Annotated in this window: 101 protein-coding genes (2 of these 101 only partly in view); 46 read left to right on the top strand and 55 right to left on the bottom strand. The window is 54.3% G+C overall.

Annotation, left to right across the window (positions count from 1 at the left end; translation table 11 throughout):
• Nucleotides 1–2,298: the 5' portion of a SusC/RagA family TonB-linked outer membrane protein gene (locus B051_RS0105280; protein ID WP_026236202.1), read on the bottom strand. The gene continues 831 nt to the left of window position 1, outside the view; only the first 2,298 of its 3,129 coding nucleotides appear in the window; it begins with the start codon at nt 2,296–2,298; its stop codon lies beyond the left edge, outside the window.
• Nucleotides 2,299–3,224: 926 nt separating this feature from the next.
• Between B051_RS0105280 and B051_RS0105270 the strand changes: the two genes are divergently transcribed.
• From B051_RS0105270 to B051_RS0105260, 3 genes are read left to right on the top strand one after another with little or no spacing between them, the layout of a single operon-like run.
• Entirely contained in the window at nt 3,225–6,389 is a 3,165-nt protein-coding gene (locus tag B051_RS0105270; protein ID WP_018477138.1) for a SusC/RagA family TonB-linked outer membrane protein, read from the top strand.
• Nucleotides 6,390–6,408: 19 nt separating this feature from the next.
• Nucleotides 6,409–7,908, top strand: a complete 1,500-nt coding sequence (locus tag B051_RS0105265) for a SusD/RagB family nutrient-binding outer membrane lipoprotein (protein WP_018477137.1) — start codon at nt 6,409–6,411, stop codon at nt 7,906–7,908.
• Nucleotides 7,909–7,936: 28 nt separating this feature from the next.
• Nucleotides 7,937–8,536, top strand: coding sequence for a hypothetical protein (locus B051_RS0105260; RefSeq protein ID WP_018477136.1), 600 nt, complete (start codon nt 7,937–7,939; stop codon nt 8,534–8,536).
• A gap of 78 nt (nt 8,537–8,614) precedes the next feature.
• Here the strand turns inward: B051_RS0105260 and prfB are convergent.
• The 28 genes from prfB to lon form a co-directional block, all read right to left on the bottom strand.
• Nucleotides 8,615–9,692 (bottom strand): peptide chain release factor 2 gene (gene prfB / locus B051_RS0105255; protein WP_157578509.1). Its coding sequence is split into 2 segments (ribosomal slippage): nt 8,615–9,631 and nt 9,633–9,692, totalling 1,077 coding nucleotides; the frame shifts between segments, so codons are not numbered across the junction.
• 89 nt (nt 9,693–9,781) lie between these two features.
• On the bottom strand, nt 9,782–10,855 hold the full coding sequence (locus B051_RS0105250) for a branched-chain amino acid aminotransferase (protein ID WP_018477134.1): 1,074 nt from the start codon (nt 10,853–10,855) through the stop codon (nt 9,782–9,784).
• 28 nt (nt 10,856–10,883) lie between these two features.
• A complete protein-coding gene (locus tag B051_RS0105245; RefSeq protein WP_018477133.1) occupies nt 10,884–11,435 on the bottom strand; it encodes a cob(I)yrinic acid a,c-diamide adenosyltransferase in 552 nt (183 codons plus the stop codon).
• A gap of 3 nt (nt 11,436–11,438) precedes the next feature.
• Nucleotides 11,439–12,161 (bottom strand): ABC transporter ATP-binding protein, encoded by a 723-nt coding sequence (locus tag B051_RS0105240; RefSeq protein ID WP_018477132.1) that lies wholly within the window; start codon nt 12,159–12,161, stop codon nt 11,439–11,441.
• A gap of 11 nt (nt 12,162–12,172) precedes the next feature.
• Nucleotides 12,173–15,217 carry a tetratricopeptide repeat protein gene (locus B051_RS0105235; protein WP_018477131.1) on the bottom strand — a complete coding sequence of 1,015 codons (3,045 nt, stop codon included), beginning with the start codon at nt 15,215–15,217 and terminating at the stop codon, nt 12,173–12,175.
• A 14-nt stretch (nt 15,218–15,231) separates the two neighbouring features.
• On the bottom strand, nt 15,232–15,471 hold the full coding sequence (gatC, locus tag B051_RS0105230) for an Asp-tRNA(Asn)/Glu-tRNA(Gln) amidotransferase subunit GatC (protein ID WP_245539584.1): 240 nt from the start codon (nt 15,469–15,471) through the stop codon (nt 15,232–15,234).
• Nucleotides 15,392–16,267, bottom strand: a complete 876-nt coding sequence (locus B051_RS20915; RefSeq protein ID WP_245539583.1) for a lysophospholipid acyltransferase family protein — start codon at nt 16,265–16,267, stop codon at nt 15,392–15,394. The genes gatC and B051_RS20915 overlap by 80 nt, the downstream gene beginning before the upstream one ends.
• Before the next feature lie 86 nt (nt 16,268–16,353).
• Nucleotides 16,354–16,908, bottom strand: coding sequence for an NUDIX domain-containing protein (locus B051_RS0105220; RefSeq protein WP_018477128.1), 555 nt, complete (start codon nt 16,906–16,908; stop codon nt 16,354–16,356).
• A gap of 93 nt (nt 16,909–17,001) precedes the next feature.
• Complete coding sequence (locus tag B051_RS0105215; RefSeq protein WP_018477127.1) at nt 17,002–17,709, bottom strand: 2'-5' RNA ligase family protein; 708 nt, start codon at nt 17,707–17,709, stop codon at nt 17,002–17,004.
• Nucleotides 17,710–17,740: 31 nt separating this feature from the next.
• Nucleotides 17,741–18,481, bottom strand: a complete 741-nt coding sequence (locus B051_RS0105210) for a TraB/GumN family protein (protein WP_018477126.1) — start codon at nt 18,479–18,481, stop codon at nt 17,741–17,743.
• Nucleotides 18,474–18,950 carry a hypothetical protein gene (locus B051_RS0105205; protein ID WP_018477125.1) on the bottom strand — a complete coding sequence of 159 codons (477 nt, stop codon included), beginning with the start codon at nt 18,948–18,950 and terminating at the stop codon, nt 18,474–18,476. Before B051_RS0105205 ends, B051_RS0105210 begins: the two co-directional genes overlap by 8 nt.
• Entirely contained in the window at nt 18,950–19,324 is a 375-nt protein-coding gene (locus tag B051_RS0105200; protein ID WP_018477124.1) for a hypothetical protein, read from the bottom strand. Before B051_RS0105200 ends, B051_RS0105205 begins: the two co-directional genes overlap by 1 nt.
• A 54-nt stretch (nt 19,325–19,378) precedes the next feature.
• A complete protein-coding gene (locus B051_RS0105195; protein WP_018477123.1) occupies nt 19,379–19,894 on the bottom strand; it encodes a hypothetical protein in 516 nt (171 codons plus the stop codon).
• A gap of 137 nt (nt 19,895–20,031) precedes the next feature.
• Nucleotides 20,032–20,565 carry a hypothetical protein gene (locus B051_RS0105190; RefSeq protein WP_018477122.1) on the bottom strand — a complete coding sequence of 178 codons (534 nt, stop codon included), beginning with the start codon at nt 20,563–20,565 and terminating at the stop codon, nt 20,032–20,034.
• A gap of 104 nt (nt 20,566–20,669) precedes the next feature.
• Nucleotides 20,670–21,365, bottom strand: a complete 696-nt coding sequence (locus B051_RS0105185) for a 3'-5' exonuclease (protein WP_018477121.1) — start codon at nt 21,363–21,365, stop codon at nt 20,670–20,672.
• The gene (locus B051_RS0105180) at nt 21,365–23,302 is read right to left on the bottom strand and encodes a DUF294 nucleotidyltransferase-like domain-containing protein (protein WP_018477120.1); all 1,938 of its coding nucleotides are present in this window, start codon (nt 23,300–23,302) and stop codon (nt 21,365–21,367) included. The genes B051_RS0105185 and B051_RS0105180 overlap by 1 nt, the downstream gene beginning before the upstream one ends.
• A 960-nt stretch (nt 23,303–24,262) precedes the next feature.
• Nucleotides 24,263–26,161: an acetate--CoA ligase gene (gene acs / locus B051_RS0105175; protein WP_018477119.1), complete on the bottom strand. Its 1,899-nt coding sequence runs from the start codon at nt 26,159–26,161 to the stop codon at nt 24,263–24,265.
• A gap of 35 nt (nt 26,162–26,196) precedes the next feature.
• Nucleotides 26,197–28,122, bottom strand: coding sequence for a propionyl-CoA synthetase (locus tag B051_RS0105170; protein WP_018477118.1), 1,926 nt, complete (start codon nt 28,120–28,122; stop codon nt 26,197–26,199).
• A gap of 24 nt (nt 28,123–28,146) precedes the next feature.
• On the bottom strand, nt 28,147–28,527 hold the full coding sequence (locus B051_RS0105165) for a response regulator transcription factor (RefSeq protein ID WP_018477117.1): 381 nt from the start codon (nt 28,525–28,527) through the stop codon (nt 28,147–28,149).
• 4 nt (nt 28,528–28,531) lie between these two features.
• A complete protein-coding gene (locus B051_RS0105160) occupies nt 28,532–31,264 on the bottom strand; it encodes an ATP-binding protein (protein ID WP_018477116.1) in 2,733 nt (910 codons plus the stop codon).
• Nucleotides 31,265–31,267: 3 nt separating this feature from the next.
• Nucleotides 31,268–31,480, bottom strand: coding sequence for a hypothetical protein (locus B051_RS0105155; RefSeq protein ID WP_018477115.1), 213 nt, complete (start codon nt 31,478–31,480; stop codon nt 31,268–31,270).
• Between the two features lie 108 nt (nt 31,481–31,588).
• Nucleotides 31,589–33,280: a sodium:solute symporter family protein gene (locus B051_RS0105150; protein ID WP_018477114.1), complete on the bottom strand. Its 1,692-nt coding sequence runs from the start codon at nt 33,278–33,280 to the stop codon at nt 31,589–31,591.
• Between the two features lie 27 nt (nt 33,281–33,307).
• The gene (locus B051_RS0105145; RefSeq protein ID WP_018477113.1) at nt 33,308–33,571 is read right to left on the bottom strand and encodes a DUF4212 domain-containing protein; all 264 of its coding nucleotides are present in this window, start codon (nt 33,569–33,571) and stop codon (nt 33,308–33,310) included.
• A gap of 30 nt (nt 33,572–33,601) precedes the next feature.
• The gene (locus B051_RS0105140) at nt 33,602–34,942 is read right to left on the bottom strand and encodes a hypothetical protein (protein WP_018477112.1); all 1,341 of its coding nucleotides are present in this window, start codon (nt 34,940–34,942) and stop codon (nt 33,602–33,604) included.
• A 121-nt stretch (nt 34,943–35,063) separates the two neighbouring features.
• Entirely contained in the window at nt 35,064–35,483 is a 420-nt protein-coding gene (locus B051_RS0105135; protein ID WP_026236198.1) for an IS1/IS1595 family N-terminal zinc-binding domain-containing protein, read from the bottom strand.
• A 213-nt stretch (nt 35,484–35,696) separates the two neighbouring features.
• Entirely contained in the window at nt 35,697–36,425 is a 729-nt protein-coding gene (locus B051_RS0105130; protein WP_018477110.1) for an SDR family NAD(P)-dependent oxidoreductase, read from the bottom strand.
• Between the two features lie 263 nt (nt 36,426–36,688).
• Nucleotides 36,689–38,083: an ATP-dependent protease ATPase subunit HslU gene (hslU, locus tag B051_RS0105125; protein WP_018477109.1), complete on the bottom strand. Its 1,395-nt coding sequence runs from the start codon at nt 38,081–38,083 to the stop codon at nt 36,689–36,691.
• Nucleotides 38,084–38,285: 202 nt separating this feature from the next.
• The gene (lon, locus tag B051_RS0105120) at nt 38,286–40,781 is read right to left on the bottom strand and encodes an endopeptidase La (RefSeq protein WP_033316730.1); all 2,496 of its coding nucleotides are present in this window, start codon (nt 40,779–40,781) and stop codon (nt 38,286–38,288) included.
• A 229-nt stretch (nt 40,782–41,010) separates the two neighbouring features.
• Between lon and B051_RS0105115 the strand changes: the two genes are divergently transcribed.
• Entirely contained in the window at nt 41,011–43,002 is a 1,992-nt protein-coding gene (locus tag B051_RS0105115; RefSeq protein WP_018477107.1) for an OmpA family protein, read from the top strand.
• 156 nt (nt 43,003–43,158) lie between these two features.
• On the opposite strand, the gene B051_RS0105110 is transcribed toward B051_RS0105115, so the two are convergent.
• The 5 genes from B051_RS0105110 to B051_RS0105090 form a co-directional block, all read right to left on the bottom strand.
• Nucleotides 43,159–43,653 (bottom strand): DUF6702 family protein, encoded by a 495-nt coding sequence (locus tag B051_RS0105110; RefSeq protein WP_018477106.1) that lies wholly within the window; start codon nt 43,651–43,653, stop codon nt 43,159–43,161.
• Nucleotides 43,654–43,655: 2 nt separating this feature from the next.
• Entirely contained in the window at nt 43,656–44,888 is a 1,233-nt protein-coding gene (locus tag B051_RS0105105; protein ID WP_018477105.1) for a LysM peptidoglycan-binding domain-containing protein, read from the bottom strand.
• Nucleotides 44,889–44,902: 14 nt separating this feature from the next.
• On the bottom strand, nt 44,903–46,216 hold the full coding sequence (gene rseP / locus B051_RS0105100) for an RIP metalloprotease RseP (RefSeq protein WP_018477104.1): 1,314 nt from the start codon (nt 46,214–46,216) through the stop codon (nt 44,903–44,905).
• 68 nt (nt 46,217–46,284) lie between these two features.
• A complete protein-coding gene (locus B051_RS0105095; RefSeq protein WP_018477103.1) occupies nt 46,285–47,436 on the bottom strand; it encodes a 1-deoxy-D-xylulose-5-phosphate reductoisomerase in 1,152 nt (383 codons plus the stop codon).
• Nucleotides 47,437–47,509: 73 nt separating this feature from the next.
• Nucleotides 47,510–49,021, bottom strand: a complete 1,512-nt coding sequence (locus B051_RS0105090; RefSeq protein ID WP_018477102.1) for a GH3 auxin-responsive promoter family protein — start codon at nt 49,019–49,021, stop codon at nt 47,510–47,512.
• Nucleotides 49,022–49,186: 165 nt separating this feature from the next.
• On the opposite strand from B051_RS0105090, the gene B051_RS0105085 reads away from it, so the two are divergent.
• Nucleotides 49,187–49,621 (top strand): OsmC family peroxiredoxin, encoded by a 435-nt coding sequence (locus B051_RS0105085; RefSeq protein ID WP_018477101.1) that lies wholly within the window; start codon nt 49,187–49,189, stop codon nt 49,619–49,621.
• A 60-nt stretch (nt 49,622–49,681) separates the two neighbouring features.
• Nucleotides 49,682–50,185, top strand: a complete 504-nt coding sequence (locus B051_RS0105080) for a YdbT family protein (protein ID WP_018477100.1) — start codon at nt 49,682–49,684, stop codon at nt 50,183–50,185.
• A 78-nt stretch (nt 50,186–50,263) separates the two neighbouring features.
• On the opposite strand, the gene dnaA is transcribed toward B051_RS0105080, so the two are convergent.
• From dnaA to B051_RS0105065, 3 genes are all read right to left on the bottom strand, one after another.
• A complete protein-coding gene (gene dnaA / locus B051_RS0105075) occupies nt 50,264–51,688 on the bottom strand; it encodes a chromosomal replication initiator protein DnaA (protein WP_018477099.1) in 1,425 nt (474 codons plus the stop codon).
• Between the two features lie 106 nt (nt 51,689–51,794).
• Nucleotides 51,795–52,730, bottom strand: a complete 936-nt coding sequence (locus B051_RS0105070; protein ID WP_018477098.1) for a bifunctional metallophosphatase/5'-nucleotidase — start codon at nt 52,728–52,730, stop codon at nt 51,795–51,797.
• Between the two features lie 17 nt (nt 52,731–52,747).
• Entirely contained in the window at nt 52,748–53,503 is a 756-nt protein-coding gene (locus B051_RS0105065) for a 5'-nucleotidase C-terminal domain-containing protein (RefSeq protein WP_157578507.1), read from the bottom strand.
• Nucleotides 53,504–53,664: 161 nt separating this feature from the next.
• On the opposite strand from B051_RS0105065, the gene B051_RS0105060 reads away from it, so the two are divergent.
• A complete protein-coding gene (locus B051_RS0105060) occupies nt 53,665–55,071 on the top strand; it encodes a T9SS type A sorting domain-containing protein (RefSeq protein ID WP_018477096.1) in 1,407 nt (468 codons plus the stop codon).
• A 67-nt stretch (nt 55,072–55,138) separates the two neighbouring features.
• Here B051_RS0105060 and B051_RS0105055 read toward each other — a convergent pair whose 3' ends face one another.
• Complete coding sequence (locus B051_RS0105055; RefSeq protein ID WP_018477095.1) at nt 55,139–56,476, bottom strand: amidohydrolase; 1,338 nt, start codon at nt 56,474–56,476, stop codon at nt 55,139–55,141.
• Between the two features lie 217 nt (nt 56,477–56,693).
• On the opposite strand from B051_RS0105055, the gene B051_RS0105050 reads away from it, so the two are divergent.
• From B051_RS0105050 to scpA, 3 genes are all read left to right on the top strand, one after another.
• On the top strand, nt 56,694–58,532 hold the full coding sequence (locus tag B051_RS0105050) for a methylmalonyl-CoA mutase family protein (RefSeq protein WP_018477094.1): 1,839 nt from the start codon (nt 56,694–56,696) through the stop codon (nt 58,530–58,532).
• The gene (locus B051_RS0105045; RefSeq protein ID WP_245539582.1) at nt 58,507–58,992 is read left to right on the top strand and encodes a YybH family protein; all 486 of its coding nucleotides are present in this window, start codon (nt 58,507–58,509) and stop codon (nt 58,990–58,992) included. The genes B051_RS0105050 and B051_RS0105045 overlap by 26 nt, the downstream gene beginning before the upstream one ends.
• An 87-nt stretch (nt 58,993–59,079) precedes the next feature.
• Nucleotides 59,080–61,224, top strand: coding sequence for a methylmalonyl-CoA mutase (scpA, locus tag B051_RS0105040; RefSeq protein WP_018477092.1), 2,145 nt, complete (start codon nt 59,080–59,082; stop codon nt 61,222–61,224).
• 222 nt (nt 61,225–61,446) lie between these two features.
• Here the strand turns inward: scpA and B051_RS0105035 are convergent, their stop codons facing one another.
• A complete protein-coding gene (locus B051_RS0105035) occupies nt 61,447–61,989 on the bottom strand; it encodes an REP-associated tyrosine transposase (protein WP_018477091.1) in 543 nt (180 codons plus the stop codon).
• A gap of 203 nt (nt 61,990–62,192) precedes the next feature.
• Between B051_RS0105035 and B051_RS0105030 the strand changes: the two genes are divergently transcribed.
• The 6 genes from B051_RS0105030 to meaB all read left to right on the top strand — a co-directional run bounded on the left by B051_RS0105030 (nt 62,193) and on the right by meaB (nt 68,328).
• The gene (locus tag B051_RS0105030; protein WP_018477090.1) at nt 62,193–62,591 is read left to right on the top strand and encodes a hypothetical protein; all 399 of its coding nucleotides are present in this window, start codon (nt 62,193–62,195) and stop codon (nt 62,589–62,591) included.
• Nucleotides 62,592–62,787: 196 nt separating this feature from the next.
• Nucleotides 62,788–63,255 (top strand): hypothetical protein, encoded by a 468-nt coding sequence (locus tag B051_RS0105025; protein ID WP_157578503.1) that lies wholly within the window; start codon nt 62,788–62,790, stop codon nt 63,253–63,255.
• Nucleotides 63,256–63,360: 105 nt separating this feature from the next.
• Nucleotides 63,361–63,618: a hypothetical protein gene (locus B051_RS0105020; protein WP_018477088.1), complete on the top strand. Its 258-nt coding sequence runs from the start codon at nt 63,361–63,363 to the stop codon at nt 63,616–63,618.
• A 251-nt stretch (nt 63,619–63,869) separates the two neighbouring features.
• Nucleotides 63,870–65,501, top strand: a complete 1,632-nt coding sequence (gene treF, locus B051_RS0105015) for an alpha,alpha-trehalase TreF (protein WP_211214317.1) — start codon at nt 63,870–63,872, stop codon at nt 65,499–65,501.
• A 544-nt stretch (nt 65,502–66,045) separates the two neighbouring features.
• Nucleotides 66,046–67,197: a WD40 repeat domain-containing protein gene (locus tag B051_RS0105010; protein ID WP_018477086.1), complete on the top strand. Its 1,152-nt coding sequence runs from the start codon at nt 66,046–66,048 to the stop codon at nt 67,195–67,197.
• 150 nt (nt 67,198–67,347) lie between these two features.
• A complete protein-coding gene (gene meaB, locus B051_RS0105005) occupies nt 67,348–68,328 on the top strand; it encodes a methylmalonyl Co-A mutase-associated GTPase MeaB (RefSeq protein ID WP_018477085.1) in 981 nt (326 codons plus the stop codon).
• Between the two features lie 85 nt (nt 68,329–68,413).
• Here meaB and folB read toward each other — a convergent pair whose 3' ends face one another.
• From folB to B051_RS0104990, 3 genes are read right to left on the bottom strand one after another with little or no spacing between them, the layout of a single operon-like run.
• Nucleotides 68,414–68,770, bottom strand: a complete 357-nt coding sequence (gene folB, locus B051_RS0105000; RefSeq protein WP_018477084.1) for a dihydroneopterin aldolase — start codon at nt 68,768–68,770, stop codon at nt 68,414–68,416.
• Nucleotides 68,771–68,779: 9 nt separating this feature from the next.
• Entirely contained in the window at nt 68,780–69,760 is a 981-nt protein-coding gene (locus tag B051_RS0104995) for a DivIVA domain-containing protein (RefSeq protein ID WP_018477083.1), read from the bottom strand.
• Between the two features lie 4 nt (nt 69,761–69,764).
• Nucleotides 69,765–70,688, bottom strand: a complete 924-nt coding sequence (locus B051_RS0104990) for a WD40 repeat domain-containing protein (RefSeq protein ID WP_018477082.1) — start codon at nt 70,686–70,688, stop codon at nt 69,765–69,767.
• A gap of 83 nt (nt 70,689–70,771) precedes the next feature.
• Here B051_RS0104990 and B051_RS0104985 point away from each other — a divergent pair, with 83 nt between their 5' ends.
• The gene (locus tag B051_RS0104985) at nt 70,772–71,410 is read left to right on the top strand and encodes a 4'-phosphopantetheinyl transferase family protein (protein WP_018477081.1); all 639 of its coding nucleotides are present in this window, start codon (nt 70,772–70,774) and stop codon (nt 71,408–71,410) included.
• Nucleotides 71,411–71,440: 30 nt separating this feature from the next.
• Nucleotides 71,441–72,031, top strand: coding sequence for a thioredoxin family protein (locus tag B051_RS0104980; protein ID WP_018477080.1), 591 nt, complete (start codon nt 71,441–71,443; stop codon nt 72,029–72,031).
• Between the two features lie 68 nt (nt 72,032–72,099).
• Here B051_RS0104980 and B051_RS0104975 read toward each other — a convergent pair whose 3' ends face one another.
• The 4 genes from B051_RS0104975 to B051_RS0104960 form a co-directional block, all read right to left on the bottom strand.
• The gene (locus B051_RS0104975; RefSeq protein WP_018477079.1) at nt 72,100–72,948 is read right to left on the bottom strand and encodes a transglutaminase-like domain-containing protein; all 849 of its coding nucleotides are present in this window, start codon (nt 72,946–72,948) and stop codon (nt 72,100–72,102) included.
• 96 nt (nt 72,949–73,044) lie between these two features.
• Nucleotides 73,045–74,673 (bottom strand): acyl-CoA carboxylase subunit beta, encoded by a 1,629-nt coding sequence (locus B051_RS0104970; RefSeq protein WP_018477078.1) that lies wholly within the window; start codon nt 74,671–74,673, stop codon nt 73,045–73,047.
• An 88-nt stretch (nt 74,674–74,761) separates the two neighbouring features.
• Complete coding sequence (locus B051_RS0104965; protein ID WP_018477077.1) at nt 74,762–75,817, bottom strand: MlaD family protein; 1,056 nt, start codon at nt 75,815–75,817, stop codon at nt 74,762–74,764.
• A gap of 21 nt (nt 75,818–75,838) precedes the next feature.
• Nucleotides 75,839–76,621, bottom strand: a complete 783-nt coding sequence (locus B051_RS0104960; protein WP_018477076.1) for an N-acetylmuramoyl-L-alanine amidase family protein — start codon at nt 76,619–76,621, stop codon at nt 75,839–75,841.
• An 85-nt stretch (nt 76,622–76,706) separates the two neighbouring features.
• Here B051_RS0104960 and B051_RS0104955 point away from each other — a divergent pair, with 85 nt between their 5' ends.
• From B051_RS0104955 to B051_RS0104915, 9 genes are all read left to right on the top strand, one after another.
• A complete protein-coding gene (locus B051_RS0104955; protein WP_018477075.1) occupies nt 76,707–79,406 on the top strand; it encodes a putative LPS assembly protein LptD in 2,700 nt (899 codons plus the stop codon).
• An 83-nt stretch (nt 79,407–79,489) separates the two neighbouring features.
• Nucleotides 79,490–80,308, top strand: a complete 819-nt coding sequence (gene panB, locus B051_RS0104950; protein WP_018477074.1) for a 3-methyl-2-oxobutanoate hydroxymethyltransferase — start codon at nt 79,490–79,492, stop codon at nt 80,306–80,308.
• Nucleotides 80,309–80,442: 134 nt separating this feature from the next.
• Nucleotides 80,443–81,126, top strand: a complete 684-nt coding sequence (locus tag B051_RS0104945; RefSeq protein ID WP_033316648.1) for an RluA family pseudouridine synthase — start codon at nt 80,443–80,445, stop codon at nt 81,124–81,126.
• A gap of 163 nt (nt 81,127–81,289) precedes the next feature.
• Nucleotides 81,290–82,051 (top strand): acyl-CoA desaturase, encoded by a 762-nt coding sequence (locus B051_RS0104940; RefSeq protein ID WP_018477072.1) that lies wholly within the window; start codon nt 81,290–81,292, stop codon nt 82,049–82,051.
• A gap of 222 nt (nt 82,052–82,273) precedes the next feature.
• Nucleotides 82,274–82,819, top strand: coding sequence for a 30S ribosomal protein S16 (locus tag B051_RS0104935; protein ID WP_018477071.1), 546 nt, complete (start codon nt 82,274–82,276; stop codon nt 82,817–82,819).
• A gap of 12 nt (nt 82,820–82,831) precedes the next feature.
• Entirely contained in the window at nt 82,832–83,395 is a 564-nt protein-coding gene (gene rimM / locus B051_RS0104930) for a ribosome maturation factor RimM (protein ID WP_018477070.1), read from the top strand.
• 17 nt (nt 83,396–83,412) lie between these two features.
• Nucleotides 83,413–84,090 (top strand): tRNA (guanosine(37)-N1)-methyltransferase TrmD, encoded by a 678-nt coding sequence (gene trmD, locus B051_RS0104925; RefSeq protein WP_018477069.1) that lies wholly within the window; start codon nt 83,413–83,415, stop codon nt 84,088–84,090.
• Between the two features lie 164 nt (nt 84,091–84,254).
• Nucleotides 84,255–84,608 carry a 50S ribosomal protein L19 gene (gene rplS, locus B051_RS0104920; protein WP_026236196.1) on the top strand — a complete coding sequence of 118 codons (354 nt, stop codon included), beginning with the start codon at nt 84,255–84,257 and terminating at the stop codon, nt 84,606–84,608.
• A gap of 108 nt (nt 84,609–84,716) precedes the next feature.
• Nucleotides 84,717–85,346 (top strand): inorganic diphosphatase, encoded by a 630-nt coding sequence (locus tag B051_RS0104915; protein WP_018477067.1) that lies wholly within the window; start codon nt 84,717–84,719, stop codon nt 85,344–85,346.
• 598 nt (nt 85,347–85,944) lie between these two features.
• Here B051_RS0104915 and B051_RS0104905 read toward each other — a convergent pair.
• Nucleotides 85,945–86,649 carry a DNA repair ATPase gene (locus tag B051_RS0104905; protein ID WP_245539581.1) on the bottom strand — a complete coding sequence of 235 codons (705 nt, stop codon included), beginning with the start codon at nt 86,647–86,649 and terminating at the stop codon, nt 85,945–85,947.
• 215 nt (nt 86,650–86,864) lie between these two features.
• On the opposite strand from B051_RS0104905, the gene B051_RS0104900 reads away from it, so the two are divergent.
• The 3 genes from B051_RS0104900 (at nt 86,865) to B051_RS0104890 (ending at nt 88,977) form a co-directional block, all read left to right on the top strand.
• The gene (locus B051_RS0104900; RefSeq protein WP_018477064.1) at nt 86,865–87,272 is read left to right on the top strand and encodes a 6-pyruvoyl trahydropterin synthase family protein; all 408 of its coding nucleotides are present in this window, start codon (nt 86,865–86,867) and stop codon (nt 87,270–87,272) included.
• A complete protein-coding gene (gene folE / locus B051_RS0104895; RefSeq protein ID WP_245539580.1) occupies nt 87,235–87,930 on the top strand; it encodes a GTP cyclohydrolase I FolE in 696 nt (231 codons plus the stop codon). Before B051_RS0104900 ends, folE begins: the two co-directional genes overlap by 38 nt.
• Before the next feature lie 126 nt (nt 87,931–88,056).
• A complete protein-coding gene (locus tag B051_RS0104890; protein WP_018477062.1) occupies nt 88,057–88,977 on the top strand; it encodes a TIGR01777 family oxidoreductase in 921 nt (306 codons plus the stop codon).
• A 117-nt stretch (nt 88,978–89,094) separates the two neighbouring features.
• Here B051_RS0104890 and B051_RS0104885 read toward each other — a convergent pair whose 3' ends face one another.
• Entirely contained in the window at nt 89,095–91,437 is a 2,343-nt protein-coding gene (locus B051_RS0104885; protein WP_018477061.1) for a penicillin-binding protein 1A, read from the bottom strand.
• A gap of 188 nt (nt 91,438–91,625) precedes the next feature.
• Here B051_RS0104885 and B051_RS0104880 point away from each other — a divergent pair, with 188 nt between their 5' ends.
• From B051_RS0104880 to B051_RS0104860, 5 genes are all read left to right on the top strand, one after another.
• Nucleotides 91,626–92,129 carry a hypothetical protein gene (locus B051_RS0104880; protein WP_051080641.1) on the top strand — a complete coding sequence of 168 codons (504 nt, stop codon included), beginning with the start codon at nt 91,626–91,628 and terminating at the stop codon, nt 92,127–92,129.
• A 120-nt stretch (nt 92,130–92,249) separates the two neighbouring features.
• Nucleotides 92,250–92,702, top strand: a complete 453-nt coding sequence (locus tag B051_RS0104875) for a YciI family protein (RefSeq protein ID WP_018477059.1) — start codon at nt 92,250–92,252, stop codon at nt 92,700–92,702.
• A gap of 50 nt (nt 92,703–92,752) precedes the next feature.
• A complete protein-coding gene (locus B051_RS0104870; RefSeq protein WP_018477058.1) occupies nt 92,753–93,568 on the top strand; it encodes a hypothetical protein in 816 nt (271 codons plus the stop codon).
• 32 nt (nt 93,569–93,600) lie between these two features.
• On the top strand, nt 93,601–94,470 hold the full coding sequence (locus B051_RS0104865) for a UbiA family prenyltransferase (RefSeq protein WP_018477057.1): 870 nt from the start codon (nt 93,601–93,603) through the stop codon (nt 94,468–94,470).
• A 76-nt stretch (nt 94,471–94,546) separates the two neighbouring features.
• The gene (locus B051_RS0104860) at nt 94,547–95,020 is read left to right on the top strand and encodes a hypothetical protein (protein ID WP_018477056.1); all 474 of its coding nucleotides are present in this window, start codon (nt 94,547–94,549) and stop codon (nt 95,018–95,020) included.
• 184 nt (nt 95,021–95,204) lie between these two features.
• Here the strand turns inward: B051_RS0104860 and rho are convergent, their stop codons facing one another.
• Nucleotides 95,205–97,085, bottom strand: coding sequence for a transcription termination factor Rho (rho, locus tag B051_RS0104855; RefSeq protein ID WP_018477055.1), 1,881 nt, complete (start codon nt 97,083–97,085; stop codon nt 95,205–95,207).
• Nucleotides 97,086–97,367: 282 nt separating this feature from the next.
• On the opposite strand from rho, the gene serS reads away from it, so the two are divergent.
• Nucleotides 97,368–98,642, top strand: a complete 1,275-nt coding sequence (gene serS, locus B051_RS0104850) for a serine--tRNA ligase (protein WP_018477054.1) — start codon at nt 97,368–97,370, stop codon at nt 98,640–98,642.
• A gap of 106 nt (nt 98,643–98,748) precedes the next feature.
• On the opposite strand, the gene B051_RS0104845 is transcribed toward serS, so the two are convergent.
• The gene (locus B051_RS0104845; RefSeq protein WP_018477053.1) at nt 98,749–99,159 is read right to left on the bottom strand and encodes a hypothetical protein; all 411 of its coding nucleotides are present in this window, start codon (nt 99,157–99,159) and stop codon (nt 98,749–98,751) included.
• Between the two features lie 218 nt (nt 99,160–99,377).
• Between B051_RS0104845 and B051_RS0104840 the strand changes: the two genes are divergently transcribed.
• Nucleotides 99,378–100,325: a TraB/GumN family protein gene (locus tag B051_RS0104840; protein WP_018477052.1), complete on the top strand. Its 948-nt coding sequence runs from the start codon at nt 99,378–99,380 to the stop codon at nt 100,323–100,325.
• A gap of 113 nt (nt 100,326–100,438) precedes the next feature.
• On the opposite strand, the gene B051_RS0104835 is transcribed toward B051_RS0104840, so the two are convergent.
• The gene (locus B051_RS0104835) at nt 100,439–101,431 is read right to left on the bottom strand and encodes a glycosyltransferase family 9 protein (RefSeq protein WP_018477051.1); all 993 of its coding nucleotides are present in this window, start codon (nt 101,429–101,431) and stop codon (nt 100,439–100,441) included.
• A gap of 3 nt (nt 101,432–101,434) precedes the next feature.
• Nucleotides 101,435–103,138: a DNA polymerase/3'-5' exonuclease PolX gene (gene polX, locus B051_RS0104830; protein ID WP_018477050.1), complete on the bottom strand. Its 1,704-nt coding sequence runs from the start codon at nt 103,136–103,138 to the stop codon at nt 101,435–101,437.
• Nucleotides 103,139–103,296: 158 nt separating this feature from the next.
• Between polX and B051_RS0104825 the strand changes: the two genes are divergently transcribed.
• The 6 genes from B051_RS0104825 (at nt 103,297) to B051_RS0104800 (ending at nt 107,483) form a co-directional block, all read left to right on the top strand.
• The gene (locus B051_RS0104825; protein ID WP_018477049.1) at nt 103,297–103,695 is read left to right on the top strand and encodes a hypothetical protein; all 399 of its coding nucleotides are present in this window, start codon (nt 103,297–103,299) and stop codon (nt 103,693–103,695) included.
• Nucleotides 103,696–103,705: 10 nt separating this feature from the next.
• Nucleotides 103,706–103,906, top strand: coding sequence for a hypothetical protein (locus B051_RS0104820; RefSeq protein ID WP_018477048.1), 201 nt, complete (start codon nt 103,706–103,708; stop codon nt 103,904–103,906).
• A gap of 33 nt (nt 103,907–103,939) precedes the next feature.
• A complete protein-coding gene (locus B051_RS0104815) occupies nt 103,940–104,344 on the top strand; it encodes an EVE domain-containing protein (protein WP_018477047.1) in 405 nt (134 codons plus the stop codon).
• Between the two features lie 105 nt (nt 104,345–104,449).
• Nucleotides 104,450–105,928 (top strand): hypothetical protein, encoded by a 1,479-nt coding sequence (locus tag B051_RS0104810; protein ID WP_026236191.1) that lies wholly within the window; start codon nt 104,450–104,452, stop codon nt 105,926–105,928.
• A 73-nt stretch (nt 105,929–106,001) separates the two neighbouring features.
• On the top strand, nt 106,002–106,550 hold the full coding sequence (gene pyrR / locus B051_RS0104805) for a bifunctional pyr operon transcriptional regulator/uracil phosphoribosyltransferase PyrR (protein WP_018477045.1): 549 nt from the start codon (nt 106,002–106,004) through the stop codon (nt 106,548–106,550).
• A 9-nt stretch (nt 106,551–106,559) separates the two neighbouring features.
• Nucleotides 106,560–107,483 (top strand): aspartate carbamoyltransferase catalytic subunit, encoded by a 924-nt coding sequence (locus B051_RS0104800; RefSeq protein ID WP_018477044.1) that lies wholly within the window; start codon nt 106,560–106,562, stop codon nt 107,481–107,483.
• A 583-nt stretch (nt 107,484–108,066) separates the two neighbouring features.
• Here B051_RS0104800 and B051_RS20910 read toward each other — a convergent pair.
• The 3 genes from B051_RS20910 to B051_RS0104785 form a co-directional block, all read right to left on the bottom strand.
• Nucleotides 108,067–109,524 (bottom strand): OmpA family protein, encoded by a 1,458-nt coding sequence (locus B051_RS20910; RefSeq protein ID WP_018477043.1) that lies wholly within the window; start codon nt 109,522–109,524, stop codon nt 108,067–108,069.
• A 406-nt stretch (nt 109,525–109,930) separates the two neighbouring features.
• Entirely contained in the window at nt 109,931–111,223 is a 1,293-nt protein-coding gene (locus tag B051_RS0104790; RefSeq protein WP_018477042.1) for an aminopeptidase P N-terminal domain-containing protein, read from the bottom strand.
• Between the two features lie 186 nt (nt 111,224–111,409).
• Nucleotides 111,410–112,408 carry a glycosyltransferase family 9 protein gene (locus B051_RS0104785; RefSeq protein WP_018477041.1) on the bottom strand — a complete coding sequence of 333 codons (999 nt, stop codon included), beginning with the start codon at nt 112,406–112,408 and terminating at the stop codon, nt 111,410–111,412.
• Between the two features lie 241 nt (nt 112,409–112,649).
• Between B051_RS0104785 and B051_RS0104780 the strand changes: the two genes are divergently transcribed.
• The 3 genes from B051_RS0104780 to B051_RS0104770 all read left to right on the top strand — a co-directional run.
• A complete protein-coding gene (locus B051_RS0104780) occupies nt 112,650–113,402 on the top strand; it encodes a hypothetical protein (protein ID WP_018477040.1) in 753 nt (250 codons plus the stop codon).
• 74 nt (nt 113,403–113,476) lie between these two features.
• A complete protein-coding gene (locus tag B051_RS0104775) occupies nt 113,477–114,709 on the top strand; it encodes a M16 family metallopeptidase (RefSeq protein WP_026236190.1) in 1,233 nt (410 codons plus the stop codon).
• 72 nt (nt 114,710–114,781) lie between these two features.
• On the top strand, nt 114,782–115,343 hold the 5' portion of the coding sequence (locus B051_RS0104770; RefSeq protein WP_018477038.1) for an O-methyltransferase. The gene runs 83 nt beyond the window's last position; only the first 562 of its 645 coding nucleotides appear in the window; the start codon lies at nt 114,782–114,784; the stop codon falls past the right edge of the window.

The following is a 115,343-nucleotide window of genomic DNA, read 5'->3' as shown; positions in this document are numbered from 1 at the left end:
GTTCCAGCTGAAGTTAGACTTGTCGATTACAGTTCCAGAGATACCGAATTCAAGACCATCGTTCGTGATACGGCCGATGTTTCTGTTGATGGAGTTGTTAGGAACACCCAAGGAAGGAGGTGTTGGGGCACCAAGTACCACGTCCACGTTATCTTTCATCCAGTAAGCCAGTTCCAGGTTCAGACGGCCGTCAAACAGGCCAAGGTCTACACCGAAGTCAGTGATTTTCTGTGATTCCCAACGCAGGTCAGGGTTACCCGTGTTGCCAAAAGCGATACCGTTCATGGAACCGTACTGGGCAGAGCTGAAAGAACCCAGGTATGGATAGTTACCACCTGTGATACCGATGTTACCAACCTCAGCCCAGCTACCACGAAGTCTCAGGTCAGAGATGAAGCTAAGTGCGCTAGAGTTCTTGAAGAATTCTTCTTCTGATACTCTCCAAGCAGCAGATACACCAGGGAAGTAGCCCCAACGGTTGTCTGGAGAAAGCTTAGAAAGACCGTCAGCACGCATAGAAGCACCAATGTAGTACTTGCCAGCGTAGTTGTAGTTGAAACGACCCAGGTAAGAAGCAAGACCATTTTCACCGATACCACCGAAGGCAAACTGATTAGCAAACGTACCGCTCACCAGGTTCTCGTTGAAGAAACGGTCGGAAAGGCCAGTGCCTTGCGCCTGGAAGAAGCTGCTTCTGTATTTGTTGTATTCCTGTACCGCAGTCACGTCGAAGTTGTGTACTTCATTCAGTGTCTTGTTGTAAGACAGGATGTTCTGCCAGTTCCAGGCTTTGATTGGAGAGTAAGCCTGAGATACTACACCGTTAGAGCCCTGACCATCGCCATGGCGTGGGTCATTGAACAGGAAGTCGTCAACCATTGTCAAGTCAGCACCCAGAATGGTCTTGAAACGCAGGTTATCCACCAGTTTGAAATCCAGGAACACGTTACCCAGACCACGGTAAGTAGTAGCCTTACGAATGTTGTTGTCCAGCACGAAGCGGATGTTCGGGATACCGTTGGCAATTGTAGCAGTGTTTGGTCCACGGCCAAGAGCTCTTGGGTTCACCAGGTCAATATTGTAACCAGTTGGGTGATTTGCGTCGAAAACTGGTACGTTAGGGTGCATACGAATAACACCGAAGATGTTACCAGACAGGTTATTAGAGCCTGCAAGCGGACCTTGGTTGATTTGGTTAGTCAAACCAGCCTGAAGACCGAAATCCAGGAACTTGGTAACTTTAGTAGTCATGTTGGTACGTACAGAGTAACGCTCCAAGCTGTTGGCACGGCCTATACCTTCCTGATTGGTGTAACCCAAAGAAACGTAGTAAGTGCTTCTGTCAGTACCGCCGCTGGCAGAGAAGGAATGGCTCTGCTGGAAAGCAGTGCGGAACACTTCTTTGTTCCAGTCGGTATCAGCAGTACCTATTGCGGCAGGAGAAGTCTGGTTGATGTTTTTGTACTTCTCGTTTGTGATGTCAACGAACTGCTGCGCGTTCAGCAGGTCATGCAGTTCGATGGCTTTGGCAGTACCAGCCCATCCGTCATAAGCGAATTTAGCTTGGCCAGCCTTACCACGCTTGGTAGTGATGAGGATAACACCGTTAGAGGCACGTGAACCGTAAACGGCCGTAGCAGCACCATCCTTCAGGATTTCGAATGACTCGATATCGTTCGGGTTGATGTCAGCCAGTGCGTTAGAAGGTGTGAAACCACCCTGGTCACCAGAAGTTGCAGGAACGCCATCGATTACGATAAGTGGCTGCGTGCTGGAAGAGATGGAGTTTACACCACGGATGTTGATTTTTGGAGGCGCACCCAGAATACCGGAAGGCTGTGTAATCTGAACACCAGATGCACGGCCGGCCAGCTGCTGGTCAAAAGAAGGAGTAGCCAGGTTGGCAATCGCATCACCTTTTACGGAAGCGATAGAGCTGGTCACGTCTTTTTTCTGCTGTGTACCGTAACCAACCACCACAACCTCATCCAGTTGTCTCTGGTCGATTTCCAGCGTCACGTTGATGGCGTTGGAAGTACCGATTGGACGCTCAATGGTTTTGTAACCCAGGAAGCGGAACACCAGCGTGTTGCCATCTGCAGGCACATTGATAGAGTACGTACCGTCCGCACCGGTCGCTGTACCCGCGCTAGTTCCTTTTACAAGCACAGCAACACCAGGCAGGCCTTGGCCCGTCGACTGGTCCGTTACGGTACCCGTAACCGTCCTGCTCTGTGCCATGGCCTGTTGGAACAGGACAAACACCAGAGCAAAACTCAATAGTAGTAGTTTTTTCATTGGTCTGTTAATTAAGGTGAAAAATGAATTATAGATTAGAGTAGTAATGCAAGTCAAAAAAGGCGCAACTCGGAGCTGTAGCCTGTGGCATAACACAGGACTCTCCATGATTGGGTCTTTCAAAGGAATTTTTGTTCAGGCGAAAGTGCCTGGCAGACATACGCTGCAAACAACAGCAGACATGAGCAAAATGGCTAGTAAACTTTATAACATAAGCTGTATTTTATTGATTAGAAGCTGTCTGTACTCCATATTTAGGCATAATAAAGAACTAAAGCAAATCTTTGCATTTTTTCGCAACAAAACCAGAATGGCCCTTTGCGAGCTGTAAACTAAGAATATTTTTCTGATATACATAAAATCTATATATAAAATTTTCTTAACCCCCTGCTTTCGAAGCGGTTTGCCTGCTAAGTAAAGGCATTAAGTCGCATTTACTTCCGCACACAAGCTATATAGGATATAGCTCGGCTCCCACCCTAGCTGCGGGCGCGAACATACCGCAGCCACCACTAACACTCTATGTTACAACATCTAATATACACCCTGTGCTCTACGCTCCAGCCATGCACTCCGCACCTATACCGCAGAAGGGCCATACCGTTACTTCCCAATTCCATGCTTGGTTTTATAACTAATCTTATATAACACCCTTCCCTACATCACACAATATTTTAGTTAAAATGCTATAAACCAAAGGCTATTTTCATTCTGCCCCGTATAATTATTAAAAACATTACTTGAATTATTATATTAAACTATTTTTTTATTTGTATATATAGTGTTTAAACTTTCATTTTATTACAACACTAGCTCGACCCCGCTCTAAAAACTTACATTCTACTACCTCTCTGAAAGCACCATACTTGGGCGCTTTGTGCTGTTGATTCTTGTGTATACTTTGATTGTTAAGATTTATTGGCAAAATGAAAAAACTACTACTAGTGAGTTTTATTCTGGTGTTCGCCCTGCTGCAGCAAGGTATGGCCCAGACTAGAACGGTTACGGGTACCGTAACAGACCAGGAAACAGGGCAGGGACTGCCCGGAGTAGCCGTACTGGTGCAGGGAACAAGCGTGGGCACCACTACCGGTGCCAGCGGCGAGTATTCCATCAACGTACCGGAAGGCTCCAACACACTTACTTTTCGCTTTATAGGCTACACCACCGTTAACCGCCCCATCGGCAACGAGTCTACCATCAACGTGACCTTGGGTGTGGATACAAAGCAGCTGCAGGAAGTAGTGGTGACGGCCGTAGGTATAGAGCGGACTGAACGGTCGCTGGGGTATGCCGTGCAGAACGTGGAGGGCGACCAACTCGCCCAAAGGTCTGAGCCCAACGTAGTCAATGCCTTGCAGGGCAAAGTGGCTGGCGTTGAAATTATCTCCTCCAGCGGTTTGCCAGGGGCAGGCACGCAGGTGTTTATCCGGGGCATAAACTCCGCGACAGGCAATAACCAGCCACTCTTCGTGGTGGACGGCATACCGATAGATAACTCCACCAACTTCACCTCCACCCCTACCGTGGGTGGTGCGGCCTATTCCAATCGTGGCCTGGACATCAACCCCAACGACATTGAGTCTATGACGGTGCTGAAAGGACCGGCCGCCGCTGCGCTTTACGGCTCGCGGGCCGCGAACGGAGCCATCATCATCACCACCAAGAAAGGTATGGCCGGAGACGCCAACAAAAAGTTTGAAGTGACGGTCACCTCCTCTTTCAACCTCCAGGAGGTATACGGCCTGCCAGAGTACCAGAACGAGTACGGACAAGGCTCCAACTTCAGGTATAGCCCGAACGTGACAGACAGTTGGGGCCCCAGGTTCGGAACGCCAGGCGTAGAGACAGTGCCTAACGTGGCCGGAAACCCGCTGCAGACGCTGCCCTACCAGGCGGTCCCTGATAACGTGGAGGATTTCTTTGATACTGGCCGAATCTTCGACAATGGTTTGCAGTTGGCAGGCGCAGGACAGAACACCCGGTACATCTTCAGTGCCAACAGCACGAATCAGGAAGGCATCATCCCGAACAGCGGCCTGGACCGCATCTCCCTGCGGGCAGCCGGTACCGCCACGCTCTCGCATGGCATCTCGCTAGATGCGTCCATCCTGTACGCCAACACGCAGCAGGAAGGCTCGCTGCAGGGTAACTCAGGTACCAGCCCCTGGTTTACGCTTCCCTTCATCCCGAGGAGCTTCGACATCAACAACGTGCCGTTCAAGCTTGCCCCAGGGCAACAGGCTCCGACTTTGTTTACGGCCCTTAACCGAGACAACCCCCTGTGGAGCGTGAATGAGAACTTCTACGAAAGCGAGGTGAACAGAACCATCACCAGTGCCACCGTCAACTGGAATCCGCAGTTCTTCCAGGATTTGACGCTCACTTACCGCGCCGGTCTGGACCAGTATTCCGACAGGCGTCTGGAGGCCATTGCCTTTGGGTCCATCAACTCGAATGGTAACACGGCCCTGAACCGCCGGGGCTCGCAGATTTATGACGACATCTTCTACAGGCAGTTCAACCAGGACATCTTCGCGGTGTACAACAGGGACATCAACGAGGACATCAACCTCCGCTTCCTGCTCGGAAACCAGATAAACACCATCAACACAGACAACCGCAACATCCGGGCAGAGGACCTTATCACCCCTGAGTTCTACAACCTGATTAACCACACCAATACCAACGTGTTCACGAACAATACCGAGACGCAGCGCAGGTTGGTGGGTGTCTACTCGCAGTTGGGGCTGTCATACCGCAATTGGCTGTTCCTGGAGTTGCAGGGCCGTAACGACTGGTCCTCTACCCTGGATTTGGACAATAACAGCTACTTCTACCCCGCCGTCAGCCTGGGCTTCGTGTTCACCGACGCGTTTGACATAGCCAACCCGATATTGAGCTATGGCAAGTTGCGGGGCAGCTACGCACGGGTGGGTAACGACGCCGGCGTATACCTGACCAACACGGTGTTTGTGAACCAGGGCTTTGGTAACAACGTGGCTGGTATCACCTTCCCGTTCAATGGCACGGTGGCTGCCGTGACCAGGGGCAACCGACGCGGTAACATCAACCTGAATCCGGAGTTCACCACCTCCTATGAGACCGGGGTGGAGTTGGGCTTCTTTGATGGCAGGGCCTCGCTGGACGTGAACTACTTCTTCAACAAGACCACCGACCAGATTTTTAACGTGGACGTGCCGGGTTCTACGGGTTTCACCACCTTCACCCAGAACGCGGGTGAGATTCAGAACAAAGGCTGGGAAATATCCGCCACGGGAAGCCCTATTGCCATGGAAGATGGCTTCCGATGGGACATCAACGCCAACTTCACGGACATCAACTCCAAGGTGGTGTCGCTGGCGCCGGGCCTGAACCAGTTCACCCTGCTGACAGGTGCCGGAACTGGAGCGTTCACAGGACTGAGCCCTGTGCTGATTCCTGGGGAGCCGTTCGGTATCATCCAGTCATCTGCCTTCCTGCGCGATGAGCAGGGCCGCTTCATCATCAACCCGAACACAGGTGTGCCGGTAGTGGACCAGAACCCACAGATTATCGCAGACCCGAATGCAGAGTGGTGGGGCAGCCTGGGCAACACATTCAGCTTCAAGGGCTTTAACCTGAACGTGTTGCTGCAGTATGTGCACGGAGGTGACTTCTACTCCCGCCAGACCCAGATTTCGCGTTTGCGCGGTGTGCTGGAGGAGCAGGTGGACAGGGAGCGGCCTTACATGTTTGAGGGCGTGATTGTGAATGCGGACGGCACCAGCAGTCCCAACAACATCCAGATTTCGGCACAGGAATACTGGACCGCCCTCAACAGTGCCAACGAGTTTGCCGTGTTCGATGCCTCGGTGTTCAGGATACGGGAAGTGACCCTGGGTTATGAGTTGCCAACCGCCCTGCTGGAGCGCACGCCGTTTGGAGCGGCCAATGTGTCCCTGACAGGCCGCAACCTCTTTTTCCATGCGCCTAACCTGCCACACGCTGACCCCGAGTCGAACCAGTTGGGTGGTAACACGAGAGGCTTTGAGTTCAACTCGCCCCCGGCCGTCAGGAACTATGGCGTAAACCTCCGTTTCACTTTCTAATTTTTAGACACCAAAGCATATGAAAAAGCTAAATATATATAAGGGAGCGGTACTGGCGCTATTGTTTACGATTGTCAGCGCCTGTGATGATTACCTGGACGTAAACGTGAGCCCCAACAACCTGACCAACGCCACGGTACAAAGCCTGCTGCCCGGCACGCAGGTAGGTATAGGTTTCTTTGTGGGTAACACGGCGCAAATTGTCAGTTCCCTGTGGATGCAGCAGATGGCAGGCACAGGTACGCAGACAGACCCCTTCGACCGGTACAACATATCACCGGAGAACAACGAGTGGAACGCCATTTACGCCACCTTGCTGGATGACCTGGAGCAGATTGTGCAGCAGGGGCGTGAGGAGGGCAACTTCCATTATGCAGGTATGGCCCGCATACAACAAGCCTACGTATACCTGGTCGCCACAGACCTGTGGGGGGATATCCCTTTCTCGCAGGCCCTCAACATAGAGGAGTTCCCTAGACCAGCCTACGACCCGCAGGAGCAGGTATACGCCGGGGTGGTGCAGCTGCTCGATGAAGGACTAGCCGACCTCAACCAGACCTCTGTCACGCCGGCTTCACAGGGAGACCTGATATACAACGGCAACCTGGACAAGTGGCGAAAGGCGGCGAACTCCATCAAGCTCAAGCTATACCTGCAGAGCCGAAAGGCCAATGCCAACTCGGCAGCGGCCATCAACCAACTGGTGGCGGAGAACAACCTCATTTTCTCTAACGCGGACAACTTCAACGTCAATTTCTTTGGCTCGGCTGGCTCCTTCAACCCGATTTACATGTACCAGCACCAGACGCGCGCCAACGACATGATTTTGAGCCAGCGTTTCTATGACTCCCTCAATGTGTTGAACGACCCGCGCCTACCTGTCTTCTTCACCCAGACCAACGGCGCCTTCGTGACCTATGAGAACGGCCTGTTCACGGCTACTCCTTTCACAAGCCCGAACCGCTCGCGCTGGGGAGTGTATGTGGTAGGAAACGGCACACAGACGGCTAACGGCACCATCACCAACGGAGGGGCAGCGCCAATACGCCTCATCACCGCGACCATGGTGAATTTCTGGCTGGCAGAAGCCGCCCTTACTCTTGGCACGGCAGGCGATGCAGCCACCTACTTCAGGCAGGCCCTGCAGGCGCAGTTCGACGACATCCGTTCTTTTGTGAGTGCGGGAAGTTTACCGGCTAATTTCGATGCCGACGCTGCGGCCTACATCAACAGACGGGTGGGGGCTTTCGAGGCAGCCTCCTCTACCGAAGGAAAGCTCAACATCCTCATCCGGGACAAATGGGCATCATCAGTCGGAAACGCCTACGAGGCCTACAATGACTACCGACGCACCGGATACCCCAGACTGGCGCTTACCCAAAACCCGCAGGTGGGCGTGACGCGCATACCTACCCGATGGCCGTATTCGCTGGGTGAGATACAGGGTAACTCTGACAATGTGCCGTTGCAGGACTACCCAAGTGGTTTGCTGGTTCCCGTTTGGTGGATGCAGGAATAGTGTATTTAACTTTTAAAGAAATCTTGATATGAAACTCGATAATATATTAGTTAGGTATGCTGCGCTTGCCACGATATGCTTAACATTCATCAGCTGCGAAAAGGATGAGTTTGACGGCTTGTTGAACACTGACCCCGTACCGGAGGCGGCCATCACCTTTCCACAGGCTATGGGTCCGAACGGATTTGCCTTGCTGGATGAGAACGCTTTCATCATTTACCAGAATGCCATTTCAGCGGGCAGCATCACTGTGGAGATACGCGTGCCGGAAGGAAAGCAGATTACGGCTGTATCAGCTGCCGCCCAGCGGTTCCGCAACGGAGCCGCGACGGCTCCTAGCATCAGCCCTACGCTACCTTCAGGCACCTCACCGGCCGCGCTGGATGCCAGGGCCCCGGATGCCGTCATCAGTCGGAATACGGCCCCTAACATAGCGGTGAACCAGGCAGTAACGCCGGGCAGCACGGTCACTTTCACCATTCCGACTAATCCGCCGCCTGCCCCGCTGACAGACGCCGCCCTGACCGACCTGCAGGTGAACGACGTAATTCGCCTCTTCTTCAGAGTGACACTGGCAGATGGCTCTGTGCACCGCGCCATGGAAGTGCGCGTGGTGGTGACCGGTTGATTGACTTCTATTTCCCAAAACAAAAAGGCTTCCCCTCAAGGGAAGCCTTTTTGTTTAAATCAGGTATAGCAAGTGCTATCAGGCCTGCATCAGGAACGCTTTGATGTACTCATCCAGGTCGCCGTCCAGTACGTTTTGCACGTCTGAGCGCTCCACTCCGGTGCGGATGTCCTTCACCAGTTTGTAGGGGTGCAGCACGTAGTTACGGATTTGGGAGCCGAAGTCGATGCGCTTCTTGGTGCTCTCTACCCGGTCACGCTCCTCGTTGCGCTTGTCAATCTCTATCTGGTAGAGGCGCGAGCGGAGCATGCGCAGGGCGTGCTCTTTGTTCATGAGCTGCGACCGCTCTATCTGACATTCGATGACGATGCCTGTTGGTTTGTGCTTCAGGCGCACGGCCGTCTCCACTTTGTTCACGTTCTGACCACCGGCCCCGCCTGAGCGGAAGGTATCCCACTCAATGTCGCTGGGGTTCACCTCTATGTTGATGGTATCGTCCACCACCGGGTAGGCGAAAACCGAGGCAAAGGAGGTATGGCGGCGACCACCCGAGTCGAAAGGTGAGATGCGGACCAGACGGTGCACCCCAATCTCAGACTTCAGGTAACCGTAGGCGAAGTCGCCGGTAATCTCCAGCGTGGCTGACTTTATACCTGCGCCCTCCCCCGGATTGTAGTTTATCTGCTTGACAGAATAGTCATGCGATTCGGCCCACATGATGTACATGCGCATGAGCATCTCGGCCCAATCCTGGCTTTCGGTGCCGCCTGCTCCCGGGTTTATCTCCAGTATGGCGCTGAGCTGGTCTTCTTCGCCGCTGAGCATGCGCTTGAACTCTAAGCCCTCAATGGCCGCCTCTGTCTTTTTGGCCTCCTGCTGGATGTCCTCTTCCGACACATCGCCCTCTTTGTAGAAGTCGAAGAGCACTTCCAGGTCAGAAAGTGACTTCTCTACCTCCTCAAAGTGCTCCGTCCATACCTTAATGGACTTTACTTCCTTGAGTATCTTCTCGGCCCCTTTGGGGTCATCCCAGAAGTCTGCCGCCAAGGTCTGTTTTTCTGTCTCAGCTATCTGTTGTTTCTTGGTATCGTAGTCAAAGATACCTCCTCAAGGCCTCTACACGGGCCTTTAAATCCTTCACGTGCTCTGCTGTCATGTGCTTGGTTGTATGTTTTAGGTATAACAAAAGTGCTGAAGGACGAACGGGGCCGTCCATCCTTCAGCACTCGTTTTTGTGTGCCCGTTCTACAGGCTTATTTTGTAAATCCAGTTATGCTGGTCTGGCGTCTGACCCGTTTTGATGCGGTCGAGCTCGGCGGCGATGCTGTTGGAAACCTGGCGCCCTTCTATGGCGGGCAAATCCATGTCTTCGCCGTTGTAGTGGATGGTGGCTATCTGGGCGATGGTGGCGGCGGTACCGGTACCGAAGGCCTCCTGCAGCTTGCCGGCCTTGTGCGCAGCTACCAGCTCCTCAACCGACACCCTTCTTTCCTCTACCGGTATACCTTTGTCGCGGGCTACCTGCAGCACGCTGTCGCGGGTGATGCCGGCCAGGATGGTGCTGCTCACGGCTGGTGTCACCAACACGTTATCAATCACGAACATCACGTTCATGGTGCCGGACTCCTCAATGTACTTATGCTCCTTGGCGTCGGTCCAGATGAGCTGGTGGTAGCCTTTCTCCTGCATTTCGCGGGCAGGGTATAGCGCCGCGCCATAGTTACCGGCCGCCTTGGCAAAACCTGCGCCGCCCTCCACAGAGCGCACGTAGTGCGGTTCTATGGCTACGCGCAGTGGCTGCCCGTAATAAGCGCCTACCGGGCAGCTGAACACCACAAATCGGTAATTAGACGACGGGCGCACGCCAATGAAGTCATCGGTGGCGAAGATGAACGGACGGATGTACAGTGCACAACCAGCTGTTGGCGGCACCCAGGCGGCATCGAGGCGCAGCAGCTGCTCCAGCCCCTGCATGAAGATGTCCTCGGGCAACGCCGGTATGCACATGCGCTCTGCTGATATGTTGAGTCGGTTGAAGTTGGCCTGCGGCCTGAACAGCAGGATATCGCCATCCTCGTTTTTGTAAGCCTTCATGCCTTCGAATATGGCCTGGCCGTAGTGGAGGGCCGATGTAGCCGGGCTGAGGGACATGTTGCCGTAGGGCAGTATCTGGGGCGTCTGCCAGGCGCCGTCCTTGTAATCGGCTACCAGCATGTGGTCTGAGAATATCTTCCCAAACTCAATATTATTGATGTCCAGCTCAGCAATGCGGCTTTGCGCCACACTCTGGGCAGGTATGGTTAGGGTATCAACTGACATAAAGGAACAGGTTTTAGTTGAACATAGGCTAGACGCGCGGCTTCCAGGCGATTTCCTCAGCCTGTAACTCATACGTCATTTTGCGGCAAAGAGCGAACAGATAATCTGACAAACGGTTCAGGTATTTGATAACTAAATCATCCACCCGCGACTCTTCCTGCAGCCGGATGGCCAGGCGCTCGGCGCGGCGGCACACGCAGCGGGCCAGGTGGCAGAACGAAACCGACTGATGCCCGCCCGGCAGTACAAAGGACCGCAGCGGCGGCACCTCGGCCGTCATCTTGTCAATCTCCTGCTCCAGCAGCGTCACGTCCTCTTCGTGCAGGTCTGGTGTCACCATTTTCGTGTCTTTGTCCGGGTCGGTGGCCAGCGTGGAGCCGATGGTGAAGAGGCGGTCCTGTATCTCCTTCAGGATATCGGCGCGGCCTTTGTTCACCTCCTGGTCGCGTACCAAACCGATGTAGGAGTTGAGTTCGTCTATGGTGCCGTAGGATTCAATGCGCAGGTGCGACTTGGCCACCCGCGTGCCACCTATGAGGGAGGTGGTGCCTTTGTCGCCTGTCTTGGTGTAGATTTTCATGGGCTAGTGCGCTGCCTGTATTTTTGCGTGGGAGGTAATGTCTTGGTTGACCTCGTCTGATTCAATGAGTCCGTCGCGGAGGCGCACGATGCGGTGGGCGTACTTGGCGATGTCCTCTTCGTGCGTCACCATGATGATGGTGTTGCCTTTGGCGTGCAGGTTCTCGAAAAGCTCCATGATTTCGTAGGAGGTCTTGGTGTCGAGGTTACCCGTAGGTTCGTCGGCCAGGATGATGCTGGGGTCGTTGATGAGGGCGCGGGCGATGGCCACACGCTGCCGCTGGCCACCCGAGAGCTCGTTGGGTTTGTGCTTGCCCCGGTTGCCCAGTCCTACACTTTCCAGCGCCAGTTGGGCCTTCTCCTCGCGGGCAGATTTGTTATACCCGGCATAGATGAGCGGCAGTGCCACGTTCTCGAGTGAGGACTGGCGCGGCAGCAGGTTGAAGGTCTGGAACACGAAGCCGATTTCCTTGTTACGCACCTCGGCCAACTCGTTGTCGGTCATGTTGCTCACATCGTTGCCGTTGAGCACGTACTGCCCGCCAGTAGGGGTGTCGAGGCACCCGATGATGTTCATGAGCGTGGACTTGCCGGAGCCGGATGGACCCATGAACGCCACATACTCCCCCCGCTCTATCCGGATGGATACAGATTTGAGTGCATGGATGGTTTCGGCTCCCATCCGGTATACCTTAGAAATGTCGTGTGTTTCGATGATGGTGCTCATTCCGCCCGATTTTATAGTTGCCATTCGTCGGCTTGCGCCTCCTTTGCCTGGCGTTGTTTCTCGAATTTGTCTTTAAATGTACTGTATTCCGGGGCAGGAAGCAAGTTGCTCAACGAAACAAGTGCCTGCTCCGCATAGCTCACCAAACCCTGGTCGATGCTCTCCAGCGCATACGCTTTGTAGAGGCTGGCCGAGTACGGATTGTAGGTGATGCCGTCCAGCAGGATGTTGTAGGCCTTCATGTCGTTCGGGCTATACCTGGCGAAGAATGCGGCGGCATCCTCGACCACGCGCTCATCATAGAGCAGCATCTTCAGGGCCTGGTCGTAGCGCTCAGCGGCCTCCCGGTCGCGGTTCTTCACCTCGGCCACCTTGGCCCGCAGGTATAGCTTCTGCCGTTTGTCCTTCGGTGTCAGGTATAGGTTGTCCATGCGCTTCACCAGCACCTCGTGGTTCTTGGTGTTGAGCCACAAGCGCATCTGCTGCAGGTTCAGCCGGGAGCGCAGGTCTCCCTCCGGCAGCAGCGCCGCCGCCGCCTCTTTGATGGCCTCATTCGCCAACGGCCACCGCCTCTTGAGCATGTAGTAGTCCACTTTTGCCACCAGCGCCTCCCGGAGCAGTTCTTTGTCCTTTATGCTCTTCACGATACCGTCCACGTCGCGGGGGAGCAAATCAGGCAGGTAGGCAATCAGGTACTGCACCTTGTCACGGTCGGGCGCACTTTTAATGATGGCGTCGGGTTCCTGATTCAGCACCTCCTGCAACGATTTGGCCACCTTTATGGCAGACTCAATCTCGGTGAAGCCCACCTCCTGCAGTGCCTCTATGGCCTGGTCCGTCTGGTGGTTCAGGGCAAGGGCGTACGCGTGCGACAAGAAGGCCTGGTTGAGGCCCAGGTTCTTCGCCTCTTTGAAGTAGGACGCGGCGGCCCCGTAGTTCTCCTCCTCCATCATCCAGTGCCCCAAGGCATTGTAGTAATACCCGCTGCGCCCAGAAGCCGTAAGGGCCAGCGTCTCCACCACGTTGCGCGCTTCTTTAGGCCGTCCGTCGTAGTGGTGCACCAGTCCTTTCAGGTATAGCAGGTCCTCCATGAACAGGCGGTTCTCTGACGAAGCCAGGTAGCGGTTGATGGGCTTGAGCAGCGAGGTGTCGCCTTTGTTGATGGTCGCGATGGTATTGTTGTAGAACAGGGTCATGTCGGCCACCTGCTCCAGGGAGTCTGGTTCAAAAATCTCATCCTTTGCCTCAGGCCCGCGACCTAATAACAGGTTGAGCGCCGACATGTTGCTGCGCAAAGGCTTGTATTTGGAGGAACGGATTTCAGCCATCAGCTCTTTGGCCTTGTCCGGCATGGCCTGGCGGGTATAGAAAGCCAAGCGGTTGCTCCGCACGAAGTCCGGGTTGTCGGCGTGCTGCTGCGCCAAATCAAAGTAATACTCCACGCTGTCAGCCACGCTAGTCTGGGAATAGAGCAGTGCCAGGTTGTTGTAAATCTCTCCGTTCTCGGGGAAAGCGGCCGCTCCCTGCCGCAACACATACAGCTTCTCGAAGAAGTACTGCTTGAGGTCGTAGAGGTTGGCCAGGCGCACGTAGGTCTTTGGATTCGGCCGCTTCTGCAGGGCCTCCTGCAGACTCAGGATTTCGTTGTTGCGCTGCCCCTGCTCCCGGTACATACCAGCCAGGCTGACATTGGCCTTCACGTTGTTGCCGTCGTACAGGTCACTTTCCTGGTAGAATCGCTCCGCCAGGATGGTGTTATCGGAGGTACGGTACAGATCGCCGAGGTAGCTGTAGTAGCCGGCATAGGCGTAGAAGTACACCCGGTACTGGGTGCGCATCACGAGTATGGCCAGCAAGATGGCTCCCATCGTGAAGATGGTGTAGATAGGCAGGCGCTTGGGTTGGTAAACGATTTTGTATACCTGCAGGCGCTGCTCCATCAACCGGCCGAAGTTGGCCATGACGTATATGAAGAAGAACAAGCCGAAAGCCAGGTGGGTGTACACAATGAGCTCGTGGTACATCACCGTGAGCGAATCGTTGGCGGTGGCGTAGGCGTAGCCGATGCTCAGGAACGTGATAATGGCGAACACCAGGTATAGCACGGCCCCGGTCGGCTTGAAGGGGAAGAGCTGTTTGTAGTAAGCCTCCCGCTGCCGCATGCCCCAGAACCCTGCCACCACCGACAGCATCAGGATGAAGTACGCGTTCACGAAGAACAAATCGGCCTTCACATAGCCTACGTGGCGCAGGTATAGCAGTATCAGGTTGACCAGGTATAGCACGCTCACCAGCACAAACTGCCAGAGGCTGAAGCGGCGCTCCGGGGTTTTGGCCTGCGTGTTTATCCACAGCAGCGCGTTGATGTTCTCATAGCCCACCCACATCAGGAAAAGGAAAGTGGCCACGATGAGGGCCAGTGCGCTGTAATTGACCAGGTGCAGCGTGGTGAGCAGCGCCGGAAAGTCAGACTCCATGTACACCAGCGAACCCAGCAGCAGCACGAGCACCAGCATGGCCAGCACGCGCAGTGAGAAGTTAACCTGTGGGTAAAAGGCCTGGAACGCGTAAGTTGACACGGCGAACAGCACGATGAAGAGCAGCAGCGTGGTCTGCCCGGTGCTGCTGCCTACTATACCCAGCAAATCAAGGTTGAAGGAGGCCAGCAGCAGCATGAGCAGCAGCATGCCGGCAAAATAAGGGATGCGCCGCATGGTGCTGATGGCGGCGGCGTAAAAAGCCAGGCAGACGGACAGCAGCACCAGCAGCGCCACAGCCGCCCAGGTGTTGATGGCAGGTATGGCGGCATCGTACTGCTCCGTAATCAGGTAGCCGTCTACGTACAGCGTGAAGGGCTCCAGCAGGCGGCTGAACTCGTGCACGGGCACCTGCACCACCTGTAGTTCAGGCAGCTTGTCCCAGGCAAAGGACACGCTCTCGCCGGTGAAGTAGTGGTATACCCCCAGCAGCAGGGCCAGCGCGGCCAGTACCAGCAAAAAAAGATAGGGATACCTGGTGTCGGCATCCCATTTGTTCCAAAACTTGATTTTGTTCATAGACTAGCTGGCGCTTATTCCAGCACTTTGGGCACTCTGAAGTAATCGGAGTCTTTTCGGGGGGCGTTCTTCAGGGCATCGTCATGCGACACGCTGTTGAACACGATGTCCTCGCGCATCACGTTCACCTCCTCTGACATGTGTATCAGCGGCTCCACGCTCTCGGTGTCCAGCTCACGCAACTGGTCTACCCAGTTCAAGATTTTGTTCAGGTCCTGCAGCATTTCCTGCTCTTTCTCCTCGTTGAACTCCAAGCGGGCCAGGTGCGCTATCTTTCTGATGGTTTGAATATCCGTTGACATATGTCTTGCTGTGTTTCGAAATTTCTGTTTGGATGATGTGGTGTACTCTCTCTTTCAGCGCCGGCAGGTCCTGCAGGGTCATCCCCCTAGTCTCTATCGGCTCATGAATCACTATTTTGAGCGGGTGCCAGCGCACCTTCAGTTTGCCGTTCAAATCGGGCAGGAACCTGTGGTTGTAAGGCATGGTCACGGGCACCACCGGCAGCTGCTTCTCTATGGCCAGCCTAAACGGGCCGTCCTTGAACGCGAGCAGCTCCTCGCCTGCCGTCTCTGGTATGGTTCCTTCCGGAAAGATGACCAGGTTGCGCCCCTGCTCCAGCGTCCGCACGGACTGGATGTAGCTCTTGGCGCTGCTGATGGCGCTTTTGCGGTCCACGGCAATGTAGAGCTTCTCGTATACCTTGCCCCACAGCGGCACCTTGGTGAGCGAGCTCTTGCCTACAAAGTTAATGAATCCCGGAATGGCATGCAGCAAAAGCGGGATATCGAGGTAGGAGCTGTGGTTGGGGGTGAAGATGTACTGCTTTTTGCGGTCGAAGCGCATGCGCCACTCCACTTTGATGGGCGTGAGGAACATGCGCAGCGCCGAGGAGGACCAGAAGCGGTTGATGCCGTGCACGTGCGGGTACCAGCGCTGCTTGCGTATGAGCACCGCCTGAAGCGGATACGTGACCACGAACGGCATCACGAACCAGGTGACGCACCAGGTTGTGTAGAGTCGATGTGACAGGTATTTCAGCGCTTTCATACCTCCAAATGTAAGCATAATACATCAGTTAACAATCAGAGGAGCTGTGCAGGAAGGATGGTTTTATCCTATCGCTATACCTGGGTTCACTTGTTCTGCAGCAGCAGGGCGGCTTTCAGGATGCCGGCCACGCTGATGGCGTCCGTAATCTCGTTGTTCATGGCCATCCGCACGGCCTCTTCAAACGGCACCCGCTTGATGTGAATCTCCTCCGTCTCTTCAAAAGCGGTTTGGCCGGCCTTTAGTTCCTGCGCCAGAAAAACGAAGCCTTCCTCATCGGTCACGGAGTTGGAGGTATGCAGGCGGCAGATGTTGGTCCATTTGGCGGCCGTGAAGCCGGTCTCCTCCTGCAGCTCCCGCTTCGCCGACTCCAAGATGTCGTTCTCAATCAGGCCGCCGCCCATGGGAATCTCCCAGCTGTACTCCTGGAGGGGGTAGCGGTACTGGCCCACCAGGTAGGTATAGCCCTCGTCATCGATGGGGATGATGCCGATGGCTTTGTTCTTCATGCTCACTACGCCGTAGATGCCTTTGCCGCCTTTCGGGTTCAGCACCTGGTCTTCGCGCACTTTTATCCAGGGGTTCTGGTATACCTCCTCGCTGGAGAGGGTGGTCCAGGGGTTGTGTTGCTCGTCTATCATAGCGGTTGTCGTATTCAGGTGGCAAAGATAGGGGTTTGGGACTTGCGACAGGTATAGCTCGCGCAGAATTAGGGGAAGCGGCCGGGCGCAGGTTCAACCCAAGCGGAAACTGTGCAGGGGCTTCACGGACCTCTCCCGCTGGTACCAGTCGTTGTAGACCAGTTCCAGCTTAGCCACCTCAAAGGTGCCGAAGTCCACCTCCCGCCATTGCTCCACCACCTGCAGGAATGGCTGCTTGCCTACGAACGGTTTACGGAAACGCACGACGGTGGCGTGGGCCGTCTGGATGGCATAGCGTGCGTCTATGCTCTGCTGGAGGCCGGAGTTTTTGAAGTTCTCCCGCAGGGAGTTTCTGATTCCCGACAGGGCCTCATCTTGTGGGAAGCCTTGTATCAGAATACCGGAGTCTGAGGCGGTAACGCCTTGGAAACTGATGCTAAACCTACCTGTCTCACTCAGGCTTTTTTGTATCAAGGAGATGTAGTCCGGGACTGAAATCTGCTGTAGGTTGAACCCCGCGTAGCAGGAGATGATGGACATCACGGTGATGTGGATGTCGGAGTTGGGATAATAATACTGCTCCGGCTCCACCGCTTTCAGCTCGTTCAGAAAAGACTGGATGTTGGCTTTCGCCTGGCCGCTCGGCCGTATCAGGAGCGTGATACCGAAGCGGTTGTCGGTGGGGGAATCTATGAGCGGGTCGATTTGGTAGGCATCTGCCTGGAGCTTTTGCAATGACTCTTGATACAGGTTGTTGTAGTGCTCCGTCAGGTTCATTTTAAGTGTTTTGGTGGCCAGCATAACTGGAAGGCAGAATGGCTATACCTTGTATCTACATTTTCTCTACGCTATACCCTCTGCGCCGGAGCAGGTTTATCAGGCCGTTTGCGCCGCCCAGGTGTCCCATACCAACCGCGATGAAGGCTTTCTCCTGCCTCACCAGCCGCTCGATGTCGTCAAGCCAGTTGCGGTTGCGCTGGTCCACCAGCAGCCTCCGGGTTTCATTACCCAGTTCTTTGTCCAGCAATTCGTTTGCCAAGGAGTCAATATTCCCGCTGTTGTAGAGCCGAATCACTTGTTCGTGCTGCGCAAGAATCTCCTCGTCTGTCTGATTATCCAACGGAATAGTAACGTTGTTGAGCAGCTCCACCACTTCCCGCGCCGACTCCAATCCAGTGATGGGGATGCGGCGATTGTCGGCTACCTGCATCAGTTGTCCTTCCATACTTTTCAGGCTGGAACCGTATTGCTGCGCGACTAACCGGTTGGCCTTCGCCCCGAGTTGGTCCAGGTTGTGTTGCCTGAACAGTCGCTGGTTCTCTGCGTCCCGCACGTTGTGCTCGGTTGCCAGCACGGTACAGTTCCTTAACGCTGCCAGGGCAGCTTCCGGTATGGCAATGCGCCCTTCCGGATATAGGTGCATGGTGCCGAAGAGGTAGGCTTGCTTGCCGTCTGGCGAGGTGATTTCCCAGAGAAGGCCGGTTGGCGCCTGCTGCTTGGTGGAGCAGGCAGCGAGCGCCAGGAGGCACGACAGGTATAGCAACAGTATTTTCAATGGCTGCAGTCTACTCATTCACCCTCGTGTACATCAGCATGTTCCCGCTACCCAGGTATAGCAGCACCAGGCTGGTTTCACTCACCTCGTCCACAAGCCAGCACAGGTCGCTTTCGGGCACGCTCAGGTAGCGTATACCTTCCTCCATCCCTCTCCCCTTGTCCGTTTCATTCTGACACTTGTCGGATAGCACAAAGGGCTCCTCCTGCCACGCTTCCATACCTGCGGCGAATTCCTTCCGGATGTTGTTCTCGAACACGAGCAGGTTGGTGGTGTCCTCTATATGCCGCCACTTGCCCTGCAGCATCTCCAAAGTGCTTTTCGGGGCAGGTGCTGCGTCAGGCTGAGCAACGGAGTCCGTGGCCTGCTGGGTTTCTATGGCAGACTCCTCAGGAGTCTCTGCTTCGGTACCGGAATTTGGCTGACAGCTTACAAGGTATAGCAGCGTTATGGCCAAAGCCCCACGCAGCAGCAGGTTCAGTTTCATTATTTCCTTTTTTTCATGACCCATGCTTTCTCCTGGATGGGTGTATCAGGTACATAGAGTTTATTTTCTTTGACAAGATACCGCTTCTGGTTACTCAGCCACAAAAAATCTCCTGATTTCTCCCAATTGCCCGCTTCGTCCGTGTCGAATGTGGCGCACTCTCCGCCCGCATACACATACCTGTAGGTCTGGTCTCCATACAAGATCAGGCTTTCTTTCCAGAGTGTTGAGTTGCCTCTTACACCATGGTACCACCGGGTCAGGAAGCTTCCAGTTCTGACATGCTTCTCATACCGCTCCACGACGCGCAGTTGTTCCTGCCCATGGGCGGCTACAGTTACAAGCATCGCAAGTGTAAGCAGTATCAGTCTCATAGTTGATTTATTTGTCGGAGCGTGCTGGCTCTGGCACAATCTAATGAATCATAGCTATTGCTGCACGGTAGATATCCTGTTTTTGGAAACTCCTCCCTGGTATTCATGGATAACAGAAACATGATGGCTTTCATCAAAAAACGATAGCTTTCCTTCATTTGCTTTGAACCTATTTTGGTTATCCACGGATATAGCTTCGCTTTCGAATTTGACCATTGCTGAATCTGTGTATAATCGGGAGTCTACGAAAACAATATCATAGTTCGTTACTCTCAGCGGGTCTTCTAAGGCGTAGAATATCAGCAGCGTATCATTCTGGCGCTTGAAATGGATTTCTTTGAATTCCGAGAACACCACCTCCACACTATCACTAAAGGTTAGTCTGTAGTCTGATACGCTTTCTGCCCATACTCCTTTCTCTTTTCTCAATTCTGCTGTTAGAAACTGAAGCGCAAGAAGCGTTGGGTTGGCAGCCTTCTTCAAGGAATCTGACAAATTGGATGAGAGTCCTGATTCATGTGTTCGGCAACTTGTGAATAGTAACAGAATCAGCAGAAACCTGAGCTTCATAGGAGTAGTTAAGTGTAGTTCGACGGTACTCGTGCAGCCGAAGCCCGCAGCGTAGCGAGGGTTAAAGCTGCACCTTGTTAGCCAAAGATTTACTTGAGTTACACTTTCTCTTTTTAAATGGACTCCATATTTGGAGCCTACTGGCACAATGGATAAACCATTTTGTGATATGTTGCTTTTGGGTTCTTTACAGGGATATTAAAATAGACTTCAGAATTATGCTTCACATGATAATAGTTCGTATTTATCAATCCCAGAATAAACCTTGGTTGACTAACAAATTCATAAATCTCTAATCCATCCACTTTGGTATCTGACGCTCTCACTTCACACCCACCACGGTCAGGATAATTGTAACGCTTAAAGTCTTCCTTGTTTAAATCCCTATACAAATCCTGTCCTAAGATGAAGACATCAGGCGAAAGAAAGAAGTCTGCTCCATTTCGGTATGCCTTCAGTTTGTCGCTTGAAAGAATAAACATCCCACCATGCTTTTGAGAATAGACACGCACAGGGTTCTTGATGCTTATAGTGTCTACTACATAAAATGACTTGTAATTTTCTTCTCCTTTGTAGTTGATGTCATAGAGTGCCTGCCTGCAAGACGAGATTAACAGAATGGTTGTCAGAAGAAGTCCGAAGTTCTTTATAATTCTTGTTCTTCTATCCATTTCTATAATTTCAATTTATGGCCAACTAGCAGTTAAATGGAATAAACATACGGTTTTTTGTGGAAATCAACAGATACCAATAATCGCCTCAGCAAAGCTATACCTTATCTTACCAACTCCCCTACCGTCTTAATCCCCCGCTGCTTTGCCAGCGCCAATAGCTTGAGCAACAGCAAAGCTGTGGCGAAGGCATCGCCGGAGGCGGTGTGGCGGTCGTCGGTGGGAAGGTTATACCTGTCGCAAAGGGCATCGAGGCTATACTCAGCGGGTTTTAAGGTATGGCTGTCGGCGTGGCGGCGCTCCAGGCGGATGGCCAGCTTAGCCGTATCGACGGAGCGATTGCGCAGCTTGCCGTTTATCCCTTGCCGCCGGAGCATTTGGTTCACCATGTCAATGTCGAAGGCCACGTGTTGCCCCACCAGGATGGCTCCGCCTATAAACCCGACGAATTGCTCCACCGCCTCCCGTTCCGGTATACCTTGCTCCAATTGCTTCGAGAGCAGGCCATGCACTTCGGCACTTTTATTGGTTGGTGCTCCTTCCTGCTGCACCAGGCATTCGAAGGTATCTGACACGAGCACCTGCAGCCCCCGCACCCGCACCGCGCCTATTGACAGCACCCTGTCCTGGCGCCGGTCCAGCCCGGTCGTTTCCGTATCGAACACTACAAGCTCGGCTTCTGCCAAAGGCGTCTTACCCGAAGCTTGCTCCTTTAGGGCATCCGCATACCGCAGCCAGAAGGCCGGAGCCGAGGCATTGGTTGGTTGCAGGTCCTGCATCAGCCGTCTGAACCACTCCATCAGCCGAGGTAGTTGAGTTGGAAGCGCACCTGCAGGAGCTCCTGCATGTCGCTGATAGGCTTGAAGGTGCTGCGCAGCGTCTGCCGCTCCAGTTTGTTGAGTTGGTTGGGGTTGAGGTAGCGGCCTGAGTTCTTGTTGCGTAGGCCATTGAGAGCCCGGAACCGCATCATAATCTCGTAGGCCATGGCCGCCTCCCGGTATAGCTCGGCATTCTGCGGCTCCAGCTCGGCCAGCTTGGCAAAGCGCTTGAAGGTGTTGTTCTCGCCCGCTATGCGGTTGTCTAGTGTGAGCACACGGGCGGCATCCACCAGCGGCGTCATGGCCCGCAGCTTGATGTCAAATTGGTCTTTGTGCTCGCCTCCCCGCTCCACAATGAAGTTGCGGAAGAAGCTCAATGGCGGCGGACTCTGCAGCGCATGCTTGGCCAGGAAAGGCAGAAAAATACGCTCTTGTTGTATGTTTTGGTAGATGTAGTCGGTGAGTTGGCGGCTCAGGCTGAAGTCGCCGTACACCGGGCGGTAATCATAAAAGATGGAGGTATGCATCAGCGCTTCTTCAGTGGGCTCGTGTATCCAATTGTAGAAGTACTGTTTCCAGGTATGGAGCGGCTGGCACCACTTCGGGTTGCTCGCCATCATGTCAGCCGGGCATTTCTCGAAGCCGCAGGCTACCAGCACATCGCGCACCATGACAGCTAGCTTCAGAAAATACTCCTGATACTCCTTCTCCAGTGCCATGTTTTTGTCTTCAAACACCAGGGCATTGTCCTGGTCGGTACGCAGCAACTGCTCCTCGCGCCCTTCGCTGCCCAGCGAGAGCCAGCAGTAGCGTACCGGTGGTTCTCCCAGTTCGTGCTCGGCATGCTGCAGCGCCCGCACAATGATGGCGTCGTTTATTTCGGTGATAATGTTGGCAATGAAGGAGATGCTCACCTCCTGTTCCAGGTACTTGAGCAGCAATTCCTCTGCCCGCTCGCGTATGGCTGGCAGAGAGTTGATATCTTTTGTCTGCCGGATTTCCTGCACCAGCACCGCCGGATTATTGCCCTGCGCCAGCAGCAGGTCATGCTCGGTGAGCACACCTAGTGCCTTCGAGTCCACGGTGCCGTCTTTCGTCACACAAAGGTGCTTTACCTTGTTCCGAATCATATGGATGAGGGCATCGGCCATCGCCGGATTGGGCACAGTGGTGATGACGGGAGCCGACATGATGACCTCCACGTTATCGTGTATGGGAACGTGCCCGGCGACCACCTGCCGGCGCAGGTCCGTATCGGTGATGATGCCCAATGGCCGCTGCTCCGCGTCCACCACCATGATAAAGCTGGAGTCTTTGTCGCTCATCATCTGGGCGGCCAGCCGGATAGAGGTGTCAGGCGGACAGGCTACCAGGTTTTTGGAGGTGTCTATCTTGAGCGCGTCCTCCAGGTGCAGGGGGATGGAAGAAGGCGCTATGGTGCTCAGGCCGATGCGTGCCCGGTTGGTGTCGCGCATGGTGGCATTGCGCACCGGCTGCCCCGCCGCAAAACCGGCCGCAAAGTACAGGGCCACCTCCGGCGACTCCGTCAGGATAGGCTCGAAAGCCGTGATGGGTATAGCGTATACCAGCGATTCTTCGGCAGCGGTGGCGGTGGAGGAGTAGTTCTTTTTGGCAATCAATGCCCGCACCCCAAACACATCACCCTCGTCGCACACGTCCAGCAGTTTGGGGTTGCTTCCCTCCGTCCGCTGCTCCAGCCGCACAGAGCCCTGCCGCACGACGTAGAAAAACACATGGGCCATGTCGTCCTGGGCGAACAGCACCTGCTCCGGTTCCAGGTATAGCACACGCACCTGCCTGGCCAGTTCGCGCAGCTTTTCCTGCTCTATCAGGTTGAAAGGCGGGTACGTGTTCAGAAACTCATGGACGCGTTCCTGGATGACGTTGGAGGGTTTCATGACTTTGGGTTCTACCTGTTGAAGATACTTGTTTGCGTGGTGGTTTGCAAGGGGTTGCCGCCGGACTGATTTTATCTTTTTGGAGTCTTTTCCGCCTATTGCAGCTGCTTGATGCTGTACGCTGTTCTTTCATAGTTGCCTAGCTGCCGCCGTTCCGATGCCCTTATACTTTCATCTGCGTTGCTTCTGTTCGAGCGCTCAAGCCGCGGGTGATGTAACTGTTCCCCCTCTTGGGAAGGAGGTTGTTTATTCACCTGTCATTCCGACGAAAGGAGGAATCTCAAACCATACTGGCCGCACATCCAGCGCAGATGAGGCTTTCTGTGAGCCACCTTCTGCAACCGGTTCGCACCTTTCACCGCCGGTTCCCGCTGCGCTCGAACCGGCGGTGGGCAACGTAACAGATTCCTCCTTTCGTCGGAATGACAGAGCTTGTATGGGAATGACGGGAGCGTGAGCAGGTATGGCACCTGCTCACAATTGACACACCCCTGCCCCTCTCAGGAGGGGAATCAGGAACGATTGAACATCCCCCTGCCCCCTTCTAAGGGGGACTTTCTGCCATCGCCTATTCCCAGGTATAGGCATTGTAGCACATAACACTGGCAGGTATAGCCTTGACACCCCTCTGACTCCCCTCAAGCGGAGAGTTGCCCTGTAGCAACAGAGCGGTGACACCGGCTAGGTGCACCTTTTGGAGCTCCACTGTTCGAGCGTTCAGCGAGTTTGGAGCGCCTTGATTCGTTTGCTTACTTTGGGGGTAGGGGCCCTCGATTCTCATCAAGGAGAAAAGTGAGTGCCCGCTCGGCCAGGGGAAGCGATGAAACAACACAGCGAGTAAACCACAACAGCAACTACTACAAAGCAGCAAGTGGTCAGGTCAGTTCTTAAAGACGTAAAAGTCCTGCGGCTTGCGCCACAGGACTTTAGAGAATTAACTAAATTAAATAGCTAACAACTCTACAAAGCTCCAGCTTTGATTTCATCCACTACATCCGGGTCAAGTAAGGTAGAGGTATCGCCAAGGTTGGAGGTATCGCCTTCCGCTACTTTGCGCAGGATGCGGCGCATGATTTTGCCTGAGCGGGTCTTGGGTAGGCCGCTCACAATCTGAATTTTGTCAGGCTTGGCAATCTTGCCGATTTTCTCCACCACCGTTTCGATGATTTCGGCGCGCAGGTAGTCCTCGCGCTCCGGCATTTCCTTGCAGATGACGAAGGCGTAGATGCCCTGTCCTTTCACGTCGTGCGGGTAACCCACTACGGCCGACTCCACCACGTGCTCGTTATGGTTGATGGCCTCTTCAATCTCAGCCGTCCCGAAGCGGTGGCCCGATACGTTGATCACATCATCCACACGGCCGATGATGCGGTACAGACCATCTTTGTCACGCTTGGCGCCATCGCCGGTGAAATATAGGCCCTTATAGGTGGAGAAGTAGCTGAGGCGGCAGCGCTCGTGGTCGCCGTAGGTGGTGCGAATCATACCTGGCCAGGGGAACTTCATGCACAGGTATCCTTCCACTTCGTTCTCTGTTATCTCATTGCCTTCGGCATCAACCAGAATCGGCTGGATGCCCGGCAGTGGGTAGGCCGCGTGCGCGGGCTTGATGGGCGTCACGTTGGCCAGTGAGGATATCATAATGCCACCGGTCTCAGTCTGCCACCAGGTGTCTACCAGCGGACAGCGCTCCTTGCCGACGTGGGTATGGTACCAGTGCCAGGCCTCCTCGTTGATGGGTTCACCCACCGAGCCCAGTACCTTCAGGGAGTCGAGGCTGTAGGAGAGCACATCGTCAATGTCGCCGCTCATGAGAGAGCGTATGGCGGTTGGCGCGGTATAAAAGATGTTCACGCCAAACTTATCGCATACCTGCCAGAAGCGGCCCATGTCTGGGAAGGTTGGGACGCCCTCGAACATCAGCGTAGTTGCACCGGAGAGCAGCGGGCCGTACAGGAGGTAGGTATGGCCTGTCACCCAGCCGACGTCGGCGGTACACCAGTAGATGTCGTTCTCCTGCACCTGGAACACGTTACTGAAACTGTAGTGGGCGTATACCATGTAGCCGCCGCAGGTATGCACCACGCCTTTGGGCTTGCCGGTGGAACCGGAGGTATAGAGGATGAAGAGCATGTCTTCGGCGTCCATCACTTCGGCGGGGCAGTCTTTACTCACGCCCTGCACCTCATCGTGGAACCACACGTCGCGGCCTTCTACCATGTTCACGGCCCAGCCCAGTCGCTCCACCACAATCACTCTTTCTACAGAAGTGCAGCGTTCCAAAGCCTCGTCCACCACGCGTTTCACGGGTATCTGCTTGGCTCCGCGGTTAAGGCCGTCAGAGGTCAGCACCATGCTGCACTGGGCGTCGTTGATGCGGTCGGCCATGGCCACAGCGGAGAAACCGGCGAACACCACCGAGTGGATGGCACCGATGCGGGCGCAAGCCAGCACGGCAAAGGCCAGCTCCGGAATCATCGGCATATAGATGCAGATGCGGTCTCCTTTCTTGGCGCCGTTCTTTTTGAGCACGTTGGCGAACTGGCATACCTTCTCGTGCAGCTCGCGGTAGGTATAGCGCACAAACCGTTCCTTCGGGTCGTTGGGCTCCCAAATCAGGGCCAGCTTGTTGCCCCTGGTCTTGAGGTGGCGGTCCAGGCAGTTCTCGGTGATGTTGAGCTTGCCTCCTTTGAACCACTTCACGTTCGGCTCCTCGAAGTTCCATTCCAGGGTAGTGTTCCATTTCTTGTGCCAGGAAAATGAACTCGCTATATCGGACCAGAATCCTTCAGGGTCTTCCACACTGCGTTTGTAGGCCTGCTCGTACTCCTGGAAAGTCTTGATTTGGTTGTTGGGCATTGTCTTCGGTCAGTTAAAGGTGTCAATGATGTATATCAGTTTGCAAAGGCGTTTCCTATTCCCCGCTCCTTCAGCTCGTCGTGTATCTCCGTGAGAATGGCCGGGTCATCGATGGTGGAAGGTATAGCGTAGTGCACGCCGTCGGCGATGTTGCGGAGAATCTTCCGGAGTATCTTGCCGGAACGCGTCTTGGGCAGCCGCTTCACAATGAGCGCGTTCCGGAAGTAGGCCACCGCCCCTATCTTCTCCCGTATCAGGGCAATCAGTTCCTGCTCCAGCTGCTGCTCGCCTATGGTCTGCCCGTCTTTGAGCACCACCAACCCAATCGGGCGCTGTCCCCGCAGGTCGTCGGCTATACCTACCACGGCGCACTCTGCCACGGCGGGGTGCGAGGCGACCATCTCTTCCATCTCGCCGGTTGAGAGGCGGTGACCCGACACGTTGATGACGTCATCGATGCGGCCCATGATATAAATATAGCCATCTTCGTCCATATAGCCGCCATCACCGGTCATGTAATAGCCCGGGAAACGCTCCAGGTAAGATTTAAAGAAGCGCTCGTCATCTTCCCAAAGAGTAGGCAGGCAGCCCGGAGGCAGCGGCAGCTTCACGGCCACGTAACCTTCCTGCGCAGGTATAAGCTCCTGTCCTTCCTCGCCCAGAATCTCCACTTTGTAGCCACAGACCGGCATACCCGCCGAGCCCGGCCGGGCAGGCATGATACCATAACCCACCATATTGGCCACCATCGGCCAACCCGATTCGGTCTGCCACCAGTGGTCTACAACGGGTATGCGCAGCAAATCCTTGGCCCAGTAGTAGGTGGCAGGGTCGCAGCGCTCGCCAGCTAAGAACAGGTACTTGAGCGACGGCAGGTCATACTTGATTTTCTCTATCCCGTCGGGGTCTTCTTTCTTGATGGCGCGTATGGCCGTGGGTGCGGTGAACAGCACCTTCACGTCGTGCTGCATGATGACGCGCCAAAACGTGCCGGCATCCGGAGTGCGCACCGGTTTGCCTTCGAACAGCACTGTGGTGCAGCCATGGATGAGCGGCGCGTATACCAGGTACGAATGCCCCACGGCCCAACCCACGTCTGAAGCGGCCCAGAACACATCGCCGGGCTCCACGCCATACACGGCTTTCATACTGAACTTGAGTGCCACGGCATGGCCGCCGTTGTCGCGCACGATGCCTTTGGGTTTGCCGGTGGTGCCGGAGGTATAGAGCACGTAGAGCGGGTCGTGCGCATCTACCGGAACACAATCGGCTGGCTGTGCTTTCTGGAGCATGTCCATGTAATCCAGGTCGCGGCCCGGCTGCATGTCTGCTTGCACGTAAGGGCGCTGCAGGATGATGGTATGGTCCGGCTTGTGCTGGCTGTCGTTCAGGGCCTTGTCGAGGAGCGGCTTGTAGGGGATGTGCTTGTCAAACTCAATGCCGCAGGAGGCCGAAACCACCACCTTGGGCCGGGCATCGTCTATACGAACGGTCAGCTCATGCGGCGCGAAGCCCCCAAACACCACCGAATGGATGGCACCCAGCCGCGCACAGGCCAACATGGCCACCACCGCTTCCGGTATAACAGGCATGTAAATCACCACCGTATCGCCTTTGTCCACACCCAGCCCACGCAAGGCACCGGCAAAACGGGCCACCATATCGCGGAACTCGCGGTAGCTGTACTTGCGGATGGTGTTCGTTACCGGCGAGTCGTAGATGAGGGCGGTCTGGTCGGCGCGGCCGTTCTCTACGTGGTAATCCAGGGCCAGATAAGCGGTGTTGAGCTTGCCGCCTGCAAACCAGCGGTAAAAGCCGTTCTCATCGGTGGTCAGGATTTGCTTCGGCTCCTCGAACCAGGCGATTTGCCGGGCCTGCTCGCCCCAGAAGCCCTCCGGATCGGTTATACTTCTTTCGTAGGCCTCGGCGTACGAGCTGTAGGTTTGGGTTAGTGTCTCCATGGTTCAGCTTGCTTTAAATTTGAATCAACTCTGGGTCAGCTCCTTTATTTTCTCCATCAGGAAGCGTGTCGAAAAGGGCTTGGGTATGTAGAGGTCGGCCCCTACTTCGTAGCCTTTCTTGATGTCGGCGTCCTTGGTCTTGGCGCTCATGAAAATCACCTTGGCCCCGTCCATCGCTTCGGTCCGCCGAATGTGGCGGCATACCTCATACCCGTCCACGTCGGGCATCATGATGTCGAGCAACACCACATCGGGCTGCTCTTTGCTGACGCTCTCCAGCGCCTCGGTGCCGTTGCGGGCAATAAACACCTGATAGCCGCTTTTGCGCATCAGGAACTCCAGTGGCATGAGTATGCTTGGCTCATCATCCACTACCAACACCTTCAATTTATCTTTCCCTTTCATAGTCTTATACGTTAGCAGGGGCCGTTACCTTCACGGGCAGCACAAATGAAAACTTGGCGCCTCGCCCCGGCTCACTCTCCACCCATAGGCGGCCCTGGTGCGACTCAATTATCTGTTTGCTGATGGCAAGCCCCAGACCGCTGCCCTCGGGCTTGCGGATGTTCTGGTTCTGGGCCTGGTAAAACTTGTCGAATATCTGTTTGTGGAACTCAGGGTCGATGCCTTTGCCGTTGTCCACCACGTTCACCTTGATGTCGCCGTCGATGCAGTAACCTGACACGATGATGCGGCCGTTCTCCGGGTGGCAGAACTTGACGGCATTGGATATCAGGTTCACCATCACCTGCATGAGCCGGTCCCGGTCGCCGGTGACACCGGGCAGGTTCTGCTGCACATCCACTACCAGCTCGATGCGCTTTTCCTGCACCAGCTGCTCCAGTGTCTGCACCGCCTCCTGTATAACTTCCTCCACCTGCACCGGCCCCAGGTTGAGCTTCTGCTTGCCTGATTCAAAGCGCTCCAAATCCAGCACCTGCGTGATGAGGCGCGTCAGCCGCTCCGACTCCTTCACGATGGTCTGCAGAAAGTGTTCCTGGTCCTCGCGTTCCATTTCAGGGTTGTCGTACAGGATTTCGGAGAGGGCCCGAATCGAAGTCAGAGGCGTGCGCAGTTCGTGCGTCACCGTCGACAGAAATTCGTCTTTGAGCTCGTCTAGTTGCTTAAGCCGCTCGTTGGCACTCCGCAATTGCTCTGTGGCACGGCGTAGTTCCAGGGATTTACGACGCAGTTCGTTGTTGATGGAAATAAGCTGCTGCGACTCCTTCAAAATGTTGAGCACCTCATCGATGCTGATTTCCTCCTCCTTCACCACCGATGAGACCATGATGCGCGCTGATGATGACCCGATGACACCTGACAACACTTTTTCGGCATAAGTCACCAGTTTCGGGTCGGCCTTACCCGATTCGTCTTCAGGCTCGGGGTATTTGCGCTTGTAAGCCTTCATAGCGACTTCGGCTTTTTTCTCGCCCAGGAAGTTCACCAGCAGCGTTTTGATGTCGGGTATGTAGGCCGTGCCTTTCCAGACGATGGAGCTCTCGAACACTGTGGAGTACTTGAAGATGTCCACGAACACCTCGGCCTGGTTGCGCTCCTGCGAGGTCTGCCTGCTCAGCAACGACACGCCTATGTACAGCCCCACGTTCAGGAACATGCTCCAGAACATGGCGTGCGAGATGTAATCCATACCTTGCAGGCCAAACAGCTCAAAAGGCTTAAGCAAGGCTATACCTAAAGGACCTTCGTTGAGAATAGAGGCCGGCAGCATTCCTACGCCTACCATAGAGGGCACCACCAAGGTATAGAACCACAGCACCGAGCCGACTACTATACCTGCCAGCGCACCGTTTTTAGTACCTTCTTTCCAGAAGATGCCGCCGATGATGGCCGGTGCGAATTGGGCCACCGCCGCAAAAGACACCAGCCCCACTTCCACCAGCGAGTAGTACTCAGCCACCCCCTTGTAGTAGAGGTAGGCCAGCAGCAGAATCAGCAGGATGCAAAGGCGGCGGCTATACAGCAGGATGCGTGTCAGCTGGCCTTGGTAGTTGTTTTTCAGGGCGGGCACTCTCACCAGCAGCGGCATAATCAGGTTGTTGCTCATCATCACGCTCAGGGCAATGGTGGCCACAATCACCATACTGGTGGCCGCTGAGTAACCGCCCAGGTATACCAGCAACGCCAGCAGGGGCTCGCCCTCACTCAAAGGTATAGCCAGCACAAACATATCGGCATCGGCGCCGGTGCCGGTACCGCCAAAGAGCAAATCGCCACCAAAGGCAATGGGCAGCACAAAGATGTTGATGACAAACAGGTATAGCGGGAACAGCCACATGGCTTTGTTCAGGTGCTGCTCGTTCACATTCTCCACCACCGCCACCTGAAACTGGCGCGGCAAAAACAGGATGGCCAACATGGAGAGCACCACCATCCAGAACCACTGCGAAAAACTGTTCTGGCTATCAAAAGTCATCAATTCATGAAAGTTGGGGAGCTGCGTGGCCTGCTGCATGATGTCGCCGAAACCGTTGAACACGCCGTACGTCACAAAAAGCCCCGCCACCACAAACACCACCAGCTTGAACAGCGACTCGAACGCGATGGCCGTCACCATACCTTCATGGCGTTCGGTGGCTTCCACGTGGCGCGTGCCATACACAATGGTGAACAGGCCCAAACCCAGCGAAATGAAAAAAGACGTGTCGCCGAACATAGGGCTGCGGCCCACTTCGTTGCTCCCGGTCAGGATATCCAGACTGCTGGCAATGGCCTTGAGCTGTATGGAGATGTACGGAATGATTCCGAGCACACAGACGATGGTGACAATGCTTCCCAGCGCGATGTTCTTGCCGTAACGCGACGAGATGAAATCGGCGATGGTGGTGATGCGCTGCACTTTGCAGATTCGGATAATCTTGCGCAGCACAATCCACCAGAGCGGCGCCATCAGCGTCGGCCCGATGTAGATGGCCAGGTAGCCCAACCCTGTTGTAGCGGCCCTTCCCACCGAACCGTAGTAGGTCCAGGCGGTGCAGTACACGGCCATGGAAAGCGCATAGATGTAGGGATTGCCCACGAAACTCCTGCCCGCAGCCGAACGCCTTTCTGCCCACGAAGCCAGCCCGAAGAGCAAAGCCAGGTAGAAAAACGAAACACCGATGACGAGCCAGTAACTCATGCCTTATTTCTTCTGTTTACGCGGGTCCTCCCGATTGATAAAAACCCCGATAGCCGCAATGCACGCCAGCCACATCCCCGTGATGTACAGGTATAGCACAGGCACTCCGCCCACCGTTGCGCCCGAATTGAAAATCGAAAGCAACGGAAAATTCAGCAGCACCATAAACAGGACACTGATGAAAAAGAGTCGTCTGCCTTTTGCTATGTCGCGCATTTTGAGTTTGGGAGTTGAAGAGTTTAGGAGTTGAAACCTGCCAAATGGTTGACTGGTGAAATCCACGCAGCCAACCATCTAACAATGTAACCAACCAACAACTTAAATTCAATGTCCGGCCACGGCCTCGCCTGCTCCACGCGGTATGCGGATGTCCTCAATCAGTTCCTGGATGTGAGCCGGAGGGGCTGGCGTGAAGCGGGACACAATAAACGAAACCACGAAGTTGAGTACCATACCTACCGTTCCTATACCTTCTGGCGAAATTTCCATAAACCAGTTTTCCGGCAGGTTGGCCGCTGGATTGATGAACTTGAAGTAGGAAATGTAAGCGATTGTGAACACTAGACCCGTTATCATGCCCCAGATAGCCCCCTGCTTGTTCATGCGCTTCGAGAAGATGCCCATGATAATGATGGGGAAGAACGAAGCCGCCGCCAGTCCGAAGGCAAAGGCCACCACCTCCGCCACAAAGCCTGGCGGGTTGATGCCAAAATAACCTGCAATCACTACTGCAACTGCAGCCGCTACCCGTGCTGCTACCAGCTCCTGCTTCTCGCTTATACCTGTCATCACAGACTTTTTAAGCAAATCGTGTGCAATGGAAGTAGAGATAACCAGCAACAGACCAGCAGCTGTAGAGAGAGCCGCCGCAAGTCCACCAGCCGCCACCAGGGCAATTACCCAATTAGGCAATTGGGCAATCTCTGGGCTGGCCAGCACCATGATGTCCTTGTCAATGGTCAATTCATTCCCCGCTGGGTCTTTTACATACTGAATGCGTCCATCGCCGTTCTTGTCGTCCACGCCAATCAGCTTCGTCTTCTGCCAGTTGCTTACCCATTGCGGCATGTTGGAGATGGGTTGGTTGCTAGTGGTTTGCAGCATGTTGTACATACCAAAGGCTCCCACCGCAGGAGCGGTCGTGTAAAGTATGGCGATGAACACCAGCGCATAACCGGCTGACTTACGGGCGTCTTTCACCTTAGGAACTGTGAAGAAGCGCACAATCACGTGTGGCAAACCGGCCGTACCAACCATCAAAGCCGCTGTGATGAAGAACACGTCAATGGTCGCCTTGCTGCCATCGGTATAGGCCGTAAAGCCCAGCTCCGGGAGCAGGCCGTCGAGTTTGTCCAGCAGGTAAGTGCCATCAGAGAGTGTTCCACCCAGGCCGAGCTGCGGGATTGGGTTGCCGGTCAGCATCAGCGAGATGAAGATGGCCGGCACCATGTAAGCGAAAATCAGCACGCAGTACTGCGCCACCTGGGTATAGGTGATGCCTTTCATACCGCCTAACACCGCATAGAAAAGCACGATAATCATACCGATAACCACTCCGGTCTCAATCTGCACTTCCAGAAAGCGGGAGAACACGATGCCCACGCCACGCATCTGGCCGGCCACATACGTGAACGAGATGAAGATAGCACAGACTACCGCCACCAAGCGGGCTGTTTTGGAGTAGTAGCGGTCACCTACAAAATCAGGCACCGTGAACTTGCCGAACTTGCGCAGGTAGGGCGCCAGCAGCAGGGCCAGCAGCACATAGCCGCCGGTCCAGCCCATCAGGTATACCGAGCCGTCGTAGCCCATGAACGAGATAAGGCCCGCCATGGAGATGAACGAGGCAGCCGACATCCAGTCGGCTGCCGTGGCCATACCGTTGGCCAGCGGACTAACGCCGCCGCCTGCCACGTAGAATTCTTTGGTGGAGCCGGCGCGCGACCAGATGGCGATGCCGATGTAGAGGGCGAAAGTCAGGCCCACGATGATGTATGTCCAGGTCAGGATATCCATTGTCTTATTTTTTTGGAGTGAGGGAGATTAATCTTCGTGCACGTCAAATTCGCGGTCGAGCCTGTTCATCAGCCACACATAGATGAAGATGATGAGCACAAACACATAGATGGACCCTTGCTGCGCAAACCAGAAGCCCAGCTTGAAACCGCCCAGCCGGAACTGGTTCATCTCGTCGACCAGCAGGATGCCGAAAACATAGGACACGGCAAACCAAAGCCCCAGTAGCGTAAGCAGAATCCGGACGTTGCGCTGCCAGTACTCCTGCATTCTGTTTCTGTTATTTTCCATAAGGTATAGATTGTTTTAGTTTTAAGGTTCCTATAAGTAAATCATGGCCTGCAGCGTAATCTCCGGACGATACCTGAGGTTGCTAGGGTTGGTGAAGTCCGGGCGGTTGCGCCAGTTGAGCGTCAGCTTGGAGTGGTGCCCCTCCAGCAGCAGGTTAGCCCCTACATCCAGCACCTTCACCGGCACCTTGTCGCCGTTGGTGTCTCGCACGCCCTCCAGGTTACCGTAACTGAAGGCGGTGTAGGGCTGCAGTCTAGCCTTGGGGGTAATAAAATCTTTGGGGAGCAGGTAACCCACCTGGCCATACACGATGTCGCCAGTGCCGATGGTCGGCAAAGCATTGCCGCGCAGGCCACCTCCGCCTGTGGCCGGGTTCATGATGCCGATGTTGCGGACGTTGTTGCGGCCAAAGTCGTAGTTGTGGTACACGGCATAGGCGGTCAGGGCCGTGTTCTGCTCCTGGTTCAGCGGCAGGTCCAGGAAGGCATCCACCCCGAACAGGCTGATATTGGAGGTGACGGTGTCTGGCCCGAAAGCCGTTTCCTGTGTCCGCCATACCCCGTCCTCGTTGTGCATAAAGCCCACTCCTATGTTGAACACGCGCTTGCTGCCCAGGTAGGTGCCCACCATGTACGGCAGCAGGTTCGACTCCTGTTCCAGAAACTGGTAGTTGAAGTAGCCTTGGAATACCTTTTTGTTGTTTCTGGGATTATAATTGGCTGCCGTAGCTACCGCCTGCGCTGTGTTGGTCACGAACGGGTCGTTGACTGCCATGCGGTAATCTAGCTTACCCAGTTTGCCCTTAGCGTATACCCCCAGCATACGACCAAACTGGTCAGCGGCATCGATGGTGGCCCAGTTGAAAATAGGCGCATCAATGGTCATGAAATTGAGTGTACTGGCATTGGTCATGCGGGAGATGCCGTTCCAGTAGTGCAGGCCGGCTCCTACTGACAAAGCGTTGCCAAACACTTTATACTCCGTCCAGGCGTCGTGGATAAAAATCTGGGGCTTCTTTCCGTCCAATGCAGGGCTCGCGCCACCGCTCACGGCGTTCTGGTTGTTGATGCCGAAGTGCAGCAGCACCAGGAACCGGGGAGAAATCTGGGAGTACGTCAGGAAGCGCGAGCGGCGCAAACCTATGTCCATCGTATTGTCTACCTGCTCGTTGTTGCGGAGCGAGCCTGTGTTGTTTTGGTTATAGCGAATCCATACCTGGTGCCAGGTGATGAAGCGGATGTACTTGCTGCCATCCTCGTTGAGGGGCAACTTTATACCCGAGCCATACTCTGCGGACCCTTGTGCAGATGCACCTCTTCCAGCGCAGCAGAGCACCAGCCCCGCCGCCACATATAGTAACAGTCTTTTCATTGGAGTACTAAATGTTAAAAGTGAAGAGAGGTCAGCTGTTTCCCCGAAATCTTTAATCTATTTTAAGTAAAATTCAGGAAAGCAGGTAAAGCCATGTATATATTTGGTAAGTTGATATACTTCAGTCCTTAAAGCGCTTCCACTTAATCATCATGTACTTATCGCCAAGTTCGGTAATCATCATGCCGGCCCCCTTAAGATTGGCGTTGTTCTTCAAATATTCCACTAATTCGGTGTGGTTCAGTATTTTGTAGGTAGGATGGTATTCGGTCTGTTCCGGGGCTTTCACCCTGTACTTGCGCACCCAGTTCATGATGGAGACGTGGCTCACACCGAGGATGCGCTCTATCTCGCGGTAGCTTATACCTTCAATGTAAAGCTGTAGCGCCTTGGTCACATAGTAGTTGTCAATGCCCTTGCCCAGCTTGTTGACGGTGAAGTAGTAGCCGCACTTTTTACAGCGATAACGCTGTCTTTCGTTCACTACGCCGCTTTTCACGACTTCCAAAGAACTGCAGCGGGGACAGATGGGATTCTTCATGACGGATTTATTGAAGTGACCACTCAATCAACTATACCAATTTAGCATAACTATACTTAATTAGCAAATATCCCTGAAAAAGGATGTAAACCTATTCCATTGCGGCTCAGTGCATTACACAGGGCGTAATCATTGGGCCTAAAAAAGGGCAGCCTTAGGTTTCAAATAACCTAAGGCTGCCCCTGCTATACCTGCATTCCAGGTGCTAAGGCGTTACATGTCCCGCACCGACACCAACACCTCGTTATACTCCTCCACTCGGTTTAGGAACCCTACAATCTTAGTGCCCACTTCCTCTGCTGAGGCTAGTTCTCCATTCGCTTTGAGGTCTCTGAACCGCTCCACATTGCTGAACCGCTCCGCATCGGCCTCGCGGATGTTCTCCTGCATAGCCGTATCCACCACGCCCGGCGACAGCGAGAACACCCGAACGCCCGACGCCCGCACATTCTGCTCTTGCTGCACCGTCTGCGACAGCATATCCAGGGCCGCCTTGGAGGCGCAATAGCTTGCCCAGCCATCAATCGGGTTTCTGCCGGCGCCGGAGCTGATGTTTACAACCACTTTCTGGCACCGTACCGGCTGGTATACCTGCAGGAAGGTGTTCATGAGCATGGCTGGCACAATCACGTTCACATCAAACACAAACTCGAATCGCTCGTTCGGCATACCTTCGCCCACATACCCTATGTCGCCTAACACGCCGGCATTGTTGATGAGCACCAGCTTTTCCGCATCGCGGTAAGGTATAAATACCTTGTGCAGGTTGTGCTCCACGGCAGGTATGTCGGAAAAATCCAGCGGCTGGTGGCGGTAGTTCCTGTGCTGGATGCTGCTGCTCCTGCTCACGCCTATCACGCGGTTGTTCTCGTCCTGCAGCAACTGCTCGGCTATGGCTTTGCCTATTCCCTTGCTGGCGCCGGTTATGAAGTAGTAGTTCACTTTTATAGAGTTAAGAGTTGAGAGATAAAAGTTAAGAGCTATCCTTTAAATACGATTCAGGTTCGTGCTTTGATTATACCTATACCTACTGGCAGATGTTTCTGCAAACAAAAAAGCTGGTGCTCCTGACTTAACAGAAACACCAGCTTTTCTTTTTCGCACGTCACAGACTCGCTTGTATAGGTATGGCAAGGGAATAATTTCCCAGCCAGAGGTTGCGCTATACCTGCAACTCTTAACTTACGACTTTCAACTTTTAACTATCAAAGTATGTACTGGCTCAGGTCACGGTTCTTCACCATATCAGACAGGCGTTCCAGCACCATCTCGCGGGTCACCACGATGTGGGCGTTGGCGCCAATTTTGTCCGGCACATCGAAGAGGATATCGTTGAGCAGTCGGCTCATCACCGTGTGCAAACGACGGGCGCCGATGTTCTCCACCTCTGAGTTCACCTCATAGGCAATAGAGGCGATTTCGTCCAGGGCCTCATCTGCAAAGCTAAGCTCCACATCCTCTGCGGCCAGCAGCGCCACATACTGTTTGGTCAGGGCATTCTTGGGGAACTTCAGAATCTGGTAGAAATCCTCCTTCGTCAGGCTTTGCAGCTCCACACGAATCGGGAAGCGACCCTGCAGCTCAGGTATAAGGTCTGAAGGTTTGGCCACGTGGAACGCACCCGCCGCAATGAACAGGATGTGGTCGGTGTTGATGACGCCATACTTGGTGTTGACGGTAGAGCCTTCCACAATCGGGAGCAGGTCGCGCTGCACGCCTTCGCGGCTCACGTCCGGGCCGCTGCCTTTCTTACTGGAGCTGGCCACTTTGTCAATCTCATCAATGAAGATGACGCCTGAGTTCTCGGCTTTGAAAATTGCCTCTTCCTTCACCTCGTCCATATCGATGAGTTTAGCGGCTTCCTCTTCCAACAGAATCTTACGCGCCTCGGCTATGGTCACTTTTCGCTTCTTGGTCTTTTTGGGCATCATGCCGCTAATCATCTCCTGGATGTTCATCATGGAGGCCTCATCCATACCTGGCCCCATCACGCCCATGCCGGGCATGGAACTCTGCTGGATGCGGATTTCTATCTTGCGGTCTTCCAGTTCGCCGTTTCGGATTTTCTCGCGGAATTTCTCACGGGTGCGCTCGTTCAGCTCGTAGTCGTTATCCGGCATCGCGTTGGGGTCAGAATTTCCGGAGTAACCCGGCGTAGAACGGCCTCCCTGGATAGGCGGAATCAGTGCATCTAGAATGATGTCTTCCACCACCTCGGCGGCTTTCTGCTTCACCTCCTCCTTCTTCTTCGTCTTCACCATGTTCACCGATTGCTCCACCAGGTCGCGCACCATGCTTTCCACGTCGCGGCCCACATAGCCTACTTCCGTGAACTTGGATGCCTCTACCTTGGTGAAAGGCGCATCGGCGATTTTGGCCAGGCGGCGCGCGATTTCGGTTTTGCCCACACCGGTCGCCCCTATCATGAGTATGTTGTTGGGCACGATTTCGCGGCGTATGCTCTCATCGGCGTTCATGCGGCGCCAGCGGTTGCGCAGCGCAATGGCCACGTTCCGTTTGGCGTCCTGTTGCCCGATGATATATTTATCCAGCTCCGCTACAATTTGGGCTGGGGTTAAATGCTCTATTGAATCTAACATTTTAGATGCTTTAAATTAAAAAAACAGGGCAGAACACCCTGCTCGGGTTTCTGCCGTACTCTTTGTCTCTTCTTACAAGAACGAATCTGGACGGGGCTGAGGTATGGGAAACATCTTCCTCAATCAACTTAACAGGCCATACCTAAAGAATGCCTCTATACCTGCCGCCTTGAAGTACACTCTACAGCAGGTGAAGAGGCCCTTAGTAATCCGCGTCTACTTTCTTGTTGTCCTCCGTCACCTTCAGGTTGAGCGGATATTTCACCTTCTGCTTCAGCAGCGCTATCTTAATCACGTCGTCTACGCGGTCTACATAGTGTATGGTCAGACCTTTGATGTACTGGTCTGGTATTTCGCTGATGTCCTTCTTGTTTTTCTGGCACAGGATAATATCAGTTATTCCGGCACGTTTGGCTGCTAAGATTTTCTCTTTTATACCTCCCACTGGCAGCACTTTGCCCCGCAGCGTAATCTCACCCGTCATGGCCAGCCGCGGCTTCACCTTGCGCTGCGTGAACACGGAGGCGATGGAGGTGAAGATGGCTATACCTGCCGACGGACCGTCCTTCGGCACGGCACCCTCCGGGAAGTGGATGTGCAGGTCGTACTGCTCGAATATACGGTAGTCGATGTCCAGCAGCTCGGCGTGGGCGCGCAGGTAGGAGAGGGCCGTCATAGCGGACTCCTTCATCACGTCACCCAACTGGCCCGACAGCGTCAACTTGCCTTTGCCTTTGCTCAGAATGCTTTCAATGAACAGGATGTCGCCACCCACTGAGGTCCAAGCCAGTCCCGTTACAACACCGGCCGTATCGATATCCTGGTAAATCTCTTTGTCGAACGTCTCCGGTCCCAGTATCTTCACCACGTCCTCCGGTTTGATGCTCGGAGTATACTTCTCCTCCATCGCCTTCAGTTTGGCCGTGTTGCGCACCAGGCGCCCGATTTTGCGCTCCAAGCTACGCACCCCCGATTCACGGGTGTAATCCTCAATCACTTTCTGGATTGTGGCTTTTGGCATCTTCACGTCCTCTTCCTCCAGCCCGTGGTCTTTCACCTGCTTCGGTACGAGGTGGCGCTTGGCAATCTCGGTCTTCTCCTCCATGGTATAGCCGGTCAGCTCGATAATCTCCATTCGGTCGCGCAGGGCGGGCTGAATGGTATCCAGGGAGTTGGCTGTGGCGATGAACAGCACCTTGGACAGGTCGTATTCCACATCCAGGTAATTGTCCATGAAAGTATGGTTCTGCTCCGGGTCCAGCACCTCCAGCAACGCCGAAGATGGGTCACCGCGGAAGTCAGAAGCCAGTTTGTCTATCTCATCCAGAATAATCACCGGGTTAGAGGAGCCCACTTTCTTGATTTGGCTGATGATTTTGCCGGGCATCGCCCCCACGTAGGTACGGCGGTGGCCCCGTATCTCGGCCTCATCGCGTACGCCGCCCAGTGACATTCTGACATAGTTACGTCCCAACGCGGTGGCAATAGAACGTCCCAGGGAGGTTTTACCCACCCCGGGAGGGCCATATAGGCACAGGATGGGCGCTTTCATGTCTTTCTTGAGCTTGAGCACCGCCAGGTACTCCAGTATGCGCTCCTTCACTTTCTCCAGACCATAGTGGTCCGCGTCGAGTATCTTCTTAGTGCGCTTGAGGTTGAAGTTGTCCTTCGTCTGCTCGTTCCAGGGCAGGTCGAGCAGGAACTCAATGTAGTTCACCGCCACCGGGTACTCGGCAGCCTGCGGGTTGAGGCGCGCCAGGCGCTCTATCTCCTTGTTGAAGTGCTTGGCTACCTGCTCCGGCCACTTCTTTTTGGTGGCGCGCTCGCGGAAGCGCTCTATCTCTTGGTCAGGCCCCTCCTGCCCCAGTTCGTCCTGCAATACTTTTATCTGCTGCCGCAGGAAGTAGTCGCGCTGCTGCTGGTCAATGTCGGTATGTACCTTGGTATGGATTTCCTGCTTGAGCTCCAGCAACTGTATCTCGCGGAGCATGATTTCGAGCAGCTGTGTGCCACGCTCTACGCCGTCATTCACCTCCAGCAGCTTCTGCTTCTGGGCTACGTCCACGTTCAGGTTGCTCGACAGGAAGTGTGTCAGGAAGCTCGGGCTGTCGATGTTATCGAGCGCCACCTGCGCTTCCTGTGGTATCTCGGGGTTGAGCTTGAGCATCTTAGCTGCCGCATCTTTCAGCGACTGCACCAGGGCTTTCACCTCTTTGCTCTTCTTATTCGGGAAGGTGTCTTTGCAATAGCTGACACGCGCCGTCAGGTAAGGGTCTTCCTGCGTAATCTCCTCAATTTTGAAACGGCTCTGCCCCTGTATGATGATGGTCGTGTTGCCGTCGGGCAGCACCAGCATCTTCAGGATTTTGGCCATGGTGCCAATGCTGTACAAATCCTCGCTGGAAGGGTCGTCGCTGTTGGTGTTGAGTTGGGCCACCACACCAATGGTCTTGTCGCCTTTATGGGCCTTGCGCACCAGGCGCACCGATTTTTTGCGGCTCACCGTTATAGGCAACACCACTCCCGGGAAAAGCACGGTGTTCCGTACGGCTAATATAGGCAGCTCGTCTGGCATGTCCTCTGGCAGCAACTCCTCTTCCGGGTCGGTGGTGATGACCGGAATCACATCGTCGTTGTCGTCTGAGGACATGGAGTCAAGTAGGAGGTTGTGCAGAAAGTTCTTTAGTGTATAGTTCATAGGTTGTATCAGTGCCATATTGGCATAAAGATAGCACTAAACTAGTGCTATACCTTGTGCCAGTACTATTGTCAAGTCCTGTGCCAATAGCGGTTGCGTGCTTTAATTAAATCAATTGTCAGCTGTATGGGTGCCTGCTGCCTAAATTATAAGTGTTATTTGGGGTTTCGTTTCAAAAATATACCTTAAAAAACAATATCTTTGGTTTCAGGTGTCATACCCTGTGCCGATGAGAAAAATCTACACCCTTCCTTTCCTGTTGCTCCTGTTTCTGCTGCCCACGCTTTGCAACGCCCAGCTCAAACAAATCCCGCTGGAATCGGGCCCCGAAGTGAAAGCGACTAAGACGGCCCCGAGCCAGGCCATGCACCTGGGATTCCCGAATCTAAACAAAATTCCGTACTACCGCGACTCAAAAAAACTCGCAGAGATACAGCGACTGGAGAAAAAGAAGCAGTACGCGCAGGCGCTGCCGCGCCTCGAGGCCTACGTACGCAGCTTTGGCATACAGAACTTCTACAAAGACACTAACCTGCTGTGGCGCCTGGGACAGCTCTATGAGCGGCAGGGCCGGATGGAGCAGGCCATGGAGGTATACCGCCTCGTGCTCAAGCACCACCGCACCGATGTACGCCAGGTGCAGTCTTACTACGACTCGCTGGAGCAGAACACCAAGGACTACTATGTGCCGCTGAGCTATTATTACGAGCTGGTGGAGTACCGCAAGTCCCTATCGACCTACAAGCCGCCGCGCGGGGTGTATTTGAACATGGGCAACGGCATCAACTCCCCTTACGAGGATTATGGTCCTACCCTCAGCGCCGAGAACAACAAGCTCATTTTCACCTCCAAGCGCAACATACAGGGTCAGGGACTGGAGGACAAAGTGAACGAGGACCTGTTCTACTCAGATGGGTCCGGCGATTTTTGGAGTGAGGCGCAGTCATTTGGCAAGCCCATCAACAGCATTTACAACGAAGGCTCGGCTACCCTCAGCCGCGACGGCAAGACGCTGTACTTTGCCCGCTGCGAGTCTCCGGATGGGTATGGCAACTGCGACCTCTACAAGGCCACGCTGCAGCCGGACGGCACCTGGCACGAAATTGAGAACCTGGGACCGAACGTGAACACCTCCGCCTGGGATTCCCAGCCTACACTGTCACCCAACGAGGACACGCTATACTTTGCCTCTGACCGCTTAGGCGGCTTCGGTCTATCCGACATCTACTATACCTACAAAATGAAGAGCGGTGGCTGGGCTCCGGCGAAGAACATGGGCCCCGTTATCAACACACGCCAAAGTGAGGTGAGTCCGTTTTATCACCCCAAGTACAAGGTGCTGTACTTCAGCTCACGCGGACAGCTTTTCAATTTCGGCGACTTCGACATCTACAAAACCTACCTGGTGGGAGGCCGCTGGCAGGAACCGCGTAACATAGGGCCGCTGGTGAACGGGCGGGGCAGCGAGTACTACTTCACCATCGATTCGCAGTCGAAGAACCTGTATTACGCCCGCTCTGAGGAGAGCGACATCAAGAACCTGGACCTGTACTCTTTCCCGCTGCCCATGGAGGCGCACCCGCTGGCGGTGACGAAGGTGGAGGGCACCCTGCGCGATTCTGTTTCCAACCGGCCACTCACGGGGATTATCTCCATCATCGACCTGGACAACGGCATTGAGATTTCCTCCAAGTACATCCGCCCGGACGGCACCTTCGCTTTCAACCTGATTGACAATGCCCGTTACATGATGATTATCCAAAGCCCGGATTTCTTCACCATTGAGCGGGAATTGGCCCTGAAGCAGGACACGTCGTTCCAAATCATGGCCACCGTGATTGACCACAACATACCGCTGGTTTTCCAAAACATAGAGTTTGACCCGAACGAATCGACCATCACAGCGGATATGCACAATATCTTGGACGAGGTGGCCTTCTTTCTGGTGGAGAACCCCAGTTTCCGGTTGGAGATAGCAGGCCACACCGACGCAGCCGGCGACCCGGATTTCAACAAAGTCCTGTCACAGGACCGTGCCGATGCCATCATGTACTACATCCAGCAGAAGGTGCGCATTGAGGAGGGCCGTATAGATGCCTATGGCTTTGGCAGCACCAAGCCGCTGCGCGAAGAGAAAACCGAGGAGGACCGACGCATCAACCGCCGTGTGGAGTTCAGGCTCATCAAGCCTACCTTACAAGGACGAGGTATAGACAGATAGGCTTTTCTATTTTCTATACCTTAGCCACTGTTGTTACAGCATAGGTATAGCCAGCAGCGCTGCCTTTCCTTGCGCCCTCTAATTGATGAATTGACGGGTTGGGATGTGTTGCTGCCCTGGTGCTAAAGGTTATCAGCTAATAAGCCTGGACAGTGATTAGAAGGATGTTTTGTGGGTACCATCGTTCTTCTGGAAGAGCGTGCTGTATACCTTTCCTTTGTAGTCCAAGTTCACGATGTTCATCTGGTCATTGAAAAGCTCCTGCAGCACCACGTTGCGCACATACAAATGCGACAGCGCCTCCTGCTTCACCGGCACTTCCAGGTAAACCCACACCACATCCGCCTCCTGCTCTGTACCTACAAAATTGGCTGGCAGTGGCTTTCCGGGCGTCAGTTCAAATACAAGACTGTTCGTCAAGTATTCCTTCACATACTGCTGCACCTGCTCTGCCTTGTTGTAGCTGACCTTCGTCTTGAACCGGCGCGACAGGGCTGCCTCAAGGTCATCTGTGAATACTTTCACGGCCACCTCCAGGCTTTGGGACCGCGGATTGAAACGGACATCGGTGATGCTGGCGTGGTAGTCGTGGGCGTTGGCAAACGTGCTCACCAAAGAGAACAGCAGTACCAGTAAAAAGCTTTTAAGCATACTTATTTTTCGGTGTTAGGCAAATCTGCCAGCACCCGCTTGGCCATATTGGGCATGTTGTCACTCACGATGCGCTGCACGTCATTCATGTTTGACTGGTAAGGCACCTTCACCTTGTTGCCTGATATGAGCTCTCCGTTGCTGTCGTAGATGGAATAGTGAACCAGAAAATCGCGTTCGTAGTTCCAGGTGGCCCGGTCCAGGCAGTTTTCGTAATTGGTCTTCACCTCAAACTGGTTGATGAACACATAGTAGTCAATGCCATACTGGTTGTTGAAGTGTGTGAAGAACTTGGGGTCCTTTACCTGCACGCCGAAGTGCTTGTTCTCGTCCTGTGACACCGGCACGGTGGCTGGCTGGCCGCTCTTGATGTTCACTTTCTCCTTCTGGCGCTTCACCCAGTCCAATGCGTTCTCCCGCTCCTTGCTCTTCACCACGGGCTGGTGGTTGTAACGGGACTGCTTGTTATCGCGATAGCCGTAGCTCAATGATTTGTAAAGCGTACTCAGCTCGCTTACACTGTCGCGGTACACGCCGCCCAACAGGTTGATGGTCTCGTAGCCCTGTGGGGCCAGCAGGGCGTTGAGTCTGCCCCGGAACACGTGGCGCACGTTCTGGCGCGGTATCTTGGAATGGCGGGCTATCTCGTCGTCGGCATCTGAGAAGTATAGGTATGGGTCGAAAGGCACGACCAGGATGCGTTGCTTCACCTTGCTCTCCAGAGTGGGCAGTTTAGAGGCTGCGGCGGAAGTACTTTCGCTGGAACGGGCTGGCCCTGTAGCAGAGCCTGGTTTAGGTGTAGCCTGTGCTGTAGCTGGCTTGGCAGTTGCAGCAGCAGTAGGTTTGGCAGCTGAGGCCGGTGGTGTAGTGGGTGGTGTAGTGGCTGGTTTAGTGGCTACGGCAGCTGGTGTTGCGGCTTTGGCTGCGGCAGGTTTTGCAGTCGGGGCAGCTGCTGCGGTTGTTTTTGCCTTAGAGGGCTTGCGGGTCAGGTATAGCTTCTGGCCCATCTGCAGTTGGGTGCCGTTCCATTTCTGCAGGGAGTCCAATGGTATGCCAAAGCGGCGAGAGAGGCTGTAGTAGGTATCCCCTTGCTGTACCATATACACGCTGTCGGTGGCGACAGCGTGTGGTTCTATGGTCAGGGCCGGTGCTGCGGGCGCAGCCTGGGCTTGGGTAAAGGCAATAAAGAGACAGAAGGCAGCTAGTGCCAGGGCATACTTCACGATGGCTTTCATAGGGGAATCTTGGGTTAGAAGATTATCTTGAACACATCGTTAAATATAGCAAAAGCCATTAAGCCCAACAAAATTACCATGCCCACTTTTTGGGCGTTCTCTAAAAAGTTATCCGACGGCTTGCGTCCGCTTATCATCTCGTACGTCAAAAACACCACGTGCCCTCCGTCCAGTGCAGGTATAGGCAGGAAGTTCATAAAGGCCAGCACCATGGACAGCATACCCGTGATGGACCAGAACTTGTACCAGTTGAAGGTGTCCCCGAAAATCTGGGCGATGCCGATTGGGCCGCTCAGCGACTTGGAGGCAGACACCTCGCCTCGGAAAATCTTCCCGAAACCCTTCAGGTTGGCCGTAATCACACCAAACGCCTGGTTGGCTCCCAGCGGAATGGCTTCGCCGAGACTATAGTCGCGGGTGGCGTACTCCAGCAGCGGCTTGTGGTAAAAGCCCAAAGTGCCGTCTTCGTTGGCTGTTGTTTGCAGCTCCACTTCCTTGTCATTCCGCTCCACCACAATGTTCACCGGTTTGCCGGCATACTTGCGCATCACCTCCTGGAACTCACTGAAGAACACGGTGCTCTCCCCATTCACCGATTTGATGTAGTCTCCCGTCTGCAGGCCGGCTTCGGAAGCAGGGCTGTTGGGTGCCACTTCGTTTACCATGAAGGGCACACGCGGCTGCACAAAGAACATGCGTTCCTTGTTATCGGCCATGCGGTCCATGAAATCGGCAGGTATAGGTATGTTTACCTGGTCGCCGTTGCGCTCCACGGTATAGTAAGAATCGCGGCCCAGCAGCATGTCCATGGAATACACGTCGTCAAACTTCTCGAGGGGGCGTCCGTTCACGGCCACAATCTTATCGCCGGTTTGGAAGCCGATGTCCTGGCCGATTTCGTTTGGCTGCACGCCATACTTCACCTCACTCGCAGGCAGGTAGCTCTCGCCGTAGTTATAAGTCAGGGCTATGAAGATGACGATACCTGTGATGACGTTGACGATAATGCCGCCCATCATCACAATCAGGCGTTGCCAGGCTGGCTTGGCTCGGAACTCCCAGGGCTCCGGGTCTTTTTTCAACGCCTCCGTGTCCAGAGACTCATCCACCATACCTGATATCTTCACGAAACCACCGAGCGGAATCAAGCCCAGCATGTACTCTGTCTCGCCTACTGTCTTACTGAAAATCTTAGGAGGGAAGCCAATTGCGTACTTCTCGACACGCATCCCAAACCATTTGGCGGCCAACATATGTCCTAGCTCGTGCAAACCCACCAAAATTGTCAGGCCCAGGATGAGCTGGCCTACCATTATCAATATGTCCATTTAAAAGAGATAAAAATTAGAATTTGTAATCAGCAAAGGCTATCCCGGCATCCGGGGCAGCTCAAATTTTAGTTTTTGACTACATCGGCGGCACGCAGGCGGGCTTCCCTGTCTGTAGTAACATAGTCCTCATAAGAAGGATTCGCAATATACGCAACTTTTGCCATACAGCTTTCGATGATGTCGGACATCTCCAGGAAGCCCACTTCATCGCGCAGGAAGGCGGCCACGGCCACCTCGTTGGCTGCGTTGAGGATGCAGGGCATGTTTCCGCCCTGCTCCATGGCCATAAAGGCCAACTGCAGGTTGCGGAAAGTCTCCAGGTCAGGCTGCTCGAAAGTCAGCTGCGGATAATCCAGAAAGTTGAAGCGCAGAAAATCCGACTTCAATCGCTCAGGGTAGCTCAGTGCGTACTGTATCGGCAGTTTCATGTCCGGCAGACCAAGTTGCGCCTTGATGGAACCGTCCTGGAACTGCACCAGCGAGTGCACGATGGACTGCGGATGCACCACCACCTCTATCTGCTCGTTGCGCAGGCCAAACAGCCACTTCGCCTCAATCACCTCCAAGCCTTTGTTCATCAGCGAGGCCGAGTCGATGGTGATTTTGGCGCCCATGTCCCAGTTGGGGTGCTTGAGGGCCTGCGCCTTGGTCACCTGCCGCAGTTCCTCCACTTTGCGCCCTCTGAACGGGCCGCCCGAGGCTGTGAGGATGATTTTCTCGATAGGGTTGTGGAACTCGCCAGCCAGGCACTGGAAAATGGCGCTGTGCTCCGAGTCCACGGGGTATATGTTGACGCCGTGCTCCTTGGCCAAGTCCGTGATGAGCTGACCTGCCACCACCAGCGTCTCCTTGTTGGCCAGCGCAATCTGTTTGCCCGCCTTTATGGCACGTATGGTCGGTTGAAGTCCGGCATACCCTACCATGGCTGTCAGCACCATATCCACAGTACCCATCTCCACCACCGAGCAGAGGGCGTTGGCCCCGGCGTATACCTTGATATCCTCGTGCTGCAGGGCGTCCCGCACTTTCTCGTACAGGCTCTCGTTGGCAATGACCACCGCATTGGGTTTAAAGGCCAGTGCCTGAGCAATCAGCAAGTCAGCGTTGTGGTTAGCCGTGATGACCTCCAGTTCAAAACTCTCAGTGTGTGCCCCAATCACCTCCAGGGCCTGTGTGCCGATAGAGCCGGTGGAACCAAGTATAGCGATTCTCTTCATTAATGACGGAAAATATTGCCTGTGTCAGGCATGTTCGTTCTCAAGTCGATTCTTTTGACACAGACAATGCTGTTTATTTTGTTTCAGATGCCTCTACCACACCAATCAGTCCTTCGGCTAGGTTGCGGTCGTTGCTAAGGCGGGGCACTTTGTTCTGTCCCCCCAGCTTGCCCTGCGACTTCATGTAATTCCGGAAGGTGCCCATGGGCAGCGGCCTGATTTTAAGGTCTGACAGAATGTTACCGGTTATCAGGTCGTCGTAATACGAATTGAGCTTCTGCAGCTGCGCGTTCAGTTCCTTTGAAAAGGCTTCCAGTTCGCGCGGCGGTTTGGAGAACTCTACCAGCCACTCGTGGTACGACTGTCCTTTGTCCTGGCTCACATAAGGAGCCACCGTGAATTCCACCAACTCCACCGACGGGTATTTGTCCATGGTGCGTTTCATGGCCTTCTCCACCTCCTCGCCTATCACGTGCTCGCCAAAAGCTGAGATGAAGTGCTTGATGCGGCCGCTCACCACCACCTTGTAGGGCTTTAAGGAAGTGAACTTGACGGTGTCGCCGATGGAATAGGCCCACAGGCCGGCATTGCTGCTCACTACCAGGGCATAATTCACATCCGGCTCCACCTCCCCAATGGTCAGGCGCGTCGGGTTCTCGTTGAAGTACTCCTCCGTGGGTATGAATTCAAAGAAAATACCGGAGTTGAGCAGCAGCAGCAAGCCCCTGTCGTGCTGTTCGTTCTGGAAAGCAAAAAAACCCTCCGAAGCCGGAAATGTTTCGATGGAGTCCACCTCACGCCCAATGGATTCGAACAGTTTTTTGCGGTATGGCTCAAAATTCACGCCACCATACACAAACAGCGAGAAATTCGGAAAAATGTCTTTCACCGGCTTGCCCGTCTGCCGCCTGAGCTTATCGAAGTACATCTGCACCCAGGGCGGTATACCGGAAATGAGCGTCATGTCCTGGTCGATGGTCTCCTCGATAATCTGGTCGAGTTTGGTTTCCCAGTCTTCGATGCAGTTGGTCTCGTAGCTGGGCAGTTGGTTAGTGCGCAGATAACCGGGCACGTGGTGGTTCACAATACCGGAAAGGCGACCCGTATGGATGCCGCCCACCTCTTCCAGCACCGGGCTACCGGACAGGAAAATCAGCTTCCCGTCCAGAAATCTGGAGTTGCCCGTCTCGTGGATATAGGTCAGCAGGGCGTCTTTCGCCCCATTGATGTGGTTAGGTATAGACTCCCGGGTGATGGGGATGTACTTGGTGCCGGAGGTGGTGCCGGATGTCTTGGCCAGGTATAGCGGCTTTCCGGGCCAGAGGATGTCTTTCTCGCCCGCCTTCACACGGTTGAAGTAAGAGGCCAAGCCTTCATAATCGCGCACTGGCACGGCCTTCACGAAATCGGCGTGCGTCTTTACCCCCGCGAAACGGTGCTCGCGGCCAAACACGGTATGCTGTGCCTCCTTCAGGATTTTTTCGAAAACAGCCTTTTGTGCCTCTACCGGGTTCTGTATCCAGGACTGGTGTTTTTTATGCACGTAAGCGGCAAGCGGCTTACTTAACCATGCTTTTACACCCATAAAAATCTGCGTTTTAGGGGGTAAATATAGGCAGATATACAAGCAATGTCCTAGTCCTTCACCATGTTTTACCGGCTTTGTGGGTGTTTCTGCTAACAAAAACCCCTGTCAGGCAGTTTATAGAGACTGTATCCAACTCAGAAACTAACCATAAAACACAAAACCATGAAGAAAAGCACAGCGAACGCCCAATGGAACAAGGGCCTGAAAGACGGAAACGGAGAAGTGGCCTCTGGCACCGGCAACTTCAAAGCTAACTATTCCTTTGCCTCCCGCTTTGGCGAGGATAAAAGCGCCACCAATCCCGAAGAGCTCATCGGCGCGGCCCATGCCGGCTGCTACTCCATGTTCCTGAGCGCCCTGCTTGAGAAGGCAAACTACAAGCCAGAGTCTGTGAGCACCACCGCCACCGTGCACCTGGGCGAGAAAGACGGCGGACCACACGTGATGAAGATTGAACTGAACACGGAGGCCAGCGTGCCAGGTATAGAGGACGAGGAGTTCCAGCGGCTGGCCGAGGATGCCAAAGCCAATTGCCCCATTTCCAAAGTGCTGTCTGCCGTGCCGGAGATGACGCTTAACGCCTCGCTGAAAAAATAAATTTGCTATATTGCAGCACCGGCATGTGTCATGCCGCATGTTTCACTTTAAATACGCTCTATGGCAGCAACTGGCAATGCACGGTCGTCTCTCCTGGTTCAGCTAAGTCCTTCGCGCAACGCGAAGCTCTCTTTCACGGTGCAGCTCGTGCTCACCCTCTTTTGGCTAGCCTGGGCTACCATGCTTCTGTTGAACGAGAACCCGACCGACGACCAGAATTACCTGTACTACATCTTTTTCGGTCTGGCTGTTTTCTTCCTGGGCTATGTGGTGTTGCAAAACACTTCTGTCTTCGGCATACAGTCTTACATTGAGGTGACGCCGGAGTACATTGTCCAGAAGCAGGGCGTTTTCCGCACCAAACGCGTCACGTCTATACCTGACATCGCCTCGGTGCACATGTCGGCTTTAGCCCTGCGCATCACGCAGCGCGATGGCAACAAGATATACCTGGACCTGAAGCAGGTGCGCAAGAAAAAAGACATTGAAAGGATAAAGAGCCGGGTGCGCGAGTTGAGCGAACAGCACAACTTTGAGGTATCAGAGACGGCCACCGCCAACTAATACCGTTACATAACAAAAAGAGGAGGGCCCTACTCGCAAGTAGGGCCCTCCTCTTTTTTATTGAACAGCAGGTATAGCTTAACCTGCCTTTGACTTGAATTTCTTCTGAAGCTCCTGTATGCTCACCTTGAATTTCTTGTCGGTGTCAATCAGGTCAGAGACCGTTTGAACCGAGTGGATGACGGTGCTGTGGTCGCGGCCGCCGAAGTGGTAACCGATGGACTTGAGCGAGTGACTGGTGAACTCCTTGGCGAAGTACATGGCTACCTGCCGCGCCGTCACAATCTCCTTTTTACGTGTCTTGGCCTTGAGCGAGTCCAGGCTCACCTGGAAGTACTCAGCTACCGTTTTCTGGATGAAGTCGAGGTTCACCTCGGTCTCCACATCCTCGATGATGTGCTTCAGGGCCTGCTTGGCAAGCTCCAAATCAATTTCTTTTCTATTCAGCGATGACTGCGCGATGAGCGAAATCAGCACGCCTTCCAGCTCGCGCACGTTGGTGTCCACGCTGTAGGCCAGGTACTCCACCACGTTGTCCGGAATGTCAATGCCGTCGCCTTGCATCTTCTTCTGGATGATGGCCATACGCGTCTCGAAATCCGGACTCTGCAAGTCAGCGGTGAGGCCCCACTTAAAGCGGGACAACAGACGCTCTTCCAGGCCTTTGAGGTCGCGCGGCGGACAGTCAGAGGTCATCACAATCTGTTTACCGGACTGGTGCAGGTGGTTGAAGATGTGGAAGAACATCTCCTGCGTCTTCTCCTTGCCGCTCAAAAACTGCACGTCGTCGATGATAAGGATGTCCACGAGCAGGTAGAAATTGGCGAAGTCCTGCACGTTGTTGGTCTTGAGCGATTCGATGAACTGGTTCACGAACTTCTCTGAAGACACGTACAGCACGAACTTATCGGGGTTGCTGTTCTTGATGTGGTTGCCAATGGCCTGCACCAGGTGCGTTTTGCCAAGCCCTACACCACCGTACACCATCAGCGGGTTGAAGGACGTGGTGCCTGGCTTGTTGGCTACGGCATACCCTGCAGAGCGGGCCAGGCGGTTGCAATCGCCCTCAATGTAGTTCTCGAAGGTATAGGCGCCATTGAGCTGCGAGTTCAGGAAGTTGCGGTCAATGGTCTTGGACTCGAACGGGCTCTTGATGAAGTTCTGCTCCGGCCTGTATGAGTTCACCACGGCCTGTGGTATCTTTTTGGTAGGTATGTTGACCGTCTGCGGCTTGTTGGTATCGTTGCCACGGTCCACTATAATCGAATACTCCAGCCTCCCCTCGCTGCCTAACTCCTGGTAGATTACTTTTTTAAGAAGCCCCACATAGTGCTCCTCCAGCCACTCATAAAAGAATTGGCTGGGCACTTGTATGGTAAGCACGTTGTCCCGCAGAGACAAGGGTTTGATTGGCTCAAACCAGGTCTTAAAACTCTGTTCGCCAATACTTTCCTTGATTACCTGCAGGCAGTTACTCCATACTGTTGAGCAGTCTTTGATCATCCAATTTTCCAAAACACACTACGATTCGCTTGGTGAAACAAACCTCTCCTTAACGGCAGGGGGGTTACAAATTTGACTAAATTATTCTAAACAAAAAATTATTTGTTCACGAAGTTAATACAGGGTTATCCACAGGCAGAGCAGCCGTAGAAACGTCCATTCTACGCTTAGATTTCCTATTGAAAGTGAGGTCTATCCTTCCTAAAAATATACCGGACCAGCCCACTTGGTTAATTATGGTCTCATGTCCGTTTTCATGGCGAAGCACCTCCGGCTGCTCCAGGAAGGTATGGGTATGGCCACCCAGAATCAGGTCGATGCCGCTCACCTGCTGGGCCAATTTGCGGTCGTCTATCTGGTCGGTTTCATAGCTGTAGCCCAAGTGTGAGAGGCAGATGACCAAGTGGCACTTCTCCTTCTCACGCAGTTCCTGCACCAGCTGCTGCGCCTGCTGCACCGGGTCCAGGTATACGGTTTCGCCATACAGGTTTTTGCTCACCAGGCCCTCCAGCTTAATGCCCAGCCCGAACACACCGACGCGTATGCCTTGCTTCTCGAATACCTTGTAAGGCTGAAAGCGCCCTTTGAGAATGGTGTTGGAAAAGTCGTAGTTGGCCGTGAGAAAGGGGAAGCCGGCCAGTGGCAGTTGCTTTTGCAGCCCTTCCAGCCCGATGTCGAAGTCGTGGTTGCCGAGCGTGGCGGCATCGTACTTCATCTGCGTCATGAGCTTGTATTCCAGCTCGCCGCCGAAGAAGTTGAAGTAGGGCGTGCCCTGCCAGATGTCACCTGAGTCGAGCAGCAGCACGTTGGGCTCCTGCTTGCGGATGCTGTCAATGAGCGAAGCACGCCGGGCCATGCCGCCCATGCCGCCATACTTGCGGCCGTCGTCCGGCAAAGGGTCGATGCGGGAATGCTGGTCGTTGGTGTGCAGGATGGTGAGTTTTATACCTTCATGGGCCGCCTCTGCCGAGAATGGCATTCCCAGCAGACCGATACCTGCCGCTCCTACCGCCGTGTGCCTTAAAAAGTCTCTTCTCTTCATGGGTTCTCAGGTATAGCTTATGGGCGCACGGTCACGCGGTTGCCGGCCGGAGCAGTCACCGGTTTGCCGGCTGCCGTGAGCTGCTGTATGTGCTGGCGGATGGCGTCGCGGAGCAACAGGCCCAGCTTCTCATACTTCAACGGGTTTTTCAACATGGTCAGGTTGTCGCCGCCGCCGGCCAGGTAGTCGGAGGTGACTAGGGTATAGGTCTGCGTTGGGTCGAATGGCTTTCCTTTGATTTTGATATCCGTAGCCTTGCCACCGGACACAGTGTAGGTGGTATTGCCCAGGTATACGATTTTCTTCTCGGCAGCAAAATCAAACAGCTGCTGCACAGCCTCGCCGCTCAATGTCAGCACGACCATCTCATTTTCGAAAGGCATGAGTTCGAAGATGTGGCCGGTGGTGATGTCGCCTTGCGGCAACGGCACGCGCAGCCCTCCCTGTGTGGTAAGCGACAAATCGATGGGCTTCTTGTAGAGCGGTTCGGTCTGGGCTAGTTGCAGGTCTACCACGAAATTACCCAACGGCGACTCGTACTCGCCTTTGCCCAGTGCCACAGGCGCCGAGCCCACCACTTCTGACATTTTCTGGGTCACTTCCTGCCGGTAAGGTGCTACGAGTGCCTCAACGGCTGGGTCGGCGGCAAGGGTTTTGTCCACAGCCACATCCGTCTCGCTGAGACTGGGCGAAGCCTGCCAAGAGCGCTGGCAGGAGGCAATACTGAAGACCAGCAGCAGCATGCCGGTATACCTGGAGAGAGCGGGTGTCATACGATTGATTCAGAACAGGCTGCAAAGTTATCAACATAAGCGGCTCCCACCAAGGACATCCGAAGGTATAGTTTCAGGAGCGGGAGAAGCATATAGAATATGCTACTCCATATCTTCTTAGTTCAAAAAATCGTTATTTTAAAACCACAACCTCCTCTCCCATGAAAACAGCTTTACGTATACTTCTCCTGCCCATTTTACTGCTGTGCCTGGCCACGGCAGCGCAGGCCACACACATCTACAGCGGCTACATCAGCCATACCTCAGACCCACAAAACCCGCGCAGGTTTGACTTCACGCTGACGGTCTACACCTTGACGGCATCCCCAGCCGAGGATCCGTTTGTATATATCAGTATGGGAGATGGCACCATTCTGAGGGTAAATCGGGAAAAGATTGTCCGCTATAACAGCCGCTACGACCAAGAGATTTTTACCTGGAGCTTTACCTATGATTTGCCTGGCAACTACACTGTCAAATGGATTGCAGAGAATCGCAATGGGGGTATCATCAATCTACCTGCGCCATCTGACCAATTGACCTTTCACGCCATCACGCATTTACAGGTCAACATGTCCACACCGAACATGAACAGTCCGAAACTGGCTGGGGTACCTCTTGCCGCGGTCCATACAGGGGAGCCTTGGACACACAACCTATTGGCTTATGACGTAGATGGGGATTACCTGGTGTATGAATTGGTACCTCCTAAGCATAGGTACCCTGATGGCGTGTCGAAAAACATACTAGGTTACCAATTTCCACCAGGTCTGACGATAAATGAGTTTGGAGAACTCCATTGGGAAAACCCACAGGCGAAGGGGCAGCATGTCATTGTGGTGCGCGTGACGGAGATGCGCAACGGCAGAGTACTAGGGTCTATGGAGGTGGAAATGTCGTTTACTGTGACGGACCGCACATACCAGACCACGCTTGAGCTGCTAAACAAAGACCACCTCACAGTGAATGACGATGGCTCCATCCAGACCTGGCCAGGACAGAAGGTGAAGCTAGAATTCTACTTACGCGAAAGTCCGGGCAGTGACTTACCGCTGAGTGCCAAGGCATTTGGAGAGATAGATACCCTAGAACTAACTGACACCTCGCTCGCCTTCCGGGACACGCTGGATGGCTTTGCCGTTACCTATACCTTCACCCCCACCCCTGCTATGGAACGAACAGAACCCTATCTGATTGGGCTTCGGGGCAGACTCTTACGTGATAAACCTGATTACACGAATCACTTCACAGTCGACGATGACTGGGCTTTTGCCTATCTGTATGTAGGCGAGCAACGGCGGCCGCTGTCTCCCGGCGAGGAACCGGAAGTAACCCAAACGAAACTGTACCCCAACCCGGCTACGGATGCCTTTGTGGTAGAGGCCCCCAACCTGGCCAACCTATACCTGCAGCTGCGGGACGTTAACGGCCAGGAAGTCACCGGCTATACCTTGCAACCAGGACGTAACACATTATCCCGCCCAATCGGGCTTGCCAGTGGTCTGTATTTCTATACCCTGATGAGCGGGAGCGATATAATCAGCAGCGGGAAACTGGTTTTTCTGTAAGAAAGATCCTATAAGGCAGAAGGGGCAGCCACACCAGTGGCTGCCCCTTCTGCCTTATAGGCTATACCTACTTTTTCCCCTTGCTCTCCATGTAGTTCAGGGTCAGACTGGTCAGCGTCTTCACGCCCAGTTTCATGCCGCTCTCATCAATGAAGAAATCTGGGGTATGGTGCGGGGCCACTTCCTCCGGTTTCTTACCCTTTGCCATACCGCCCACAAACAGGAACAACCCAGGAATCTTCTCCTGGTAGAAGGCAAAGTCCTCGGCACCCGTCACGGCTTTGGCCAGCACCACCTTGTCGGGTCCGGCTACCGCCTGCAGCGTGGGCAGCATCTTCTCCGTCAGTTTCGGGTCATTGTAAGTCACAGGCGTCTGCGGGATGATTTGCACCTCGGCCACAGCACCGCCGCTCTCGGCTATTTTGGTGGCGGTCAGGGTCAGCTTCTCGTGCAGCTTTTTCTGCATGTCCACGTTCAGCGCCCGGATGGTGCCCTCCAGCAGCACCTCCTCCGGAATAATGTTGTTGCGCACGCCGCCGTGTATGCTGCCCACCGTAATCACGGCGGCGGCCTCCGGCAGTTCCGTCTGGCGACTGATGATGGTCTGGAGACCGTTGATAATCTGGGCTGAGACCACGATGGGGTCCACGCCCGACCATGGATAGGCGCCATGCACCTGCTTGCCCTTCACCTTTATTCGGAAGATGTCGGCGCTAGCCATTGTGCCCTCCGGCGTGTACTTGATGGTGCCCACCTCGGTCTGAGAGTTGATGTGCAGCCCAAAAATCACCTCGGGCTTCGGTCCTTTGTCCAGCACGCCTTCCTTCACCATGAGGGCGGCCCCACCTTCCTCGCCTATCGGGGAGCCTTCTTCGGCAGGCTGGAAGATGAATTTTACAGTGCCCTTCAGGTCCTTTTGCATACCTGCCAGTATTTCCGCGGCGCCCATCAGCATGGCGATGTGGGTATCGTGGCCGCAGGCGTGCATCACGCCCACCTTCTGGCCGTTGTAGGTGCTTTTCGCTTTGGAGGCGAAAGGCAGGTCCACCCGTTCCGTCACCGGCAACCCGTCAATGTCGGCTCGCAGTGCCACCACAGGTCCTGGCTTGCCACCCTTCAGGATGCCTACCACACCCGTGTGTGCCACGCCTGTCTGCACCTCCATACCCAGCGCCTTAAGGTGCGCGGCGATTTTCTTGGCCGTTCGGGTCTCCCGGTTGCCCAGTTCCGGGTGCTGGTGGAAATCGCGCCGCCACTCAATCACTTTCGGCTCCAGTTTATCGGCCATGGTGTGGGCGCGGGCGAGGAGTTTGGCGTCCTGTGCCGTTACGGGTGCGAGGATCAGAAGGCCCAGGCCCAGGCAAAGCGGCAAGGCCTGCTGCAGGAAGGTATAGGATTGCTTCATGTTCGGTATTTAGAGTTTGTTATCTCTAAATCTAGTGAAATTTGGGAAAAACAACAGCAGACACGGCTAGGAACATCACCGATTTGCCCATAGGCCGTACCGCCGCATGGCCATACACGTAGAGTAAAGGCAGAACGCTTTCACCCACATACCGCTTCCGCCTTTTCATAAGATGAAGTAGAAAGTATATCTTTACAGGAAATAACACCCCAACACGATGACTGACGAGCAGCAGCTATTCTCAGAATTCACACCTGCCACGGCAGCCGACTGGGCGGCCCGCGCACAGAAAGACCTGCGTGAGACCCCACTCGAAAGCCTCACCTGGCATACCTACGAAGGTTTTGACATCAAGCCCTACTATACCAAGGAAGACGTACAGCACCTGCCCTTCCTGCAGCACAAACCCGGCGATTTCCCTTTTCTGCGCGGCAATGCCGGCACTGACAACAACTGGCTCAACGTACAGCAGGTAGTCATAACAGGCGACGGCAGAGACGGCATCGACAAGGCCGCCGATGCACTGAGCAGAGGGGCCGACGGCATTCATTTTCTGCTGGAGGAGGAACAGGCGTTGGACCTGCCCTACCTGGTCAGCAAGATTGACCTGACGCAGCACACCGTAAACTATGCCCTGCGCAACGCACCACATTCCTTCCTGAAGCGCCTCTATACCTTGCTTTCGGAGCAGAACATTTCGCACCGCAACCTCAAGGGCTTCATGCATTTCGACCCACTGACGGGCAACGGGAAGCTGTCTGAAGAAGAAAGCAAGGCCGTCACCCAGGTGCTGGACCTGACTAAAGGCAGCAGCGAGTTCTACGGCATTACCGTCTGTGGCACCAACTTCAGCAGCATCGGCGCCTCGCTCACGCAGGAGGTGGCCTATACCTTGAGTGCGGCCGTGGCGTATGCAGACCGTCTCACTACGGCAGGAGAGCCGCTGGAATCGGTGCTGCGCAACATGCAGTTCTGTGTGGGAGCCGGCACCAATTACTTTTTCGAGATAGCCAAGCTGCGCGCCCTGCGCCTGCTGTGGGCTGCCGTGGTAGAGGCCTACCAGGCTGACCCGGCACTGGCCGCCAAACTGCGCATACACAGCACCACCTCCAGTTGGTACCAGACCACGCTCGACCCCTACGTGAACATGCTGCGCGTGACAACGGAGGCTATGTCGGCGGTTATTTCCGGTTGCGACTCGCTCACTGTGCTTCCATTCGACAGCACATTCAAGCCATCTGATGAGTTCTCGGAGCGCATCGCCCGCAACGTGTCCATCATCCTGAAAGAGGAGTCTTACCTAAACAAGGCTGTGGACCCCGCCGCCGGTTCTTACTACCTGGAGTCGCTCACCCATGAACTGGCAGCCAAAGCCTGGGATTTGTTCAAGCAAGTAGAAGCACAAGGCGGCTTTGAGGCGGCTTATGAGAACGGCTTCATACTGGGCTCCATCACCGACGTGAGCCGCCAGAAGTTCCGCGATATAGCAACCGGCCGCATGGTGCTGGTGGGCACCAACAAATACCCAAACCCGAAGGAAAAAATAGACTTTGACCCGGAAGAGCTCATCCAGCGCGCCGACTTCGATACGACCCGCGCCGCCTACCCAACCGAGGTGATGCGCATGGCTACCGAGCTGCACCTGCGCAAACGCAAGCGCCGTCCGAGAGCCGTAGTGGCCGTGATTGGGCATACCGAGAAGCGCCACATCAACGCCTCCTTCGCGCAGGAGTTCTTCAGTTGCGCCGGCTTTGAGACGGAGCTGCAGCAGTACGACAACGTGGAGCAGGCGACCGACAGGCTATTGCATGCCGCCGCCGAGGTGGTGGTGGTCTCTACTTCTGAGGCTTCCTACGCCCGCGAGTTCGGGCCGAAGCTGCGGGCACACAAAACCGGTCCTGCCATCATCATGGCCGACAACCCGGAAGACATGAAGGAGGAACTGGTAGCCAATGGCTTTGATGAGTTCATCTTCGAAGACTGTGACATGTCCACCATTCTGGAGCTGGTCCAAAAGAGGCTGGCCCGGGATGAAGATTCCCGCAATGGGCACTAAGCGCACTGCCGTATACCTGCTCGCTGTCCTGATGACGGCCTGCGGTACCGCTTTCACTCCGATAACCACTCAAAACCAACGTATAGCCATGGCTGACGCAACCACTGAAGTAAAAAAAGCACTGGACGGACAGGTGGAAGCCTGGAACAAAGGCGACCTGGAGCAGGCCATGTCCTTTTACTGGGAATCGCCGGACATGCTCTGGATAAGCCGCAACGGCACCGAGAAAGGTTGGCAGGAAGTGCTGGACATGTTCCGCAACGACTTCACCGACCGCAGCAAGATGGGCGACTATACCTACGAGCCGCTGCACATTGAGCAAGTGGGTCCTGAGGCCGTGTACTACGTGTACCGCTGGAAGATAGACCTGCAGGGAAAGAAACTGATGGGCGGCGTATCGTCGCAGCTCTGGAAGCGAATGAACGGCCGCTGGGTCATCACCTCCGAGCACGCGAGTTAGATTTGATGACTTGGAAATTTGAAGATGAGAAAATGAGTGTGGGATTTTAACTCATAACTCTTAACTCTTAACTCTTAACTCAATTACATGAAGCCTGATTTTTCGAACATAGACATAACCAAAGTAGCTTCGGCGGAGCACGGTCCCGTAGACCCGCTGCCACCGAAGAACTGGAAAACGGCCGAGCAGATTCCGCTCAAGAGCTACTATACCTCCGAGGACGTAAAAAACTTTGAGCACCTGGACTTTGCCGCCGGCCTGCCGCCATACCTGCGCGGGCCTTACAGTACTATGTATGTGCAGAAGCCGTGGACTATCCGCCAGTATGCCGGATTCTCCACCGCCGAAGAATCCAACGCCTTCTACCGCCGCAACCTGGCGGGCGGACAGAAGGGCCTCTCTGTTGCCTTTGACCTGGCCACCCACCGCGGCTACGACTCCGACCACCCCCGCGTGGTAGGCGACGTGGGCAAGGCCGGTGTAGCCATCGACTCGGTGGAGGACATGAAAATCCTTTTCGACCAGATTCCGCTGAACGAGATGTCGGTATCCATGACCATGAACGGAGCCGTACTGCCGATTATGGCTTTCTACATCGTGGCCGCCGAAGAGCAGGGCGTGACGCCGGAGCAGTTGAGTGGCACCATCCAGAACGACATCCTGAAGGAGTTCATGGTGCGCAACACCTACATCTACCCGCCTGAGCCAAGCATGAAAATCATTGCGGATATCTTTGAGTATACCTCGCAGCACATGCCGCGCTTCAACTCGATTTCCATTTCGGGCTACCACATGCAGGAGGCCGGGGCCACCGCCGACATCGAGTTGGCCTATACCTTGGCCGATGGCTTGGAGTATGTGCGCACCGGTCTGAAGGCAGGTATGGACATCGACGTATTTGCGCCGCGCCTCTCCTTCTTCTGGGCTATCGGCATGAACCATTTCATGGAAATCGCCAAGATGCGCGCCGCTCGTATGCTGTGGGCCAAGCTGATACAGCAGTTCAACCCGAAGAACCCAAAATCACTGGCATTACGCACGCACTGCCAGACATCCGGTTGGAGCTTGACGGAGCAGGACCCTTTCAACAACGTGGCCCGCACCTGCGTGGAGGCGCTAGCCGCCGCCCTGGGTGGTACGCAAAGCTTGCACACCAACGCTTTGGATGAGGCCATCGCGCTCCCAACCGACTTCTCGGCACGCATCGCCCGCAACACCCAGATATACCTGCAGCAGGAAACCAACATCACCAAAGTGGTTGACCCTTGGGGTGGTTCTTTCTATGTAGAGGCGCTGACACACGAACTGGCGCATAAAGCCTGGGAGTTGATTCAGGAGGTGGAGGAACTCGGAGGTATGGCCAAGGCCATTGAGACGGGCCTGCCGAAGATGCGAATCGAGGAAGCCGCCGCCCGCAAGCAAGCCCGCATCGACTCTGGCAAAGATGTGATTGTGGGTGTGAACAAGTACCGCCCGGACCAAATTCAGGAAATTGACATCCTCGACATCGACAACACAGCCGTGCGCGAATCACAACTGAGACGCCTGGCGCAGGTAAAAGAAAACCGCGACGACCAAGCCGTGCAGGAAGCCCTGACAGCCCTTACTGTCGCCGCTGAATCCAATGAAGGGAACCTGCTGAAATTGGCCGTGAACGCCGCCCGTCTGCGTGCCACGCTGGGTGAAATCTCTGATGCACTTGAAAAAATCTACGGAAGACACAAAGCTGTGATACGTTCTATATCAGGTATCTACTCCGCCGAACTCTCCGACGACGAGAACTTTGAGCGGGCGAAAGTGCTGGCCGACCAGTTCGAGGAAATGGAAGGTCGCCGACCGCGCATCATGGTCGCCAAGATGGGCCAAGACGGCCACGACCGCGGCTCTAAAGTCATTGCCACCTCCTTCGCCGACCTCGGCTTCGACGTGGACATAGGCCCGCTGTTCCAGACACCGGCCGAAGTAGCCATGCAGGCTGCTGAGAACGACGTGCACGTAGTGGGCGTGTCCTCGCTGGCAGCCGGTCACAAAACGCTGGTGCCGCAGCTGATAGAGGAGCTCCGCAAACTCGGTCGCGAAGACATCATGGTGATTGTAGGTGGCGTTATACCTGCCCAGGACTATGATTTCCTGTTCAAGGCCGGCGCTGAAGGCGTGTTCGGTCCGGGCACCATCATTTCGGTAGCGGCGCAGAACATATTGGAGAAGCTGATAAAGCGGGTGGTGGAATAAGACTCTTAAGTTAAGAGTTAAGAGTTGAAAGCTGCAGCTGACTTCGGTGGGCTGCAGCTTTTTGCTTTCACTGGCGCGGGACTTAGTCCCGTGCCTAGGTATAGGAGCGAGTCTGAGACTCGCGACAACAAAGGGCCGTAATCACGCGAGTCTCAGACTCGCTTTTATTCTTAGTCACTGAAGTAACTTCCGCGCCAGTGCAGTACCTTTCATTGGTACGTTTTACTCAATGAAAGTCAGCTTCAATCTACCTGCGCGACCTGCATAATCCCTAGCGCTACTATACAGCCAGTCTTCCGGCTCTTCGACGAAGCCCGCCTTTACCGGATTCTGGTGCAGATAGTCCAGTCGTTGGTCTATCTTTGTGTTACTGTCCAGCAAGATGGGGTGGTAACCGGTCTGCCAAAGCTTGAAGACCTCGTTTTTAGCGCTTGATTCACCTGCTGACTTAAATAGCCAAAGTAGCCAGCTTTTCCTACTCTCCAACGGGGTGTCCTGCACCGCCCTTAGTATCTCCTTAGCGGTATACTTCTTGAAATCCCGGATGACATCAGGGAGATAAGGAGCGGAACATATCAGGTGCAGGTGGTTAGTCATAATGCACCAAGCGTAAAGGGTCAGCCCTTTCTGGCTTTGGCAGTAGGCGAGGCTATCACATAGAATCTCATTGTAGTCGCGCCTCGTAAACACATCCGCCCATTGTACGACCGACAGGGTCACAAAATAGATTTCATGGGCTCCTTTTGCTTTGTACTTTTCACTCATGCCATCAAGCACGTTCCGGTGAGCTATATTGTTACATGAAGCTGTTTTGGAACGCTCCTATAGGGCGGCGGCTTATTAAAGCCTGACTAGTCCAGGCAGGTATACCTTCTGCCCTCATTCTGCCGCTTGCGTACTTTTTAAACTCAAAAATCCTAAGTAAAGGCGTGAAGTATAGTTACCTTTGAGGTATAATACTGATTGCCATGAAGCTTAAACACATTCTACTACTCATCTCCGCAGCCCTCATCGTATGGTTCATTTACGACTCCTTCTCTCAACCCAGCGTCGATGACCTGAAAGGCGATTTCAAAGAAGTGGCCTTTTACCGCAACGAGAACAATACGGGCCCCATCGTCAGGATTTATGCCGTGACCGTGTCCGACACGCTGTGGCAGGAAATGCAGCAGTACGGCGAATACATGCCGCACACCAAGTATGGCAACACACAGGTATACTTTTTCCTGGACGGCCAACCGGCACCGAAACAGGTGGAACCCGGGCAGCAGAACTTCGACCAGCAGTACCAGCCCTATACCCTGGCACGATATGAGAAAGATGCCATGGGGCAGGAATCCTTCAAACGCTACCCCTTCCGACGTTAGATGCTGACGTTTCGATGCAATTCTTTTCCAATCTAAAACAGGATTCAAATAAGCACCAAATATCGTTTAGGCCATTTTTGCACAAAACACTTAGTACTATTTCAGTATTAACCCCTTGATTTTCATAGCTATATCGCAGGAAAAACCTGAAAAAGAATCGTAAAAGAGAGGTATGTAACTTTTAAAACGAAAAGCTATGAAAAAACAATGGATATCAATGACTGCTTCCTGCCTGATGGGCGCAGCTCTATTCCTGGCATCCTGCGGAGAAGGCGGTAACAACTCCCAGATGCCACCAGAAACCACTGAAGGCGATACCCAGGAAACGGGGGTAGAGGGCTCTGGCTATGAAATGCCGGAGGATACCGCAGGTATGGACACCACAACCGGAACGACCACAGGCACCACTACTACCGGTGGCACAACCACTGGCACGACAACCGGTACTACTATGGGTACAACTACGGGTACCACAACCGGCACTACTACAGGGACAACATCTGGAACAACGACTGGAACCACAACGACCGGTACTACCGCAGGCACGACCACTACAGGCACAACCTCTGGTACAACAACTGGCACCACTTCTGGCAGCGGAACGACCACCGGTACCACCAATGGTACAACAGCCGGCACCACCGCAGGCACTACAGGAAAATAACTAACAGCAGGGCTAGCCACCTTCAGCGGCATGTGCTGGAGCGGCTAGCCCGTCTGTTTTCAGGATGAGCCACGCGTATACAAACACTGGACAGCACATACCTCTATGAAAAAACAATGGACAAGCCTCGCTACCGCCTTATTATTCGGCGTAGCATTAACTTTCTCCTCCTGTGGCGGAAATAACCAGGAATCAACGCCTGACAATACTTCCATCGAGACCGGAGACGAAGACACAAACAACGGCGCCACCGGCGACACAACGACCGGTGAAACCCCAAGCGGCGGCACCGGCACGGACGCCACCGGCACCACAACCACAGGCACTACCAGCGGCAGCACCACGGGCGGTACCACCATGTAAGCCAAAGGCAAACCATATCGTAAACCTATACCTGAAAAGCAGATGGCACACCCTTAGCCCTCTGCTTTTCCATTTCCTGAGTGGGCGCATCTGATAACCACTGCCCTGATAATTTCAAGAAATTCCTGTAGCTATTGGGGAAATGAAAAACCCAATGGATTAGAGGCTTGTAAAGCCGCTCAAAGGATAGTATACTTACCGCCTTGCTCCTGTTTCCGTACTAGTACTGAGTCCTTAAAACCATGCTGGCTATGAAATGGAGCGAATTGAAAAAGTCATACTTCCTGCTTAACCTGAGCCTTTTGTTTTTATCGTACCTCTACGCTCCGTCGCCTGTGCAGGCACAGTATCGACCGGAGACTGATTTGCAAGAACTCTTCCGTGATGTGCAGTTGCACCCTGTATTCCCGGACTCCAAGACCTTTGCTGACTGTGCTCCGAAGCAGGCTCCAGAGCAAATCTTGCAGGCCTATCGCGCCCAGCGCCAGCAGCCTGGCTTCGATTTGAAGGCGTTCGTAAGATTACACTTCGAGCTCCCTACGCAGCCTTCGTCTAATTTCACCACCGACACCAGTCTTTCAGGAACAGAGCATATACAGAAGCTGTGGCCCGTGCTGACACGCCGCCCAGATGAACAGGGAGGCTCGCTCCTGCCCCTGCCGCACGCGTATGTGGTCCCGGGTGGGCGATTCCAGGAAATATACTACTGGGACAGTTTCTTCACCATGCTCGGACTGCAGGTGAGCGGCAAGACAGAGCTCATCCAGAACATGGTGGACAACTTCACGCACTTGATAAACACAACCGGCCACATACCCAACGGCAACCGCAGTTACTACCTTAGCCGCTCCCAGCCTCCTTTTTTCGCGCTCATGCTGCGGGTGCTGGCGCAGGAACGGGGGAAGCAGGTACTGCTCCAATACGCACCGGCCCTTCAAAAAGAGTATGATTTCTGGATGGAGGGGGCCGCCTCGCTCTCGCCAGGCAAGCCGACGCACCGTAGGGTAGTGCGCCTGCCAGATGGCAGCATCCTGAACCGCTACTGGGACGACCAGCCTGCACCTCGCCCGGAGTCATTCAAGGAGGACCTGCATTTGGCGCAGGAGTCTGGGCGGCGGCCCGAGGAGGTATACCGCCACATCCGGGCCGCCGCCGAGTCGGGCTGGGATTTCAGTAGCCGCTGGTTTGCCGATGGGCAGCAGTTGAGCACCATCCGCACCACCGATATCATTCCCGTTGATTTAAACGCCCTGCTTTTCCACATGGAGATGACGCTGGCTGAGATGGCCCAGCTGAAAGGCGATAAGCCAACGGCGAGACGGTACCAGAAACTGGCTAAGGGCAGGCGGCAAGCCTTGCTCAGGCATAGCTGGAGTGAGGCTGACGGTTTCTTCTACGACTACGACTTCATGAAAGGCACCACCACCAACATCCCGACGCTGGCAGCCGTGTACCCGCTATACTTCTGCATGGCCAAGCGAAGGCAGGCCGAGGCGGTGGCTAAGCGCCTGCAAAATGATTTCCTGCAGTTGGGAGGTTTGTCCACCACGCTCGTAGACACCAACCAGCAATGGGATGCGCCCAACGGCTGGGCACCGCTGCAGTGGATGAGTATACAGGCGCTCCGCAACTATGGCCACGACCAATTGGCCCACACCGTCGCCACCCGCTGGATTACACTCGGCACAGAGGTATACCACAATACCGGCAAGATGGTAGAGAAGTACAATGTGGAGAACCTTGAACTAGAGGCCGGAGGCGGGGAATATCCCAATCAGGATGGTTTCGGGTGGACGAACGGCGTGTTCCTGAAACTGCTCTCGGTATACCCTGAGTTGAAACGAGTAGCGGAGCTGGAGCCGCAGTTGGAGGAGCTGCGGTAGGTATGGCATTAGCTGCAGAGAAGCGGCTATTGCTGCCTACTCGCTGCGTTGTGGTTAGCCTCGCCTGTGCGGCGGGCACCTACTTTATTTCTTGGCAAAAATCGAGGCACCTACCCCCAAAATAGGCAAAAAAGCCAAGATGCTCCAAACTCGCTGACCGCTCGAACAGTGGAGCGCCAATGGGTGAACTTAGCTGATGCCATTGCTCTGTGGCTGCTGTGGAAACTCTCCCCTTGAGGGGAGTCAGAGGGGTGTTAAAGCTATACCTGCCAGCGATAACTTGCTACAACGCCTATACCTTCTGAACAGTAACAGCAGAAAGTCCCCCTTCGAAGGGGGCAGGGGGATGTTCATACCTGCGGCGATTCCACTCCTCAGAAGGTCAGAATTGACCGGCTTCCTGTATAGTAACCGAAATATATTAAGGAGGAACAGGGACATTGGGAACGCGGAACGCATTCCCTCTAATCCTCACCCCCAGCAAACATAAACCACAAACTGGCACTCAGTTTGCAACAGACGCGTTATATAGAAAATGACATCCATGATTCAGTTAAAAAAAATAGCATACGCTTTTGCCTTGGTCCTGCTCACCCTCACAGCACAGGCTCAAGGCGAGACCAATAACTGGTACTTCGGCAAGGGAGCGGGGCTTGTGTTCAAAGGCGACAGTGTGAAGGCCGTGGTAAACGGAAGGCTACAGACTGAGGAAGGCAGTGCTACCATCTCAGATAAGGAAGGCAACCTCCTGTTCTATACCAACGGCATCACGGTCTGGAACCGGAACCACAAGGTGATGCCGAACGGCAACGGCCTGATGGGGATGAAGTCGTCCACACAGTCGGCGCTCATCATTCCGCAGCCCGGCACCGACAGCCTTTTCTACATCTTCACCACCGACATTCAGGCGCAGTCCAATGGCTTGCGCTACAGTGTGGTGAACATGAACAAAGACGGCGGGAACGGAGACATCACGGCACGCAACGTATTCATGATTGCACCTGCCACTGAGAAACTCACCGCCGTACGCCACAGCAACAATCAGGATTGGTGGGTCATTGCGCACCGCTGGAACAGCAACGCCTATATGGCCTATCTGGTCACGGCTGAGGGCGTGAACATGGAGCCGGTCATGACGAACGTGGGAACGGTTCACGGTGGGGCGCACCGCAAAGCCATTGGCTATCTGGTTCCCTCACCGGACGGAACTCGCTTGGCCGCCGCCCTCTGGGACAGCGACAGCAATTTTGAAGTACTTCGCTTCAACCGTAGCACCGGTGAGGTGTCTGACCCCATCCTACTGAAGGGTTATGAAGAGGCGTATGGCGTTTGCTTCTCCCCGGACGGCACTAAGCTGTATGGCACCGCCAACGGCAAAGGAGGCGGCAAAGCGCAAATCATCCAATTCAATTTGCAGGCTGGCGACGAAGCGGCCATCTCGAAGTCGGCCCAGATAATCGGCACCTCCGGCAGTCCCCGCATTGGTGCCTTGCAACTTGGTCCGGATGGGCGCATGTACGTGGCCCGACAAGATAATATCCACCTCGGGGTTATCAGCAAGCCAAACGCTTTGGGCAAGGAAAGTAACTATGTGGACACCGGCATGCACCTGGGCGGCCGCAAAAGCGACTTGGGCCTGCCGAACTTTCCGCAAGGTATACGACCTGCTACTAGCCGCTCTGCCAATATCAGATAAGGTATAAACCAGCAATTCTTCACAGAAGCCCGGCATAGGCATGCCGGGCTTCTTGCTTTACCCATGGCTTTCCCAGCAAATAAGCTGGTCTGGTAACGCATAAATTCTAAATTTGTATCACAATCGATTGTCTACCTCAATTGTAGCGCCTTGGCAAAACGTTTCAGTGCAGATAAGTACGTGGCTGGTATACTTGCCGGAGACCGGGTGATGTTGAGTCGCGCCATCACGCTGGTGGAGAGCCGGCTGGCCTCTGACCTGGAACTGGCGCAAGAGGTCATCAATCAGGTGCTGCCGCATGCCGGCAACTCGGTAAGGATAGGTATAACGGGTGTGCCCGGGGTAGGCAAGAGTACGTTCATCGAAGCCTTCGGCAACTACCTAATTCAGGAGCAGGGCAAGAGGCTGGCGGTCCTGGCCGTCGATCCTACGAGCCAGCGCACCGGGGGCAGCATTCTGGGCGATAAGACGCGCATGGAATCCCTATCCACCAACCCGCAGGCGTTTATCCGCCCCTCTCCTGCCGGCAAGTCGCTGGGTGGCGTCACCCGCAGCACGCGCGAGTCCATCCTGCTTTGCGAGGCCGCCGGTTTCGACGCGGTGATTGTGGAAACCGTTGGCGTGGGCCAGTCGGAGACGGCGGTGCACGCCATGGTCGATTTCTTTCTGCTGCTCATGCTGGCCGGAGCCGGTGACGAGTTGCAGGGCATCAAGCGTGGTATTATGGAGATGGCTGATGCCATCGCTATCACCAAAGCAGACGGGGAGAATGCCATGAAGGCGAAGGCAGCCCGCGCCGAGTACCAGAATGCGCTGCACCTCTACCCCATGGCCGCATCCGGCTGGCTGCCCAAAGTCTCCGTCTGCTCCGCACTGGAACCGAGCGGTCTGGACACCATTTGGCAATCCGTGTCCGATTACCTGAAACTCTCGCAGCAGAATGGCTTCTTTGAGAAAAAACGGCGCGACCAGAACCTGCAGTGGATGTATGAGGCCATAAGGCAGGGCCTGGAGGAGAACTTCTATAGCCACCAACAGGTGCAGGAGCAGCTACCCGGTATAGCGCGGCAGGTACAGGAGGGGCAGAAGTCTGCCTTCGCGGCTGCGGCTGAGCTGCTGAAGTTGGTCTAGATTTCCCTTTTCTCCAGGTATAGCCTCAAAACAAAAACAGCCGGCGCATGGCTGCACCGACTGCTCTCGCATCAATAAGTACTCTTTATCTGGTTTCTTCAAGCGTCACCTTCGCCCATTTGCATATACCGCCGAGGGGTGGGTTGAACTTGTATACCTTGATTTTCACGGACTCCACAAACGGAAAACGCTCGTAAATTTTGTCGATGATGCGGTGGCCGAGGTGCTCCAGCAAGCGGGCCGGAACCTTCATCTCCTCCAGCGCCAGCGCATATAACACCTCATAGTTCACGGTCTGGTGCAGGTCATCGGTTTCAGCGGCGCGGCGCAGGTCGGTTTCAATGAACAGGTCTATACCGTACTTGTTCCCGATTTTCTGCTCCTCGTCATAGTAGCCATGGAAGGCGAAAAACTCCATACCTTCCAGCGCAATCTGTCCCATGGGTGCGGCTTAGCCTATCTCGTCAAAGAAGGAACCGGCCTTCTCCTTTTCCCTGCTCTTCGCCCAGTCGGCCAGGTTGCGCGATGGCTCCGTCAGCGGAGGCTGAATCTCCGGCTTGTCTGGCGTCACGGGTTGTATGTCAGGTATAGGGCGCTCTATTTCAGGGGCAGGCACGGTACCCGGGTACTCAGGCTTTGGCTGCTCAATCTCGGGGGCAGGTATATCCGGCACCGGGGTCACAGGGTTAGGCACCTCGGGTTGAGGCTGCGTCACGTCCGGGGCAGGGTCGCCAAAAGGCTCGTAGCCGCTGCCGGTCACCAGGGTGGCCGACGTCACCACGCTATCCGTAGTCTCAGGCAATTGTATGGTTCTATTTGATGCTGTGTTGTCCATGTCTCTCAGGTTATGGAGCAGCTCGGGTTGCTCTACGCGTACTTCGGCTGCCCTTGAGAGAATACTGGATGTACTGGTTTTAGGTTTTGATTTCGTCTTCTCGGCTTTTTCCAGGGCCTCGTTGGCTAGGTTGCGGAGGTCACGCACCATGGTCTCCAGGTAAGACTCCATGCGCTGGTAATCCTGCTCCAGGGCCTTCACTTCCTGCTGCATCTCGCCTATCACCCGCTCCGCCTGCTTCTTGGAGTCCTCCAGCACGGTGCGGGCCTGGTTGCGCGCCATGTTCAGGAGCTGGTCTGCCTGCAGCTGTGCCTCGCGCAGTTTCAGCTCCGATGACTTGCTGGCCTGCTCGAGTATGCTGTTGCCGGTGTCTTCGGCGGTTTTCAGGGTTTTGTATAGGGAAGATTCCACCTCACGCAGCTTCTGGGTCTCGCGATGCGCGGCCTCCAGCTTGTTGCGCAAATCCTTGTTCTCATCCATCAGTTTCTCCCACTGCTGCGATAAGGTCAGCAAAAAGGCATTTACTTCATCCTTGTCCAAACCTCGGAACGCCTTCTCAAATGTCTTTTGCCTGATTTCTAGGGGTGTAATCTTCATAATCCTAACTGAAATTTATATTCCAGACCGAAATGGTCCGGTCATCGCTACACGAAACTAACTGATTCTGATGAGCCGACCAAAATAATTTGTTGACGGAGGTGCCGTGGCCGGCGTTCCGGACTTTGTCAATAACCTTGAGTAATTTGAAGGTCTGGGCATCCCAAATCTTGATGGACTTATCCATGCTGCAGCTCGCGAAATGGCGGCCATCCGGGCTGTAGGTGATGTGGTTGACGGTATACATGTGGGCTATCACGTAGCCGCGCTCCTTGTATTCTTCCTGCACCTCCCATACCCGCAGGTGCGCATCGCGGCCAGCTGTGAGCAAGAGCGTGCCATCTGGAGAGTAAACGACCGTGAACACGGAATTGGTATGGGCAGTCAGCTCGTGCTTCAGTTCCATGGTGGTGGCATCAAAAATCCGCACCACGTGGTCGCTATACCCGGCGGCCAGTTCGTTTGTAGCAGGGTTGTAAGCCAGGCTCCGCACGCTCTTGCCTGATTTGCGCACCATGCTGCGCAGCTCAAAGTCTGTGGCACCGATGACCGCTATACCTCCGTTTGCCAGCCCCACGTATACCTGGTCCGTCTCCGGCACATGGGCTATATCGAATATGGCCACTTTGGGCAGCGCCACAGAAGCCCGTATGGCTTTGCTCTGCAGGTCAATCACATGCAGCCCTTCCATGTTCTGGCCTATCAGGAGCAGCTCCCGTTCCGGCACATTCCGCAGTGCGTACACCGAAGTAGTCACCTTGGCTACCAATTCCCCTGTCTCCGGGTTGTTCAAATCCCAGGCGGCCACCATGCCGTCACCACCCGCCGAGTACACCGTGGCAGGGTCTGTTGCTCCCCCCAGGGTATACACGCAGTCCCGGTGGCCGGTGAGGGTGGCGAGTTTCTCTACTTGTATCTTGCTAGCCATGTATTCGTACCTTGGTTCTAGATTTTACCTAAATTTACAACAATTGCGGCTAACCCCCTCGTCCTTACCCAAAAACCCCTGCCATGCCCCTCTTCCACACCCGCGAACTCGATAGCCATACCTTGCTGGGAATATGGACCCTGGAAGAGGAGCCGGAGGAGCTGCTCCATACCCTGCCGCCTCATTTCGATGCGCAACAGGCACTGGCGCATACCCACCCGCGCAGGCAGCGGGAGTGGCTGGCAAGCCGGGTGCTGGTATACCAATTGCTGCAGCGCTTCACTGCCGAGCCGCTGCCCCTGCTCCGCGATTTGACCGGCAAACCCCTGCTCCAGAAAGAGGGCCTGCACCTGTCCATCACCCACTCCCCCAGCCTGGCCGCCGTCATCCTTTCCGATAGGTATGAGGTTGGCATAGATATTGAGTATATCAGCCCGAAGGCACTGCGTGTGGCAGACAAGTTTCTGACGGAGCGGGAGCGGATACTGACCGCCGATGATGAGCTGAAGACTTGCCTGTACTGGAGTGCCAAAGAAACATTGTACAAGATGTACGGTAAAAAGCAGTTGGTTTTTAAAGAGAACTTATTCGTGGAACCCGCCCAGGGTGCTGAAAACAACGTGTTGCAGGGGCAGGTAATTACCGATAAATTTTCTAAATTGTATCAGATTCAACACGAGCTTCTGCTTGGTCATGTGCTCACCTACAGTATTGACAAATGACCCCACGCTTACTTACCTAAAACAAACGATATGAAATACCTAGCTTCTTTTGCCGTAGCCTTTCTGGTTACAGCCAGCGTTTTCGCCCAGGGTGGCGGTTACCAGCTGGGCAGTAAAGTAGCTGACTTCTCGCTGAAGGACAGTCAGAACAAATCCGTCTCCCTCAGCGAATTCGCCAGGAGCAAGGCGGTGGTGGTAGTCTTCACCAACAACCAGTGTCCTTACTCAAAGCTCTATGAGAACCGGCTCGTCACGCTTTCGAAGTCATATGACCCGCAGGGGGTGCAGTTTGTGTTCATCAACCCGACGGTAGGCCTTGGCGAAGGCAGTGATAAACTAGAGGACCTGGCAGCCAAGAACTATGGCTTCCCATACCTAGCCGACGAAGGGCAGAAAATCAGCCAGCGCTTTGGCGCCACCAAAACCCCGGAGGTGTTTGTGCTGCACAACACCAACGGCGAATTCGTGCTGAAATATAAAGGCGCCATTGACGACAACCCACAGGTGGAGACCAATGTGAAGAACAACTACCTCAAGTCTGTGATTGACGAGGTGCTGGCTAACAAAACGGTGACCACACTTGACAAACGCCCAACAGGCTGTATGATAAAAAAATACTAACCAAGGTATAGCCACAAAGCAGAAGGCCGCTCCAGTTACTGGGGCGGCCTTCTGCTTTGTGGCTATACCTAAATAGCAGGGTCGTCGTCTGTGATGGCGGTGAGCAGCTTGGTCACCTCCGTCGCCTTCTCCAGGTCATTCGTCTTCTCAAAAGAGAAGGCCAGGTTGCGCAGTGCCCGCTTAATGATTTCGAGGTTGGAGCAAGGCTCATAGAAGATATCTACCGGGTTCAGGTTGAGCTGCAGAATGTAGTTATCTATATCCGTTTTGGACAGCATGAGGCCCTTGTTGTACACATTGATATAAAACTGTACCTCGCCTAGTTTGTAGGTCAGGATGAACAGGTTGGGCAGGTTCACGCCGAACACCGGCATGTCCAGCTTCTGCGCAATGGTCATGTAGATGGCGCACAGCGTAAGCGGATTGCCGCGCTTGGTCTCCAGCGCCAGGTGCAGCATGGAGTTGGACGGCGAATGGAAGTTCTTGGTGTTGGCAGAAAAACGCTTTTCCCGGAACAGCACGTTGTTGAGCGCCTTTACCTGGTCATACGGGTGCATGTTTTCCTTCATGTGCGTCCAGGCATCGAAGTACAGCTGCTCTATGGCTTTGTTCAGAGTTGCCAGCTCCACATCCGGGTATAGGTAGGTGTTCACCAGCCAAAGCCCTTCAATCAAATCCTGCCCGCCGCCTTCCTTCCAGTCTTTCAGCCGTTGCAGCAGCCCGTCGAACTGTAGGTTGTGAATCAGGTCCTCGATTTTCTTCTGCAGGTCCGCGTCCAGCGTCTCCTCCCACTCCTCTTCCAAAAAGGGTATGATGCTCTCCCCCAGCGACACTATCTTCTGCTCCACATGCGAGGCCACCTCATGGTCGATGTCATCCAACAGCGAGATAAGTGCCTTTATTTCCTTCTTCGTCACGCTTGTAATCGTATTTTATTTTAAACAGCTATACCTGAGGCACGCGCTTCTACAGATGGCTGCGCCTGCCTCTTCCCTCCAATATAATCCTATGATTTACGTCTGTATAACACCTACGTTGTAAGGCTTTTCGATTGGCGCGTGGTTTGCGGCCTCTATGCCCATTGAAATCACCTTGCGGGTCTCCAGCGGGTCAATGATGCCGTCTATCCACAACCTGGCGGCCGCATAGTAAGGCGACAGCTCCTCGTTGTACTTGGCCGTGATGCGCTCCAGCAGCTCCTGTTCCGCCTCCGGTGTAATCTCCTCTCCCTTAGCCTTCAACGCCGACACCTGTATCTGAAGCAGGGTTTTGGCCGCAGCCGCTCCGCTCATCACCGCCAGTTGTGCCGATGGCCAGGCGTAAATCAGGCGTGGGTCGTAGGCTTTGCCGCACATGGCATAGTTGCCGGCCCCGTAGCTGTTGCCCAGGATGATGGTGAACTTCGGTACCACAGAGTTGGCCATGGCATTCACCATCTTGGCGCCGTCCTTGATAATGCCGCCGTGCTCGGCTTTGCTGCCCACCATAAAGCCGGATACATCGTGCAGGAACACCAGCGGAATCTTTTTCTGGTTGCAGTTCATGATGAAGCGGGCGGCCTTGTCAGCGGAGTCAGAGTAAATCACGCCGCCCATCTGCATCTCACCTTTTTTGCTCTTCACAATCTTGCGTTGGTTGGCCACTATACCTACTGCCCAACCGTCTATGCGGCCCAAGCCACAGATGAGCGTCTGTCCGTACAGGTCCTTGTAAGGCTCAAATTCCGAGTTATCTACCAGGCGATGGATGATATCCATCATGTCGTAGGGCTTGGTACGGTCGGCGGGCAGCATCCCATAGATTTCGCTTTCCTCCAGCTTGGGGGATGCGGGTTCTATGCGGCTGAAACCGGCCTTCGGGTTCTCGCCCAGTTTATCGAAAATGGTGCGGATGTGGTCCAGCGCCTCTTTGTCGTCCTTGCACTTGTAATCGGTCACGCCAGAAATCTCGCAATGGGTGGTCGCACCGCCCAGCGTTTCATTGTCAATGTTCTCTCCAATGGCTGATTTCACAAGGTAGGAACCGCCCAAAAACACAGAACCAGTTCCTTCCACTATCAAGGCCTCATCGCTCATAATCGGTAGGTAGGCTCCTCCGGCCACGCAGCTGCCCATGATGGCGGCAATCTGCACGATGCCCATAGAGCTCATCACGGCATTGTTGCGGAACATGCGCCCGAAGTGCTCTTTGTCTGGGAATATCTCGTCCTGCATGGGCAGAAACACACCGGCGCTGTCCACTAGGTATACGATAGGCAGTTTGTTCTCAATGGAGATTTCCTGGGCACGCAGGTTCTTTTTGGCGGTGATGGGGAACCAAGCGCCGGCTTTCACAGTGGCATCGTTGGCTACTACCACGCACTGGCGCCCTTTGATGTAGCCTATACCTGTCACCACGCCGCCGCTGGGACAGCCACCTACGTCTTGGTACATTCCCTCGCCTGCAAAGGCGGCTACTTCCAAGAACTCAGTACCTTCGTCGAGCAGGTAGGCGATGCGCTCGCGGGCCGTCATCTTGCCCTTTTCATGCTCTTTCTGGATGCGCTTCTCACCGCCGCCCAGGTATACTTTCTTCAGTTTGCTTCTCAGCTGGAAACTCAGCTGCTTTAGGGAGTCCTCGTTTTTATTGAATTCGATATCCATGAAGGGTTGTAGAGTTGAGAGACTGATTTACAATGAAAAATCCGCTTTAAGGGCGGATTTCACAAATATACAATTTTTATAAGATGCCTTATTGCCTTTTTGTGGTGTCAGTGGCTGGCACACTCAGGGAATCCAGAACCGGGCGGCGGAATTCATCCGGGTTCTCGTCCTGCAGCTCCTTCACCTCCTCCAGCGTAATCACACGGCCTGTGGCGTCTACCTTATACCTGTCTTTGCGGCCGATGAGCGAGAACTGCACATAGCGTTTCGGGTAGGCCTGTATATCGCGCAGCAGCAGGTTGAGCGCTTCGGTGGAGCGGTTCATGTTCTGGTACAGTTCCTCATCGTTCATGAGCCTGCCCAGCGAGCCTTCGTTGGAGTTGAGTTTGGAGATAGTCGTCTCCAGTTCGTTCACGGCGGAGTTGGCGTCCCGCACCAGCTTGTTGATTTCCACCTGCTTCAGCGTATCCGTAATCTCGGTCATGTTCACGGCCAGACGGTCTATGTTACGCTGCGTCTGTTTCAGGGCGGAAGTCAGCTGGGTGAGGTTGGTGGTAATCTGGTTGATGTTGCGCTGGTTCTCCCGCAATATGTCATTGACGGTCTTGGTGGTCTCGTTGGAGTTGGCCAGTATCTGCTGCAGGTTGTTTTTCGCCTCGCTGTCCAGCAGCCTGTTCACGCGGGCCAGGGTGGTATCCACCTTATCAATCACAGGCACCGATTTGGAAGAAAGCATGTCCGCTATGCTTGTCTCTTTGTAGGATATCAACTCCTCGCCCCCGTTGTATTGCTTGGAATTGTTGCGCAGGTATAGCGTGATGGCCTTGCTACCCAACAAATCGGAGTTGCCCAGGCTGGCGATAGTGGAGTCACCAATCTGCAGGTCCTTGCGCACTTCTATGTCTACTTTGATTTGGTTGCCTCTCTCAGTCAGCAGCGTGAGTTCCTTCACATGCCCCACCTGTATACCGTTCAAAACAACAGGGTTGGACACCGAGAGGCCATCTACATTATCATAAACAACATGGAAGGTATTGGATTTAGAGAAGAGATCGGACCCTTTCAGAAACATGAACCCGAAATATAGGATGATGATTGCCACTATACCTAGCAGGGCAACTTTGATTTCTTTGGATATTTTCACGTAAGACCGTTTGGTTTAGCTTTAGTTCATGGCTTCAAGCTCTTGCTTGTACTCCTTGAAGGCACGATATATACCTGATGCCATATACGTTTGGTTAGTCTTATCGTTAAGGAATTTTTCCTCTGTAGGGTTGGTCAGGAAGCCGGCCTCAATCAGCACGCTCGGCATGTAGGATTTCCACAGCACCAGGAAGCCGGCCTGCTTCACGCCGCGGCTGGTGCGGCCCACCCGTGTTTTGAACTCATTCTCCACTTTCTGGGCGAAGCGAAGGCTGTTGTCGATGTAGGCACTCTGGTGCAGGGCGAACATGATGTGGCTCTGCGGGGAGTTGGGGTCAAAGCCGCCATACTTCTCCTTGTAGTCATCTTCCTGCAAAATTACGGCGTTCTCGCGCTTGGCCACAGCCAGGTTGCCGTTGGTGGTATGCAGGCCCATGGTATAGGTCTCGGTTCCGAAGGCGGTGGGAGGTCCCGCGTTCAGGTGGATGGAGATGAAGAGGTCCGCGTTGTTCTTGTTGGCTATACCTGCCCGGTCGATGAGTTCCACGAAGGTGTCATCCTTGCGGGTATACACCACCTTCACATCCGGCACGTTTTTCTCAATCAGGCCGCCTACCTGCAGAGCGAGTCTGAGGGCCACATCGGCCTCGTGTGAGACTTTTCCGTTACAGCCAATATCCTTGCCTCCGTGGCCGGCGTCAATTACCACTGTACGTAGTTTGTAGGCCTTGCGAAACTCCAGTTTATTGGAAGAGCATAGCAGTAAAATAAGGGCCAGGATGGGGACAATAACAATATTTCTCACAACGCTCGTTAGTTAAAAGCTAAAACAATAACTTTGTACAAAATAAATAAAACTTTAGGGAAGTCTGAAGAAGTTAAACTACATTTTGATTTTTTTGCTGTTGCTGCAGCTTGCGGTGCTCTCCGCCCTGCCCGTGTCGGGGCAAAGGGTGCGGCCGCCTGTCGCCACGCCTAAAGACACCGTCAGCATCACCGCCCCTCAGGATTCGCTCACGGCTCCCGTGCCCCAAGGCGACATCGAGACGACAATCAAATACTCTGCCAAGGACTCCATTCAGTTTGAGGTAGACCGCAAGGTAGTGCATCTGTACGGTGATGCCAAAATTGATTATGGCACCATGAAGCTCGAGGCTGCCTACATACAGATTGACTACGAGGCCAACACCCTTACCGCGACCACGCTCAAGGACTCCACCGGCAAAGAGGTTGGTACTCCGGTGTTTGCGGACGGCGCAGAGAATTATGCCGCCAAGCGCATCGCCTATAACTACAAGACCCGCAAAGGCCGCATCTCTGAAGTGGTAACGCAGCAAGGCGAAGGATACATACACTCCGAGGTGGTGAAAAAAAATGAGCAGAATGAAATCTTCGGCCTGCACAACAAATACACGACCTGTAACCTGGAGCACCCGCACTTCTACATCAGCGCCGGAAAGATAAAGGCTATACCTAACGACAAAATCATGTCAGGTCCGTTCAACCTCGTGATTGCCGACATACCTACGCCGCTGGGTTTCCTCTTCGGCCTCTTCCCGACACCGCGTAACAAGCGCTCATCCGGTATCATCATGCCTACCTTCGGGGAGTCGCGTGCCCGCGGCTTCTACCTGAGCAACGGCGGCTACTACCTGGCCCTGAACGACTACATCGGCACCCGCATCACCGGCGACATCTACTCACTGGGCGGCTTCCGGGTGGCCGTGGACAACACCTATGTCAATCGCTACTCGTACCGGGGCAATTTCAACATTAGCTACGACTACTTCAAGAACGACGAGGCGGATGTTGCCGACCCTTCCCGGTCTACCAACGACCTGGGTGGCCTGCCCCCGTCGCAGCGCACCGCCTTCGTGACGTGGTCACACAGCCCGGTGCAGAAACCCGGCCGTGGCCGCTTTACCGCTAACGTGCGGGCGGGCAGCAGCCAGCACAATCGGGTGAACATGAACAACAACCCGGGACAGTACCTTACCCCTACGTTCAACTCGAGCATCACGTACCAGAAGAACATACAGAACACGCCCTTCAGCTATACCGCCACCCTGAGCCAGGGGCAGAACAACGGTGGCTTTGTAGGTGAAGGGGAAAACCGGAGACCAGCCCCTACCACGATGAACTTCGTGCTGCCGGACCTCAACTTCGCCATGACGCAGATGAGCGTGTATGAGATTTTTTCGAAGAACGTACCGACAGGCCGCTGGTATGAGAACTTCACCTTTGGCTACAACCTGCGCGCCCGTAACGAGGTGTCGAACGTGGAGCGCGCCCGTAACTTGGGCACTGTGCCGGTGATAGGCGGCACGGAAAGAGACTCCACCTTTGCCATCAACTTCGATAACCTGGGTCGCCTGTGGCGGAACGGCCGCAAGAGCGCCGACCACAACTTCAGCATTGGCCTGGGCAACTACAAGGTGCTCCGTTTCTTCAACCTGACGCCTTCCGTATCGTACCGCGAGTCCTGGTTCGACAATAAGCTCACCTACTCGTTTGACCCAGAGCAGCGACGGGTGCGAATTGACACCGCGAGCTTTGGCCGGGTATACGAGTACAGCGGCGGCGCCACCCTCAACACCACCGTATACGGCACCGTCAATTTCCGGAAGGACAGGAAAGTGCAGGCTATACGCCACGTAATGCGACCCAGCATCGGCTACTCCTACCGCCCCAACTTCGGTGACCAGAGCAGGTTTGGCTTCTACCAGACACCCCAGGTAGGGATTGACACGTTGACTAACCTCCCCATTTACCAGACACTGCCTAGCTTTGCGGGCGGCACTGTGCCATCGGGCGGTTTGACGAGCGGCATGAGCATCGGCATTCAGAACAACGTGGAGATGAAGGTGAGGGCCAAGTCTGACTCCGCCGCCACGGCATTTGAAAAGGTCAGCCTGATTGACAACCTCGGCATCACCACCTTCTACAACTTTGCCTCGGATTCGCTGCGCCTCAGCCCCATCAACATCAACATGAACACGCGCCTGCTGCGGCTCTTCGACATCAACGTGAGTTCCACTTTCGACCCATACCAACTGAACGCTGAAGGCACCCGCATTGACCGCTACATGCTGGAGGGCTCTGGCTTCAAACTGGCACGACTGACCAACGCTAACCTGAGTATGCGGGCCAACTTTAACCCGGAGGCCAGGGCGAGCAACACGCCGCCGCCTACCAACCTGCCCGGTATGCTGAGCCCGACTGACCCGCTCATGCCAGACTACGTAGACTTCAACATACCCTGGACGCTGAGCCTGGACTACACCATCTTCTACACAGCAGGTATAGCCAACATCTCCGAGAACAGCCTGAGGCAGAACATCGGGGTGCAAGGCACCGTGAACTTCACAGACAAGTGGAAAGTAGGGTATACGGCCCACTACGACTTTGAGAACCAGAACATCGCCAACGCCAGACTGGACATATACCGCGACCTGCATTGCTGGGAGATGAGCATCGGTTGGACGCCTTTTGGCATCATGCGGGGCTACAACGTCACCATCAACGCCCGCTCTGCCCTGCTACGCGACCTGAAGCTCTCCCGAAACAGGTCTGGCGTAAACTTCCGATAACCCCTGTGACAGCCACTTGCCAGAACGGGTGGCTGTTTTGTTTTGAATTTCATACTTTTGACCCTCATCTAAAACAGCATCCTATGTCTGTCCACAAAAGCGACGTTAAGAAAGTAACCACGCACCAGCTGCAGAACATGAAAGAGCGCGGCGAGAAAATCTCCATGCTCACGGCATACGACTTCTCCATGGCCACCATTCTGGACGCTGCCGGTGTGGATGTACTCCTCGTTGGCGACTCGGCCTCTAACGTGATGGCTGGCCATGAGACCACGCTCCCCATTACATTGGACCAGATGATTTACCACGCCTCTTCAGTCATCAGGGGCGTGAGCCGCGCTTTTGTGGTAGTGGACCTGCCGTTTGGTTCTTACCAGGGCAACTCTTCAGAGGCTTTGCGCTCCACCATCCGGATTATGAAGGAATCTGGTGCGCATGGCATCAAGCTAGAAGGTGGCGCCGAAATAAAGGAATCCATTACGCGCATACTCAGTGCGGGTGTACCCGTGATGGGGCACCTGGGCCTGACGCCACAGTCTATTTACAAGTTCGGCACTTACACGGTACGCGCCAAAGAAGAGGCCGAAGCCCAGAAACTGATAGAAGACGCCCTGCTGCTGCAAGAGTTGGGCTGCTTTTCCATTGTGCTGGAGAAGATTCCATCTGAACTGGCGAAGCGCGTGACCGAGGCCCTGCAAATCCCTATCATTGGCATTGGGGCTGGACCGCATGTGGATGGGCAGGTACTAGTGGTGCACGACATGCTGGGCATCAACAAAGAGTTCAAGCCACGCTTCCTGCGCCGCTACGCCGACCTGCATACCATCATGACGGATGCCGTGAAGCATTACGTGCAGGACGTAAAAAGTAAGGACTTCCCCAACGAGAAAGAGGCATATTAAATCTAATTACGAATTCGGAATTATGAATTACGAATGGTACTCAGCAGGTAGCTTTTCGTACTTACAGCCACTATGCTATAAGGCACGATGACTTCCTACAATTCATAATTCCGAATTCGTAATTCATAATTCCTATGTTAGATGTTCTTTTTGAGGATAACCATGTGCTGGTGGTGAATAAACCCGCCGGCTTGCTGGTGCACGGTGACGAAACAGGTGACGAATGCCTGGCAGATATAGCCAAGCTATACCTGAAGGAGAAGTATAACAAGCCAGGCAACGTATTTGTGGGGGTGGTGCACCGACTGGACCGGCCAGTAAGTGGCGTGGTACTGCTGGCTAAAACCTCCAAAGCCCTCACGCGACTGAATGAGCTGTTCCGGAGCAAGAAGACCATCAAGACCTATTGGGCAGTGGTGCACAACAAGCCCGCGGTGGAGCAACAGACGCTGGTGCACTGGCTCATCAAGGACAGCAGCCGCAACGTGACCAAGGCCTATGCCCGCGAGAACAGCAACGGCCAGCGCTCTGAATTGAGTTACAGGCTTATTAGTCAGCACCAGAAAAGCTACTTGCTTGAGGTGAACCCTATCACGGGTAGGCCACACCAGATACGGGTGCAGCTGGCCTCTATGAACTGCCCCATCGCTGGCGACCTGAAGTATGGCGCACCCGCTCCCTTGCCTGATAAGAGCATAGCCCTGCACGCGCGGCGCCTTCAGTTTGAGCACCCAACCCTGAAAACCATCATTTCGGTCAGTGCCCCGCCTCCTGCGACAGCCATCTGGGCTCCCTTTCAAGGTATAGCCCTCAGCTGAGACCGACGCAGCGAAAGATGATATTCGTCATCTTTCTGAACTTTTATGGTCTTACCTGTACTTTATATATCAATCAGATTGTAATTTTGCATGGGCATGGTGATTTGCCAGCCAAGCCGCCTGCTCCAGAGTCTCTATCAACCATCATCACAATCATTGCTTCATGGCTATCCTCATTTTCTTTGTCCTGCACTGGTACCTGTCCCTGTTCGTCCAGACGTTCTTCCTGCACCGCTATGCGGCCCACAAGATGTTCACGATGAACCCGTTCTGGGAAAAGGCATTCTACCTATTGACATACCTGGCACAGGGTTCTTCCTTTCTGTCACCGAGGGCCTATGCTATCCTGCACCGTATGCACCACGCCTTCTCTGACACGGAGCGTGACCCGCATTCGCCACACTATTCCAACAACGCTTTCACGATGATGTGGAAGACCAAGAACATCTACAACGATGTGCTGAACCACCGCGTGGAGCCGGAGCGCCGCTTCGAAGGCAACTACCCGATGTGGCCTGCCTTGGAGAAACTGGGTGACAGCTATTTCTCCCGCATCGGCTGGGGTGTGGCATACGTGCTGTTCTACATCGCCTTTGCTACGCAGTGGTGGATGTTCCTGCTGCTTCCCCTGCACTTCCTGATGGGCCCGGTGCATGGCGCCATCGTGAACTGGAGCGGCCACAAGTACGGCTACCAGAACTTCGACAACAACGACAAGTCGCGCAACTCGCTTTTCTTCGACTTCCTGACAGGCGGCGAGCTGTTCCAGAACAACCACCACAAACTGCCCAACCGCGTCAACTTCGGGGTGAAATGGTGGGAAGTGGACCCAACCTGGCCTGTTATCTGGACACTGGACAAACTGAGCATCATCAAGCTGAAGCCCGTGAAGGTGAAAGCGGTCCGCACGAAAGTCAACGCATAAGCTTACCTCGAAAGCCCTTCCGCAACGGAGGGCTTTCTCTTTTACCGGGAGGGTCCTATCTTGGCAGAAGGCAAGGAGGCGCCTTGGGTACACGGCTATACCTTATGTCGCATACCTGCAAATCAATTTTAAATTCCTTGCATTAATCGGCACAAAATCACTACCTTTGCGGTTCTAAAAACTGGCGGACGGGTTCCGCCGACGTAATCACTTATATAAACAATGGCAGTTAAAATCAGACTGGCCCGCAGAGGCCGCAAAAAAGCAGCTATCTATGACATCGTAGTAGCTGATGCTCGAGCACCACGTGATGGTAAATTCATCGAGAAACTGGGTACTTACAACCCTAACACGAACCCTGCTTCTATCGACTTCAGCGATGAGAAGGCGTTCCAGTGGGTAATGAACGGTGCTCAGCCAACTGACACTGTAAAAGCGATGCTTTCCTACAGAGGTATTCTTTACAAGAAACACCTGCAGATTGGTGTAGCGAAAGGCGCTATCACACAAGAAACGGCTGATGCTCGTTTTGAGGAGTGGAAGAACGCGAAAGAAGCCAAAATCGAAGGCAAGCGTCAGAACTTGGCATCTGACAAGGAAGCGAAGCGTAAGGCTGCTTTCGATGCTGAGACGAAAGTGAAAGAAGCTCGTGCAGAGGCTATCCGTCAGCGTGAGGCTGAGAAGGCTGCCGCTAACGCACCTGCTGCAGAAGAGGCTCCAGAGGCACCTGCTGCTGAAGGCGAAGCTACTACGGAAGAGCAAGCATAAATTCAATCCGCCATGAACATTGATGACTGCTTCCTGTTAGGTCACATCGTCAAGACCCATGGCATCAAGGGGCAAGTGGTTGCGTTTTTCGACGTAGACTACCCCGAGGATTACGATGAATTGGAATCAGTCTTCCTGGAACAACAGGGAAGGCTGATTCCTTTTTTTATTGAAGACATGGAGCCGCAGGCGAAAGGCCGCTTCATCATTAAGTTCGAGGACATCAAGACCATCGAGCAGGCTGAGAAGCTGCGCAACACCAGCCTATACCTGCCACTCGACGAGCTTCCGGAGTTAGAGGAAGGACAGTTTTACTTCCATGACGTAATCGGCTACCGTGTGGTGGACCAGAACCACGGCCCGCTCGGCACAGTGAAAGAGTTTTACGACTTGCCACAGCAACAGCTGATGGCCATGGACTACAACGGCGAAGAGATGCTTGTACCTGTGATGGACGAAGTATTTGTGCGCGCCGACCACGAAACCAAAGAACTGCACGTGAACCTGCCGGAAGGTTTGCTGGAGGTATACACCCAGCCCGGCACCCCTGACGACGCCGACGACCGCGACGAGTAGCCTCCAATCCCATTCCCATGCGATTTGACATCATCAGTTGCCAACCCGACCTGTTGGAGAGCCCCTTCAGCCATTCCATTGTGAAGCGGGCGCAGCAAAAGGGCCTGGTTGACATTCACATCCACGATTTGCGTAAGTACGCCATCAACAAGCACGGCCAGATAGATGACTATGCCTTTGGCGGCGGAGCAGGTATGGTGATGATGATTGAACCCATCGATAAGCTCATATCCGAGCTCAGGGCCCAGCGGGAGTACGATGCCATCATTTACATGACGCCAGACGGGCAGACCCTCAACCAACAGATAGCCAATCAGTTTTCGCTGCTACAGAACGTAATCATCCTCTGCGGCCACTACAAAGGCGTGGACGAGCGGGTGCGCCAACACTTCGTAACGCACGAAATCAGCATCGGGGACTATGTGTTGTCAGGTGGCGAGTTGGGAGCGGCTGTATTGGCCGATGCTATCATCCGCATCATACCTGGTGTGCTGAACGATGAATCCTCTGCCCTGACAGACTCTTTTCAGGATGGGTTGCTGGCACCACCGGTCTATACCCGTCCGGCGGAATACAAAGGCATGCAAGTGCCGGATATACTGCTTTCGGGAGACGGCCCCAAGATAGAACAGTGGCGCTTTGAGCAGGCCGTGGAGCGTACGAGACAGCGCCGGCCAGACCTGCTGGACGAATAAGAAGTAGCCTTCATGCATACCTTGGGAACAACCGCTGCAGCGGTTTTCTCTATTAGGTTTCAAAATATTACATTTTTTTTCTGCAAATCTTCTTATGTAATAAATAATTACATATCTTTGCAGTCCGAATTTTGAAGAAGATATTTAGCTTTAACACCATAGCCATGAGCGAATTAATTAAATTTATCGAGCAGGAATCTACAGACAAGCGCGCCTCATTCCCCTCTTTCCAAGCTGGCGATACCATCAATATCCACGTTAAGATCCGTGAGGGTAACAAGGAGCGTATCCAGCAGTTCCAGGGTGTTGTAATTCAGCGCAAAAATGTGAACACAAACGGTGAGACATTCACTGTTAGAAAAGTATCTAACCAAATCGGACTAGAGCGTATTTTCCCGCTTCTTTCTCCTTCAATCGACAAGATTGAGCTTATCAGAAAAGGCCGAGTAAGAAGAGCAAGACTGTACTACCTGAGAGGATTGCAAGGTAAGGCTGCAAGAATCAAGGAAAGAAGATAAAAATACCTGTTTTCATAAGTTTTCCATAGTTTTAGTGAAAAGGAGTCGTTTTAACCAAACGGCTCCTTTTTTTATGACCCATCAGCTGCTGCTACTCCCCCGCTTCCGATGGACTGCTTATATTTGCAGGACAACCTTCCCGACCAGTCTATGAAGCCCCAGCTATACCTCCTCCTGCTACTCGCGCAGTTCCTATTCCTTTCATCTTGCCAAACGGACTACACCACCCTTCCCACCTACACGCCCCGGAAACAGCTGCAAGCAGTGATTGAAGTGCCCGCAGGCAGTTCCACCAAGATGCGCTACAACCGACAGACGAAGAAGTTTGAGGCGGACAAGTTGGCCGGGCAAGACCGTATCATCGAGTTTCTGCCATACCCTGCCAACTTCGGCTTTATACCTTCCACTGAAATCAATGCGCAGGCGAAGCCACTGGAGATTGTCGTGCTCTCAGGGAGACTGGAGGCAGGCACGGTACTGGAAGTCATCCCGATTGGGGTGCTGCAACTGGAAACCGATGGGGAACTGGACCATAAGGTAGTGGCTGTGCCCGCCCGCCCAAGTGAGCGCACCATGTCGGTGACGGATTTGGCCAGTTTCAGCAGCCGTTACCCAGCAGCGAAGGAAATACTGCAGCAGTGGTTCGTTCACCACAACCCCACTGCCAAGAGCAAACTCGTAGGCTGGCGCAACGAGCAGTTCGCGGAGCAGGAGGTGCAGCGTTGGATGAAATTGTAAAAAGAATGGTTCAGCCTTCCCTAGAGGGGCATCTCCTACGCGAATCCTGACATTCGATTTTGTCATTTCGACGAAAGGAGGAATCTCACGCCCTTCCGGCCGCACATCCATCGCCAGCGCAGTTGCTGCTTTTTTGCAGGCTGGCGAGTGAGGGAAAGGAGTAGTAAAACTGTCAGCATTTTTCACCGCCGGTTCCCGCTGCGCTCGCACCGGAGGTTGCTGTGGTAACAGATTCCTCCTTTCGTCGGAATGACAGAATAGGTATAGGAATGATTAGAGTGCTAGCAGGTATAGCAGGCGAAGGACAGGTATAGGTAATAGTATAGCTGGCAGGTATAGCCTTAACACCCATCTGACTCCCCTCAAGGGGAGAGTTTCCACAGCAGCCACAGGGCAACGGCCTTAGCCAGGAGCACCTTTTGGCGCTCCACTGTTTGAGCGGTCAGCGAGTTTGGAGCGCCTTGATTCTTTTGCTTACTTTTCTCATCAAGGAGAAAAGTAAGTGCCCGCCGCACAGGCGAAGCGATAAAAAACTCAGCAGGCGAACAGCTAAAGCCGCCGCTACAAGGTATAGGTATAGCAACAGCTAGCTCACCCTCTACTTGATATCCTTCAGCTTCGCTCTAACCTCCTCTACAGCCCGCTCCATGGCCTGCACTTGCTCACGGCTTGCGCTCTGCTGCTTCACGTTGAGCTCCACATTCTGCTCCAGTTGCTTCAGTTCCTCTGCGTTGCGTACCAGTTCCGCCTCCAGCTCCAGTTTGCGCTTCCGGTTCTTCTCTATGTTCTGCTGAAGCTCATTTGCCTGTTTTACCACACGGTCCTGCTCCTGCTTAGTGGAGCGTAGTACCTCCTCCGCCTGGTTTATCTGCCGCAGCACGTCCTGGCGGTATACTTTTTTGGCGAAGGACTTCATGAAACCTTCGGCTGTGGCATACTCCGAAGGTGTGGCGTCTTTATCCACATAGGCTACACCCATGTCCAACGACCACCACACGTAGCTTCCTGTAGCATGGCTGCCCACCATAGATGTCACGCGCATGGGCGACTTGGAGATGGTATCAATCACAGCGCCTTCGACCGTGAAGACACCTTTGGATTGCTTTACCTTTCCGGCTTTCTGGTTTAAGTGTTCCTTCCAATGCTTCTCCACAAACTTTGGGTCCAGCTCCACCGTCAGTTGCTGCCCCCGCCGCGTCACGCCGCTCACCGACTGCTCCTTCTCCTCCACCCGCACAGTCTGTGCGCTTGCCGCACCTGCCAACAGCAGCAGGACTCCCACTAAAAAACCTTTCGCTCTCATACCTGAATTGAACAATACTATATATTACTTATTGGATGTTCCGAAAATAGCTAATCTCTGCAAAACATCAGATAAATGGGCCAGAATAATTTAGCGCCTAAATGGTTTGGCTTTGGGTGCCACTACTTGTAAATTTGCAATCTTATGGCTATACCTGTCCATAACTCACGCTGAGCGTACCCGAACAATAGACACGCTTGCCTGTTGCATACACGATGAAAGTAACTATCTGCAGAAAAGAGCACTTCAATGCGGCCCACAGGCTACACAACCCTGCCTGGAGCGACGAAGAGAACGCGGCTGTTTTCGGGCTGTGCAACAACCCCAACTACCATGGGCACAACTACGAGCTCATCGTGAAACTGACCGGCGACGTGGAAGAAGACACCGGGTATGTGTATGACATGAAAAAGCTCAGCACGCTGGTGCAGGAGGAGGTGATACAACGGTTCGACCACCGGAACCTCAACCTGGACACCAAGGAGTTTAAGCACCTGAACCCCACCGCCGAGAACATCGCCATCGTGATTTGGGAAAAGCTGCGCGAAAGAATCAGCAGGGACTACGATTTAGCCGTAACACTTTATGAAACAGAAAGGAACTTTGTTGAATATAATGGATAACCAGGAGCCGGGCCACGAGGCGGAAGAAATGGACGACCACATGATGAGCTCGCTGGAGACGCCGCTTCGCGCTGACGCCTTCGATTTATCCGACGCTGAGAAGATTGTCATCATCGAGCGGCACTTCCGGGAAATCATGCACACCATGGGGCTCGACCTGACAGACGACAGCCTGAAGGGAACGCCACTGCGCGTGGCCAAAATGTATGTGCAGGAGATTTTCAGTGGCCTGCACCCCGAGAACAAGCCGGTCATTCGACGTTTCGAGAACAAGTACAAGTACAACCAGATGCTGGTGGAGCGCGACATCACCGTGTACTCTTCCTGCGAGCACCACTTTGTGCCAATCATTGGCAAGGCGCATGTGGCCTACATGCCGAACGAGCACGTAATCGGTCTGTCCAAGCTCAACCGCATTGTGCAATACTACGCCCGCCGCCCACAAGTGCAGGAGCGCATGACCATGCAGATTTCCAACGAGCTCAAAGAGGCCCTGAAGACGGAGAATGTGGCTGTGTTGATTGAGGCCGACCACCTGTGCGTGATGAGCCGTGGCGTGAACGATGTGAGCAGCAGCACCATCACGGCCGAGTACTCTGGCCTATTTGAGCAGGAGCCGTACCGAAGCGAGTTCCTGAGCCATATCCGCAAAAAATAACCACACCGCCATTTCCTGCGCCTGAGAGCATACTTAAAGGTTTTTCATCCCCATTTACAACGAAACCTTACCCTAAACGCGTATAGGTATATTCCTATATAATTCCATTTATGCTACAGAACCACTATGCCAGGTAAAATTCTTATCACAGGCGGCTCAGGTCTTATTGGTACACGCCTTTCGGAAATGCTGATAGACCAGGGATATGAGGTAGCCCACCTAAGCAGAAAACCCGGCAAATCCTCGCATTACAAGTCCTTTCGCTGGGATATAGGGGAATCCTACCTCGATGACAGCGCCGTCACCTACGCCGATTATATCATACACCTGGCTGGAGCCGGATTGGCCGACCAGAAGTGGACGAATGAGCGGAAAAAGGAGATTGTACGAAGCCGGGTGGAGAGCACAAAGTTGCTAATCAGCAGCCTGCAGCGAACAGAGCATCATGTTAAGGGTTTTATCTCGGCTTCTGGCGTCGGCATCTATGGGGACGCCGGCGACCAGCTCATGTCCGAGGAAAGCACCTACGGCGACGATTTCTTAGCAGAGGTATGCAAGGCCTGGGAAGGGGCGGTATGGCCGGTGAAGGACCTGGGTATACGCACCGTCATCTTCAGGACAGGTATAGCTCTGAGCGACCAGGGAGGAGCCCTGCCCCAGCTGGCCCGACCAGTCAAGCTGATGGCTGGCGCCCCTTTGGGCAGCGGCAAGCAGTATATGTCCTGGATTCACATGGACGACCTGTGCCGCCTGTACATCCGGGCTATTGAGGATACCCAGTTCGAAGGCGTATACAATGCCGTGGCCCCGCACCCTGTCACAAACGCCGAGTTCACCAAGCAGTTGGCCGGAGCCATGCACCGCCCGCTGATGCTCCCTAAAGTGCCGTCCTTCGCCATCAACCTGATGATGGGCGAGATGAGTGATGTCGTGTTGACGGGCCAGCGGGTAAGCGCGAACAAAGTGCTGCAGACCGGTTTTACGTTTGAGTATAACTACCTCGAGGAGGCACTGGAATCGTTCTACAAAGGCAAAGACAAAAGTTGAGCTCCCCCTATACCTGTTTGCCAAGATTACAGGTATAGCAGATTCATAGTTTAGAATAAAAAACAGCGCCGACTAAAATATAGTCGGCGCTGTTGCTTTCTGTGGTCCAGGTATAGCCTAGAAGGTGTCTATCAACTCAGGGATTTCGAAATTCAAATCGAAGGACAGGGAGTCGGGTTCTTCTACTTTCGGCAACACGGTGGTGCAGTTGTACTTCTTGCTGATGTCGACAGTCGGCTTGGGGAAACGACCCATCGTGAAACCGAGTTCCTTGTCCTGGTACAGCCGCTCCATGTAGAGTCCGTACACCGGCAGCGCCGTTTTGGAGCCTTCGCCCAGGTTAGAGGTACGGAAGTGGATGCTGCGGTCCTCACCGCCTACCCATACCCCTGTCACCAAATCCTTGGTCACGCCCATGAACCAGCCATCGGAGTGGTTGGAGGTGGTGCCTGTCTTGCCGCCTATCTCGTTTCCTTTCCAGAGGTCGTATTCCCAGAGCGCCTGCGAGGTTCCACCCGGCTCCTCTATACCTCCTTTGAGCATGTGCATCATCAGGAAAGCGGTTTCTTCTTTGAGCACCTTCTTCTGCTCTGGCACAAACTGCTCAATCAGGTTTCCGTTGCGGTCCTCAATGCGGGTGATGAACATGGGCGTGGTATGAAACCCGTGGTTCGGGAAGGTGCTGTAGGCGCCCACCATCTCATACACCGACACATCGCTCGGCCCTAAGCCGATAGAAGGCACCTTGTCCAGCGGACTGGTGATACCGAGGCGATGCGCATAGTCTACTACCGTTTCCCAGCCTACCAGCTCCGTCAGCTGCGCCGTCACCGAGTTCACGGATTTGCCCATGCCGCGGCGCAGCGTCATCGGTGCCCCGGTATAGGTCCAGTCTGCGTTGTTCGGGGACCAGCTCTTCTTCTCCCCCTTCTCCACGTAGTTGATGGTGATGCGCTGGTCCACTAGCTTATCGCAGGGCGAGTAGCCATTGTCGATAGCGGCCACGTACACAAACGGCTTGAAGGTGGAGCCCGGCTGGCGACGCGCCTGTTTCACGTGGTCGAATTTGAAATACTTGTAGTTGATGCCGCCCACCCATGCCTTGATTTGGCCGGTAAAGGGGTCCATCGTCATCATGCCTCCATGTAGAAAGCGCTTGTAGTAGCGCAGCGAGTCCAGCGGCGACATGGTCATCTTCTTTTCGCGCTCCGGATTGTCCCAGGTGAACACCATCATCTCGCGCGGCGTGTTCAGTTCTTTGTTGATAGCGGCTTGATTGTCACCATGCTTCTTTTTGAGGCGCTTGTAATAATCGGTGCGCTTGATGGTTGCTTCTATGAAACCCGGAATCTCGTTGTTCTTCTCGTCCACCCAAGGGTTCTTGCCTTTCCAGTGGTTGTCGAAGCGGCGCTGCAGGGTGCGCATCTGCTGCTCCATGGCGGCCTCGGCATGCGCCTGCATGCGTGAATCGATGGTGGTGTATACCTTCAAACCGTCGCGGTACAGGTCATAGCCGTTCTCTTTGCACCATTCCTTCATAAAGTCAGCCACGGCACCCCGGAAGTAGGTGGCGGGACCGTCGTAGTGGTTCTCCACCTTGTACTCCAGCACAAGCGGCAGTTTACTCATTGAGTCGGCGGAAGCTTGCGTCAGGTAATTGTATTTCGCCATCTGCCCCAGCACGGTGTTGCGGCGGCGGGTAGAGTTTTCGGGATTGAAGCGGGGGCTGTAGTAGGTCGGGGCCTTCAGCAGGCCCACCAGCACAGCGGCTTGCTCGGGCTTCAGGCTGTCTGGCGAGGTGTTGAAAAAAGTCTTGGAGGCCACCTGTATCCCGAAGGAGTTACTGCCAAAATCTACGGTGTTGAGGTACATGGCTAGAATCTCTTCCTTGGTATAGCGCTGCTCCAGCTTGATGGCCGTGAGCCACTCTTTGGTTTTGGAGATGATGATGTTGGCTCCCGGAATGTGGCCGAGCACGCCTTTAGAGTCATCGGTGCGGGTCTTGTAGAGGTTTTTGGCCAGCTGCTGTGTAATCGTGCTGCCGCCCCGGCTCTCGCCGCGCAGGTTGTCATACACCGCCCCGAACAGAGCTGCCGGGTCAATGCCGGAGTGCTCATAGAAGCGGACGTCTTCGGTGGCGATGAGCGCCTGAATCAGCGTAGGCGACATCTCTTTGTAGCTCACGGGGCTGCGGTTCTCTCGGAAGTACTTGCCTATGAGTTGCCCATCGGCGGTATACAGCTCAGAGGCCTGGTCGCTGCGCGGGTTCTCCAGCCTGTCGAGGCTCGGCGAGGAGCCGAAGAGGTAGAAGAAGTTGTACTCCACACTCACCAGGTATGCTATGACCACCGCCAGCCCCAGCACGAAAAGCCTCCAACTGAAACCAATGATACCCCGATATACCGACCTCTTTTTCTTCTTGGGTTCTTTTACTTGTTCTTGCTCTTGCAGCATGCTCATATCAACAGGGCAAAGGGCCCTTTAATTCCGGTACACTTCTTTCTAAACTACTGCAAATATACCTTTTGTGTACTAATACTTTTCCAGAAACGTGCAAAACTTAGCCAAAGGTATAGCATGCATGTTATAACTGTGGTCACCCCTGCCTATCTTTGCGCGAGCACAGGCTACATTTCACTCCTAGCACCATGCAAGAGCAATTACAGGCAGCATTCGACAAGATAAAGGGCCTCCCCCTGACCAAGACTACCCGCAGCGAACTGGTCCAGTATTTTCACTTTGGCCGGACCAGCTATACCACCTCACAGGGACTCATTCTGGATGTGGGCGCCTATACCCTGGCGGTGAATTGCCCCTGGCAGTTCCAGTTGGCCAACGGCGATGCCATCAAGCACAGCGAGGTATTCATGCGCAAGCGCGAACCCGGCATGCCATCCCTCAAGTTCGACTGGAAAGCGCCCGGCGCCAACTTGCGCGACCAGCGCCTGCAGGGACTCGTCATCAGCAGCCAGGCTCTGGCCATTGAAACGGCGGAGGTAAAGGGTGCCTATAGCGTGGAACTGACCTTCGTGAACGGCGACCGTCTGGTGCTAGCCCCTGATTTGGGCAAGCCGCAGGAAGAGTATTGGCAGTTATTCAGCAACACCGGAGACGGATTCAGCATAGGAGCCGGCGCTGCGGGCATCAAGTAGCATTGGTCCGTCAGTATACCTTATCGGTTTCATCTGCAGGGGAGTCGGCCTTCGGTATTTCTTTCTGAAAGTAGAAGTCGTACTACCCGAAGTCTCAATGAAACCTATACCTTTGGTCACATGAGAAAACTGCTACTTACTACAGGATTTGCCCTGGCTTTTGGCCTTTGTACCTTAAGCGCTGAGGCGCAAACCAAAGCAAAACCCGCCGCGAAGAAAGTCCCTGTCGCTGCTTCCCAGAAGGCTCCCGAGTCAAATGCCGAAGCTCCGGAGATGAAGACCTACTACATGGCTTTGCTGAAAAAGGGCCCTTACCAACCCACCGACACAGCCGAGGTGAACAGCATCCAGCGCGGGCACATGGCGCATATCCGCAAGATGGCAGCCGACGGCAAACTCGTCATGGCCGGTCCATTCCTTGACAACGGCGACCTGCGTGGCATCTTCATTTTTGATGTGGCCTCGTTGGCGGAAGCCAAGGCACTGACAGAGGCGGACCCAGCCGTGAAAGCAGGCAAACTGATTATGGAACTGCACCCCTGGATGAGCCAGCGCGGCACCAAGCTTCCTTAGCAACTTTTATCAGGACTGGGCAGTATGCGGTATAAAACCTGACGCCGCCCTTGAACATACGCCTGCACCTTTTCGAGTTGGAAGACCAATCCTGGTTTCCGCACGTCATCCGGCAAGGCATGCTCGACTTTCTGCGGTTCATGATTTCAAGGCTGAGCGCCTATGAACCTGCGCTTCCTTTGCTGGAGGACCTGCTGCGGCGCAGCGGCCAGCCCCACATCACCGACCTCTGCTCTGGCGCCGGCGGTGGCATAGCAGGTATACGCGAGGCACTGAGCCAGCGCATGGGCCAGCCGGTGCATGTCACGCTCTCCGACCTTTACCCCAATGTGCCGTCATACGAGTACCTGCAGGCGCAGTCAAACGGGCTCATCGACTTTATACCAGAACCTGTAGATGCCACGGCTGTGCCTGCCACCGTGCAGGGTGTCAGAACCATTTTCTCCTCTTTCCATCACTTCCGGCCGCGGCAGGCGGTGGCCATTCTGCAGGATGCGGCCGACAAAGGGGCCATCATTGGCATCTTTGAGGGAAGCGGCAAAACCTGGCTCGAGTTGCTGGTCTTTCTGCTCACGTTTCCCATCCTCATCCTTCTTGTCACGCCCTTTATCCGTCCGCTCAAACTCAGCCGGCTGTTTTTCACGTACATCCTTCCACTCATTCCGCTAGGCATTCTATGGGATGGCGCCGTGTCCCTTTTCCGGATTTACAACCCGCGCATGCTGCAGCAGCTGGTGGCACAGGTGCAGGCGCCCGGCTATACCTGGCGCACCGGCAAAGTAGGCAGTGACTTGGGGAAACAGGTAATATACCTGATTGGGTATCCTGAGGGGGAAGGACAGAATAATTCAACTATGAAGCTATAAGACAATTGAGACTAGCCGCCTTGCCCACCACAATGAAGTACAGCAGTGCCTTGACGCTGATGCGCATTCCTTTCTCGGTGTTCCTGATGCCGGTGTACTGGTTTGCCCTAAGTGTTGTGGATAGGCATGACCTGCTGCGGGCGGTGGCGGTTTTCATTATCCTGCATCTGCTGGTATACCCGGCCAGCAACGGCTACAACTCCTACCACGACCGCGATGAAGGCAGCATCGGCGGGTTGAAACAACCGCCTAAAGTCACGCGGGAACTGCTACACCTGGTCATCCTGTTCGATGTGGCCGCCATCTTGTTGAGTCTCTTCCTCTCCCCGCTCTTCGCCGCCATGGTGGCCGTATACCTGCTCATCTCCAAAGCCTACAGTTATAAGGGCATCCGCCTCAAGAAATATCCCATCATAAGTACCGCGGTGGTCACGGTTTTCCAGGGGTTCTTCACGTTTCTGATGGTGCAGATTGGGGTTGGCTTGGATTGGCAGCAGGTATGGCAGGCACCGAACGTATGGTTTGCTTTGGTGAGCACCCTGTTCCTGTGCGGCTCTTACCCGCTCACCCAGGTATACCAGCATAAGGAGGACAGCAGCCGGGGCGACAAAACACTCAGCCTGCTGCTGGGTATTCGGGGTACTTTCCTGTTCGCAGGTATAGGTTTAGGAATTGGTGCCGGTCTGCTGCTTTGGCTATACTATGCGCAGGGGCAACTGCAAAACATCCTGGTTTTCCTGGTATGCACGGCACCAGTCGTTTTCTTCTTCACGGGCTGGGCAGCCAAGTCATGGAAAAATGCAAACGAGGTGAGTTTTGAGAATACCATGCGGATGAACAAAATCTCCTCCCTGTGCCTCAGCTTCGCCTTCATTCTGATGCTTGTGCTTCGGGTGCTTTGATTCAACACAAGGCAGTTTACATCTGATTCATAACCACATAGCGGGATTGCGTATACAGTCAAAAACCAGCTGCACTATGAAATTTACCTACGCCATTCTGGCCGGATTGGCCGCCACCGCTGCCATGACGGCCTTCTTATACCTGCTCTCGCTGGCTACGCACCGTGTTATGAAAGTCATCAAGATTTTGGGCACCATGCTCACCAACCGCACCCAGCCCGATGGCGGGTTATCAGATGCGGCGAGCACCAAAGTAGTGGGCACGCTGGCGCATTATGCGGTAGGCATCCTGTTCGCGCTGTTCTACCTGGCGCTATGGAACTCAGGTGTGGGACTAATGAATGCGTCGTGGGGATTGCTTTTCGGGCTGGCGCATGGGCTAACGGCCATGTTCATCTGGTATCTCTTCTTTCTGGTCCACCCTCGCCCTCCTCTCATCGGCCTGCGGACGTACCTGGTCACGCTTATCTTCGCCCACATCATCTTCGGTCTCGTCGCCACCTATACCTTCTACCTGCTCATGAAGCCAAATTATGAATTCTGGAGCTGAGGGCATGGCTGATTTCTTGGAGCTTCAAAATGTGTGATGGTTTGGTGTAGGCTACATCCTAAGCAAGCAAAGGCAAATCCAATCGGCTTGGATTCTTGCACCGCAGCAACTAGCAATTGAACAAAAAAAACCGGCCCCACCGCTTTTCAGCAATGGGGCCGGCCTTATTTCAGTAGGGCATACCTTATCCGTTCATCGAAATCAAGAACTCTTCGTTGCTCTTCGTTCCCACCATTCTGTCTTTCAGGAACTCCATGGCCTCCACGGAATTCATATCAGACATGAACTTGCGCAGAATCCAGATGCGGTTGAGCTCGTCTCTGTCCATGAGCAGGTCTTCGCGGCGTGTACCAGAAGCAGGCACGTCGATAGCCGGGTAGATTCTGCGGTTGGCCAGTTTGCGGTCCAGCTGAAGTTCCATGTTACCGGTACCTTTGAATTCTTCAAAGATAACCTCGTCCATTTTAGAACCTGTATCAATCAAGGCGGTGGCGATGATGGTCAGGGAGCCGCCGTTCTCTACGTTACGGGCAGCACCGAAAAAGCGCTTCGGCTTGTGCAACGCGTTGGCATCCACACCACCCGATAGGATTTTACCGGACGAAGGCACCACCGTGTTATAAGCACGGGCCAGACGCGTGATAGAGTCCAGCAGAATCACCACATCGTGTCCGCATTCCACCATACGCTTGGCTTTATCCAATACGATGCTTGATACCTTCACGTGGCGGTCGGCCGTCTCGTCAAACGTAGAGGCGATTACCTCTGCTTTCACGCTGCGGGCCATGTCTGTTACCTCTTCCGGACGTTCGTCAATCAGCAGGATCATCAGGTATACCTCAGGATGGTTCTCAGAGATGGCGTTGGCTATCTCCTTCAGCAACACGGTTTTACCTGTCTTGGGCTGCGCCACAATCATACCACGCTGGCCTTTGCCTATTGGGGCAAACAGGTCCAGGATACGAGTTGACATCTGGCTTGGCTTAGTGGTCAGTTTCAGGCGCTCTTCCGGGAAAAGCGGCGTGAGGTGCTGGAAAGGTATACGGTCACGAATCTCCTCTGTCGTGCGGCCATTCACCGTCTCCACCTTCAGCAGGGCGAAATATTTCTCTCCTTCCTTTGGAGGACGAATCTGGCCTTTTACGGTATCGCCTGTCTTCAGACCAAACAACTTGATTTGGGAAGGAGACACATAGATATCGTCTGGGCTGGCCAGGTAGTTGTAGTGCGTGGAGCGCAGGAAGCCATATCCATCCTGCATCAGTTCCAGCACGCCCTCATTTAGGATTATTCCGTCAAACTCTCGGAAGTTATTACTATTGGCAGCGGCCTGGGGCTGCTGTTGCTGGCCACGGCGCTGGAAGTTGTCGCCTCGATTCTCGTTGCGGTTATTGTTGTTATTGTCCGGGCGGCTGTCGCTTCTGTTTCCTATTTCTGCACGCTGCTCTCTTGGCTCAGGGCGGTTGTCGCTCCTATTACCTGCTTCGCGCTGCTCCGAACGATTCTCATTTCTGTTGGTGATGTCCATTGGACGCGTCTCGTTGCGGTCTGGTCGGTCAACACGCTCCACACGCTGCTCTGTCCGTTGCTCCGGGCGCTGCTGGTCACGTCCGCCGCCATCGTTGCGGTTATCGCGGCGTGGCTGTTGTATGCGCTCACGCTGCACGGTTTGCGGGCCATGGTCTTTAGCTGGCGCAGGTGCCTGAACAAAGGTCTGGGCTGTTGTCTCGTGGCGTGCTACGTTTTCGCGGGCAGGTTTTCTCGGTGCTTGCTGTGCGGGTGCCGGGGCTGAAACGGCTTCAACGACCGGTTCTTGTGCAACGGGTTGCTCTTCTGCTATGCTCTCAGTGTTTTCGTTGGCTTCTGTTTCGCCAGGGACGGCAGGAGGAGTGGAAGACTTTACTTTTTTGGGCAGCTTTTCGGGAGGGGTAATGGCTTGCTGGTCAAGGATTTTGTAGATCAGGTCTTGTTTGCTCAATTTCTTGAAGTTCTTAACACCTAGGTCTTCTGCAATTTCCTTGAGTTCTGAAAGAAGCCGATCTTTCAATTCATCAATATTGTACATAAATATGGTATGGAGTTAAATTAACCTGCCAGGCGCGCAGTGTGCGAACGCAGCGAGAGCATCAATTATAATTTAGGAAAAAGAATAGGTTGCGATAGAGTTAGCGAGGCTCAGGAAAGGGCCTTCTATAAATTGTACTGCAATGTTATTGCAATGGCAATTAATTAACAAATATTACCGATGTTTTTGTCTAAAATGTTTCAGATATTCCTTAAAAGATTTCGTAAATGGCGCTTACAACCTAAAAAAGTATATTTTTGCACCTCTACATAACACCAAACTATGCTACAGCTACACGTTTTAAGAGAGCAGACAGACCTGGTAGTGGCAGGATTGAACAAGAAAAACTACAAAAACGCAGCCGAGGAAGTTGCCGCCCTGGTGGAGCTGGACCAACAGCGCCGACAGGTGCAAAGCAGGCACGACGAACTGCAGGCAAGGGCCAATGCCATTTCTAAAGAGATAGGCATGCTGATGAAGAGCGGAGACCGTGAAAAAGCGGAGGCCTCCAAGGCAGAGACATCGGAACTGAAGCAAGAAACCAAAGCACTAGCTGACCAGCTTTCCTCTATAGAGGAGCAGATACAACAGGCGCTGTACAAGCTGCCGAACATCCCGCACGCGAGCGTCCCTGAAGGTAGAACAGCGGAAGACAACGAAGTAGTTCTGCAACACGGAAATATTCCGGAACTGCACGCTGGGGCGATGCCGCATTGGGAGCTCATCCAGAAGTACGACATCATCGATTTCGAACTAGGAAACAAAATCACGGGGGCTGGTTTCCCGGTGTACAAGAAGCAGGGAGCACGCTTGCAGCGCGCCCTCATCAACTTCTTCATAGACGAAGCCATCAATGCAGGGTACATGGAAGTGCAGCCGCCGATTCTGGTGAACGAGGCCTCCGGATACGGCACAGGCCAGCTGCCCGACAAAGACGGCCAGATGTACCACGCCACCGAAGACAACCTATACCTGATTCCGACGGCCGAGGTGCCCATCACGAACCTGTACCGCGACGTGATTGTGCCGGTAGAGCAGCTGCCTATCAAGAACGCGGGCCATACTCCTTGCTTCCGTCGTGAGGCGGGCTCGTGGGGGGCCGACGTGCGTGGCCTCAACCGCCTGCACCAGTTCGACAAGGTGGAAATTGTACAGATTACGCTGCCTGAGAAATCGTATGAGGCGCTGGAGGAGATGAGCAGCTACATACAAGGCCTGCTGCAGAAACTGGAGCTGCCTTACCGCGTGCTGCGCCTTTGCGGCGGCGACATGGGCTTCACCTCTGCCCTGACCTATGACATGGAGGTATACTCTACCGCGCAGAGCCGCTGGTTGGAAGTAAGTTCAGCCTCCAATTTCGAGACATATCAAGCCAACCGCCTGAAGCTGCGTTACAAGACCGAGTCTGGTAAAACGCAGTTGCTGCACACCCTGAACGGAAGCGCCCTGGCCCTGCCACGCATCGTGGCGGCCATCCTGGAAAACAACCAGACACCAGATAGCATCAACATGCCAAAGGTGCTGCACCCCTACCTGGGCTTCGAGAAGATTGGGTAGCTAGTACATAACAGTACAACAAGACACCACAAAAAGAGGAGCCGTTGCCTATAGCAGCGGCTCCTCTTTTCATACCTCCATCTTGCCAATTTACAAATTTTGTGGGCTAGCCATACTGCTCCAGGTATGCCTGGTAGTAGTTTCGGAGCTTGTACTTTTTCAGAACACTTTCGCGCACGGCGGCAACCTTGTCGGCTTGTAGGGGCTGCTGCTGGAGCAGCATCTCCAGGGGCTTCGACTCGGTGTCTTCGCCTTCCTGCAGCGTCATTTGCTCATAGTCCTGCAAGAAGTCGGGGCTTAGGCCCAGCTTGTTTTTCTCCAGGCCGATGAAGCCGATGCTCAACAGTTTCTCCAGCGCTTCCTCCAGTTCCTTCAGCTCAAACACCTCACCGTCCAGGGCATCGCCCATCAGCAGCACGTCTTGCAGGGAGGCAGTGCCTTCGCCGCCTGTCGCTAACAGCAGCGCTTCCAGAAACTTAGCATCAACGGGCTTCCAGGTCAGGGTATGATTTGTCATAGGAAAGCAAAATTAATGTCGTTTGGGTGGGATTATACTTTACATTATACCTAATTTAGGTGCTCAAATTTACCAGTTTATCAGGATTGTCCCCTACTCCTGTTCGGCATGCACGGCAAAAAAATTAGTTTTGAGCTCACCAAACTTCCCCAAACCGTACGGTGATTCCCTGCGCGTGCCAGCCGCAACCAGTCCGAATTCTACTATATCCCCATAACATGAAAAGAAAAAACACCATTGCCTTCCTTTACCTTCTCCTCATCTCCCTGTTGCTATACCCGGCGACTAGCGAGGCCCAAAAAGTAAAGTCCAAACCTGCCAGGGCCACGGCCAAAGCCCAGCCTGCCGCACCAGCCAAGTCGCTGCTATGGGAAATAAGCGGAAACGGCCTGCAGCAGCCTTCCTACCTGTACGGCACCTACCACCTGCTCAACTCCTCCTTCCTGGATTCCGAGCCGAAAGTGAAGGAGCATTTCCTCAAGAGCCGTGGGGTGGTCGTGGAAACAGAGATTGACTCCGCCCAGATGATGCAGCTGGGCGCCAAAATGGTGATGCCCGACAATAAGCTTTCGGCTTTGCTGAGCCAGGAAGATTACGCGTTGGTAAGTAAGGAAGTGAAGCAGGCTTTCGGGTTCGATTTGAGCATGGCCGACCAGATGAAGCCCATGACCGTCCTGTTGATGCTTTCTATGGCAGAGTACCAGAAACTGGAAGTGCTGAAACAATATAAGGGCCAGCCGCTGGACGTGTACTTTGCTAACCAAAACCACAAGAACGGGAAAAAGGTAACCACCCTGGAGACGATGGAACAGCAGTTTGACCTGCTCTACAACCACCACCCGGTAGAGAAGCAGGCCGAGCAACTGGTGAAATATGTGCAGCAGAAAGACAAAGCCGCGCAGGTGTCCGAGCGCCTCACCCAGCTATACCTGGCAAAAGACCTGACCGGCATGTGGGCGCTATCAGAAGAGTATAACAAGCTGACCGGTGCGGAAGACATGGCCTACATGCTGGACGACCGCAACAAGGACTGGATGACCAAACTTCCGTCCATCATGAAAGAGCAATCCACTTTCGTGGCCGTAGGAGCCCTGCACCTGCCCGGCGAAAACGGTCTGATTCAGTTGCTGCAGAAAGCCGGCTATACCGTAAAACCGTTGCAGTAAACAGTAAACAGTAGACCTATACCTGCTTCAGGTATAGCAACCATAAAGCGGCATCGCTCTCACAAGATTTGATTCTGTGAGGGCGATGCCGCTTTAAGTGAAAATCAGGTAAGCTAGCTTAAGAAAGCAAGGCTATCAACAGCACTGAAATCGATGTCGCGCATGCACTTGAAGTGTCCTTTGGGGCACTTGCTATACCCTATCTTGGAACAGGGGCGGCAGCTGAGGCCATTCACCTCCAGCACCTTATACCTGGTCCGGAAGGGATACATGCCAAATTCCGGAATCGTGTTTCCCCACACGCTGATGATGTCTTTCTGGAAGGCGGCTGCGATGTGCATCAGGCCCGTGTCATGGCTCACCACCAGGTCCGCCTGCCGTACCAGCGAGGCCGAGCCGCTCAGGCTATACCTGCCGCAGGCATTGAAAATCTGAGTGGCGCTTGTGCTGTTCTGCTCCCTGAAATAACTCGCTATCTCCCCTCCCACTGCCGCGTCCTCTTTCCCTCCCAGCAGGATTATGGGTTTTTGCAGTTGCTCGCATAACTCGATGATGCGCTCCGTGGGCAATCGCTTGGTGTAGTGTTGCGCCCCGATGGCAAAGGCCACGTAGCCCTGCTGAAAAGGCTGTGGCAAGGTATGCAGGTCCACCTCATCCTGGGCAGGTATGAAGTACTCAAGCCCTTTGCCATCGTCCTGTATACCCAGCGCAGCGGCGGCTGCCAGGTAACGGTCCACGATGTGCACGGCCGGCAGGCGGTTGAGCTTGAAGTTGACCATCAGCCACTTCTCGTAGTTGAGCTTGTTGAAGCTTTTGGCGGGCTTGGCCAATCGGGTTTTTATGATGCGGGTGCGCAGGTTGTTGTGCAGGTCCACCACGTAGTCAAAGTCCTCGGCTTTCAGTTGCCGCACCAGTTCTTTCAGGCTGTCGCCCAGCACGTGCACCTTGTCCACATAGGGGTTGTGCTCCAGTATACCTCTGAAGCCCTGCTTGGTACAGTAATGCACCTCCGCCCCCGGCACCTGCTGCTTGATGCACCGGATGACCGGCGTCGTCAGCACGATGTCACCGATGGAGGAAAAACGGAGGATGAGTATCTTCGGCATCCGCTACTTTATCTTCTCCTTCCGCTCTCTGAAGTATTTCTCCACCTCCTCCACCGACTTCGCGTTGAATGTCATCTCTTTGGTCAGGCCGCCTTTGCGCCCTACCAGCACACCATACTTCATGTCGTCGTAACCGCTAGTGTGGTGGGCATCGGGGTTGATGCTCAGCATCACACCCTTCTCCAATGCGTAAGACACCCAACGCCAGTCCAAATCGAGCCGCCAGGGGTTAGAGTTGATTTCGATGACGACGTTGTTGGCCGCGCAGGCATCTATCACGGCTCTGTGGTTGATGGGATAGCCTTCCCGGCGCAGCAGCAGCCGGCCGGTGGGGTGGCCCAGCATGGTGGTATAGGGATTCTCAATCGCCGTAATCAAACGGGTGGTCGCCTTCTGCTCGTCCATACCCAAGTTGCTGTGGATGGAGGCCACGATGAAGTCAAAGGTCTTCAGGATATCTTCGTCATAGTCCAAAGAGCCATCGCCCAGAATGTCGGATTCGATTCCTTTGAATATCTTGAACGGCGCCAGTTTCTGGTTCAGTTCGTCTATCTCTTTTTGCTGGCGCAGCACATCGCCTTCACGCAGGCCGCCGGCGTAGGCTGCCGTCTTGGAGTGGTCAGATATGCCGAGGTACTGGTAGCCCATGTCGCGGCAGAAGGTGGCCATCTGCTCCAGGGTATGCGCCCCGTCGGAGTAGGTGCTGTGGTTGTGCAGGATGCCTTTCAGGTCAGAGAGCTCCAGCAATGTAGGCAGCTTGTTCTCCATGGCCAGTTGCAGCTCGTTAGTTCCCTCGCGCAGTTCCGGCGCCACGTAGGCCATACCTGCCGAGGCGTAGATGTCTTCTTCGGAGATATGGTTCGCCTCCCGCACGACAGCCAGCATGCTCTTGCCGGCGGCAAACACCTTGCCCAGGTGCCCTACTGCAGATGAGCGCACGAAGAGTTCGTTGGCAAAGCACTCCGGACTAACAAGCCTTATTTCCGTAATCAGCCCGCTCAGGCTGTGCTTCCCGCGCCATACCTTGGGGCCAGACTTGGTTTCGTCCTGCTGCAGCACGTCCAGTCCATTCAATGCGGCCTCGGCCTCCGTGGGCGCGTCGGTACCTATCACCAGTTCCAGCGTCTCCACAATCTCCAGCTTGCGGCGCACATCGCCAGCCAGCTCCACCTGGGCCTGTGGCAGCGCCTGCTGCACCCGCTCCAGCAGCTCCTGCGCCGAGGCCTCCGCCTCCGCGTACAGCAGCTTACCGCGGTTCTGCTGCGTGAAGAGCAGCGCTTGCCGGATGTTCTCCTGCGTCTTGACGCCGAAGCCTTTCAGCTTGCTCACGCGGTCCTGCTCGCAAGCGTCCAGCAGTTCTTCCACCGTCTCGGTTCCTAGCTCCTTCCAGAGCGTGCGCACCTTTTTGGGACCTATGCCTTTGATGCGCAGCATCTCCACCACGCCCGGCGGCGTCACCGATACCAGCTGGTCCAACTCTGTGAAAGAACCTGTTTCCTGTATCTCCACAATGCGGGCGGCGATGCTCTTGCCCACGCCGCCTATACCTTCCAGCTCGGCCTGGCTCTTCACAGCCAGAGGCTCCTCCACCAGTTCCAGCGCCGACACCGCATTCACATAAGAGCGCACCTTGAAGGGGTTCTCGTCGTGCAGCTCCATCAGCTCGGCCGCCAGCTTAAAAAGCTTGATTATCTTCTTATTTTCCAAGGCTATTTGTCGTATGGTTACAAAGATAGAAAAAACCGGACACCATCAGCACACGGGTGTCTGCCACCATTTATATTCAAGGGCTTCTATATAAATCAGGAAATACCTATCTTAGCCATACCATTTGCCCAAGCTGGCATGGCACTATACATTCGTCTATGAAACAGATTTCGTTGCTTTGCATCTTGTGCCTGCTCTTGCTGGCCAACACCTGCCGAAAGAAAGCGGAGGCCGAACTCCTGGGCCAGACCTGGCTCCATTCCTACGAGGAGGATGAGGATAACATCATGGTATACCGCCCCAACTCCTTCGACTTTCCTCCATCCAGAGGCCGGACCGGCTTTGTGCTGGAGCGCGAAGGCGTAGCCAAGCAGTATGTAATAGCTCCTACCGATGGCCTGGAAGAGCAACTCGGCCTGTGGGAGTACAAGGACAAGAACACCATACAGGTGCACATTCAGGGAAACGGCCACCCCGAGCAGCGCTACAGTATGGAAATCGTGTCACTCAAGGACAATGTGCTGAAAGTGCGGGTGACGCCTGACGTTAAAGAATAAGCCATACCTGATGAAGGATATCATTGCAAGAATACCTGTAGCGGCGCGCGTAGCCATCTATCTGGCCTTGCTGGCAGCACTTGTCTACTTGGCACTCGCTGAAACCGACTATAGCCTGTTGGCGGGGCTGCTGAGCGGCCTGCTCTTCGGCCTCCTGGTGGGCGAATTGGCTCGTTACCTGAAAAGAAGGCGCGCCAGACAGCAGCGCTGATTCCCTTTACGTTTACATCACTTCAATTACAACATGCAATACTGGTTAGTTAAATCAGAACCTGAGACCTACTCCTGGACAAGATTCGTGAAAGAGGGCCGCGTATGCTGGGATGGCGTCCGCAACTTCCAGGCCCGCAACAACCTGCAGCAGATGCAGCCCGGTGACCTGGTGCTGTTCTACCATAGCGTATCTGAGAAAGCCATAGTAGGTATGGCCAAAGTAGACAAACCTGCCTACCCCGACCCTACTGCCGACGATGCCAAGTGGGTGGCCGTGGACCTGGTCCCGGTTCGTGACTTCAAGGATGCCGTAACACTGGACCAAATCAAGAAGGACCCGCGCCTGGAGAATATCGCGCTGCTCCGCCAATCCCGTCTCTCGGTCATGCCCCTCAAGGCCGAGGAATTTGACGTGCTGCTGGCGCTGGGCAATTAACAGGAACGCCGCCGGGGGCACGGCACAACACTAGGCATGAAAAAAGAGTACAAAGCAAAAGTCACTGCCTTATACTTTTCTGTCTCCTGCTAGCATTTTTGGACTATGCCGTACACAAAGCTCTTGTTGCTCTGCCTGCTTTCCTTAGCGCCTGCCCTGCTTTGGGCACAAGCCCCGAAACAGCCTGTGCGCCTGGAGTTGGAGCACGAAGCCGAGACGAGCTACCTGGAAGTACTGCCTTTGCCCGACAGCAGCCTACTGGTCTACAGTAAAAAGTATACCTCCTGGCTCACCGATGCCACCTTCAGGATAGAGAAGTATGACGCCAACCTGGAGCGGGTATGGAGTACCGACCTGGACCTGAAGCCCGAAACCGAATACCTGCGTTATTTCTCGGAGGCCCCTTTCACCTACATGGTGTTCAAAGCCCCCAAAGCAGAGCAGTTCCTGTTCCTGCGCATCAACCTGAGCAACGGCAAGGTGCAGCTGACAGAGCACACGCTCGAGAAGGTGGAGTACGTCTATGAGTTCAATGTGCTGCACGGCAATTACTTCCTCATCACAGACAACGACATAGACCAGAAACCGGCTCTGCTATACCTGAACCCGAACAAGGAGAAGCCCGTCATACTGCCTGCCGTGTACGGCAGCGAATCCACCTTTTCAGACCTGTTGGTAGACCCCGCGTACGGGCGTGCCGATGTGGTACTGACAGAGAGCAACGGCCGCATTGCGCGCCTGCAGGTGAAAAGCTTTGACTCCAGCGGCAAACTCATCCGGAACTACTTCATCCTGCAGCAGGATAACCGGAGCCTGCTCAACGCCGAGGTCACACCCGGCGACACGCTCAACAAGCTGCTCTTCGGCACCTACGGCTCCCGCGATTTGCGCTACGTGCAGGGCTTCTTCTCTGCCCCTGTCGCCTCCCAGGTGGTGGATGGGCAGTTCTATTCCTTCCTGCAGCTCCAAAACTTCTTCAAGTACATGAAGCCCCGTCGCGAGGCGCGTGCCCGTAATCGGGAGAATGCCCGCGTAGCCGAAGGGAAAGAACCGACGCAGCGCTACCGTATGCTGCTGCACGACCTCATCACCACGCCTACCGGATACGTGCTGGCGGCGGAGGTATACTTCCCGCAGTACCGCAGCGGCAGCAGTTATCTGGACCCACGCATCCGGAGTGCCAACCGGCCCGCCACTGCTTACAAACGCACCCATGTGCTGGCCCTCGGCTTTGACCGGGACGGCATCCTGCTCTGGGACAACATCTTCAAGCTTAAGGACCTTGCCACCGAAGAACTGGTACACGCCGTGGAGGTCAGCAACCTGCCCGATGGGCGGGTAGTCGTAGCCTATTCCGAAGAAGGCACCATCCACTACCGCGCCATGGAGCAGGACAGGTTCAATGACGAGGAGACAACCGTAGAGCTGCTGCCCTATGAAGAGGGCGAGAAAATTACCTTTACAGAATATGACAGTATAGTGAAGTGGTACGGCGAGCATTTCGCAGCCTACGGTTTCCAGCGCATCAAGTCAGCCAAGGGCTCAAACCGCACGGTGTTCTACATCACCAAGGTGAGCTTCTGACAGCCCAACAATTCAACATTAATTTGCTCTTCTTTAGCTGAACTCTCTATATTTGCAACCAAGACTTCCGGCCATGCAGAAAAGACTCATCGTAAACCACCAGTTGCTTGAGATTATGGTGATGCGCCTTTGCCACCAGCTTATCGAGAACCACGGCAACTTTTCTGATTCTGTCATCATTGGTCTGCAGCCGCGCGGCCGCCAAGTGGCCCAGCGCCTTCAGAGCACGCTGGCCTCCATCCTAGGCACTACTATACCTACGGGCTACCTCGACACCACCTTCCACCGCGACGACTTCCGAAGAAGAGAGACACCGCTGGCAGCCAATGCCACGCACATCGACTTTTTGATTGAAGGCAAGCGGGTGATTCTGGTGGATGACGTGCTGTACACAGGCCGTTCCGTGAGAGCCGCCATGGATGCCATGATATCCTTTGGGAGGCCCGCCAACGTGGAGCTGCTGGTGCTGATAGACCGCCTCTACAGCCGCCACCTCCCCATTGAGCCGACCTATGTAGGCCGCCGCGTCAACTCCCTGCAGTCGCAGCGGGTGCTTGTGGAGTGGAGCGGCCAGGAAACGCAGGAAGACAACATCTGGTTAGTAACCAAAAACGAAGAATAAAGACCACACATGCAAGAGCTCAGCGTCCGGCATCTACTCGGTATCAAAGACATCACGCCACAAGACATTCAGCTTATCTTCGAGACGGCTGACAACTTCAAAGATGTTCTGAACCGGCCCATCAAGAAAGTGCCCTCGCTGCGTGACATCACCATTGCCAACGTCTTCTTCGAGAACTCCACCCGTACGCGCCTCTCTTTTGAGCTAGCCGAAAAAAGGCTGTCAGCCGACGTCATCAACTTCTCCTCCAGCAGCAGCTCTGTGAAGAAGGGCGAGACCCTGCTCGACACCGTGAACAACATCCTGGCCATGAAAGTGGATATGATTGTGATGCGCCACTCCAGCCCCGGAGCGCCGCACTTCCTGTCAAACCACATCAACGCCAACATCGTGAACGCCGGCGACGGCACCCACGAGCACCCGACACAGGCCCTACTTGACTCGTTCTCTATCCGGGAGAGGTTGGGCGAAGTGGCTGGCAAAAAGGTGGTGATTGTAGGCGATATCCTGCACTCGCGCGTGGCGCTCTCCAACATCTTCGCGCTGCAGAAGCTCGGGGCTGAGGTAATGGTGTGCGGTCCTGTCACGCTGCTGCCAAAGCACATCCGGGAGCTTGGCGTGCTGGTGGAATTGGACGTGCGCAAAGCGCTGCAGTGGTGCGATGTGGCCAACGTGCTGCGCATACAGCTGGAACGCCAGCAGATGAAATACTTCCCTTCCCTGCGGGAATACACTCTCTACTACGGCATTGATAAGAAGATGCTCGACAGCCTGGACAAGGAGATTGTGCTCATGCACCCCGGCCCCATCAACCGCGGTGTAGAACTGAGCTCCGACGCCGCTGATTCCCACCATTCCATCATCCTGAACCAAGTAGAAAACGGTGTAGCCATCCGTATGGCAGTGCTATACCTGCTCGCTTCGAAGCAGTAGAAGGTATAGCTTCTGTTTCTCTGTTGCTTCGAAGCAGCTGCCTTCACCTGTTATACCTGCTCACGCTCCTGTCGCTCTTAATCCCTTTTCCCATCATCCCCACACACGTTGCTGTCATTCCGATGAAAGGAGGAATCTGTTACGCCGCCTGCCGCCGGTGCGAGCGCGTCGGGAACCGGCGGTGAGACATTCTAAGCCTGCCTGCACCTGGCGTTTTCCTCAGTCCCCTTCCTTGCCGCTCTAAGAAAAGCCGCATCCGCGCTGGCCCTGGATGTGCGGCAGGTATGGTAATAGATTCCTCCTTTCATCGGAATGACAGAAATAAAACTCCCCTCTCGGGAGGGTCAGGGGTGGGTACAGAACAGAGGGGCATCACCCGTGGCTGGAGCGCACAGGCAGCACCTATGAAAAGTAGGCAAAAAGACGCCAAGAACGACAGTAGCCATGGAAAGGCAACCCGTCAGCGTATAGCGACAGCCAACAGCAACTGAAAGTATTCATTTACCGCTATACCTTATAAAACGCAAAAGGCGCCGCAGATTGCTCTGCGGCGCCTTTTCAACGCTTTACCTTATTCCGCTTTTTATTCCATGTTCAGCTGCATGTCCGGCGTGTTCATCTCAAATCCGACACGTCGGTTTTGGGCACGGGCTGCTGCTGTTCTGGCTTTAGAGAGTCTGGTATTTACTTGTACCATTGGCTGCGTCTCGCCGTAGCCTCTAGTCACCAGTCTGTCTGGGTTCTGTACACCACGCTCAATCAGATAGTCTTTCACAGCCTGCGCTCTCTGCTCAGAAAGTGCTTGGTTGTACTCTTCTGAACCGATGTGGTCAGCGTGACCTTTGATGAGCAGTACGTGGTCAGGGTATTTCTCAAGGGCTACCACGATGCTGTCAAGCAGCTGACGGTAACCATCCTGTACACGAGCCTGGTCAAACTCGAAGCGAACTTTCTCTTCGATGAGGGCTTTAGTGCGCTCATCCAACTCAGGGCAACCTTTGGTCTCGGCAGTACCTGGAGAGTTAGGGCATGCATCTTCGTTATCTGGAACGCCGTCACCGTCAGAGTCAACTGGGCAACCGTCTGCACCTACCTGCGTGCCAGATGGCGTGTCAGGGCACTTGTCGTCTTTGTCAGCTACACCGTCACCGTCAGAATCTGGGCAACCTTGTGTGGCAGCAGTACCGGCCTCATCTGGGCACTGGTCATCTTTGTCAGCCACGCCGTCGTTGTCACGGTCAGGGCAACCACCTAGGTTGGCTACACCAGCCTCAGTTGGGCACTCGTCCTGGTAATCGGCTACGCCGTCACCGTCTGTGTCGATTGGGCAACCGTCTTTGTCAACCTGCACGCCAGTCGGAGTGTCTGGGCACTTGTCTCTTCTGTCTGGAACACCGTCAGCGTCTGTGTCAGCACCTTTGCCCAGGTTGAAGCCAAGGCCGATGTTGTGCTGCAGGAAACGGTCGTTGATGTTAGACTCGATGTTGTCGTACTTGTCGTTGCTGGTGAAGTGCGCAGTAGTCTGCACGAACAGGCTGATGTTGTCAGAGAATCTGAAACGGATACCTGCACCACCAAAACCAACACCTGCAATGAAGTTGTCTTCGTAGGCACCGGTTGGGGAGTTGCCTTCAGGTCGCACGAAGTGAGCACCACCACCTACAGTCAGGTATGGGCCGATGAAAGCATCTTCCTTCAGGATGTTGCCATTCATCTTCAGCTTCAGTCCTACCGTTGCCATACCTATTTTGGTGTTCATGGTGTTCGGGAAGCTGTTGCTGAACTCAGAGTTGCCGTAGCTCAGGTTCAAACCTGCATCGAAAGACGGGCTCAGGTATCGGTTCAGCGATACGCCGCCTCCCCAGCCCATTTTCTCGTTCCACCACTGGTTACCTAGGTCACCTTTGTACTGGAGGGCACTTCCATATATCTGCAGGTTCGTTCGCTGGTCCGCGTTCTGCGCAAGTACGGCTGTACTTGCTGACAGCAGGAATACAAGCGCGAAAGCAATTGTACTTAGTTTTGTTAGAGTTTTTCGCATAATTTTAGATAGTATATTTTGATATGACAATACGGACATATTTTCAGGTAAGTTTTTTCATATTCATATAAAAAAACATAAAGAACGCATATTCCGATACGTTTGGCGGGTAGTTACTGATTGGTTGTAGAGTTTATCCATAAGCAAAATGTATTTAGCATGTGTAGAAAATGGCCTTTTCAAGCTTAAATCCATTCATTAAAATAACCTCATTTTTCTCTGTGACCTCTGCTTAGCTAGCCTTAATTGCACCATCTATTCAAACTAAATCCAACGCGCAAGGTTGTGCAAATAGGCTGCTTTAATGCAAAGCCACTTTTTTTAAACGTAAATACAATAAAAAAGGCTGCGGATAGTTCCTTTCTGCCACACCAGGGGCTATAACTGCCCCAGAATAGGACAATAACTATTTCTGCTGCATGAGCCTTTCTATGTCATCCGCCTCCAGCGGGATGTCCTTCATTAAATCTACCGGACCACTTCTGGTCACCAGTATGTCGTTTTCCAGGCGCACGCCTATACCTTCCTCTCTTATATAAATGCCGGGCTCACACGTGAACACCATACCTGCCTCAAACGGACGGTACTTATTTCCCACGTCATGCACATCCAGCCCTAGGAAATGAGAGGTGCCGTGCATGAAGTATTTCTTGTAGAGCGGCTTGGCTGGGTCTTGGTTGCGTACGTCGCCTTCGTTGAGCAGGCCGAGCCCTATGAGTTCGTTCTCCATCACGGTGCCTACAAAGGCGTGGTATTGGTCCAGGCTGTTGCCGGGCACCAGCATCTGGGTGGCAGCCTTCATCACGCGCAGCACCGATTCGTATACCTCGCGCTGGCGCTTGGTGAACTTGCCGTTCACGGGCAGGGTGCGGGTCATGTCGGCGGCATAGTTGGCATACTCCGCCCCGAAATCCATCAGCAGCAGGTCACCGTCTTTGCACTTGCGGCTGTTGTCGGTGTAGTGCAGGATGCAGGCATTGGCGCCAGAGGCGATTATCGAATCGTAGGCCGGGCCACGGGAGCGGTTGCGGATGAACTCATGGCAAATCTCCGCCTCCACCTCATACTCCATCACACCGGGCTTGATGAACTGCAGCAGCCTGCGGAAGCCCAGTTCGGTGATGTGGCAAGCCTTTTTGATGAGTTCAATCTCTATGTCTGATTTGATGGCGCGCAGGTGGTGCATGATGGGCGCACTGCGCTCATACCTGTGCAGCGGATACGTTTCCTGGCACCACTTGATGAAGCGGGCATCGCGTGTCTCCACCTCCACCACGGCACGCAGGTGCTCGTTCGTGTTCAGGTATACGTGCTCGGCCTCCGCCATCAGCGTGTTGAGAACCTGCTTGAACTCATGCGCCCAATAAACGGTTTGGATACCTGACACGTCGCGTGCCTGCTCTTTGGTGAGTTTGTAGCCCTCCCATACCAGGATGTGCTCGTTGGACTCCCGCACAAAGAGCACTTCCTTCATCCGCTCGTCACGCGCATCCGGGAAAAGCAGCAGAATGCTCTCCTCCTGGTCTATACCTGACAGGTAGAACAAATCGCTGTTCTGACGGAATGCCATCGTACCATCCGCACTGGTCGGCATCACATCATTGGAATGAAAAATAGCTAGGGAACAGGGTTTGAGCTGGCGCGCGAAATTGCGCCTGTTATGACAGAACAGCTCCTTTTCGATGGGCTGATATTTCATAGTTTGTAGGTATAGGTGCTTAGCGGAATTCGTCGGCCGGCTGCGTTGCCTTAGCTGACCTGACGCTGCAAAGGTATAAATTTTATTTTAACACGAAACACCTTTATAGAAAAAACCTAATATTCCCCCAGCTCCGCTGCCCTCCCTAGCAGCTTCTTCACACCACAATGCAATTCGTTAAATATTTTATCCTGTGATAGATGCGAGTACTTGCAGCAGTTGTTCGTTACGGATTTCGCGGGCGCATCTGAAATGGCCCTCCGGGCAGGAGTTATATCCGTGCAGTCCGCAGGGGCGGCAATACAGCGGCTCCTCCCTCTCTACCACCGCCGCAAAACTGGCCAGTGGCCCGAATCCGAAGCGCGGCACCGTGGAGCAGTAGATGGCACAGGTGGGCGCATCCAGGGCAGAGGCCAGGTGCATGGGGCCGGAGTCGTTCACGTAATTGAGCACCGCATCGCGCATCAGGGCGGCGGACTGCAGCAGGTTGAGTTGCCCGCACAGGTTCTCGACCCAGCTGTTGCTTGCCTTGCCGATAATCTCATCGCAGTGCGCCTTGTCGGCCGGTGAGCCCAGCAGGTATACCTTGTACCCATCGCCTATGCTATTGAGGAGCGTCACCCACTGCTCCAGCGGATACTGCTTAGTGAACCACACCGAGGTAGGCGCCATGCAGATATAAGGCTCCTGTTTTAGTCCCTGCACCTTGGCGAAATCCTGCTCGGAGGGGTATAGCCTGGGTTTGGCTGGCTGCTGGTCTGTGAGGCTGGCAATGAGCAGGTGGTTGCGCTCCACCTCATGCGTGCCCGACTCCACGTCGTGGGTATAGCGGCGCGTGAAGAACCGGGAAAAAGGATTTTTGTCAAACCCGACGGTCTCCCCCGCCCCCGATAAGGCAGTCAGCATACCCGTGGCTCCGAAGCGCTGCAGGTTCACCACCAGGTCGTATTTCTCTTTCCGGATTTGGCCCAGCAGTTGCAGCAGGCTCTTGTACTTGCCTTCCTGCTTGTTCCAGACCAGCACCTGGCGCAGCAGCGGGTGCCCCTTCAGCAGCGACTCGTTGCCTTTGCGGAGCAGAAAGTCGAGCTGGGCCTGCGGGAAGCGGGCGTGCAGTTTCTCCACCAGCCCGGTCGCCAGCACCACGTCGCCCAGGAAGGCGGTCTGTATGATGAGTATCTTTTTCATGGGGCACAAAACAGGGCAAAGCTACGGGAATGCGCCAAGAGATAAAAGTCAGGTATAGCCACACCACCCAGCACAGCGCCCCCGGATGCACATTCACGGAAAAGAACAACTTTTTTTTCCTTCTTATAAGGAAGAGAATTAGTTTAGCAGTTCGGATTACGAGTAACCGGCCCCGACTGGAAATAAAACCATGCCTCGGAGCCAAAGGAATCAATAGCTTACAGCCGGCAAACCGACGGATATGAATACACCCCTACCCTTTCTCAAAAGCATCGCCTTTGTTTCCCTGCTCCTGCTGACAGGATGCGTGTCTACGTACATGCCCAACGTACCCAATGTGCCCATGTTCACGCAGAAGGGCGAGTTGAGCGCCGCCGGCCACATCACACCCAAAGGCAACATCACTTTCAACACCGCCTACGCCGTTACCGACCACTTCGCTGTGATGGCCAATGGCTCCATGCTCAACCGCGAGCGCCGCAAAGAGGATTTCCGGCACAACCTGGTGGAGGTGGCAGGCGGCTATTTCACCACGTTCGGCGCTAACCAGAACCGGGTGCTGGAGGTATACGCCGGCATTGGGGGCGGCAGCAGCGACCGCAACGAGAAAGAGGAGAAGGAAGGAGTGATGACCTCTACCCGTCGCGAGGCCGGCTTCAGCAAATATTTCCTGCAGGTGAACTTCACCTCCAAACGCAAAAAGTCGCTCCGGCTGCTGGGCAACGAGTTCCCTCTCAATTACGGCACCGCGCTCCGTGGCAGTTATGTCAACATGAACAAGCACCTGCTCAACGGAGTGGACCAACCCAAGGAGAGTAACATTTTCCTGGAGCCCATCTTCTATACCCGCATGGCGTTGACGCCAACCGTGCAACTGCAGTACACCAGCGGCACCAACTTCGGGTTGCGCAACCGCAAAGCGCTCACTGCCGGCTACTCCGTCTTCTCGCTCGGCTTCGTCATCAACGTGGGTGGCCGCAACCTAGGCAAATAGGTATAGCCTGAGAACACATACGACAGGTATAATCGTACTTTTTTGCGTATCTTTGCAGGCTAATTCCGAACTGAATGCTTGATTATCATATTCATACATTGCCGAACGGTATCCGCATCGTTCATAAACAAGTACTGCACACCAAAATAGCACACAGCGGCTTTATCCTAGACATAGGGAGCCGTGACGAGCTGCCGGAGCAACTAGGGCTGGCCCACTTCTGGGAGCACATGGCGTTCAAGGGCACGGCCAAGCGCAAGTCCTTCCACATCCTCAACCGCCTGGAGTCCGTGGGCGGCGAGCTCAACGCCTATACCACCAAAGAGAAACTCTGCTTCTACAGCTCAGTGCTGGACAAGCACTTCGACAAATCCTTCGAGCTCCTCACCGACATCACCTTCCACTCCGTGTTCCCGGAGAAGGAGATTGAGAAAGAGCGCGGTGTGATACTGGAGGAGATGGCCATGTACCTCGACACCCCTGAGGAGGCGATTGTGGATGAGTTCGACAACGTGGTGTACGACAGCCACCCGCTGGGCAACAACATACTGGGCACCAAGGAGAGCGTCTCCAGCTTTAAGAAGCAAGATTTCCAGCGCTTCATCCAGGACAACCTGAGCACCGATGCGCTCGTGTTCTGCTCCGTGAGCAACCTTCCGTTTGAGCAGGTGCTAAGGCTGGCCCAGAAATACCTGGCCGACATACCTGCCATCAGCAAACCGCGTTCCCGCCAGACCTTCACGAACTACCTCGCCAAGACGGTGACCATCGAAAAGCCCATCTCACAGGCGCACTGTGTGCTGGGCTGCCCCGCCTACGCCCTCAACGACGAAAGGCGTATACCCTTCTTCATGCTGGTAAACCTATTGGGAGGCCCTGGCATGAACTCGCGCCTGAACCTGGCCGTACGCGAAAAGCATGGGCTGGTGTATACCATCGACGCGAACTACGCCACGTATATCGACACAGGGCTACTTTCCATCTATTTCGGCACGGAGAAGAAGCAGCTCAAGCGCACGACGGCGCTGGTGCTCAAGGAACTGAAGAAGCTCCGCGTGAAACAGCTGGGCTCGCTGCAGCTGCATACCGCCAAGGAGCAGTTGATGGGCCAGCTGGCCATGGCCGAGGAAAGCAACATGGGCCTGATGATGATGATGGGCAAGAGCATCCTGGACCAAGGGCACATCGATACCCTAAACGAGATTTTCGACCAGATAAAGAACACCACCGCCCATGACCTGCTCGACATCGCCAACGATGTGCTGCAGGAAGAGAAGCTGAGTTTCCTGAACTACGTACCGGCGTAGGCATACCAAATAGAAATCAAGAATTCAGGCTAAGGGGCATTTTCTAATTTTCACATTTTAAAATCTGCTATTATGGAATTCCTGGATGAAGACCTGCAGCGCTATGCTGAAGACCATACCTCGCCGGAGTCGACGCTGCTGCGCAAGATAAGCCGCCAGACGCACCTGAACGTGATGAAGCCGCGCATGCTCTCCGGGCATCTGCAGGGCAGGCTGCTGTCTATGTTCTCCCACATGATTCGGCCGAAGCAGATACTGGAAGTGGGCACCTATACCGGCTACTCGGCCCTTTGCCTGGCCGAAGGACTGCAGGAGGATGGCACACTGCACACCATCGACATCAACGAGGAGTTGGAGGAGACGGTGCGCGGCTACATTGCCGAGGCCGGCCTTACGCAGAGCATCAAGTACTACATCGGCAACGCCCTTGAAATCATCCCGACCATTGAGGCCACTTTTGACCTGGTGTTCATCGATGCCGACAAGTATAACTATGCCAATTACTACGACCTGGTGATAGACCGAGTGCGCTCCGGCGGTTACATCATTGCCGACAACGTGCTGTGGAGCGGCAAGGTGCTGGAGAAGTACCGCAAGAGACTCGATGAAGACACCGCTGCCCTACTGGACTTCA

It is taken from the genome of Pontibacter roseus DSM 17521 (genome assembly GCF_000373265.1).
In the GTDB taxonomy this organism is placed as follows: Bacteria; Bacteroidota; Bacteroidia; order Cytophagales; family Hymenobacteraceae; genus Pontibacter; species Pontibacter roseus.
The sequence above is the reverse complement of the archived record's forward strand: the minus strand, read 5'-3'. Positions and strand labels throughout refer to the sequence as shown.

Excerpts from the sequence above, each read along its gene's own strand:
- B051_RS0105270 (WP_018477138.1), top strand. The coding sequence starts at position 3,225 with ATGAAAAAACTACTACTAGTGAGTTTTATTCTGGTGTTCGCCCTGCTG.
- B051_RS0105265 (WP_018477137.1), top strand. The coding sequence starts at position 6,409 with ATGAAAAAGCTAAATATATATAAGGGAGCGGTACTGGCGCTATTGTTT.
- B051_RS0105260 (WP_018477136.1), top strand. The coding sequence starts at position 7,937 with ATGAAACTCGATAATATATTAGTTAGGTATGCTGCGCTTGCCACGATA.
- B051_RS0105250 (WP_018477134.1), bottom strand. The coding sequence starts at position 10,855 with ATGTCAGTTGATACCCTAACCATACCTGCCCAGAGTGTGGCGCAAAGC.
- B051_RS0105245 (WP_018477133.1), bottom strand. The coding sequence starts at position 11,435 with ATGAAAATCTACACCAAGACAGGCGACAAAGGCACCACCTCCCTCATA.
- B051_RS0105240 (WP_018477132.1), bottom strand. The coding sequence starts at position 12,161 with ATGAGCACCATCATCGAAACACACGACATTTCTAAGGTATACCGGATG.
- B051_RS0105235 (WP_018477131.1), bottom strand. The coding sequence starts at position 15,217 with ATGAACAAAATCAAGTTTTGGAACAAATGGGATGCCGACACCAGGTAT.
- B051_RS20915 (WP_245539583.1), bottom strand. The coding sequence starts at position 16,267 with ATGAAAGCGCTGAAATACCTGTCACATCGACTCTACACAACCTGGTGC.
- B051_RS0105220 (WP_018477128.1), bottom strand. The coding sequence starts at position 16,908 with ATGATAGACGAGCAACACAACCCCTGGACCACCCTCTCCAGCGAGGAG.
- B051_RS0105215 (WP_018477127.1), bottom strand. The coding sequence starts at position 17,709 with ATGCTGGCCACCAAAACACTTAAAATGAACCTGACGGAGCACTACAAC.
- B051_RS0105210 (WP_018477126.1), bottom strand. The coding sequence starts at position 18,481 with ATGAGTAGACTGCAGCCATTGAAAATACTGTTGCTATACCTGTCGTGC.
- B051_RS0105205 (WP_018477125.1), bottom strand. The coding sequence starts at position 18,950 with ATGAAACTGAACCTGCTGCTGCGTGGGGCTTTGGCCATAACGCTGCTA.
- B051_RS0105200 (WP_018477124.1), bottom strand. The coding sequence starts at position 19,324 with ATGAGACTGATACTGCTTACACTTGCGATGCTTGTAACTGTAGCCGCC.
- B051_RS0105195 (WP_018477123.1), bottom strand. The coding sequence starts at position 19,894 with ATGAAGCTCAGGTTTCTGCTGATTCTGTTACTATTCACAAGTTGCCGA.
- B051_RS0105190 (WP_018477122.1), bottom strand. The coding sequence starts at position 20,565 with ATGGATAGAAGAACAAGAATTATAAAGAACTTCGGACTTCTTCTGACA.
- B051_RS0105185 (WP_018477121.1), bottom strand. The coding sequence starts at position 21,365 with ATGGAGTGGTTCAGACGGCTGATGCAGGACCTGCAACCAACCAATGCC.
- B051_RS0105180 (WP_018477120.1), bottom strand. The coding sequence starts at position 23,302 with ATGAAACCCTCCAACGTCATCCAGGAACGCGTCCATGAGTTTCTGAAC.
- acs (WP_018477119.1), bottom strand. The coding sequence starts at position 26,161 with ATGCCCAACAACCAAATCAAGACTTTCCAGGAGTACGAGCAGGCCTAC.
- B051_RS0105170 (WP_018477118.1), bottom strand. The coding sequence starts at position 28,122 with ATGGAGACACTAACCCAAACCTACAGCTCGTACGCCGAGGCCTACGAA.
- B051_RS0105165 (WP_018477117.1), bottom strand. The coding sequence starts at position 28,527 with ATGAAAGGGAAAGATAAATTGAAGGTGTTGGTAGTGGATGATGAGCCA.
- B051_RS0105160 (WP_018477116.1), bottom strand. The coding sequence starts at position 31,264 with ATGAGTTACTGGCTCGTCATCGGTGTTTCGTTTTTCTACCTGGCTTTG.
- B051_RS0105155 (WP_018477115.1), bottom strand. The coding sequence starts at position 31,480 with ATGCGCGACATAGCAAAAGGCAGACGACTCTTTTTCATCAGTGTCCTG.
- B051_RS0105150 (WP_018477114.1), bottom strand. The coding sequence starts at position 33,280 with ATGGATATCCTGACCTGGACATACATCATCGTGGGCCTGACTTTCGCC.
- B051_RS0105145 (WP_018477113.1), bottom strand. The coding sequence starts at position 33,571 with ATGGAAAATAACAGAAACAGAATGCAGGAGTACTGGCAGCGCAACGTC.
- B051_RS0105140 (WP_018477112.1), bottom strand. The coding sequence starts at position 34,942 with ATGAAAAGACTGTTACTATATGTGGCGGCGGGGCTGGTGCTCTGCTGC.
- B051_RS0105135 (WP_026236198.1), bottom strand. The coding sequence starts at position 35,483 with ATGAAGAATCCCATCTGTCCCCGCTGCAGTTCTTTGGAAGTCGTGAAA.
- hslU (WP_018477109.1), bottom strand. The coding sequence starts at position 38,083 with ATGTTAGATTCAATAGAGCATTTAACCCCAGCCCAAATTGTAGCGGAG.
- lon (WP_033316730.1), bottom strand. The coding sequence starts at position 40,781 with ATGAACTATACACTAAAGAACTTTCTGCACAACCTCCTACTTGACTCC.
- B051_RS0105115 (WP_018477107.1), top strand. The coding sequence starts at position 41,011 with ATGAGAAAAATCTACACCCTTCCTTTCCTGTTGCTCCTGTTTCTGCTG.
- B051_RS0105110 (WP_018477106.1), bottom strand. The coding sequence starts at position 43,653 with ATGCTTAAAAGCTTTTTACTGGTACTGCTGTTCTCTTTGGTGAGCACG.
- B051_RS0105105 (WP_018477105.1), bottom strand. The coding sequence starts at position 44,888 with ATGAAAGCCATCGTGAAGTATGCCCTGGCACTAGCTGCCTTCTGTCTC.
- rseP (WP_018477104.1), bottom strand. The coding sequence starts at position 46,216 with ATGGACATATTGATAATGGTAGGCCAGCTCATCCTGGGCCTGACAATT.
- B051_RS0105095 (WP_018477103.1), bottom strand. The coding sequence starts at position 47,436 with ATGAAGAGAATCGCTATACTTGGTTCCACCGGCTCTATCGGCACACAG.
- B051_RS0105090 (WP_018477102.1), bottom strand. The coding sequence starts at position 49,021 with ATGGGTGTAAAAGCATGGTTAAGTAAGCCGCTTGCCGCTTACGTGCAT.
- B051_RS0105085 (WP_018477101.1), top strand. The coding sequence starts at position 49,187 with ATGAAGAAAAGCACAGCGAACGCCCAATGGAACAAGGGCCTGAAAGAC.
- B051_RS0105080 (WP_018477100.1), top strand. The coding sequence starts at position 49,682 with ATGGCAGCAACTGGCAATGCACGGTCGTCTCTCCTGGTTCAGCTAAGT.
- dnaA (WP_018477099.1), bottom strand. The coding sequence starts at position 51,688 with ATGATCAAAGACTGCTCAACAGTATGGAGTAACTGCCTGCAGGTAATC.
- B051_RS0105070 (WP_018477098.1), bottom strand. The coding sequence starts at position 52,730 with ATGAAGAGAAGAGACTTTTTAAGGCACACGGCGGTAGGAGCGGCAGGT.
- B051_RS0105065 (WP_157578507.1), bottom strand. The coding sequence starts at position 53,503 with ATGACACCCGCTCTCTCCAGGTATACCGGCATGCTGCTGCTGGTCTTC.
- B051_RS0105060 (WP_018477096.1), top strand. The coding sequence starts at position 53,665 with ATGAAAACAGCTTTACGTATACTTCTCCTGCCCATTTTACTGCTGTGC.
- B051_RS0105055 (WP_018477095.1), bottom strand. The coding sequence starts at position 56,476 with ATGAAGCAATCCTATACCTTCCTGCAGCAGGCCTTGCCGCTTTGCCTG.
- B051_RS0105050 (WP_018477094.1), top strand. The coding sequence starts at position 56,694 with ATGACTGACGAGCAGCAGCTATTCTCAGAATTCACACCTGCCACGGCA.
- B051_RS0105045 (WP_245539582.1), top strand. The coding sequence starts at position 58,507 with ATGAAGATTCCCGCAATGGGCACTAAGCGCACTGCCGTATACCTGCTC.
- scpA (WP_018477092.1), top strand. The coding sequence starts at position 59,080 with ATGAAGCCTGATTTTTCGAACATAGACATAACCAAAGTAGCTTCGGCG.
- B051_RS0105035 (WP_018477091.1), bottom strand. The coding sequence starts at position 61,989 with ATGAGTGAAAAGTACAAAGCAAAAGGAGCCCATGAAATCTATTTTGTG.
- B051_RS0105030 (WP_018477090.1), top strand. The coding sequence starts at position 62,193 with ATGAAGCTTAAACACATTCTACTACTCATCTCCGCAGCCCTCATCGTA.
- B051_RS0105025 (WP_157578503.1), top strand. The coding sequence starts at position 62,788 with ATGAAAAAACAATGGATATCAATGACTGCTTCCTGCCTGATGGGCGCA.
- B051_RS0105020 (WP_018477088.1), top strand. The coding sequence starts at position 63,361 with ATGAAAAAACAATGGACAAGCCTCGCTACCGCCTTATTATTCGGCGTA.
- treF (WP_211214317.1), top strand. The coding sequence starts at position 63,870 with ATGAAATGGAGCGAATTGAAAAAGTCATACTTCCTGCTTAACCTGAGC.
- B051_RS0105010 (WP_018477086.1), top strand. The coding sequence starts at position 66,046 with ATGATTCAGTTAAAAAAAATAGCATACGCTTTTGCCTTGGTCCTGCTC.
- folB (WP_018477084.1), bottom strand. The coding sequence starts at position 68,770 with ATGGGACAGATTGCGCTGGAAGGTATGGAGTTTTTCGCCTTCCATGGC.
- B051_RS0104995 (WP_018477083.1), bottom strand. The coding sequence starts at position 69,760 with ATGAAGATTACACCCCTAGAAATCAGGCAAAAGACATTTGAGAAGGCG.
- B051_RS0104990 (WP_018477082.1), bottom strand. The coding sequence starts at position 70,688 with ATGGCTAGCAAGATACAAGTAGAGAAACTCGCCACCCTCACCGGCCAC.
- B051_RS0104985 (WP_018477081.1), top strand. The coding sequence starts at position 70,772 with ATGCCCCTCTTCCACACCCGCGAACTCGATAGCCATACCTTGCTGGGA.
- B051_RS0104980 (WP_018477080.1), top strand. The coding sequence starts at position 71,441 with ATGAAATACCTAGCTTCTTTTGCCGTAGCCTTTCTGGTTACAGCCAGC.
- B051_RS0104970 (WP_018477078.1), bottom strand. The coding sequence starts at position 74,673 with ATGGATATCGAATTCAATAAAAACGAGGACTCCCTAAAGCAGCTGAGT.
- panB (WP_018477074.1), top strand. The coding sequence starts at position 79,490 with ATGTCTGTCCACAAAAGCGACGTTAAGAAAGTAACCACGCACCAGCTG.
- B051_RS0104945 (WP_033316648.1), top strand. The coding sequence starts at position 80,443 with ATGTTAGATGTTCTTTTTGAGGATAACCATGTGCTGGTGGTGAATAAA.
- B051_RS0104940 (WP_018477072.1), top strand. The coding sequence starts at position 81,290 with ATGGCTATCCTCATTTTCTTTGTCCTGCACTGGTACCTGTCCCTGTTC.
- B051_RS0104935 (WP_018477071.1), top strand. The coding sequence starts at position 82,274 with ATGGCAGTTAAAATCAGACTGGCCCGCAGAGGCCGCAAAAAAGCAGCT.
- rimM (WP_018477070.1), top strand. The coding sequence starts at position 82,832 with ATGAACATTGATGACTGCTTCCTGTTAGGTCACATCGTCAAGACCCAT.
- trmD (WP_018477069.1), top strand. The coding sequence starts at position 83,413 with ATGCGATTTGACATCATCAGTTGCCAACCCGACCTGTTGGAGAGCCCC.
- rplS (WP_026236196.1), top strand. The coding sequence starts at position 84,255 with ATGAGCGAATTAATTAAATTTATCGAGCAGGAATCTACAGACAAGCGC.
- B051_RS0104915 (WP_018477067.1), top strand. The coding sequence starts at position 84,717 with ATGGACTGCTTATATTTGCAGGACAACCTTCCCGACCAGTCTATGAAG.
- B051_RS0104905 (WP_245539581.1), bottom strand. The coding sequence starts at position 86,649 with ATGAGAGCGAAAGGTTTTTTAGTGGGAGTCCTGCTGCTGTTGGCAGGT.
- B051_RS0104900 (WP_018477064.1), top strand. The coding sequence starts at position 86,865 with ATGAAAGTAACTATCTGCAGAAAAGAGCACTTCAATGCGGCCCACAGG.
- folE (WP_245539580.1), top strand. The coding sequence starts at position 87,235 with ATGAAACAGAAAGGAACTTTGTTGAATATAATGGATAACCAGGAGCCG.
- B051_RS0104890 (WP_018477062.1), top strand. The coding sequence starts at position 88,057 with ATGCCAGGTAAAATTCTTATCACAGGCGGCTCAGGTCTTATTGGTACA.
- B051_RS0104885 (WP_018477061.1), bottom strand. The coding sequence starts at position 91,437 with ATGAGCATGCTGCAAGAGCAAGAACAAGTAAAAGAACCCAAGAAGAAA.
- B051_RS0104880 (WP_051080641.1), top strand. The coding sequence starts at position 91,626 with ATGCAAGAGCAATTACAGGCAGCATTCGACAAGATAAAGGGCCTCCCC.
- B051_RS0104875 (WP_018477059.1), top strand. The coding sequence starts at position 92,250 with ATGAGAAAACTGCTACTTACTACAGGATTTGCCCTGGCTTTTGGCCTT.
- B051_RS0104865 (WP_018477057.1), top strand. The coding sequence starts at position 93,601 with ATGAAGTACAGCAGTGCCTTGACGCTGATGCGCATTCCTTTCTCGGTG.
- B051_RS0104860 (WP_018477056.1), top strand. The coding sequence starts at position 94,547 with ATGAAATTTACCTACGCCATTCTGGCCGGATTGGCCGCCACCGCTGCC.
- rho (WP_018477055.1), bottom strand. The coding sequence starts at position 97,085 with ATGTACAATATTGATGAATTGAAAGATCGGCTTCTTTCAGAACTCAAG.
- serS (WP_018477054.1), top strand. The coding sequence starts at position 97,368 with ATGCTACAGCTACACGTTTTAAGAGAGCAGACAGACCTGGTAGTGGCA.
- B051_RS0104845 (WP_018477053.1), bottom strand. The coding sequence starts at position 99,159 with ATGACAAATCATACCCTGACCTGGAAGCCCGTTGATGCTAAGTTTCTG.
- B051_RS0104840 (WP_018477052.1), top strand. The coding sequence starts at position 99,378 with ATGAAAAGAAAAAACACCATTGCCTTCCTTTACCTTCTCCTCATCTCC.
- B051_RS0104835 (WP_018477051.1), bottom strand. The coding sequence starts at position 101,431 with ATGCCGAAGATACTCATCCTCCGTTTTTCCTCCATCGGTGACATCGTG.
- B051_RS0104825 (WP_018477049.1), top strand. The coding sequence starts at position 103,297 with ATGAAACAGATTTCGTTGCTTTGCATCTTGTGCCTGCTCTTGCTGGCC.
- B051_RS0104820 (WP_018477048.1), top strand. The coding sequence starts at position 103,706 with ATGAAGGATATCATTGCAAGAATACCTGTAGCGGCGCGCGTAGCCATC.
- B051_RS0104815 (WP_018477047.1), top strand. The coding sequence starts at position 103,940 with ATGCAATACTGGTTAGTTAAATCAGAACCTGAGACCTACTCCTGGACA.
- B051_RS0104810 (WP_026236191.1), top strand. The coding sequence starts at position 104,450 with ATGCCGTACACAAAGCTCTTGTTGCTCTGCCTGCTTTCCTTAGCGCCT.
- pyrR (WP_018477045.1), top strand. The coding sequence starts at position 106,002 with ATGCAGAAAAGACTCATCGTAAACCACCAGTTGCTTGAGATTATGGTG.
- B051_RS0104800 (WP_018477044.1), top strand. The coding sequence starts at position 106,560 with ATGCAAGAGCTCAGCGTCCGGCATCTACTCGGTATCAAAGACATCACG.
- B051_RS20910 (WP_018477043.1), bottom strand. The coding sequence starts at position 109,524 with ATGCGAAAAACTCTAACAAAACTAAGTACAATTGCTTTCGCGCTTGTA.
- B051_RS0104790 (WP_018477042.1), bottom strand. The coding sequence starts at position 111,223 with ATGAAATATCAGCCCATCGAAAAGGAGCTGTTCTGTCATAACAGGCGC.
- B051_RS0104785 (WP_018477041.1), bottom strand. The coding sequence starts at position 112,408 with ATGAAAAAGATACTCATCATACAGACCGCCTTCCTGGGCGACGTGGTG.
- B051_RS0104780 (WP_018477040.1), top strand. The coding sequence starts at position 112,650 with ATGAATACACCCCTACCCTTTCTCAAAAGCATCGCCTTTGTTTCCCTG.
- B051_RS0104775 (WP_026236190.1), top strand. The coding sequence starts at position 113,477 with ATGCTTGATTATCATATTCATACATTGCCGAACGGTATCCGCATCGTT.